Annotated in this window: 117 protein-coding genes, 1 tRNA gene and 3 riboswitches (2 of these 121 only partly in view); of the genes, 65 read left to right on the top strand and 53 right to left on the bottom strand. The window is 67.8% G+C overall.

From position 1 onward, the window contains the following. Positions 1-51 carry the start of an ABC transporter transmembrane domain-containing protein gene (locus ACWPV3_RS08445; RefSeq protein ID WP_313452726.1) on the bottom strand. It extends 1,809 nt beyond the left edge of the window, so 51 of the gene's 1,860 nt are visible here — the first part of the coding sequence; the start codon lies at positions 49-51; its stop codon lies beyond the left edge, outside the window. Positions 52-188: 137 nt separating this feature from the next. Between ACWPV3_RS08445 and rpmE the strand changes: the two genes are divergently transcribed. Both rpmE and ACWPV3_RS08435 read left to right on the top strand, forming a co-directional pair. After that, positions 189-413 (top strand): 50S ribosomal protein L31, encoded by a 225-nt coding sequence (gene rpmE / locus ACWPV3_RS08440; RefSeq protein ID WP_292178249.1) that lies wholly within the window; start codon positions 189-191, stop codon positions 411-413. 166 nt (positions 414-579) lie between these two features. Continuing rightward, positions 580-2,142, top strand: a complete 1,563-nt coding sequence (locus ACWPV3_RS08435) for a L,D-transpeptidase family protein (protein ID WP_313452725.1) — start codon at positions 580-582, stop codon at positions 2,140-2,142. 52 nt (positions 2,143-2,194) lie between these two features. Here the strand turns inward: ACWPV3_RS08435 and rcdA are convergent, their stop codons facing one another. Next, on the bottom strand, positions 2,195-2,713 hold the full coding sequence (rcdA, locus tag ACWPV3_RS08430; protein ID WP_409516201.1) for a protease adaptor protein RcdA: 519 nt from the start codon (positions 2,711-2,713) through the stop codon (positions 2,195-2,197). A 96-nt stretch (positions 2,714-2,809) separates the two neighbouring features. Continuing rightward, positions 2,810-3,013: a DUF1192 domain-containing protein gene (locus ACWPV3_RS08425; protein ID WP_292087200.1), complete on the bottom strand. Its 204-nt coding sequence runs from the start codon at positions 3,011-3,013 to the stop codon at positions 2,810-2,812. An 88-nt stretch (positions 3,014-3,101) separates the two neighbouring features. Here ACWPV3_RS08425 and ACWPV3_RS08420 point away from each other — a divergent pair, with 88 nt between their 5' ends. Next, positions 3,102-4,073 (top strand): NAD(P)H-quinone oxidoreductase, encoded by a 972-nt coding sequence (locus tag ACWPV3_RS08420; protein ID WP_453977580.1) that lies wholly within the window; start codon positions 3,102-3,104, stop codon positions 4,071-4,073. A gap of 14 nt (positions 4,074-4,087) precedes the next feature. On the opposite strand, the gene ACWPV3_RS08415 is transcribed toward ACWPV3_RS08420, so the two are convergent. Further along, positions 4,088-4,906 carry a beta/gamma crystallin-related protein gene (locus ACWPV3_RS08415; protein WP_453977579.1) on the bottom strand — a complete coding sequence of 273 codons (819 nt, stop codon included), beginning with the start codon at positions 4,904-4,906 and terminating at the stop codon, positions 4,088-4,090. A gap of 219 nt (positions 4,907-5,125) precedes the next feature. On the opposite strand from ACWPV3_RS08415, the gene ACWPV3_RS08410 reads away from it, so the two are divergent. Next, positions 5,126-5,788 carry a DUF1013 domain-containing protein gene (locus tag ACWPV3_RS08410; protein ID WP_292087204.1) on the top strand — a complete coding sequence of 221 codons (663 nt, stop codon included), beginning with the start codon at positions 5,126-5,128 and terminating at the stop codon, positions 5,786-5,788. Positions 5,789-5,871: 83 nt separating this feature from the next. Here the strand turns inward: ACWPV3_RS08410 and ACWPV3_RS08405 are convergent, their stop codons facing one another. Beyond that, on the bottom strand, positions 5,872-6,045 hold the full coding sequence (locus ACWPV3_RS08405) for a YdcH family protein (RefSeq protein WP_312735144.1): 174 nt from the start codon (positions 6,043-6,045) through the stop codon (positions 5,872-5,874). Positions 6,046-6,161: 116 nt separating this feature from the next. On the opposite strand from ACWPV3_RS08405, the gene ACWPV3_RS08400 reads away from it, so the two are divergent. The 6 genes from ACWPV3_RS08400 (at position 6,162) to ACWPV3_RS08375 (ending at position 10,673) form a co-directional block, all read left to right on the top strand. Further along, the gene (locus ACWPV3_RS08400) at positions 6,162-6,761 is read left to right on the top strand and encodes a UbiX family flavin prenyltransferase (protein ID WP_453977578.1); all 600 of its coding nucleotides are present in this window, start codon (positions 6,162-6,164) and stop codon (positions 6,759-6,761) included. Next, positions 6,758-7,222 carry a TIGR02444 family protein gene (locus tag ACWPV3_RS08395; protein ID WP_453977577.1) on the top strand — a complete coding sequence of 155 codons (465 nt, stop codon included), beginning with the start codon at positions 6,758-6,760 and terminating at the stop codon, positions 7,220-7,222. Before ACWPV3_RS08400 ends, ACWPV3_RS08395 begins: the two co-directional genes overlap by 4 nt. A 36-nt stretch (positions 7,223-7,258) precedes the next feature. Further along, positions 7,259-7,483, top strand: a complete 225-nt coding sequence (locus tag ACWPV3_RS08390; protein ID WP_312735138.1) for a YdcH family protein — start codon at positions 7,259-7,261, stop codon at positions 7,481-7,483. A 150-nt stretch (positions 7,484-7,633) separates the two neighbouring features. Further along, entirely contained in the window at positions 7,634-8,278 is a 645-nt protein-coding gene (locus ACWPV3_RS08385) for a M23 family metallopeptidase (RefSeq protein WP_453977576.1), read from the top strand. A gap of 89 nt (positions 8,279-8,367) precedes the next feature. Next, on the top strand, positions 8,368-9,315 hold the full coding sequence (locus ACWPV3_RS08380) for an ABC transporter ATP-binding protein (protein ID WP_453977575.1): 948 nt from the start codon (positions 8,368-8,370) through the stop codon (positions 9,313-9,315). Beyond that, positions 9,312-10,673, top strand: a complete 1,362-nt coding sequence (locus ACWPV3_RS08375; RefSeq protein WP_453977574.1) for an ABC transporter permease — start codon at positions 9,312-9,314, stop codon at positions 10,671-10,673. Before ACWPV3_RS08380 ends, ACWPV3_RS08375 begins: the two co-directional genes overlap by 4 nt. 114 nt (positions 10,674-10,787) lie before the next feature. Here the strand turns inward: ACWPV3_RS08375 and rpsU are convergent, their stop codons facing one another. After that, entirely contained in the window at positions 10,788-11,030 is a 243-nt protein-coding gene (gene rpsU, locus ACWPV3_RS08370; RefSeq protein WP_087120183.1) for a 30S ribosomal protein S21, read from the bottom strand. Between the two features lie 200 nt (positions 11,031-11,230). Between rpsU and ACWPV3_RS08365 the strand changes: the two genes are divergently transcribed. Then, on the top strand, positions 11,231-11,878 hold the full coding sequence (locus tag ACWPV3_RS08365; RefSeq protein ID WP_453977573.1) for a COQ9 family protein: 648 nt from the start codon (positions 11,231-11,233) through the stop codon (positions 11,876-11,878). A 125-nt stretch (positions 11,879-12,003) separates the two neighbouring features. Here the strand turns inward: ACWPV3_RS08365 and ACWPV3_RS08360 are convergent, their stop codons facing one another. Beyond that, the gene (locus tag ACWPV3_RS08360; RefSeq protein WP_453977572.1) at positions 12,004-13,089 is read right to left on the bottom strand and encodes a 5-(carboxyamino)imidazole ribonucleotide synthase; all 1,086 of its coding nucleotides are present in this window, start codon (positions 13,087-13,089) and stop codon (positions 12,004-12,006) included. Next, positions 13,090-13,581, bottom strand: coding sequence for a 5-(carboxyamino)imidazole ribonucleotide mutase (gene purE, locus ACWPV3_RS08355; protein WP_453977571.1), 492 nt, complete (start codon positions 13,579-13,581; stop codon positions 13,090-13,092). A gap of 191 nt (positions 13,582-13,772) precedes the next feature. On the opposite strand from purE, the gene ACWPV3_RS08350 reads away from it, so the two are divergent. Next, positions 13,773-14,336: a GGDEF domain-containing protein gene (locus ACWPV3_RS08350; protein ID WP_313453120.1), complete on the top strand. Its 564-nt coding sequence runs from the start codon at positions 13,773-13,775 to the stop codon at positions 14,334-14,336. Positions 14,337-14,360: 24 nt separating this feature from the next. On the opposite strand, the gene ACWPV3_RS08345 is transcribed toward ACWPV3_RS08350, so the two are convergent. From ACWPV3_RS08345 to ACWPV3_RS08335, 3 genes are all read right to left on the bottom strand, one after another. After that, positions 14,361-16,166, bottom strand: a complete 1,806-nt coding sequence (locus ACWPV3_RS08345; protein WP_453977570.1) for an autotransporter domain-containing protein — start codon at positions 16,164-16,166, stop codon at positions 14,361-14,363. A 113-nt stretch (positions 16,167-16,279) separates the two neighbouring features. Beyond that, complete coding sequence (gene serA, locus ACWPV3_RS08340; RefSeq protein ID WP_453977569.1) at positions 16,280-18,172, bottom strand: phosphoglycerate dehydrogenase; 1,893 nt, start codon at positions 18,170-18,172, stop codon at positions 16,280-16,282. A 121-nt stretch (positions 18,173-18,293) separates the two neighbouring features. Next, positions 18,294-18,812, bottom strand: a complete 519-nt coding sequence (locus ACWPV3_RS08335) for a hypothetical protein (RefSeq protein WP_312735119.1) — start codon at positions 18,810-18,812, stop codon at positions 18,294-18,296. A gap of 198 nt (positions 18,813-19,010) precedes the next feature. Here ACWPV3_RS08335 and ACWPV3_RS08330 point away from each other — a divergent pair, with 198 nt between their 5' ends. Further along, positions 19,011-19,934, top strand: a complete 924-nt coding sequence (locus tag ACWPV3_RS08330; protein ID WP_453978515.1) for an Hsp33 family molecular chaperone — start codon at positions 19,011-19,013, stop codon at positions 19,932-19,934. A gap of 55 nt (positions 19,935-19,989) precedes the next feature. Here the strand turns inward: ACWPV3_RS08330 and phoB are convergent, their stop codons facing one another. The 6 genes from phoB to ACWPV3_RS08300 form a co-directional block, all read right to left on the bottom strand. Continuing rightward, positions 19,990-20,682 carry a phosphate regulon transcriptional regulator PhoB gene (gene phoB, locus ACWPV3_RS08325; RefSeq protein ID WP_292087225.1) on the bottom strand — a complete coding sequence of 231 codons (693 nt, stop codon included), beginning with the start codon at positions 20,680-20,682 and terminating at the stop codon, positions 19,990-19,992. 19 nt (positions 20,683-20,701) lie between these two features. Continuing rightward, complete coding sequence (gene phoU / locus ACWPV3_RS08320; protein ID WP_292178303.1) at positions 20,702-21,427, bottom strand: phosphate signaling complex protein PhoU; 726 nt, start codon at positions 21,425-21,427, stop codon at positions 20,702-20,704. Next, positions 21,427-22,368 carry a phosphate ABC transporter ATP-binding protein PstB gene (gene pstB, locus ACWPV3_RS08315; protein WP_453977568.1) on the bottom strand — a complete coding sequence of 314 codons (942 nt, stop codon included), beginning with the start codon at positions 22,366-22,368 and terminating at the stop codon, positions 21,427-21,429. Before pstB ends, phoU begins: the two co-directional genes overlap by 1 nt. A gap of 4 nt (positions 22,369-22,372) precedes the next feature. Then, entirely contained in the window at positions 22,373-23,677 is a 1,305-nt protein-coding gene (pstA, locus tag ACWPV3_RS08310) for a phosphate ABC transporter permease PstA (protein ID WP_453977567.1), read from the bottom strand. Continuing rightward, the gene (pstC, locus tag ACWPV3_RS08305; protein WP_453977566.1) at positions 23,670-25,100 is read right to left on the bottom strand and encodes a phosphate ABC transporter permease subunit PstC; all 1,431 of its coding nucleotides are present in this window, start codon (positions 25,098-25,100) and stop codon (positions 23,670-23,672) included. The genes pstA and pstC overlap by 8 nt, the downstream gene beginning before the upstream one ends. Positions 25,101-25,250: 150 nt before the next feature. Continuing rightward, positions 25,251-26,669 carry a sensor histidine kinase gene (locus ACWPV3_RS08300; protein ID WP_453978514.1) on the bottom strand — a complete coding sequence of 473 codons (1,419 nt, stop codon included), beginning with the start codon at positions 26,667-26,669 and terminating at the stop codon, positions 25,251-25,253. Between the two features lie 149 nt (positions 26,670-26,818). Between ACWPV3_RS08300 and ACWPV3_RS08295 the strand changes: the two genes are divergently transcribed. The 3 genes from ACWPV3_RS08295 (at position 26,819) to pth (ending at position 30,565) form a co-directional block, all read left to right on the top strand. Then, the gene (locus ACWPV3_RS08295) at positions 26,819-29,122 is read left to right on the top strand and encodes an ATP-binding protein (RefSeq protein ID WP_453977565.1); all 2,304 of its coding nucleotides are present in this window, start codon (positions 26,819-26,821) and stop codon (positions 29,120-29,122) included. 131 nt (positions 29,123-29,253) lie between these two features. Continuing rightward, positions 29,254-29,874 carry a 50S ribosomal protein L25/general stress protein Ctc gene (locus tag ACWPV3_RS08290; RefSeq protein WP_313453135.1) on the top strand — a complete coding sequence of 207 codons (621 nt, stop codon included), beginning with the start codon at positions 29,254-29,256 and terminating at the stop codon, positions 29,872-29,874. 85 nt (positions 29,875-29,959) lie between these two features. After that, positions 29,960-30,565 carry an aminoacyl-tRNA hydrolase gene (gene pth, locus ACWPV3_RS08285; RefSeq protein ID WP_453977564.1) on the top strand — a complete coding sequence of 202 codons (606 nt, stop codon included), beginning with the start codon at positions 29,960-29,962 and terminating at the stop codon, positions 30,563-30,565. Between the two features lie 3 nt (positions 30,566-30,568). Here pth and ACWPV3_RS08280 read toward each other — a convergent pair whose 3' ends face one another. Both ACWPV3_RS08280 and ACWPV3_RS08275 read right to left on the bottom strand, forming a co-directional pair. Then, positions 30,569-32,191, bottom strand: a complete 1,623-nt coding sequence (locus tag ACWPV3_RS08280; RefSeq protein ID WP_453977563.1) for a DUF4139 domain-containing protein — start codon at positions 32,189-32,191, stop codon at positions 30,569-30,571. Between the two features lie 4 nt (positions 32,192-32,195). Next, the gene (locus ACWPV3_RS08275; protein ID WP_453977562.1) at positions 32,196-33,620 is read right to left on the bottom strand and encodes a DUF4139 domain-containing protein; all 1,425 of its coding nucleotides are present in this window, start codon (positions 33,618-33,620) and stop codon (positions 32,196-32,198) included. 103 nt (positions 33,621-33,723) lie between these two features. Between ACWPV3_RS08275 and ACWPV3_RS08270 the strand changes: the two genes are divergently transcribed. The 5 genes from ACWPV3_RS08270 to ychF all read left to right on the top strand — a co-directional run bounded on the left by ACWPV3_RS08270 (position 33,724) and on the right by ychF (position 39,270). Further along, complete coding sequence (locus ACWPV3_RS08270; RefSeq protein WP_453977561.1) at positions 33,724-34,110, top strand: hypothetical protein; 387 nt, start codon at positions 33,724-33,726, stop codon at positions 34,108-34,110. A gap of 71 nt (positions 34,111-34,181) precedes the next feature. Then, a complete protein-coding gene (locus ACWPV3_RS08265) occupies positions 34,182-36,257 on the top strand; it encodes a TonB-dependent receptor family protein (RefSeq protein ID WP_453977560.1) in 2,076 nt (691 codons plus the stop codon). Next, positions 36,257-37,609, top strand: coding sequence for a PepSY-associated TM helix domain-containing protein (locus ACWPV3_RS08260; protein ID WP_313454451.1), 1,353 nt, complete (start codon positions 36,257-36,259; stop codon positions 37,607-37,609). Before ACWPV3_RS08265 ends, ACWPV3_RS08260 begins: the two co-directional genes overlap by 1 nt. A 13-nt stretch (positions 37,610-37,622) precedes the next feature. Then, a complete protein-coding gene (locus ACWPV3_RS08255; protein ID WP_313454450.1) occupies positions 37,623-38,105 on the top strand; it encodes a copper chaperone PCu(A)C in 483 nt (160 codons plus the stop codon). Positions 38,106-38,175: 70 nt separating this feature from the next. Next, positions 38,176-39,270: a redox-regulated ATPase YchF gene (ychF, locus tag ACWPV3_RS08250; RefSeq protein WP_292178336.1), complete on the top strand. Its 1,095-nt coding sequence runs from the start codon at positions 38,176-38,178 to the stop codon at positions 39,268-39,270. On the opposite strand, the gene ACWPV3_RS08245 is transcribed toward ychF, so the two are convergent. After that, positions 39,263-39,772: a hypothetical protein gene (locus ACWPV3_RS08245; RefSeq protein ID WP_453977559.1), complete on the bottom strand. Its 510-nt coding sequence runs from the start codon at positions 39,770-39,772 to the stop codon at positions 39,263-39,265. The genes ychF and ACWPV3_RS08245 overlap by 8 nt on opposite strands. 109 nt (positions 39,773-39,881) lie before the next feature. Here ACWPV3_RS08245 and ACWPV3_RS08240 point away from each other — a divergent pair, with 109 nt between their 5' ends. Together ACWPV3_RS08240 and ACWPV3_RS08235 are read left to right on the top strand one after the other, a co-directional pair. Then, a complete protein-coding gene (locus ACWPV3_RS08240) occupies positions 39,882-42,092 on the top strand; it encodes a TonB-dependent hemoglobin/transferrin/lactoferrin family receptor (RefSeq protein WP_453977558.1) in 2,211 nt (736 codons plus the stop codon). 36 nt (positions 42,093-42,128) lie between these two features. After that, positions 42,129-43,115 carry a DUF6607 family protein gene (locus ACWPV3_RS08235; RefSeq protein ID WP_453977557.1) on the top strand — a complete coding sequence of 329 codons (987 nt, stop codon included), beginning with the start codon at positions 42,129-42,131 and terminating at the stop codon, positions 43,113-43,115. 62 nt (positions 43,116-43,177) lie between these two features. Here ACWPV3_RS08235 and ACWPV3_RS08230 read toward each other — a convergent pair whose 3' ends face one another. Continuing rightward, positions 43,178-44,611, bottom strand: coding sequence for a hypothetical protein (locus ACWPV3_RS08230; RefSeq protein ID WP_453977556.1), 1,434 nt, complete (start codon positions 44,609-44,611; stop codon positions 43,178-43,180). Positions 44,612-44,680: 69 nt separating this feature from the next. Next, positions 44,681-45,670, bottom strand: coding sequence for a helix-turn-helix transcriptional regulator (locus ACWPV3_RS08225; RefSeq protein ID WP_453977555.1), 990 nt, complete (start codon positions 45,668-45,670; stop codon positions 44,681-44,683). Between the two features lie 91 nt (positions 45,671-45,761). Here ACWPV3_RS08225 and ACWPV3_RS08220 point away from each other — a divergent pair, with 91 nt between their 5' ends. Together ACWPV3_RS08220 and ACWPV3_RS08215 are read left to right on the top strand one after the other, a co-directional pair. Beyond that, positions 45,762-45,986, top strand: a complete 225-nt coding sequence (locus tag ACWPV3_RS08220) for a hypothetical protein (RefSeq protein ID WP_313453593.1) — start codon at positions 45,762-45,764, stop codon at positions 45,984-45,986. Positions 45,987-46,050: 64 nt separating this feature from the next. Next, positions 46,051-46,608: an HdeD family acid-resistance protein gene (locus tag ACWPV3_RS08215; protein WP_453977554.1), complete on the top strand. Its 558-nt coding sequence runs from the start codon at positions 46,051-46,053 to the stop codon at positions 46,606-46,608. Here ACWPV3_RS08215 and ACWPV3_RS08210 read toward each other — a convergent pair. The 9 genes from ACWPV3_RS08210 to ACWPV3_RS08170 all read right to left on the bottom strand — a co-directional run bounded on the left by ACWPV3_RS08210 (position 46,605) and on the right by ACWPV3_RS08170 (position 54,128). Continuing rightward, the gene (locus tag ACWPV3_RS08210) at positions 46,605-47,714 is read right to left on the bottom strand and encodes an acyltransferase family protein (protein WP_453977553.1); all 1,110 of its coding nucleotides are present in this window, start codon (positions 47,712-47,714) and stop codon (positions 46,605-46,607) included. The two genes, ACWPV3_RS08215 and ACWPV3_RS08210, sit on opposite strands and share 4 nt — an antisense overlap. Positions 47,715-47,765: 51 nt before the next feature. Beyond that, the gene (locus ACWPV3_RS08205; RefSeq protein WP_292087251.1) at positions 47,766-48,179 is read right to left on the bottom strand and encodes a DUF1801 domain-containing protein; all 414 of its coding nucleotides are present in this window, start codon (positions 48,177-48,179) and stop codon (positions 47,766-47,768) included. Positions 48,180-48,215: 36 nt separating this feature from the next. Then, a complete protein-coding gene (locus ACWPV3_RS08200) occupies positions 48,216-49,637 on the bottom strand; it encodes an NAD(P)(+) transhydrogenase (Re/Si-specific) subunit beta (RefSeq protein WP_453977552.1) in 1,422 nt (473 codons plus the stop codon). Positions 49,638-49,650: 13 nt separating this feature from the next. After that, a complete protein-coding gene (locus ACWPV3_RS08195; RefSeq protein ID WP_292087253.1) occupies positions 49,651-49,917 on the bottom strand; it encodes a hypothetical protein in 267 nt (88 codons plus the stop codon). Further along, positions 49,914-50,249, bottom strand: a complete 336-nt coding sequence (locus tag ACWPV3_RS08190; protein WP_292087254.1) for an NAD(P) transhydrogenase subunit alpha — start codon at positions 50,247-50,249, stop codon at positions 49,914-49,916. Before ACWPV3_RS08190 ends, ACWPV3_RS08195 begins: the two co-directional genes overlap by 4 nt. 2 nt (positions 50,250-50,251) lie before the next feature. Next, complete coding sequence (locus ACWPV3_RS08185) at positions 50,252-50,728, bottom strand: hypothetical protein (RefSeq protein ID WP_453977551.1); 477 nt, start codon at positions 50,726-50,728, stop codon at positions 50,252-50,254. Next, complete coding sequence (locus tag ACWPV3_RS08180) at positions 50,725-51,858, bottom strand: Re/Si-specific NAD(P)(+) transhydrogenase subunit alpha (protein ID WP_453977550.1); 1,134 nt, start codon at positions 51,856-51,858, stop codon at positions 50,725-50,727. The genes ACWPV3_RS08185 and ACWPV3_RS08180 overlap by 4 nt, the downstream gene beginning before the upstream one ends. Before the next feature lie 134 nt (positions 51,859-51,992). Further along, complete coding sequence (locus tag ACWPV3_RS08175) at positions 51,993-52,253, bottom strand: aa3-type cytochrome c oxidase subunit IV (RefSeq protein ID WP_312735039.1); 261 nt, start codon at positions 52,251-52,253, stop codon at positions 51,993-51,995. Positions 52,254-52,316: 63 nt separating this feature from the next. After that, positions 52,317-54,128, bottom strand: a complete 1,812-nt coding sequence (locus ACWPV3_RS08170) for a M3 family oligoendopeptidase (protein ID WP_453977549.1) — start codon at positions 54,126-54,128, stop codon at positions 52,317-52,319. Positions 54,129-54,292: 164 nt separating this feature from the next. Here ACWPV3_RS08170 and ACWPV3_RS08165 point away from each other — a divergent pair, with 164 nt between their 5' ends. Next, positions 54,293-55,735, top strand: a complete 1,443-nt coding sequence (locus tag ACWPV3_RS08165; RefSeq protein ID WP_453977548.1) for a sigma-54-dependent transcriptional regulator — start codon at positions 54,293-54,295, stop codon at positions 55,733-55,735. A gap of 5 nt (positions 55,736-55,740) precedes the next feature. Here the strand turns inward: ACWPV3_RS08165 and ACWPV3_RS08160 are convergent, their stop codons facing one another. The 4 genes from ACWPV3_RS08160 to ACWPV3_RS08145 all read right to left on the bottom strand — a co-directional run bounded on the left by ACWPV3_RS08160 (position 55,741) and on the right by ACWPV3_RS08145 (position 56,924). Continuing rightward, positions 55,741-56,073 (bottom strand): hypothetical protein, encoded by a 333-nt coding sequence (locus tag ACWPV3_RS08160; protein ID WP_312735245.1) that lies wholly within the window; start codon positions 56,071-56,073, stop codon positions 55,741-55,743. 12 nt (positions 56,074-56,085) lie between these two features. Beyond that, positions 56,086-56,361, bottom strand: a complete 276-nt coding sequence (locus ACWPV3_RS08155) for a DUF2312 domain-containing protein (RefSeq protein WP_292087261.1) — start codon at positions 56,359-56,361, stop codon at positions 56,086-56,088. A gap of 155 nt (positions 56,362-56,516) precedes the next feature. Next, positions 56,517-56,642 (bottom strand): type B 50S ribosomal protein L36, encoded by a 126-nt coding sequence (gene ykgO / locus ACWPV3_RS08150; RefSeq protein ID WP_292087262.1) that lies wholly within the window; start codon positions 56,640-56,642, stop codon positions 56,517-56,519. 205 nt (positions 56,643-56,847) lie between these two features. Next, a tRNA-Ala gene (locus ACWPV3_RS08145) sits at positions 56,848-56,924 on the bottom strand. Positions 56,925-57,106: 182 nt separating this feature from the next. Here ACWPV3_RS08145 and ACWPV3_RS08140 point away from each other — a divergent pair. Then, a complete protein-coding gene (locus tag ACWPV3_RS08140; protein ID WP_453977547.1) occupies positions 57,107-58,390 on the top strand; it encodes a lytic murein transglycosylase in 1,284 nt (427 codons plus the stop codon). Positions 58,391-58,663: 273 nt separating this feature from the next. Here ACWPV3_RS08140 and ACWPV3_RS08135 read toward each other — a convergent pair whose 3' ends face one another. Continuing rightward, positions 58,664-59,203 carry a hypothetical protein gene (locus ACWPV3_RS08135; RefSeq protein ID WP_292087265.1) on the bottom strand — a complete coding sequence of 180 codons (540 nt, stop codon included), beginning with the start codon at positions 59,201-59,203 and terminating at the stop codon, positions 58,664-58,666. 103 nt (positions 59,204-59,306) lie between these two features. Here ACWPV3_RS08135 and ACWPV3_RS08130 point away from each other — a divergent pair, with 103 nt between their 5' ends. Then, entirely contained in the window at positions 59,307-59,837 is a 531-nt protein-coding gene (locus ACWPV3_RS08130; protein ID WP_453977546.1) for a hypothetical protein, read from the top strand. Positions 59,838-59,846: 9 nt separating this feature from the next. Here ACWPV3_RS08130 and cysS read toward each other — a convergent pair whose 3' ends face one another. Further along, a complete protein-coding gene (gene cysS / locus ACWPV3_RS08125) occupies positions 59,847-61,298 on the bottom strand; it encodes a cysteine--tRNA ligase (RefSeq protein WP_453977545.1) in 1,452 nt (483 codons plus the stop codon). Positions 61,299-61,437: 139 nt separating this feature from the next. Here cysS and folE point away from each other — a divergent pair, with 139 nt between their 5' ends. The 14 genes from folE to ACWPV3_RS08055 all read left to right on the top strand — a co-directional run bounded on the left by folE (position 61,438) and on the right by ACWPV3_RS08055 (position 74,373). Continuing rightward, positions 61,438-62,055 (top strand): GTP cyclohydrolase I FolE, encoded by a 618-nt coding sequence (gene folE / locus ACWPV3_RS08120; RefSeq protein ID WP_453977544.1) that lies wholly within the window; start codon positions 61,438-61,440, stop codon positions 62,053-62,055. 169 nt (positions 62,056-62,224) lie between these two features. Continuing rightward, positions 62,225-62,659: a biopolymer transporter ExbD gene (locus ACWPV3_RS08115; protein ID WP_292087270.1), complete on the top strand. Its 435-nt coding sequence runs from the start codon at positions 62,225-62,227 to the stop codon at positions 62,657-62,659. 143 nt (positions 62,660-62,802) lie between these two features. Further along, entirely contained in the window at positions 62,803-64,620 is a 1,818-nt protein-coding gene (locus ACWPV3_RS08110; protein WP_453977543.1) for a gamma-glutamyltransferase family protein, read from the top strand. A 237-nt stretch (positions 64,621-64,857) separates the two neighbouring features. Next, positions 64,858-65,586, top strand: a complete 729-nt coding sequence (locus ACWPV3_RS08105; protein WP_453977542.1) for an SPFH domain-containing protein — start codon at positions 64,858-64,860, stop codon at positions 65,584-65,586. After that, positions 65,583-65,945 (top strand): MmcQ/YjbR family DNA-binding protein, encoded by a 363-nt coding sequence (locus ACWPV3_RS08100; protein ID WP_453977541.1) that lies wholly within the window; start codon positions 65,583-65,585, stop codon positions 65,943-65,945. Before ACWPV3_RS08105 ends, ACWPV3_RS08100 begins: the two co-directional genes overlap by 4 nt. 35 nt (positions 65,946-65,980) lie before the next feature. Further along, positions 65,981-66,823, top strand: a complete 843-nt coding sequence (locus ACWPV3_RS08095) for an aldo/keto reductase (RefSeq protein WP_453977540.1) — start codon at positions 65,981-65,983, stop codon at positions 66,821-66,823. 18 nt (positions 66,824-66,841) lie between these two features. Beyond that, positions 66,842-67,504 carry a Pr6Pr family membrane protein gene (locus ACWPV3_RS08090; RefSeq protein WP_453977539.1) on the top strand — a complete coding sequence of 221 codons (663 nt, stop codon included), beginning with the start codon at positions 66,842-66,844 and terminating at the stop codon, positions 67,502-67,504. Positions 67,505-67,514: 10 nt separating this feature from the next. Continuing rightward, the gene (locus tag ACWPV3_RS08085; RefSeq protein ID WP_453977538.1) at positions 67,515-69,044 is read left to right on the top strand and encodes a UbiD family decarboxylase; all 1,530 of its coding nucleotides are present in this window, start codon (positions 67,515-67,517) and stop codon (positions 69,042-69,044) included. A 29-nt stretch (positions 69,045-69,073) separates the two neighbouring features. After that, a complete protein-coding gene (locus ACWPV3_RS08080; RefSeq protein ID WP_312734999.1) occupies positions 69,074-69,706 on the top strand; it encodes a hypothetical protein in 633 nt (210 codons plus the stop codon). 101 nt (positions 69,707-69,807) lie between these two features. Then, on the top strand, positions 69,808-71,577 hold the full coding sequence (locus ACWPV3_RS08075) for a M14 family metallopeptidase (RefSeq protein ID WP_453977537.1): 1,770 nt from the start codon (positions 69,808-69,810) through the stop codon (positions 71,575-71,577). Positions 71,578-71,627: 50 nt separating this feature from the next. Further along, complete coding sequence (locus ACWPV3_RS08070) at positions 71,628-72,974, top strand: TldD/PmbA family protein (RefSeq protein WP_453977536.1); 1,347 nt, start codon at positions 71,628-71,630, stop codon at positions 72,972-72,974. Then, positions 72,971-73,765: a 3'(2'),5'-bisphosphate nucleotidase CysQ gene (locus ACWPV3_RS08065; protein WP_453977535.1), complete on the top strand. Its 795-nt coding sequence runs from the start codon at positions 72,971-72,973 to the stop codon at positions 73,763-73,765. The genes ACWPV3_RS08070 and ACWPV3_RS08065 overlap by 4 nt, the downstream gene beginning before the upstream one ends. Positions 73,766-73,855: 90 nt before the next feature. Beyond that, complete coding sequence (locus tag ACWPV3_RS08060; RefSeq protein WP_292087281.1) at positions 73,856-74,101, top strand: DUF4170 domain-containing protein; 246 nt, start codon at positions 73,856-73,858, stop codon at positions 74,099-74,101. A gap of 68 nt (positions 74,102-74,169) precedes the next feature. Next, on the top strand, positions 74,170-74,373 hold the full coding sequence (locus tag ACWPV3_RS08055; protein ID WP_087119832.1) for a hypothetical protein: 204 nt from the start codon (positions 74,170-74,172) through the stop codon (positions 74,371-74,373). A 6-nt stretch (positions 74,374-74,379) separates the two neighbouring features. Here ACWPV3_RS08055 and ACWPV3_RS08050 read toward each other — a convergent pair whose 3' ends face one another. After that, positions 74,380-75,045 (bottom strand): fused DSP-PTPase phosphatase/NAD kinase-like protein, encoded by a 666-nt coding sequence (locus ACWPV3_RS08050; RefSeq protein WP_453977534.1) that lies wholly within the window; start codon positions 75,043-75,045, stop codon positions 74,380-74,382. A gap of 31 nt (positions 75,046-75,076) precedes the next feature. Continuing rightward, positions 75,077-76,042: a DMT family transporter gene (locus ACWPV3_RS08045; protein WP_453977533.1), complete on the bottom strand. Its 966-nt coding sequence runs from the start codon at positions 76,040-76,042 to the stop codon at positions 75,077-75,079. 98 nt (positions 76,043-76,140) lie between these two features. Continuing rightward, positions 76,141-76,283: riboswitch (FMN riboswitch) on the bottom strand. A 202-nt stretch (positions 76,284-76,485) separates the two neighbouring features. Between ACWPV3_RS08045 and ACWPV3_RS08040 the strand changes: the two genes are divergently transcribed. Genes ACWPV3_RS08040 through lpxK form a run of 4 tightly spaced genes read left to right on the top strand, consistent with a single transcriptional unit; the run spans position 76,486 to position 81,303 of the window. Further along, complete coding sequence (locus ACWPV3_RS08040) at positions 76,486-78,312, top strand: ABC transporter ATP-binding protein (RefSeq protein ID WP_453977532.1); 1,827 nt, start codon at positions 76,486-76,488, stop codon at positions 78,310-78,312. Beyond that, positions 78,309-78,992 carry a lysophospholipid acyltransferase family protein gene (locus tag ACWPV3_RS08035; protein ID WP_453977531.1) on the top strand — a complete coding sequence of 228 codons (684 nt, stop codon included), beginning with the start codon at positions 78,309-78,311 and terminating at the stop codon, positions 78,990-78,992. Before ACWPV3_RS08040 ends, ACWPV3_RS08035 begins: the two co-directional genes overlap by 4 nt. Continuing rightward, entirely contained in the window at positions 78,989-80,290 is a 1,302-nt protein-coding gene (locus ACWPV3_RS08030; protein ID WP_453977530.1) for a 3-deoxy-D-manno-octulosonic acid transferase, read from the top strand. Before ACWPV3_RS08035 ends, ACWPV3_RS08030 begins: the two co-directional genes overlap by 4 nt. Continuing rightward, the gene (gene lpxK, locus ACWPV3_RS08025; protein WP_453978513.1) at positions 80,287-81,303 is read left to right on the top strand and encodes a tetraacyldisaccharide 4'-kinase; all 1,017 of its coding nucleotides are present in this window, start codon (positions 80,287-80,289) and stop codon (positions 81,301-81,303) included. The genes ACWPV3_RS08030 and lpxK overlap by 4 nt, the downstream gene beginning before the upstream one ends. Here lpxK and ACWPV3_RS08020 read toward each other — a convergent pair. After that, a complete protein-coding gene (locus ACWPV3_RS08020; protein WP_453977529.1) occupies positions 81,288-82,616 on the bottom strand; it encodes an amidohydrolase family protein in 1,329 nt (442 codons plus the stop codon). The two genes, lpxK and ACWPV3_RS08020, sit on opposite strands and share 16 nt — an antisense overlap. Positions 82,617-82,769: 153 nt before the next feature. Between ACWPV3_RS08020 and ACWPV3_RS08015 the strand changes: the two genes are divergently transcribed. Then, entirely contained in the window at positions 82,770-83,420 is a 651-nt protein-coding gene (locus ACWPV3_RS08015) for a murein L,D-transpeptidase catalytic domain family protein (RefSeq protein ID WP_453977528.1), read from the top strand. Positions 83,421-83,429: 9 nt separating this feature from the next. On the opposite strand, the gene ACWPV3_RS08010 is transcribed toward ACWPV3_RS08015, so the two are convergent. The 4 genes from ACWPV3_RS08010 to ACWPV3_RS07995 all read right to left on the bottom strand — a co-directional run bounded on the left by ACWPV3_RS08010 (position 83,430) and on the right by ACWPV3_RS07995 (position 87,438). After that, positions 83,430-84,602 carry a carboxynorspermidine decarboxylase gene (locus ACWPV3_RS08010; RefSeq protein WP_453977527.1) on the bottom strand — a complete coding sequence of 391 codons (1,173 nt, stop codon included), beginning with the start codon at positions 84,600-84,602 and terminating at the stop codon, positions 83,430-83,432. Positions 84,603-84,619: 17 nt separating this feature from the next. Further along, positions 84,620-85,825 carry a saccharopine dehydrogenase C-terminal domain-containing protein gene (locus tag ACWPV3_RS08005; RefSeq protein ID WP_453977526.1) on the bottom strand — a complete coding sequence of 402 codons (1,206 nt, stop codon included), beginning with the start codon at positions 85,823-85,825 and terminating at the stop codon, positions 84,620-84,622. A 109-nt stretch (positions 85,826-85,934) separates the two neighbouring features. Continuing rightward, a complete protein-coding gene (gene purD, locus ACWPV3_RS08000; protein ID WP_453977525.1) occupies positions 85,935-87,209 on the bottom strand; it encodes a phosphoribosylamine--glycine ligase in 1,275 nt (424 codons plus the stop codon). Positions 87,210-87,276: 67 nt separating this feature from the next. After that, on the bottom strand, positions 87,277-87,438 hold the full coding sequence (locus tag ACWPV3_RS07995) for a hypothetical protein (RefSeq protein WP_292178466.1): 162 nt from the start codon (positions 87,436-87,438) through the stop codon (positions 87,277-87,279). Positions 87,439-87,502: 64 nt separating this feature from the next. On the opposite strand from ACWPV3_RS07995, the gene xseA reads away from it, so the two are divergent. The 7 genes from xseA to ACWPV3_RS07960 all read left to right on the top strand — a co-directional run bounded on the left by xseA (position 87,503) and on the right by ACWPV3_RS07960 (position 94,523). After that, positions 87,503-89,119, top strand: coding sequence for an exodeoxyribonuclease VII large subunit (gene xseA, locus ACWPV3_RS07990; protein WP_453977524.1), 1,617 nt, complete (start codon positions 87,503-87,505; stop codon positions 89,117-89,119). Positions 89,120-89,175: 56 nt separating this feature from the next. Next, entirely contained in the window at positions 89,176-89,703 is a 528-nt protein-coding gene (lspA, locus tag ACWPV3_RS07985) for a signal peptidase II (RefSeq protein ID WP_292087302.1), read from the top strand. Positions 89,704-89,776: 73 nt separating this feature from the next. Beyond that, positions 89,777-90,340, top strand: a complete 564-nt coding sequence (locus tag ACWPV3_RS07980; RefSeq protein WP_292087303.1) for a DUF3035 domain-containing protein — start codon at positions 89,777-89,779, stop codon at positions 90,338-90,340. An 80-nt stretch (positions 90,341-90,420) separates the two neighbouring features. Beyond that, complete coding sequence (locus ACWPV3_RS07975) at positions 90,421-90,864, top strand: PaaI family thioesterase (RefSeq protein ID WP_453977523.1); 444 nt, start codon at positions 90,421-90,423, stop codon at positions 90,862-90,864. Between the two features lie 105 nt (positions 90,865-90,969). Continuing rightward, positions 90,970-91,671: a Tat pathway signal sequence domain protein gene (locus ACWPV3_RS07970; RefSeq protein ID WP_453977522.1), complete on the top strand. Its 702-nt coding sequence runs from the start codon at positions 90,970-90,972 to the stop codon at positions 91,669-91,671. Beyond that, positions 91,672-93,474 carry an arginine--tRNA ligase gene (gene argS, locus ACWPV3_RS07965; RefSeq protein WP_453977521.1) on the top strand — a complete coding sequence of 601 codons (1,803 nt, stop codon included), beginning with the start codon at positions 91,672-91,674 and terminating at the stop codon, positions 93,472-93,474. 35 nt (positions 93,475-93,509) lie between these two features. Beyond that, complete coding sequence (locus tag ACWPV3_RS07960; RefSeq protein WP_453977520.1) at positions 93,510-94,523, top strand: adenosine deaminase; 1,014 nt, start codon at positions 93,510-93,512, stop codon at positions 94,521-94,523. 131 nt (positions 94,524-94,654) lie between these two features. Here ACWPV3_RS07960 and pncA read toward each other — a convergent pair whose 3' ends face one another. Together pncA and ACWPV3_RS07950 are read right to left on the bottom strand one after the other, a co-directional pair. Continuing rightward, the gene (gene pncA / locus ACWPV3_RS07955) at positions 94,655-95,284 is read right to left on the bottom strand and encodes a bifunctional nicotinamidase/pyrazinamidase (RefSeq protein ID WP_313453143.1); all 630 of its coding nucleotides are present in this window, start codon (positions 95,282-95,284) and stop codon (positions 94,655-94,657) included. 15 nt (positions 95,285-95,299) lie between these two features. Next, on the bottom strand, positions 95,300-96,271 hold the full coding sequence (locus ACWPV3_RS07950; RefSeq protein WP_313453142.1) for a class 1 fructose-bisphosphatase: 972 nt from the start codon (positions 96,269-96,271) through the stop codon (positions 95,300-95,302). 156 nt (positions 96,272-96,427) lie between these two features. Next, positions 96,428-96,523: riboswitch (glycine riboswitch) on the top strand. A gap of 3 nt (positions 96,524-96,526) precedes the next feature. Then, a riboswitch (glycine riboswitch) is annotated at positions 96,527-96,625 on the top strand. Positions 96,626-96,680: 55 nt separating this feature from the next. On the opposite strand from ACWPV3_RS07950, the gene gcvT reads away from it, so the two are divergent. The 4 genes from gcvT (at position 96,681) to gcvPB (ending at position 101,241) form a co-directional block, all read left to right on the top strand. Then, the gene (gene gcvT, locus ACWPV3_RS07945; protein ID WP_313453141.1) at positions 96,681-97,793 is read left to right on the top strand and encodes a glycine cleavage system aminomethyltransferase GcvT; all 1,113 of its coding nucleotides are present in this window, start codon (positions 96,681-96,683) and stop codon (positions 97,791-97,793) included. Between the two features lie 11 nt (positions 97,794-97,804). Beyond that, the gene (gene gcvH, locus ACWPV3_RS07940) at positions 97,805-98,170 is read left to right on the top strand and encodes a glycine cleavage system protein GcvH (RefSeq protein ID WP_313453139.1); all 366 of its coding nucleotides are present in this window, start codon (positions 97,805-97,807) and stop codon (positions 98,168-98,170) included. 143 nt (positions 98,171-98,313) lie between these two features. Then, complete coding sequence (gcvPA, locus tag ACWPV3_RS07935; protein ID WP_453977519.1) at positions 98,314-99,660, top strand: aminomethyl-transferring glycine dehydrogenase subunit GcvPA; 1,347 nt, start codon at positions 98,314-98,316, stop codon at positions 99,658-99,660. Between the two features lie 12 nt (positions 99,661-99,672). Next, a complete protein-coding gene (gene gcvPB, locus ACWPV3_RS07930) occupies positions 99,673-101,241 on the top strand; it encodes an aminomethyl-transferring glycine dehydrogenase subunit GcvPB (protein ID WP_453977518.1) in 1,569 nt (522 codons plus the stop codon). 41 nt (positions 101,242-101,282) lie between these two features. Here the strand turns inward: gcvPB and ACWPV3_RS07925 are convergent, their stop codons facing one another. Then, positions 101,283-101,879, bottom strand: a complete 597-nt coding sequence (locus ACWPV3_RS07925) for a TetR family transcriptional regulator (RefSeq protein ID WP_292087321.1) — start codon at positions 101,877-101,879, stop codon at positions 101,283-101,285. Between the two features lie 79 nt (positions 101,880-101,958). On the opposite strand from ACWPV3_RS07925, the gene ACWPV3_RS07920 reads away from it, so the two are divergent. From ACWPV3_RS07920 to ACWPV3_RS07910, 3 genes are all read left to right on the top strand, one after another. After that, the gene (locus tag ACWPV3_RS07920; RefSeq protein ID WP_453977517.1) at positions 101,959-102,882 is read left to right on the top strand and encodes an SDR family oxidoreductase; all 924 of its coding nucleotides are present in this window, start codon (positions 101,959-101,961) and stop codon (positions 102,880-102,882) included. A gap of 172 nt (positions 102,883-103,054) precedes the next feature. Next, complete coding sequence (locus ACWPV3_RS07915; protein WP_453977516.1) at positions 103,055-103,456, top strand: hypothetical protein; 402 nt, start codon at positions 103,055-103,057, stop codon at positions 103,454-103,456. 132 nt (positions 103,457-103,588) lie between these two features. After that, positions 103,589-104,056, top strand: coding sequence for a DUF6789 family protein (locus ACWPV3_RS07910; RefSeq protein WP_453977515.1), 468 nt, complete (start codon positions 103,589-103,591; stop codon positions 104,054-104,056). A gap of 78 nt (positions 104,057-104,134) precedes the next feature. Here the strand turns inward: ACWPV3_RS07910 and ACWPV3_RS07905 are convergent, their stop codons facing one another. The 5 genes from ACWPV3_RS07905 to ACWPV3_RS07885 form a co-directional block, all read right to left on the bottom strand. Beyond that, positions 104,135-104,650, bottom strand: a complete 516-nt coding sequence (locus ACWPV3_RS07905; protein WP_453977514.1) for a F0F1 ATP synthase subunit B — start codon at positions 104,648-104,650, stop codon at positions 104,135-104,137. Further along, on the bottom strand, positions 104,650-105,189 hold the full coding sequence (locus tag ACWPV3_RS07900) for a F0F1 ATP synthase subunit B family protein (protein WP_313452250.1): 540 nt from the start codon (positions 105,187-105,189) through the stop codon (positions 104,650-104,652). The genes ACWPV3_RS07905 and ACWPV3_RS07900 overlap by 1 nt, the downstream gene beginning before the upstream one ends. Positions 105,190-105,268: 79 nt before the next feature. Beyond that, a complete protein-coding gene (locus ACWPV3_RS07895; protein WP_292087330.1) occupies positions 105,269-105,493 on the bottom strand; it encodes a F0F1 ATP synthase subunit C in 225 nt (74 codons plus the stop codon). A 63-nt stretch (positions 105,494-105,556) separates the two neighbouring features. Further along, a complete protein-coding gene (locus tag ACWPV3_RS07890; protein ID WP_292087332.1) occupies positions 105,557-106,345 on the bottom strand; it encodes a F0F1 ATP synthase subunit A in 789 nt (262 codons plus the stop codon). Positions 106,346-106,349: 4 nt separating this feature from the next. Next, a complete protein-coding gene (locus ACWPV3_RS07885; RefSeq protein WP_292087333.1) occupies positions 106,350-106,715 on the bottom strand; it encodes an AtpZ/AtpI family protein in 366 nt (121 codons plus the stop codon). A 243-nt stretch (positions 106,716-106,958) separates the two neighbouring features. Here ACWPV3_RS07885 and ispH point away from each other — a divergent pair, with 243 nt between their 5' ends. Both ispH and ACWPV3_RS07875 read left to right on the top strand, forming a co-directional pair. Continuing rightward, positions 106,959-107,930 carry a 4-hydroxy-3-methylbut-2-enyl diphosphate reductase gene (gene ispH, locus ACWPV3_RS07880; protein WP_453977513.1) on the top strand — a complete coding sequence of 324 codons (972 nt, stop codon included), beginning with the start codon at positions 106,959-106,961 and terminating at the stop codon, positions 107,928-107,930. Positions 107,931-107,979: 49 nt separating this feature from the next. Beyond that, on the top strand, positions 107,980-108,219 hold the full coding sequence (locus tag ACWPV3_RS07875; protein ID WP_453977512.1) for a putative hemolysin: 240 nt from the start codon (positions 107,980-107,982) through the stop codon (positions 108,217-108,219). Positions 108,220-108,295: 76 nt separating this feature from the next. On the opposite strand, the gene erpA is transcribed toward ACWPV3_RS07875, so the two are convergent. After that, a complete protein-coding gene (gene erpA / locus ACWPV3_RS07870; protein ID WP_453978512.1) occupies positions 108,296-108,613 on the bottom strand; it encodes an iron-sulfur cluster insertion protein ErpA in 318 nt (105 codons plus the stop codon). A 142-nt stretch (positions 108,614-108,755) separates the two neighbouring features. Between erpA and ACWPV3_RS07865 the strand changes: the two genes are divergently transcribed. Continuing rightward, a complete protein-coding gene (locus ACWPV3_RS07865; protein WP_453977511.1) occupies positions 108,756-109,946 on the top strand; it encodes a deoxyguanosinetriphosphate triphosphohydrolase in 1,191 nt (396 codons plus the stop codon). 79 nt (positions 109,947-110,025) lie between these two features. Further along, on the top strand, positions 110,026-110,046 hold the start of the coding sequence (locus ACWPV3_RS07860; RefSeq protein ID WP_453977510.1) for an SPOR domain-containing protein. Its footprint extends 774 nt past the window's final position; 21 of the gene's 795 nt are visible here — the first part of the coding sequence; it begins with the start codon at positions 110,026-110,028; its stop codon lies off the right edge, out of view.

Raw genomic sequence — 110,046 nt, 5'->3', positions numbered from 1 at the left:
AGCCTCCACGCGGGTCGGGGCGGTCGCGGCGGCGGGAGGAAGATCGGTCATGGCGCCCGCCTCTTGCCCCGGAACGCCCCCCGGTGTAAACGCCGCGCTCTTTTCCGCTGGACCTTTCAGCGGAATTCTCAATTTCACGCGCACCGACGGTCGGCATCGTCATCGCGCCAGAGACCGGACGACGACCAATGAAGCCCGATACCCACCCCGACTATCACTTCATCACCGTGGTGATGACCGACGGCAGCACCTATCAGACCCGCTCGACCTACGGGAAGGAAGGCGACAAGCTGGCGCTGGACATCGACCCGACGACGCACCCCGCCTGGACCGGCGGCAATGCGCAGCTGATGGACCGTGGCGGCCGCGTCTCGCGCTTCAACAACAAGTTCGCCGGCTTCATCAAGAAGTGAGGCCACGGCTGCGGCAAACTGCAGCATTCCGATCACGAAGAGCGTCGGTCGAAGGACCGGCGCTTTTTGTTTGACTGGAACGTCGGTAACATCGGCGACGTTCGGGGTATGGCTAAGCAAGGCGTCGATCCAGGTCGGATCGAGTCGATCGAGAAGCGGACGAGTTATGAATAGACGGGAATTGGGTCTGGGCGTCGCCACGGCGACCATGGCCCTGGGCTCCACGGCGCGCGCGCAACAGGTCTTTGTGCAGCGCGGCCCCGAGGCGACCGCCTTCTACAACAGCTTCAACGATCAGATTTCGCGCCTGCCCGCGACCCAGCAGGCCGACGTCCGCGCCTTCTACGAGATGAACGGCTGGCGGCCGGTGTGGAACGCCGACCGCATTCGGGCGCTGAACGCCGTCTCGGCGCGGGCGGACCGCCACGGCCTGTCGGGCGCCGACTATTTCGACTTCGTCGGCCTGGCCGCCGATCCGGCCAGCTCGGACCTGCGCACGACGGCGGCGGCGATCGCCTACGCCCGCGTCCTGGCCGAAGGCAAGGTTCGGCCCGAGACGGTCGAGGATCTGTGGGAGATGCAGAAGAACCGCGTGGACCTGCCGCGCGGCCTGACCGACGCCCTGACGCGCAACACTCTTCTGGACTGGTTCGAGGGGCTGGCGCCCACCGACATCGGCTATCAGAACCTGTCGGCCGGCTACATCCGCTATCGCCGGCTGGCGGCGAACGGCGGCTGGCCCCGTTTCGTCCCCGGCGCGACCATCGAACCGAACATGAGCGACCGGCGCATCCCGATCATCATCGACCGGCTGGTGGCGGAAGGCGACCTGAGCGCCGCCGACGGCGCGCGGTTGAAGGCGCAGGGACTGACCTACGGCGCCGAACTGCAACGGGCGGTCCAGGGCTTCCAGGCGCGCCACGGGCTGGGCGCGGACGGACGGATCGGCACGGGAACGCAGCGGTCGCTGTCGGCCTCGGCCGAGGATCGGGCGCGCCAGATCGCCCTGAATCTGGAGCGCCGCCGCTGGCTGAAGCGCGACGTGGCGCCGGAACGGATCGAGGTGAACACCGCCGCCGCCATCATGGTCTATTGGAAGGACGGCAAGCCGGTCCACTCCAACCGCGTCGTGGTCGGCGCGCCCGACAACCAGACGCCCAGCCTGGAGAAACCCTTCGCCTCGGTCGTGGCCAATCCGCCCTGGTATGTGCCGGCGGGCATCGCGCGGCGCGAGATCCTGCCCAAGGGGCCGGGCTATCTGGCCGCCAACGACATGTATGTGAAGGACGGCCAGGTGATCCAGCGGGCCGGCCCGCGCTCGGCCCTGGGCTATGTGAAGTTCGAACTGCGCGACAGCTACGCCATCTTCCTGCACGACACCCCGTCCAAGGCGGCCTTCAACCTGTCCATGCGCCAGCGCAGCCACGGCTGCGTGCGGGTGCAGAACGCGGTGGACTTCGCCCGGCTGCTGCTGTCGCCAGACCCGGCCAAGCTGGCCCAGTTCGACACGGCTCAAGACACGCGCGAGACGACCCGCGTGACCACCGGACGCGAGATCAACGTGCGGCTGCTGTATTGGACGACCTTCGTGGACGGTCAGGGCCGGGTGGCGTTCCGAGAGGACGTCTATGGCCGCGACGACAAGCTGGCCCAGGCGCTGGGCATCGGCGTCAACCTGCCCAAGCCCGTGGACGACGGCCGCCGCGACGCCAACGACGTCGGGCCCTAAGGATCGGTTCGCCTTCCCCTTTTGGCGTCCATCCGGGGAAAGACGGCCCGCGTCAGTTGCGGAAGGCGGCTTCCAGCAGGCCCAGCTGGTTGAGGACCGGATTCACCGGGACCTCGTCCTGAGCGTCCAGATACATGCGCCGATCCAGATAGAGGGCGCGGTCGAACAGCTTTTCGGACCGGATCAGATATTCGATCAGGGCGATGGGCAGTTCGGCATGGCTGGGTTCGCCTTCGATCTTGCGCTCGTTCAGGCGGTAGCGCGGCTCGCACGCCGTGGCGGCGGTCATGTCCCCTTCCCGCACCGCACGCTGAACCAGAAGCCAGGAGGCGATCTGCATCAGACGGGTGGTCAGCTTCATGCTTTCGGCCGCATAGGCCAGGGCGGCGGCGCGCGACAGCAGTTTGGAATCCCGGCGGCCTTCGCCATCCAGATAGGCGGCCGTTTCCTCGACCAGCTCCATGCCCTCGCGGAAGGTGCGGTCGAAAAGTTCCGAACGGGCGAAGTCGTTGACCGTGCGGGCGCGGTCCGCTGAGGCCGCGTCGGCCGGAATCATCTCAGACATGGTCATCAGGGTTATGCGCGTCCGTGCCGCAATCGGCCGCCGAAGCCGCCAGTCGCCGAAAATGTGCAATCGTCATGCCATGGAAAGCGCTTCCGCGCGAGGTCATGAGCCGAAGTTGAACAGGGCGTCGGCGGCGTTTTTCTTGGAGCGTTTGGCCTCGATCGCGGCCCTGGCGCGTCCGATCTCGGCGTCCATCGCAGCGATCCGTTCCTCCAGATCCTCGATGGAGTAGACGTCCAGATCCTCGCGGGACAGGGCGCGGAGGGGTTCGCCACGTTGCGGGCGGGGTTCGATATCTTCGAACATCGTCGTCGCCTTTCTGCGCAGTCGTGCCAATACAGGCCATCGTACCTATTTCACGCCCGGACACGGACGATTGCAAGCGGAGGCCCCCATGAGGGTGATCGAGATCGAGAACGGCGCCGGCCCGGCGGAGGCGCTGAAGATCGCCGAAAGGCCCGATCCCGCACCGGGTGCGGGACAGGTGACGATCCGCGTGCGGGCGGCTGGCGTGAACCGGCCCGACCTGCTGCAAAGGACCGGCGGCTATCCCCCGCCGCCCGGCGCATCGGACGTTATGGGGTTGGAGGTGGCGGGAGAGATCGCTGCCGTGGGCGCGAACGTCACGCGCTGGCGCGTCGGCGACCGGGTCTGCGCCCTGCTGGGCGGGGGCGGTTACGCCGAGACGGCCCTGGTCGACGCACGTCACGTCCTGCCCATCCCCGACGGCCTGGATTACGTCCAGGCGGCGGCCCTGCCCGAGACGGTCTTCACCGTCTTCGCCAATGTGTTCGAGGCGGGCGGGCTGAAGGCGGGGCAGACCCTGCTGATCCATGGCGCGACCAGCGGCATCGGCGTGACGGCCATCCAGATGGCCAAGGCGGCGGGCGCGCGGGTCATCGCCACCTCGCGCGGGGCGGAAAAGGCGGCGGCGGCCAAGGCGCTGGGCGCGGACGTCAGCCTGGACGCCAAGACCGACGATCTGGCGGCCGAAATCGCCAGGGCGGGCGGCGCGGACGTGGTTCTGGACATGGTGGGCCGCGACTACGCCGAGCTGAACCTGAACGCTCTGAAGACCGGCGGGCGCTGGGTCGTGATCGCCAGCCTGACGGGAAGCCGGGCCGAGATCGACCTGATGCGGATCATGCTGAAGCGGCTGGTCCTGACCGGATCGACGCTGCGCAGCCGGCCGGCGGACGAAAAGGCGCGGCTGGCGGCCGCCGTGGAGGCGACCGCCTGGCCGTGGGTGACGTCAGCCGCGGTCAGGCCGCCGGTGCAGGCGACCTTTCCGCTGGAGCATGCCGCCGACGCGCATCGCGCGCTGGAGACGGGCGATCACGTCGGCAAGATCGTGCTGACGGCCTGACGTCGGCCTTCCGATCAGCGGCCGACGGGGCGCAGCGACGAGATGCTGCGCGAGAAGACGCCGTCCAGACGGCGCACGTCGCCGTCGATCACGCGGCAGCGGCCCCGGAACTCGGCGTCGGTGCAGACTTCCCACCGGCCCTGGACCCGCACCGAGACGACGCGGTCGTTGAAGGGCGTGCGACCCAGGTTGCGGTCTTCAGAGGTGAACTCGCGCGACGAGCCGCGGAAGTTGGGCTGGTCATAGACGGTGATGGAGGACGGGCGCCATCCGCCGCCGTTGCCGCCGCCCCAGCCGCCGCCCTCGCCTTCCCATTGACCGCGCACGGGGCCGCAGACCAGCAGGCCGTTTTCATTGGCGATGTCGAAGCGTCCGCACCGGCTGTAGTCCAGCGAACTGGCGCGACGGTCACGGCCGCCGCCCTCGCAGCGGGCGAACAGACGGCCGCCGCGCACCGAGGCGTCCGTGCAGGTCTGGCGATAGCTGCCCTGGGGCGCCCCGCCGCCATTCCAACCGCCACCGGGACGGTCGCCGCCCCAGCCCGGACGATCGCCGCCGGGCCGGCCGCCGGTCTCGTAGTCCCCCCGGACCCGGCCGCAGACGAGCAGGCCGTTGTCGTTGTTGATCTCTTCGCCGCCGCAGCGCGCCAGTTCGATCGAGGTGCCGCGCAGTTGCCCGCGCGTATCGCGACAGTCGGCATAGAGCCGGCCACGGTTCACATAGGCTTCCGAACAGGAATGGGCGTAGCCGCCACGCGGCGCGACGCGCTGTTGCGCATAATCCTGGCCCGAAGCCATGGCGGCGACCAGGGCCGCTCCAAGCAGAATGGACATGTTGGTTCTCCTCTCCCGAAGCAGAAAAGCTTCACTACCGCGAAGGTTGCGTCGGGTCGGATGAACCGTTGCTGTATGGGATTGTCGGGCGGCGTTTTCTTTTCGGGCGAATAGGCCTATATCGACATCATACGCGCCCGGCCGAAAGGTCGGGCGCCGTCGTATCCAACGCCAGCCGAAGTCCCTTCGGCGGCTCAACAACACCGGGACGAACGCCCCATGAGCGACATTCTGATGCCCAAGGCCACTGCGGTCTGGCTGGTCGACAACACCTCCCTCAGCTTCGAGCAGATCGCCGACTTCTGCGGCCTGCATCCGCTGGAAGTGCGCGGCATCGCCGACGGCGACGTGGCCCGCGATATCCGCGGCGTCGATCCCGTGACCGGCGGCCAGCTGACGCGCGAGGAACTGGACAAGGCCCAGGCCGACGAGAACTATCGCATGAAGGCCATCGTCAGCCGCCACGCCGAACTGCTGAAGTCGGCCAAGCCGGCGCCCAAATATACGCCCGTGTCGCGCCGTCAGGACCGCCCGGACGCCATCGCCTGGTTCGTGCGCAACCACCCGGAAGTGACCGACGCCCAGATCGCCAAGCTGCTGGGCACGACCAAGTCGACCATCGAGAGCGTGCGCAACCGCACCCACTGGAATTCGGCCAACATCAAGCCGGTCGATCCCGTGACCCTGGGCCTGGTCGGCCAGCTGGTGCTGGACGAAGTGGTCAAGAAGGCCGCCGAGAAGAAGGCCAAGGACGACGCCAAGAACGGCGGCGGCACCCTGCAGCCGGTCGTGGAAGAGGCCGAGCCCGAGTTCGTCCCCGAAGCGCGCGAGCGTCCGGGCGCCGAGCCCACGGCGGAATCCGTCTTCGGCAAGCGCGACTGATCGCGCGCGCCAGATCCGCATGAAAACGGCCCCGGAGAGCGATCTCCGGGGCCGTCGTCATTTTCAGGGAGGGGCCGACCCGATCAGGTCGCGCGCGCCTCCAGACTGGAAATCTCTTCCTTGAGCCGAAGCTTCTTCTGCTTCAGTTCCCTGACCTGCAACGTGTCCACGGACGGACGGGTAAGCTCCTTCTGGATCGTCTGATCCAGGATGCGATGACGATTACCCAGTTCGCGAATACGAGCCTCGATGGTCATGGCTTGCGCCTCCTCAGGTTAGGGACCAGTAGAGTGAGCGCCCGGTTCGACGGCCTGTGGAATCACATTCCGGTGACAGACCGCCAAGCCGGACGACAAGGAGGCTGGCCCCAAAAATGGACAATCCTGTGAAAGGAGCCGTACAGACGCCGCCTGCCCGGATCGTGGTTGGAATTTCAGGGGCTTCGGGCGCGATCTATGGCGCGCGCGTGCTGGACGCGCTGAACGACCTGGGCGTCGAGAGCCATCTCGTGGTCACGAAGGCCGCCCTGCTCACATTGTCGCAGGAGACCGATCTGACGGCCGACGCGCTGACGGCAAAGGCGTCCGTGACGCACAGGCTGGCCGATGTCGGAGCATCCATCGCCTCGGGCTCTTTCCGCACGCTGGGCATGATCGTGGCCCCCTGTTCGGTGCGGACGATGAGCGAGATCGCCAGCGGCGTGACCTCCTCCCTGCTGACACGCGCCGCCGACGTCACGCTGAAGGAACGCCGGCCGCTGGTTCTGATGGTGCGCGAGACGCCCTTCCACCTGGGTCATCTGCGGACGATGACGGCCCTGGCCGAGATGGGGGCGACCATCGCCCCGCCCCTGCCCGCCTTCTATGCGCGGCCCGCTACGATCCAGGCCATGGTCGATCAGTCGGTCGGCCGGGCCCTGGACCTGTTCGGCCTGGACTGGGGCGCGGTGAACCGCTGGGAGGGGCTGAAGTGAGGCTGTGGGACTGGGCCGTGGCCGCCTATGGCGCGCCCGAGGTCGGCGAGGCCTGTCTGGCCCTGCAGGACAGCCACGAACAGAACGTGCCCCTGTTGCTTTGGTCGGCCTGGCTCGCGGCGACCGGGCGACGGCCGGACGAGGAGACGCTTGAGGCCGCCTGCGACACCGCCCGCGCCTGGGACAGCGTGGTGGTCGCGCCGCTGAGAGCCGTTCGCCGCACGCTGAAGGCCCCCGTCCCCGACATCGACGACGGCCCGCGCGAGAGCGTGCGCAATCGCATCAAGGGGCTGGAACTGGAAGCCGAACGCTATCTTCTGGAAGCGCTGGAGACCCTGGCGCCGTCGCCCGCCGGCTCGCCGCGCCCGACGCTGGAGGCCCTGGTCGCCACGGCGCGCGTCTGGGCGCCGGTGACGCCGCGTCCGGCGCTGATCCGTCTGGCCGAGGCCCTTCCGGGGTGAGACAGGCGTGGCTATAACCGCGCCGGGGACCGCACGATGAACGACGACATTCCGGACATCACTGAAGAAGAGGCGGCGCTGCACGCCCGCGTCAAACTGCTGCGTCAGGAACACGCCGACCTGGACGCCTCCATCGAGGCCCTGGGCCATGCCGCCGTGCCGAACCAGCTGTTGATCGCCCGGCTGAAGCGCAAGAAGCTGGCCTTGAAGGACGAGATCGTGAAGATCGAGGACCGCATCCTGCCCGACATCATCGCCTGATCGGCCCGAAAGCCTCCGCATCGGCGCCCCGCCAGGGTCCAAAAGTCGCCCCAACGACCTGACACAAGCCCGCCCTCGCCGGGGCCGGCCGTCGTTCGGACGCCGCCCGCCCCACTCTCCCCCGCGTAGAGACGCCGGAGACGCCGCCGAATGCGACGCCTGCTGATCGACGCGCCGTTGGCGCGTTGCAAGACCCTGTTGATCCACTCGGGCCAGACGCTGGGCCAGACGGCCGGCCTGGCCGCCCTGGCCCTGTTCGTCGCCGCCTTTGCGCCCGGCATGACCGCGCCCGCACCCCAACCGGGGGTCGCCGCGCCTGTTCCGCCGCCGCTTCAGGCCAAGGCCGAGGCCGCCGGGCCGGTGATGCGTCAGATCGTCTTCACCGCGCCCGTGAAGGGCCACGCCGTCAACTCGGCCTTCGGCCTGCGCAAACTGGCGATCGAGACCAGGGCGCGGGCGCATAAGGGGGTCGACATCGCCGCGCCGATGGGCACCTCCGTCTTCACCGCCGCCGAGGGGCGCGTGTTGCGGACCGGCTTCGATCCCGAAGGTTATGGCGCCTTCATCGAGGTGGAGCATCCGAACGGCATGACGACCCTGTATGGCCATCTCAGCCGCGTGGATGTGGCGCAGGGCGACGCCGTAACGCCGGGCCAACGGATCGGCCTGGTGGGCTCCACCGGCTATTCGACCGGCCCGCACCTGCATTTCGAGGTGCGGCGCGACGGCGGCCAGATCAATCCGGCCAAGGTCATGGACCGCCATTTTCAGATCGCGGCGAAGTCGGCGGTCTGACGGAACCCACGACCCGTGCGATGAGGCATTGCCGCTGGCGTCCCGTCCAACCTTGTTGCTAGGCTGAGCGCCAGACAACGGGGGGCGGCATGACGGCGGCGTTGACGCTGGACGGCGTGAGCAAGCGATACGGCGACTTCGACGCCGTGCGCGATCTGAGTTTTCAGGTCGGCAAGGGGTCGATCTGCGGCTTCCTGGGACCGAACGGGGCGGGCAAGACCTCGACCCTGCGGATGATCCTGGGGCTGCAGCCGGCGACGTCGGGGCGAATCGAAATCCTGGGCGCGCCGGACGGGCGGATGGTGCGTGACCGGATCGGCTTCCTGCCCGAGGAGCGCGGCCTCTACAAGAAGATGACGCCGGTGGAGGCTATCGCCTTCTTCGGCGCCCTGAAGGGCCTGCCGACGGCCGAGGGCAGGACGCGCGCGCGCCAGATGCTGGAGCAGCAGGGTCTGGGCGCGGCGCAGAAGAAGAAGATGAAGGAGTTGTCCAAGGGCCTGGCCCAGAAGGTGCAGTTGATCGCCTCGGTCGTGCATCGGCCCGAGTTCGTGATCCTGGACGAGCCCTTCTCCGGCCTGGACCCCGTCAATCAGCAGGGGCTGGAGGCCATGATCCGCGGCCTGGCGGCGGACGGAGCGACGGTGCTGTTCTCCACCCACGTCATGCAGCATGCCGAGCGTCTGTGCGACACGGTCGTGCTGCTGGCGCGCGGGCGAAAGGCGTTCGAGGGGACGGTGGATCAGGCCACGGCCACCGCGCCGCGCTTCCTGGATCTGGAGGGCGACATCACGACCCAGGCGGCGGCGGCACTGCCCGGCGTGGCGGGGGTCGAGGTGATCGCCGAGCCGGGCGCGCCCCGGCGACTGAAGATCGCCCTGTCGCCGGGCGCCGGCGGACAGGAGGCGCTGAAGGCGGCCTTCCTGGGCGGGCTGGACGTGCGTGGCTTCGCCTTGAAGGAGCCGACGCTGCACGACGCCTTCATCGGCCTGACCGGCGACCGGCCGGATCAGCCTGTGGTCAAGGAGACGGCTCGATGAAACGCATCCTTCTGATCGCGCGCCGGGAATATGTCGCCTACGCCAAGACGGTGGGTTTCTGGCTGTCGCTGCTGGCCTTTCCGCTGTTCGCCGTGCTGGGCGGGGGCATTCCGCTGCTGGTCCGCTCGTCCGAGCCGATAAAGACGGTGGCCCTGGTCGAGGAAGGGGCGCAGGCCACCGGCCTGGCGGCCGTCGTGCGCGACGCCCTGCAGGAAGACGCCGAGAAGCGCAGCGCCAGGCTGAAGGAGGCCGCCGGGGCCGGCCAGGTCGCCGCGGGGCGCGCCGCCGCCGCCCTGGATTCACCGCGCATCCGTCTGGTCCCCGCCCCGGCGGCGGTCGCCGAGGCCGCGCCCGGCGCCGCGCGCGATGCGGCCCTGCGCGCCGTGCTGGACCGCGAGGCGGCCAAGGACAAGCGGCTGGACGCCGTGGTCTTCCTGAGCCGAGCCGACGGCAAACCCCAGGCCCAGGTCTGGACCCGCCGGGCCACCGACAACGAGGTGCGCGACTTCGTGCGCGGCGCCTTGCGCGACGGCTATCGCGACCAGGCCCTGACGGCCGCCGGCGTCGCCCCGGCCCTGGTGGCGCAGATTCAGGACTTCCGCCCCGATGTGAAAGCCTTTTCGCCCAATGCGGCCAGCGGCGGCGAGGTGTCGTTGCGCGACCGTCTGCCGACCTTCATCGGCCTGGGCGCGGGTTTCCTGCTGTGGTCGCTGGTCATGACCGGGGCTTCCATCCTGCTGAACAGCGTGATGGAGGAGAAGTCGAATCGCATCCTGGAGGTGCTGCTGTCCTCGGCCTCGGCGACCGAACTGCTGACGGGCAAGGTGCTTGGGGTGGCGCTGCTGACCCTGACGGTGATGGGCGTATGGGGTGCGATCGGCGCGTTCGGCCTGATGTCGGCCGCGCCCCAGGCGGCGGCCCAGGCGGCCCAGGTGTTGCTGCACGGCGGCCTGATCTTCTATTTCATCGCCTATATGGTCGGCGGATATCTGATGTACGCCGTGCTGTTCGCCGCCATCGGCGCCTTTTGCGAGACGCCGCGCGACGCCCAGACCCTGATGGGGCCGATCATGATGGTGTTGATCGTGCCGATCCTGGTCATGCAGATGGCCCTGACCAGTCCGGACGCGCCGGTGGTTCGGATCCTGTCGTGGATCCCCTTCTTCACCCCGTTCCTGATGAGCGCCCGGGCGCCCAGCGACCCGCCGTTGATCGAGGTCGTCCTGACCCTGATCGGCATGTTCGCCACGGCGGCCTTCATGGTCTGGATCGCCGGCCGGGCCTTCCGCGCCGGCGCCCTGTCGGACGTGAAGCTCAGCTGGAAGACGTTCGGACGGGCGGTGACGGGACGGGGATGAGGCGCTGTCCCCGTCTCCTTCCCGCGACGCGGTGAGGAAACAAGAAAAGGCCGCCTCCTTTCGGAAGCGGCCTTTGATCTTTCGGCTTTCGCCTGATCCCTTGCGGGACGGGTCTTAACGACCGCCGGGCACGCGCGGCTTCGGCGCGGGCAGCAGGCCCTCGCGCTGGGCGCGCTTGCGGGCCAGCTTGCGGGCGCGACGGACAGCCTCGGCCTTTTGACGGGCGCGCTTTTCCGACGGCTTTTCGTAATGAACGTGGCGCTTCATTTCACGGAAGCTGCCTTCGCGCTGCATCTTCTTCTTGAGGGCTTTCAGCGCTTGGTCGACGTTGTTGTCGCGGACGAAAATCTGAACCAGGGGTCTCTCTCCTTTGGCCGCCCGCCGCGTCCTTTCGAAGGGAGACGGGCAGACAAATAAAATCCTCTCCCGAAAGCAGGGCTCTCGGATGAAGGCGCGCTGATACACGACCCGCCCCCGCGTGTCCAGACGCCCGGCCAGTTCGTCAAGACCATTCTTGAAGGCTCGAAACCCCGGCGCGACCGGCGTAAGGTGTCGCCATGACACAGACTCCCGATTGGGCCGAACGCACCGAACAGGCCGTTCTGGACGCCGCCATCGCCCGCGCGCCCGCCCTGGGCTGGAACGCGCGGCTGGTGCGCGAGGCGTCCGAGGCCTGCGGCCTGTCGCTGGGGGACGAGGAACTGCTGCTGCCCAACGGCGCGCGAGATCTGGCCGCCCTGCTGTCGCGCCGCCACGACGCGCGGGCGCTGGCGGCCCTAGGCGCCGTGGATCCCGCCAGCCTGAAAATTCGCGAGCGAATCGCCCGCGCCGTGTCCGAACGGATGGAGGCCGGCGCCGAAGACCTGGAGGCCGCGCGCCGCTGCGCCGCCTTCCTGGCCCTGCCCGTCAACGTCGACCTGGGGCTGAAGCTGGCCTGGGAGACCGCGGACCATCTGTGGCGCTGGGCCGGGGACGAGGCGACCGACTGGAACCACTATTCCAAGCGGACGATCCTGTCCGGCATCCTGATTCCGGCCCTGACGATGCGCTGGTTCGACGGCCGCGAGGCGGCGGAAGCCTTCGTCGCGCGGCGGATCGAGAACGTCATGGCCTTCGAGAAGTGGAAGGCGGGCAAGGACTTCGACGCGCCGTTCAGGAAGGTCAGCGATGCGCTGAGCCGCATGCGGTATGGGGCGAAGGCTTAGGCTCGCCCCCTCTCCGTCATCCTCGGGCTTGACCCGAGGATCGGATGATCCGTCGCACGTGGGAATGGAGGGCGCACAGCGGAACGGCGCCCGATCCTCGGGTCAAGCCCGAGGATGACGAAGAATTAGCCAAGGAGCCCCAACACCCGGTTCACATGGGCCATCTTGCGGCCCGGACGGGCCTCGGCCTTGCCGTAGAGGTGCAGGCGTTCGTCGGACTTGGCCGACAGCTTGCGCCAGTCCTCGACCTCGTCACCCAGCAGGTTGGTCATTTCGATGCGGGCGTGGGCCGTCGTCGGGCCAAGCGGCCAACCGGCGATGGCGCGGATGTGCTGTTCGAACTGGTCGCAGACGCAGCCGTCCTGGGTCCAGTGGCCGGTGTTGTGGACGCGCGGGGCGATCTCGTTGACCAGAAGCACGTCGTCTCCGAGGTCGAACAGTTCGACGCCCAGGACGCCGACATAGTCCAGCCCGTCCAGAATCGCCTCGGCGATGGCGCGGGCGCGAACCTGGGTCTTCTCGTCCACGGCGGCGGGGGCCAGGGTGGTGCGCAGGACGCCGCCTTCGTGCCGGTTCTCCCCCAGCGGATAGACCGCCATATGGCCGTCCCAGTCGCGGGCGGCGATGACCGACAGTTCGCGCACGAAGGTCGCCTTGGCCTCCAGAATGGCCGGACGGCCGCCCAGACTGTCCAGAGCGGCGGCGGCTTGGGCCGCCTCATGGATCCAGACCTGACCCTTGCCGTCATAGCCTTCGCGGCGGGTTTTCAAGAGGGCGGGCAGGCCCAGGGTCTCGATCCCAGCCATCAGGTCGTCCAGCGTATCGATGACGGCGAAGGCGACCGTCGGGGCGCCGACGGCGTTCAGGAAGGTCTTTTCGTCCACCCGGTCCTGCGACACGCGCAGCGCCGTGGGCCCCGGCGCGACCAGGGCGCCCGCCTCGGCCAGACGTTCGATGGATTCGGCCGGCACGTTCTCGAACTCGAAGGTGACGACGTCGGCGGCGCGGCCCAGCGCCGACAGGGCCTTGGGGTCGTCATAGGCGGCGACGATCTGGCGCGCCGAAACCCGGCCGGCCGGGCTGTCGGCCTCAGGGTCCAGGATCACGACGTCGAAACCCAGGCGCGAGGCGGCCTGGCTCAGCATCCGGCCCAGCTGGCCGCCGCCGATGATGCCGAGGGTCGAACCGGGAGGAAGCGGAAGGCTGGGCACTCAGTCCTCGACGGTTTCTGCGACGGATTCGGTCTGGGCGGCGCGGAAGGCGGCCAAGCGTCCGGCCAGCCCCGCGTCCGACAGGGCCAGGATCTGGGCGGCCAGGATGCCGGCGTTGGCGGCGCCCGCCTCGCCGATGGCCAGGGTCGCGACCGGAACGCCGGCCGGCATCTGCACGATCGACAGCAGGCTATCCATGCCCTTCAAGGCCTTGGACTCGACCGGTACGCCCAGCACGGGCAGTTCGGTCATGGAGGCGGTCATGCCCGGCAGGTGGGCGGCGCCCCCGGCCCCGGCGATGATCACCTTGTATCCGGAGGCCTTGGCGCCCGTGGCGAAATCAACCAGGCGTTGGGGCGTGCGGTGGGCGCTGACGACCTTGGCGTCCCAGGCGACGCCCAGCTGGTCCAGGCGATCGGCGGCCAGTTTCATCGTCGGCCAGTCCGAACGGCTGCCCATGATGATCGCCACCGGGGTTTGGGAAGTCGCCATGTCTGCAAGGCCCCTCGCGGAAAGGCGCCCGTTACAGCACCGGGGCGGCGCCCGCAACCGGACCGGCGCCCGGACAGGCCGCAGAGCGGCGGTTTCCAGCCCCGAGCGCCCTTCTAAGTGGGAGATTCACGCTCTACCATCGGTCAATCGCGCGCCGAGTGAGTCGCGCGCCATCGGAGCCTGACTGCGCCGTGACCGACGTGGCCGAACACGACCTGACCGCCGAGATCGCGCGGCTCCGCGCCGAACTGGACGCCTGGAAGGCCCGCGCCGCCGCCGCAGAGGCCGCCGCCGACCATGACGTCCTGACCCCGGCGCTCAATCGACGCGGCTTCGTCGCCGCCATGCAGCGGACCATGGCCTATTGCCAACGGCACGACGTGCCGGCGGTGCTGCTGTATCTGGACATGGACGGGTTCAAGGGGGTGAACGACCGGCTGGGCCACGCCGCCGGCGACGCGGCCCTGGTGGCGGTGGCCAAGCTGTTCCTGACGCATCTGCGTGAATCCGACGCCGTCGGTCGGATGGGCGGCGACGAGTTCGCCCTGCTGATGCTGAACGCCGGGCTGGACGAGGGCCGCGCCAAGGCGCGCCAGCTGTCCGAGGCCATGACCTCCGAAGGTTTCGTCTGGGAGGGCGAACGCGCGCCGTTGGGCGGGTCTTTCGGCGTGCGCGCCTGGGAGGGTCACACCGACCCCGAGGTCTGGCTGACCGAGGCGGACGCCGCCATGTGGGTGCGGAAGAAGGGGCGCTGAAGGCCCCTTCCCCGCCTGTCTTCCTTACAGCGGCAGGCGCAGCTGGACGCCGCCCATATGGCTGTCGGCGTGATCGCCGAACCGGCCGCGATAGCCGATGGTGATCTTGACCGGCCCCACGTCGCCCTCGACCCCGGCCGAGGCCAGGAACTGACCGCCGAACGGATTGTCGATTTCCCGTGACTGAACCTGGGCCGGGTTGTTGTAGATGCCGACGCGGACCGGGTCGGAACTGTCGTCCAGGGCGTCGCGATAGCCGCCCTCGGCGAACAGGTTGAAACCGCCCATCTCGGCCTCGGCGCGCAGGGAGACTTCGCCGGTCAGAGCCTTCACCGTGCGGTCGCCGTACTGGTACTGGGCGGCGACGCCCTGTTCGACATAGCCGTCCACGTCGCTGGAGACATAGGCCAGGGCCGCGCGGGGCGACAGGGCGAAGCCGCCCATGTCGAACCACATCCCGCCTTGCAGGCGCGCGCCGGTGCTGAGAGCGCGGGTCTCGGCTGTGTGGACGATCGGCGCCAGACTGGTGATGCGTTCGATGTCGTCGATATTGTCGCGCGCCACGCCGGCCGCCGCATTGACGAAAACGTCGCCCGAGCGCCAGCCGCCATAGACGTCCAGGCCGAAGCTCTCGACGTTGAAGTTCAGGCTGCGGCTCTGCACGTCAGTCTTCCTCGCCGTGCCGGCCAGGCCGAAGCGCCAGTTGGCCGAGGGGCCGGCCTCCAGCGCGATACGGGCGCCCCAGCCGTCGCTGGACGAGGAGGTCACGGAACCCCGCGCGTCGGTGTCGACGCTGTCGACCAGGGCCGCCGTGGTGACGGACACGCCAGCTTCCCACGGCGAGCGGCCCGACAGGGCCTGGGCGGCCGCGTCCAGCCCGCCCTCGCGGTGACGATAGGCCGTCTCGCCCTGCAGCGTCGTCTGAGCGCCCAGGTCGCCGTAGTAGAGGTAGTCGTTGGCCAACTGGGCGATGATCCGATGGCCGGCCGCCGTCGGGTGAACGCCGTCGAAGTAGAAATAGCTGTCCGGATTGCTGCACACCGTCGCCCCGTTGAAGCAGGGCTGGGTGATGTTGGTGATGCCGAAGGCGCCGGGATTGGCGGCCAATGTGTCGCCGACCTTGAACAGGTCCATCAGAATGATGTTGCTGCCGGGGCGAGCGGCGGCGGTGGCGGCGATGCTGGTCTGCAGCGCCGTATTGAAGGTCGAGGCGGAATAGTCAGCCAGGGGCGCCGCGGCCGTGCCCCGGAACTGGGGCGTCAGGCTGAGCTTGGGCAAGTTCGAGACCAGAATGGTCCCCGCGCCTGCGCCGGCCACGGTGTTGACCAGACTGTTGACGTTGGCCGCCGCCGTGGTGACGACGGGGGTCATGGCCGCGACCGGGCTGGACGAGGCCCCGGCGGCCGGCAGGGCCTGGAAGATGTCGTTGGCCCCGCCCAGGACCGTGACCAGGTCGCCCGAACCGAACTTGCCGCCGGCGGCGGTGTAGCGCGACAGCTGGTTCAGCATGCCGAAGGGCACGCCGGTAGAGGCGTCGGTGCGCGAACCGCCGAAGGCGTAGTTGATGCTGCCGCTGACGGAGCCGTTGAAGTTGGCGGCGTTGAAGCCCAGCAGTTCGGTCCACACGCGCCCGCTGGAGAAACGGCCCTGATAGTAGGGCGGCGACGGCGGCTGGGTTCCGCCCGAAATCAGATACAGATTGCCGTTGTCGCTGAGACTGTCGCCGAAGACGACCAGGCGGTTGTAGGTCTGGGCCGAGGCAGAGCCCGCGAAGGCGCAGGCGGCCAGCGCCAAAGCGGCGACGGCGCCGCCGGTGAGAAAGCGTGACATGGATCCTCCCAAGGCCGTCGTGCATCGCGGCCGTTACGTGGAGGATGCGCCACTTGGCGCAGAGCGCAAGATGCCTCTACGTCAGCCTTCGGAAGAAAAACGCCACCGTGACCCTAATGCAGGGTGCGGAACTTCAGCGTGCCGGGAACGGTACGCAAGGTGCGAAGGGCCTCGGGGTCGTAATCGCGGTCCACGTCGGTGATGACATAGCCCGTGCGTTCGTCGGTCTTCAGATGCTGCCCCAGGATGTTCAGGCCCGCCGCCGCCAGCGCCCGGTTCAATTCGGCCAGGACGCCCGGCTGGTTCTTATGAATGTGCAAAATGCGGTGCGCGCCCGAAACCTCGGCCAGCTGCACGTTCGGCAGGTTGACGCTGAAGGTGGTGTCGCCCCGGTTCAGATAGCCCAGCAGCCGTTCGGCCGCGAACTCGGCGATGGCCTCCTGCGCCTCTTCGGTCGATCCGCCGACGTGGGGGGTCAGGATCATGTTCTTCAGCCCCTGAAGCGGGCTTTCGAACGGGTCTGAGTTGGTGCGAGGCTCTTCGGGGAAGACGTCCACGGCGGCGCCGGCGACACGGCCCGAGCCCAGGGCCTGGGCCAGGGCGCCGACATCGACCACATGACCGCGCGACAGGTTCAGGAACAGAGCCCCTTCCTTCATCTTGGAGAACTGGGCGGCGCCGAAAATGGCGGTGTTCTCCTTGCGACCGTCCACATGCAAAGTGACGACGTCGCTTTCGACCAGAAGGGCGTCCAGCGAACGCATCCGCCGGGCGTTGCCCAGGGCCAGCCGTTCCGACAGATCGTGGAACAGCACGCGCATGCCCAGGCTTTCGGCCAGAACCGAAAGCTGGCTGCCGATCGCGCCGTATCCGACGATGCCCAGGGTCTTGCCCCGCAACTCCTTGGAGCCGGTCGCGGACTTGTTCCATTGGCCGACATGCATGGCCGCCGACTTGTCGACCACGTCGCGCATCAGGACGATCATCAGGCCGACCGCCAGCTCCACCACCGAACGGGTGTTGGAATAGGGAGCGTTGAACACCGCCACGCCGTGGTCGGAGGCGGCTTCCAGATCGATCTGATTGGTGCCGATGCAGAAGGCGGCGACGGCCATCAGCCGGTCGGCCTCTTCCAGAACACGGCGCGTCACCGTCGTCTTGGAGCGGATGCCCAGCACATGGACGCCCTTGATGGCGGCGATCAGATCGTCTTCGTCCAGCGCGCCCTTCTGGGTTTCGACCGAATAGCCCGCCTCCTCCAGCCGTTCGACGGCGGCTGGATGGATGTTCTCCAGCAACAGCATCTTCATCCGGCTGCGCGGGAAGGACCAGCGGCCGGCCAACCCCTCGGCGTGCAGGACCTCGTCCAGAGAGGCGGCCTCGGCGTCGGCGACCTGCACCACCCTGTCGCGGCGGACCACCTCGGTAAAGGCGTAGAAGGCGTCGGCGGCGCCGGCCAGCTTGACCTCGGCGTCGTTCCAGCCGTCGCCGACCATGACGACCCGGCCAGATAAGTTCAGGGCATGGATCACGGCGGGCTTGCCGTCGGCCTCGGACAAGGGATTGGCGTCGTCCACGCCGATCACTCGCCCCTCGGCGTCATAGGCCAGGTCGTTGCACAAGACATGATCGGGGGCGACGCCGAGCAATTCGGCCACCGGGGCGATCACCTCGCGGAAACCACCCGACAGGATGAAGACCCGCCCCTTGTTCTGCTGGAAGAAGGCCAGGTTGCGCCGGAAGGACGGGGTCAGCCGGTCGGGGGCCGTCGCGGCCAAGCTCGCGACATGCTCGCGTGTCAGGGGCAGCAGGGCCAGGCGGCGGCGCAGGGCTTCTCCGAAGGCGATCTCTCCGCCCATGGCCTGATCGGTCAGGGCGGCGATCTGGGCGCGGATGGTCTCGGCCTCGGGCGTTCCCGCCAAGGCGAGGTCGGCCAAGGCTTCCAGGGTCTCGAAATCGACCAGGGTCGAATCGAAGTCGAAGATCAGGGTTGGGCGCGCGCTCATGGCCCGCGTCTTAGCGACCTTCGCAGACGCAGCAAAGCCGGGTTTTCGTCAAACCCGGCTTTGCCTTGATCAAACCGTGCCGCCCGCAGAGGTTTTTAGCCCGGCGACGGCAAGAATATTGTCACAAGCGCGCGATGCGGCGAATTTGGCTGTCCGGCCGGCGGCTTTCCAGAACCGCCGCGCCGACCACGGCCGCCAGGGCGGCGACGGCCAGGAGGGCGCCGCCCTCGCGCTGGTGATCGCGGGCGTAGTCCAGGGCGTCGTCGGCATAACGGCGGGCGGTCTTGCCGCCCCGCTTGGCGACCTTCCTGGTGGTCTTGCGGGCGCTGCGGAACAGATCGTCGGCCCAGTCGCCGGCGCGGCTGCGGGCTTCGTCCGAGAAGTCGGCGGCGCGGTCGCCGAAATCTTCGGCGCGGCTGCGGAAGGCGTCGACCGCGTCATGCAGGCGATCGCGCAGGTCGGCCGTATCCACCCAGCCGCGCGGGTCCATGCGGCTCTTGATGCGCTGATAGCGGGTCGGGCCGGTGCGCTGGCTCAGATACAGAACGGCCGCCGCACCGAGGACCAGCGCCGCCAGGCTGCCCGCCGTGACGCCGGGGTGTTTGCGGATTTCTTCAATCGGATCGATGTCGCGGATCATCGGCTGAACCTTTTCGTCGTGAGGCGTGGTCGGGAGCGGAGCGGCGGCTCCGCTTGTCGGACAAAGAGCGAACCGCGTCGTAATCGGTTCCGCCATTGCGGCGAAGCTTTCGCCCTGCCCTTTCCTACCCCTTACCAAGCGCGATCCGGGCGCCTAAATAGCCGCGATCCCGAAATGACGAACGCCAAGGACCCCGCCGTGACCGATCACGCGCCCGCTTCTCCGATTTCCGACGATCTGGCCGCCGCCTTCCAGATCGACGGCTGGCCCGTGCGTGGTCGCCTGGTGCGACTGGGCGACGCCATCGACACGATCCTGGCGGCGCATGCCTATCCCGAACCGGTCGCCGCCCTGCTGGGCGAAGCCTGCGCCTTGGCGGCCCTGATCGGCTCCAGCCTGAAGTTCGACGGCCGCCTGTTGGTCCAGGCCCAGGGCGACGGGCCGGTGCGCTATGTCGTGGCCGACTATGGCACGGACGGGACGCTGCGCGGCTATTGCCGCTATGACGAGGCCGAGGTGGCCGAGGCGTCCAAGGGCTTCGCCCGGCCCGGCGCGCAGACGCTGCTGGGCAAGGGCGTCTTCGTGATGACCCTGGATCGCGGCCCGGATTTCGAACGGACGCAAGGGATCACCCCGATCGAGGGCGAGAGCCTGTCGTTGTGCGCCGAACACTATTTCCAGCAGTCCGAACAGGTGCCGACCAAGGTGCGTCTGGCCGTAGGCCAGGTCCAGACCGAGGCCGGCGCCCAGTGGCGGGCCGGCGGGGCGATGATCCAGCTCATCGCCGGCGACGCCGCGCGCGGTTCGACCGAGGAGGTGTGGGACCGCACCCGCGCCCTGTTCGGCACCCTGGCCGACGACGAACTGGTCGACCCGATGATCTCGCCCGAGACCCTGCTGTTCCGTCTGTTCCACGAGGATGGCGTGCGGCTGGAAGGCGCAAAGGCCCTGACCGCCGTCTGCCGCTGTTCCAAGGACCGGATCGCCGGCATGCTGGCCTCGTTCGATCCGGCCGAACGCGCGGACATGGTCGAGGACGACGGCAAGATTCACGTCACCTGCGAATACTGCGCAAAGGTCTATGAACTGACGCCCGACGACGTGGTGACGCAGCAGATTTGAATGCGAAAAAGGGCGGCTCTCCTGAGCCGCCCTTTCTTTTGCCCTGGCCTTCGCCTCAGCCCTCCAGATCCAGCGAATAGCCTGCCGAGCGTACGGTGCGGATGGGGTTGGCGCTGTCGTCGCCGATGGACAGGGCCTTGCGCAGGCGTCCGACGTGGACGTCCACGGTGCGGGCCTCGACATAGACGTCCGAGCCCCAGACGGCGTCCAGCAACTGCTCGCGGCTGAACACCCGGCCCGGGTGCTGCATGAAATGGTCCAGCAGGCGGAACTCGGTCGGCCCCAGATGGACCTCCTTGCCGTTGCGCCTCACCCGGTGAGAGACGCGGTCCACGACGATGTCGCCGTGGTTCAGGCGGTCGTCGGCAAGACCGGGACGGATGCGGCGCAGCACCGCGCGGATGCGGGCGATCAGCTCGACCATCGAGAACGGCTTGGTCAGATAGTCGTCGGCGCCGGTGTCCAGGCCGCGGACGCGGTCGCTTTCTTCGCCCCGCGCCGTCAACATGATGACCGGCAGATTGCGCGTCTCGGCCTTGCCCCGGATGCGGCGGCAGACCTCGATGCCCGACAGCTTGGGCAGCATCCAGTCCAGCAGGACCAGATCGGGCTGGCGCTCGTCGATCTGGAGCATGCCCTCTTCGCCGTCGGCGGCGACGACGACATCGTAGCCCTCCTTTTCCAGATTGTACTGAAGAAGGGTCGCCAGCGCGTCCTCGTCTTCCATCACAAGGATATAGGGCTGCACGTCGGGTCTCCGCTTCGGGTCAGTGCGTCTGAAGATTCGGCGTCGGATCGGAATCCTCGGCCGTGGGCTGGGCGCGCGGGCGTTCGCCCACGATCTCGTCGCCCGTGATCTCGTAGTGGACGGTCTCGGCGATGTTGGTCGCGTGGTCCCCGATCCGCTCGAGGTTCTTGGCCATGAACAGCAGATGGGTGCAGGCGCCGATCATGCGCGGGTCGCCCATCATGTAGGTCAGCAGTTCGCGGAACAGGGCGTTGTAATGCTCGTCCACCTCGTCGTCGGTCTGCCAGACGGCCACGGCGCGATCCAATTCCGACGCGGTGTAGGCGTCCAGCACGTCCCGCAGACGGGTGGAGACCAGCTTGCCCATCCGCTCGATGGAGCGGGTCAGAGGCTGCATCGGCTCGCTCTCGGCCAGGATCAGGGCGCGCTTGGCGATGTTCTTGGCCAGGTCGCCCGTGCGTTCCAGATCGGTGGCGATCTTCATGGCGCCCAGGGTGCGGCGCAGGTCGCTGGCGACCGGCTGGCGCAGGGCGATCAGGCGGATGGCCTTCTTCTCGATGTCGCGATGCAGCGCGTCCAGCTTCAGATCGCGCTCCACCACCGCGCGCGCCAGGGCGATGTCGCGGCGGGCGACGGAATCGACGGCGTCAGCGACCTGGGCCTCGGCCAGGCCGCCCATGCGGGCGACCTCGGCCGTGATCTGGTTCAGCTCGTCGCCATAGGCCTTGACCGTGTGCTGGTTCATTAGCCGAAGCGTCCCGTGATGTAATCCAGGGTGCGCCGCTCGCGCGGGTTCTGGAAGATGTCCTCGGTGTCGCCCGTCTCGATCAGGCGGCCCATGTGGAAAAAGGCGGTGCGTTGCGACACTCGTGCGGCCTGAGCCATGGAGTGGGTGACGATGACGATGCAGAACCGTTCGCGCAGTTCGTCGATCAGTTCCTCGATCCGCGCCGTGGCGATGGGGTCCAGGGCCGAGCAGGGCTCGTCCATCAGGATGACCTCGGGATTCACGGCGATGGCGCGGGCGATGACCAGACGCTGTTGCTGACCGCCCGACAAGCCCATGGCCGACGATTGCAGGCGGTCGGCGACCTCTTCCCACAGGCCGGCGCGCTTCAGGGCGCTTTCGACCACGCCGTCCATCTCGGACTTGGACGAGACCAGGCCGTGAATCTTGGGGCCGTAGGCGACGTTTTCGTAGATCGACTTGGGAAAGGGGTTCGGGCGCTGGAACACCATGCCGACGCGGGCGCGCAACAGCACCGGGTCGATGGAGCGGTCGTTGATGTCCTCGTCATCCATCGCGATCCGGCCGGTGACGCGGGCGCCGGCGATGGTGTCGTTCATGCGGTTCATGGTCCGCAGGAAGGTCGACTTGCCGCAGCCCGACGGGCCGATGAAGGCCGTGACCGTCTTGTCCGGAATGTCCAGCGAGACGTCGTAGAGCGCCTGTTTGTCGCCATAGAAGACCGAGACGTCGCGAGCGGCGATCTTGATCGGTCCCACCGGCGGGGTGTCCACCACCGTCGGGCCGTTCGCGGGGACGGCGTCTTCCAGACGGGGTTCGCGCGCAGGCGCGCCGGCGGCCTGGGGCAGGACCTGGCCGCCCATACGCGGGGCCTCGCCCGGATCGGCGGGACCGGCGCCGGACTGTTCGTCGGCAGAGCGGAAGATACGGAATTTCATTCTCTTACCACCGACGCTCGAAGCGCCGCCTCAGGATGATGGCCGCCGCGTTCATGATGATCATGAAGACCAGCAGGACGATGATCGCCGCGGCGGTGCGTTCGTGGAACGCCCGCTCCGAGGCGTTCTCCCAGATGTAGATCAGCGAGGGCAGCGCGCCGACCGGCTGGTCGATCGCGTGCGGCACGCCCGGCACGAAGCTGACCATGCCGATCAGCAACAGCGGCGCGGTCTCGCCCAGGGCGTGGGCCATGGAGATGATGGCGCCCGTCATGACGCCGGGCATGGCCAGCGGCAGGACATGGCTGAACACCGTCTGGGTCTTGGACGCGCCCATGGCCAGGGCGGCCTCTCGGATCGAGGGCGGCACCGCCTTCAGCGACGAGCGCGTGGCGATGACCAGGGTGGGCAGGGCCATCAGCGCCAGGACCAGGCCGCCGACGATGGGACTGGCGCGCGGCAGATGCATCCAGTTGATGAACAGGGCCAGACCCAGAAGGCCGTAGACGATGGACGGCACGGCGGCCAGGTTGTTGATGTTGACCTCGATGATGTCGGTCAGCCTGTTCTTGGGCGCGAACTCCTCCAGCCAGATGGCGGCGCCGACGCCCAGCGGTATGGCGATCAGGGCCGTCACCAGCAACATCAGAGCCGAACCGACCACGGCGCCCAGCACCCCGGCCATCTCCGGCTGGGTGGAATCGCCCTTGGTGAACAGGGTAGTGTTGAAGTGGGCGCCGATCACGCCCTCGGCCTTCATCCGCTCCAGCCAGGCGATCTGCTGATCGGTCAGGCGACGTTGATCCTCGGGCGTAGCCTTGGAGATTTCGCCCTTCAGGAACAGGTCCGCATCGTCCGACAGGGGCACGGCGAGGGGCACGGTCTGGCCGATGACGTCCGACCGCTTGGCCACCAGGGCGGCGGCCGTGAACTTCAGCTCGGACGAAAACAGTCGTTTCATCTGGGCGGCCCTGGTCCCGGCCGCGTCGTCGGCGATTCCCCAGCGGGCCAGCTCCTGCTCGGCGGCCAACTGCTCGAAGTTGGAGCCTTGAGGATAGGCGCGATCGATCCGGGCAGGGTCCATATAGACCGGGATGGTCACGGTGTGGGCATAGAAGGCGGTGTGGCCCTGCTCCACGATGCGGATCAGGAGGATGGCCAGGAAGACCATGGCCGCGCCGATGGCCAGGCGGCCGTACCATTTGAAACGGGTCTCGCGCGCATGGCGGCGTTTCAGCCCCGCGCGCAGCCGCGCCAACCGATCGGCGTCCGCACCGCCGGCGATCTGATCGGGGGTCGCGTCAGTCATATTGTTCCCGATAGGTCTGGACGATCCGATGGGCGACGATGTTCAGCATCAGCGTCACCAGGAACAGGGTCAGGCCCAGGCCGAAGGCGGACAGGGTCTTGGCGCTGTTGAACTCCTGGTCGCCGGTCAGAAGGGTGACGATCTGGACCGTGACGGTCGTGACCGTGTCCAGCGGATTGAAGGTCAGGTTGGCGGCCAAGCCCGCCGCCATGGTCACGATCATGGTCTCGCCGATGGCGCGCGACATGGCCAGCAGCAACGCCCCGGCGATGCCCGGGAGGGCCGCCGGCAGCAGCACACGCTTGACCGTCTCGGACTTGGTGGCGCCCATGGCCGAGGAGCCGTCGCGCAGCGACTGGGGCACGGCGTTGAGAATGTCATCCGAAAGGGAAGACACGAACGGGATCAGCATGATGCCCATCACCGCCCCGGCGGTCAGGGCCATCTGGTTCTGCACCAGGGCCAGATACTGCCCCAGGCCGTCCAGCGGCCCGCCGATCAGGAACAGGCCGATCTCGTTGAAGAAGACCCGCAGGAACGGTCCCACGGTCAGGGCGGCGAAGAAGCCGTAGACCACGGTCGGCACCCCGGCCAGAATCTCCAGCAGGGGCTTGACCACCGCGCGCATGCCCCGCCCGGCGTACTCAGACAAATAGATGGCCGACAGCAGGCCGATGGGCGCCGCCACGCACATGGCGATCACCATGATCAGCAGGGTGCCGGCGAACAGGGGCACGGCCCCGAATGCGCCGGTCGAACCGACCTGGTCGGCGCGGATGGCGATCTGCGGGCTCCACTGCGTGCCGAACAGGAAGTCGAAGACCGGCACCTTCTGGAAGAACCGGAAGGAGTCGAAGGCCAGGGAGGCGATGATGCCGACGGTGGTCAGGACGGCGATGGCCGAACAGACGAACAGGGCGCCGTAGATCCAGCCTTCGACACGATTGCGGGCGCGTGTCCTGGGCTTGATCTGGCTCATGGCGAACAGGCCGCCCAGGATCGCGGCCAGAATCGCGGCGATGGCCCCACCCCACTCCAGGGTGCGCTCGATCCGCACCATGCGGCGGGCCTCCACCGGCAGTTGCTCGGCCAGGGGGCGTTCCCATATCTGCAAGGCCTGCCCTCCGCGACCGACCCGGTGGGCGTCGGCGAAGAAGGCGTCGCGGCGGAAGGGATCAAGAGCGGACACCGCCGGCGGCGTGTCCACAGCGGTCAGTCGGCGTTCCAGCGGCGCCGAGAACACCGACGCCAGCACCAGCACCAGCAAGGCCGGCGCGGCGACCCAGATCAGGGCGTAGGCGCCATGTTGGCCGGGGCGAGAGTGCGGCTTGGCGCCGACCGAACGCCGGCGCGCCAAGGTGCGGCCGCCCAGATAGGCGGCGACGCCGAGGGCGGCGAGGATCAGCAGAAGAATCCAGATCATCCGGGGTCCGAGAGCGGCTGGCGCGAATCGACGACGGGTCCGGATCACCGGGTTCCCATCGTGGCGCGACTACTGCCCGCGAATGGTCAGCGGATTAAGACGGCTGGATGACAGTTCGGTGACGCCGACGGCCGGCCCGCGCACGCCGCCTCACGACGCCGAACGCATCTCCCGCCGCTCCACCACCATCGGAAACCAGGCCGTGAAGGCGGCGCCCAGGCCGGGCGCGCTTTCGACGATCAGACCGCCCTGGTGGCGATTGACGATATGTTTGACGATGGCGAGGCCCAGGCCGGTTCCCTGCCGCTCTCCGCTCTTCTGGCCTTCGACGCGATAGAAGCGTTCGGTCAGACGCGGCAGATGCTCACGCGCCATGCCCGGCCCGTGGTCGCGCACGGTGACGGCGGCGTAGAGGACATCCGAGGCTCGGTCCGGCGTCACCAGGGGCAGACGGGTCGCGCCGGTCAGACGCGGAGCCCAGGCCTCGTCGAACGACAGGTCCGAACGCACCGAAATCTCCACTGTCCCGCCCGGCTGGGAATATTTGACGGCGTTGTCGAGCAAATTCTGGACGACCTGAAGAATTTCGTCCCGGTCGCCGCTGATCGAAGCCCGCGCGTCGCCCCGATCCAGATCGACGGCGACTCCTTTTTCCTGGGTCAGGACGCTGACGGCGTCGACGACGTCCGAAGCGGCGCGATCCAGGTCCACCCGCCCCGATGGCGGGATGTGTTCGTTCAGCTCGATCCGGCTCAGCGACAGCAGGTCTGCGACCAGCCGCCCCATCCGGTCCGCCTGGGCGGCCATGATGTCGAGAAAGCGGTCGCGGGCCACCACGTCCTCGCGCGCGTGGCCCTTCAAGGTCTCGATGAAGCCGCTGAGCGACGCTAGGGGCGTGCGCAGTTCATGGCTGGCGTTGGCCAGGAAATCGACGCGCATCATCTCGATTCGGCGGGCGTCCGTTTCGTCGCGCAGGACCACCAGGGCCAGGTTTTGGCCTTGGGGACCTTCACTTGATCCGCTGGGCAAGGGGCGCGTCCAGGCCCGCCACCGCCGGTCCCGCTGTCCGCCCGTCGTATAGTCCGTGGTTCGCGCCACGCCGCCGAACAGCGCCTCGTCGACCGCTTCCAGCACGCCGGGCTCGCGGATGACCTGGACCAGCAGGGCGCCCTGGCGCTGGATGCGCAGAAGGTCGCGCGCGGCGGCGTTGGCCATGACGATGCGACGTCCCGCGATGTCGTCGGGTTCGCCGCCGCTGACGACCAGCAGCGGATCTTCGATAGTCTCGAACACCCGGTCCAATAGATCCACGGCCTCGCCGTCCGGCTCGCCTTCGGCCGGAACCCCCGCGACGGGCGCCGAAGCCGCGCCGGACCGCGCCGGGGCGTTCAACAGCCAGGCGGACGCGCCGACCACGACGGCGCCGCCCAACAACCAGTTCGCGAGATCCGGATGGACGAAGGCCAGCGCCACCAGGACGGCGATCGCGACGCCGACGCTGGCGCCCACGGTCCAGAAGCGCGACGTCGAGATCGGCGCGACCGGCGATGGCGAAACTTCATAGGGCATGGCCTGGCGACGACCTGAAAGCACGAGAGCGAAAGGCGATCCTTGCACGGATTCTGTGACGGCGCGCCGACAACCGGCCGTACCGGAAGCTTCGCCGCACCTTTTCTTTAGAAGTTTCTGTCAGGGTCGTCGTCGAAGGAAGGGTGGCTGTGGACCGCATCATCGTTTGCATCGCGCACGACCACGACTGGCGGATAACGCTGGTCGCCGCCGCGATCTGCGTGCTGGGACTGGTCATCGCCTTGCCCTTCGTCGAGCGCGCCCGCGCGACGAAGGGCGCGTTGCGCGTCAGGCTAGCCATGGTCGGCGTGCTGGTCGGCGCCCTGTCCGTCTGGTCCACGCATTACGTCGCCATGCAGGGCTTCGTCGCAGATACGCCCATCACCTACGATCTGACGCTGACCCTGGCGTCGATGGCGGCGGCGCTGGCGATGGCGGCGCTGGCCGTATTCGCCGCGCTGGCGGGCGACGGCCGTCTTTGGCGAGCCATGGGGACCGTCGTCGCCGTATCGGGCGTCGGCGCGATGCACTATCTGGGCATGGCCGCCATCCAGGCGCCGGCGCGGCTGAGCTGGGATCCGGCGCTGGTCGCGACCTCCCTGCTCGGGGCCCTGGCCATCGGCGGCGCGACTGCGCTTCTGTATCGTCCCGACGCCTCCGGGCGGTTCGGCCTCCTGCGGCTGACGGCCTTGGCGGGCGGCGGCGCGCTCTGCGTCGTCTTTCTGCATTTCACCGGCATGGCGGCGATCACCGTCACGCCCGATCCGTCTCAGGTCTACGCCGCCGGCGTGTCGAACGACGCCATGCAGACGGTGATCGCCGCCGTGGTGCTGACCATCGGGGGCGTGGCGGGACTGCTGGCCTTCATGGCCTATGTCTCGCGCGCCAACGCCCTGAGCCGCATCCGCGAGGCCGTCGACGCCATGCCGGACGGGCTGGGCTTCTACGACGCCGACGACCGGCTGGTGCTGTGGAACACGCGCTACGCCGAGGTGAACCCGGAGATCGAGGCCCATCTGTCGGTCGGCATGCCGTATCGCGACGCCCTGAAGATCGGTCTGGATCAAGGTCGCTATCAGAACGCCGTCGGTCGCGAGAAGGAATGGCTGGCCGAGCGCATGGAGGCGCATCGTCAACTGTCGTCGGACAGCGAACAGCCGGTCGCCGGCGACCGCTGGCTGCGCATGCAGAGCCGCCGCACGACCGAGGGCGGCACCGTCACGATCTGCAACGACATCACCGAGCTGAAGCGCGACGCACAGGCCCTGGCCGAGGCGCGCGACGCCGCCCACGCGGCCAGCATCGCCAAGAGCCAGTTCCTGGCCAATATGAGCCATGAGATCCGCACGCCCTTGAACGGCGTGATCGGCCTGTCGCAGGCGTTGGCGAAGACGGACCTGTCGGGCGAACAGCGCGAAATGCTGGACCTGATGCAGGCGTCCGGGCGCACGCTTCAGACCCTGCTCAGCGACATCCTGGATCTGGCGCGGGTCGAATCGGGCAAGCTGGAACTGACCGAGGACGCCTTCGAACTGGCCGGCGCCGTCCGCGAGGCCGCCCAGCTTTACGCCGAGAACGCCCGCGACAAGCACCTGGAATTCCATATCGACATCGACCTGGACGACGGGATGTGGATCCGCGGCGACGTGGTCCGGCTGAAGCAGATCCTGACCAACCTGATCTCCAACGCCGTGAAATTCACCAGCCGGGGCTTCGTCGGCCTGACCGTCCAGCGCAGCCTGGACCAGGACGGATCTCCGTGGCTGCAGTTCACCGTCGAGGACACAGGCATCGGCTTCGACGCCGCGACGCGCAATCGACTGTTCAGCCGATTCGAACAGGCGGATGGCGGCATCACGCGCAAGTTCGGCGGGTCGGGCCTGGGCTTGTCGATCTGCCGCCAGCTGGCCGACATGATGGGCGGACGATTGGATTGCGAGAGCGAGCCGGGCTGCGGCGCGGCCTTCATCCTGACCCTGCCGCTGGCCCAATGCGAGGCGCCGACCCGGAACGAGCCCGTCGCCCGGCCGCAGTCCACGCCTGAGGACCAGCGCGCCCTGAGGGTGCTGGTGGCGGACGACCATCCGACCAATCGGCGCGTCATCGAACTGATTCTGGCCCAGACGCCGGTGCAGGTCGTGGTCGTCGACGACGGCGCACAGGCCCTGGAGGCCTTCCGGACGCAGGCCTTCGATCTGGTGCTGATGGACATGCAGATGCCCGTCATGGACGGCCTGACCGCGACCCAGGAGATCCGCCTGCACGAGACGGCGATGGGCGCGACGCGCACGCCGATCGTCATGTTGACCGCCAACGCCATGCCGGAACATATCGCAGCCGGTCGAGCCGCCGGCGCCGACCGCCACCTGGCCAAGCCGTTCAATGCGTCAGAGCTGCTGGCGATCGTCGCCGACCCCTGCGCCATGCTGCGAGAAGAGGTTCAGGCGGCCTAAGGCGCCATAGGCGGTTGCGCCTTCGGTTCGATGCGTGTAATAGCCCGCGCTCTTGAATTCGAGGGTTCATGACCCCCGCCGCGCGGGCCCTGGGTTGGCGCGGTGTTTCCGTTGTTGTTGAGGCGAGCCAGATGGCCGAGATCATTCTGAACGTGGACGTCCGCGATGGCGTCGGCACCGGCAGCGCCCGCGCTGCGCGTCGCGGCGGTTTCGTGCCGGGCGTCCTGTACGGCGGCGACAAGGCCCCCGTCGCCATTTCGGTGAACGAGAAGGACTTCCGCAAGTCGCTCTACACCGGCAAGCTGCTGGGCCACCTGGTGACGCTGAAGTACGGCGAAGAGACCCAGCCGGTCATCGCCAAGGACGTGCAGTTCGACCCGGTGTCGGACCGTCCCATGCACTTCGACCTGATGCGCGTCGACGAGAAGGCCGCGATCAAGATCGAGGTTCCGGTCCACTTCAAGAACGCCGACGAAGCCCCCTTCGCCCGTCAGGGCGGCTCGCTGGAAGTGGTGCGCCACACCGTCGAGATCTCGGTCCGCGCCGACCAGATCCCCGAAGAACTGATCGTCGACCTGACCAAGGCCCAGATGGGCGACACCATCCGCATCTCGGACATCAAGCTGCCCAAGGGCGCCGAGCCGACCATCAGCGACCGCGACTTCGTGATCGCCACGATCAAGATTTCCTCGGCCGCCCTGTCGGAAGCCGCCGACGAGGCCGCCCAGGCCGAAGCCGCCACCGAAGAGTAAACGTCGCCTCGGCGACGAAGGTCAGGCCCCGCCGGTTCGCCCGGCGGGGCTTTTCTTTGCCCGTTGCGCGCGGCATGAGGACGCCATGATCATCATCGCAGGGCTCGGCAATCCGGGCGCGAAATACGAGAAGAACCGCCACAACATCGGCTTCATGGCGGCCGACGCGATCGCTCGTCGCTGGCGTTTCGGCCCCGAGCGCGCCAAGTTCCAGTCCATCGTCTCCGAAGGCGAGGTCGAGGGGACCAAGGTCCTGCTGATGAAGCCCCAGACCTATATGAACGAAAGCGGCCGCGCGGTGGGCGAGGCGGCGCGCTTCTACAAGATCAAACCCAGCGAGATCATCGTCTTCCACGACGAGATCGACCTGGCGCCAGGCCGCTTCCGCATGAAGACGGGCGGCGGGGCGGCGGGCCAGAACGGCGTACGCAGCCTGATCAGCCATCTGGGCGCGGACTTCCGCCGCGCCCGCATGGGCGTGGGCCATCCCGGCGAAAGCCATCTGGTCATGCCGCATGTCCTGGGCGACTTCCACAAGGCCGAACAGCCCTGGCTGAACGCCCTGCTGCAAGCCTGCGCCGACGCCCTGCCCTTCGCCGTCGCGGGCGAGGACGAGCGCTATCAGGGCGAAGTCATGCGCCTGGCCCCTGCCCCCAAATTCAGTCCCCGCCAGGCGGCGCGCGGCGAATAGACTTCAGTCGGTCGTCCGCCAAGACATGCGCAGCACGGTTTCGCGCCCGGCCGGCACAGGCACGGTCCAGACCGGTTGGCCCGTGTCGTCGATCCGACTGCGGACCGACTGGTTCAGGATTTTGAAACCCCGCGCGCCGGCATCGTCGGCGACCAGTTCGACAGTCACGGGTTCGGCGCGGTCGTTGGAGACGACGGTCTCCAGATCGAACCGGGTCGTCTTGACCCCGTTCGTCAGGCTCTTCGTGCGGTTCACGATCCGCGTCGTCACGCCCACGTCCGGCGATTCGCCGAAGTTCAGCCGCACCGGCAGACCGATTCCCTTGTCTTCGAACCGATCCTGACCGGCCAGCAGGACGCCGCCTGAGCCGTCAGGCTGCATAACCGCCACGGACCCGCCCGGCAGAGGCACGCCCAGGCCCGCGCCACGCTCGTTGCGCAGCTTCAGAACGATCTCGGCGGGGCGTCGTTCGTCGTCGTCCGAAGGCAGGCCCGCGCGATAGACCCGCTCATAGGCGACGCCCTCGGTCTCCAGAAAGCGGACCTGTTTCGTCTGGCGCGCCGCGACGGTGGTCGGCTCTGGCAGGGTGTAGATCTTGTAGTCGCCCAGTTCGCCCTGAGTGGCGACCCGGCGCGCGACGCGGCTGCCGGTGACGACGATTTCCTCGACCGCCACGGGCGGCGCGCCATATTCGACCCTATCCTCCTTGAAGGTCGCAGCCATATAGGCGTTGCCGAAACCGCCCTCGCCCGATCCAGCCGTCGTCGTGCCCTGCGGCCAGCATCCCGGCTGCGGGTAACGCACGACCGGGTCGACCGGAACCGTGCCGGCGTCCTTGCGCAGGGTTCCCGCCACCACCTGCACCGGTGCGTCTGGAAAGCCCGTCCCGCCGAAATTGGCCAGCGTCACCCATCCGGTCAGGTCCAGCGTCCGGCCGTCCGGATTCAGCCGCGCCACATAGTCCGCCGACCACTGAAGTCCGGTCGCCAGATAGGCCAGGGTGACGACGTATCGGCCCGCCGTCGGCGCGCGCGTCCGCACCGATAGGACCGGTTGGTCGCCCAAACCCTCGGGCACGCGGTCGAACACCACCCGTTCGGTCAGGCCGGAACAGTCCAGGGCCTCGAACCGGCCGTCGATCTCCAGCACCGTGCCCTGCGCGCCCGCGCGGATCACTGCGGCCTTTTCCACCTGGCGGCCTGTGACAGGGTCGGTGCGGACCACCCGCACGGTCTCGCCCACCGACTTCTCCATCAGGCTGGCGGGTGACAACAGGTCGAAGTCCACGTTCCGTTCGACCACCTCGGCGGGCAGGCCTTCCAGCACGGCCGACTGCGGCACGACGCCGGTGGCCAGGCCCCGAAAGCGGATCACGCCCTCGCCCGCCGGCAGATCAACGGTGCGGGTTTCGACGATCAGGGCCAGGCCTTCGCGGTCCAGGCCGCCCCCGCCGCTGCGCGACCGTTCCATCAGCGCGACGGTGTCCACCGGACGGTCGCGATAGATGACGACGGCGGCGGCGTCCGGGCGCGCGGAAACGCTTTCCGCCTGGGCCCAGGCCGTGTCGAAGGCGGCGTTCGCGCCCATTAGGCTGAGCGCCGCGATCAGGGCGAACCGGCGCGCCATCGGATCAGCCGCCCGTCGTGATGGTCGCCGTCAGCTTGGTCTCGCCGTTCGCCGGGACCGGGACCGACCACGTCAGGGTCCGGGCGTCGCGCATCTGGCCCTCGATGCTCTGATCCGCCACCTCGGTGTCGCGGCCCAGGCCACGCTGACGCACCTCGACCGTGACCGGCTGGGGCCGAGCGTTGCGGACCGTGTATTCCATGACGTAGCGGGTGCGGAAATAGTCGCGCCAGCGCCCGGACACCCGCTCGGCCGAGACCACGCGCGGCTGGACGGTGACGTCGAACGCCTCGCCGGTCGTGACCACGATCTCGGACCCGGCGGGCGAATGGTCGATCTGGCTCTCGCCGATGAAGCGCGGCTCGCCGTTCGAATCCTTCACATAGACCCGCATGACCCCCGCCGGCAGGGCGCGGTCGGCGCCGCCCGAGCCGTTGCGGAAAAGGACGCCCACGTCGGCGGCCGACGGCTCCTCGGCCGTGGCGAAGCCCTGGACCTCGTAAAGATAGCGTTTGGTCGCCGGCACGCCCGCGGCGTCCAGAAGACCGACCTGCTTGGTCTGGTTGTTGGCGACGGTCACGGCCTCGGCCAAGGGATAGACATAGACATCGGCCAGCGCGCCCTGCCCGCCCGTCGCCGTGCCGTTGCCGCGCACGCCGCCGCGCGGCGGCGTCGGCATGGGTCGGCGATAGGGGTCGTAGCCGCCTGCGTTGATCAGATTGACGTCCCCGGCCACCACCCGCGTCTGGGCGTTGGAAAAGGTAGCGCCCGAGTTGTTGGTGATCGTGACCCAGCCGGTCAGGTCCAGCTTGCCCGCCGCCTCGTCGAACTGGGCGACATAGTCCGCCTTCCACTGCAGGCCGCTGGTCAGATAGCGCAGGGTCGTCTCGCGGCGGCCGCCGCCCTCGGCGTCCAGGGTGACGCTGAGCGTGGGGCGCGGGCGCAGGTTCTGAGGCACGCGGTCGAAGATCACGCGCGTCGGTACGCCGTCGTCGCGCAACACCTCGATACGGTTCCCGATCTGCAGGACGACGCCCTGGTTGGCCGCCAGGACTCGCGCCCGTTCGGTTGTCTCGGCGCCCGAGCCGGGATTGACGCGCACGACGCCGATCTCGCCGCCGACGGCGCTCTCCATCAGCTTGGCGGGCGTCAGCAGGTCGTAGTCGAAATTCTGTTCCACCACCGACAGACCGCGTCCCGTCAGTCCGACCGTCTCGGGGCGGATGCTGGCTGAAACGCCGGGGAACTCCTGCCGCGACCGACCGGCGGGGATGGTCAGGTTGCGCACATCCTCCACCAGGGCGACGTTCTGATTATAGACGGTCAGGGACACGCGATCGGGACCGCCCGGCCCCTCCTCCACCTGCTGCGCGGCGGCCGGGACGGCGAACAGCAGGGCGACGGCGAACGGTCCAATGGCGCGGATCATGAATCCCTCGATCGTTGTGACGTGACACGCTCGCATGCAGGCCCCGGCCTGTCGAGGCTCGGACCGTCTGGTCAAGCGCTTGGGAACGCTCTAGAGCCGGGGCGTGACCCGTTCCCAGGCCGACAATTGGTCGATCTCGAAATCGCTCGCCTTCCTGGCGGCGGTGTTCGCGCTGATGCTTGGAACGCTCTTGCCGTTCGCGGCGCTGGCGGCGGTCCAGCCGGGTCAGCCGCTGGTGATCTGTTCGGCCGAAGGACCGCAGACGATCCAGTCGGGCGGCATGGACGGGCCGGTGAACAAGCATGTGGGGGCCAAGTGCGCCGCCTGCGTCATGCCCCTGGCTGCCGCCCTGCCCGCCCCGCCCGCGCCCGAACCCGCACCGGTGATCCGCACCACCCAGCGGATCGCCTACACGCCCTTCCGCGTCAGCGCCCCGCCGCCCGCCCGCGCCCCGCCGCGCCCGCCGTCCACCGCCCCGCCCCAAGCCTGAAACCAGACCCGAAACCCGCGCAGGCCTCGCACGCCCGCGCGTCCTTTCCCGTTTCCGATTTCAGGATATCCATGTCTATCAAGACCGCTGCGGCGCCGTGCGCGCTGCTGCTGGCCGCCACGGCCAGCCCCGCCTTCGCCCTTGTCCAGCAGCAGGCCGCCGAGCCGGCGCTTCTGGACAGCGTCATCGTCACCGCCCGTCGCAACGCCGAAGACCCGCCGGTCGTCGCCGACGCCCGTCAGCGCCTGTCGCGCACGCCCGGCGCCGTGGCGGTGATCTCGGCCGAGTCCTACGCCGACCGTTACGCCGCAAACCTGGCCGATGTGCTGCGCGACGCCCCCGGCGTCTATGCCCAGAAGAAGTGGGGCGGCGACATCCGCCTGTCGATCCGTGGTTCGGGCATCGGCAATTCGGTGCACAATCGCGGCGTCCTGCTGGCTCAGGACGGCGTGCCGTTCAACGAGGCCGACGGGTTTGGCGATTTCCAGCTGATCGACCCGCTGATCGCCCGCTACACCGAGGTCTATAAGGGCGGCAATGCGCTGCGGTTCGGCGGAGCCCTGCTGGGCGGGGCCGTCAATCTGGTCACGCCGACGGGACGCACGGCCTCGTCCAATCTGAACCTGCGCCTGGACGGCGGCTCCTACGGAACCGTGCGCGCCCATGCGGAGGTTGCGGGCGTTCGCGGCGGCTGGGACGGTTTCGCCGCCGTCACGGGCCAGAGCGTCGACGGCTGGCGTCAGCAAAGCGAAGGCAAGGCGCTGAACCTGTCGGGCAACGTCGGGCGCAGTTTCGGCCAGGACCGCGAAGTCCGCCTCTTGGCGTCCTGGGGCGATATCCATCAGGAAATTCCGGGCAGCGTCAGTCTGTCCGACGCCCTGACAAATCCCGAGGTGGCCAATCCCGCCAATATCGCTCTCAACTATCAGCGCAACATGCGGTCGCTTCGCACGACTTTGCAGACCCGCTGGAGGCTGGACGACGCGACGGTGTTCGAGGGCGCCGTCTATGGGACGTGGAAAGACCTGGATCATCCCATCTTCCAGGTCATCGACCAGCAGAGCCGCAACTACGGCGCCTTCGGCCGGTTCGATTGGCAGGGCCGGATCGGCGGCCTGCGCGCCGACGCCTTCTACGGCGCCTGGTATCGCCAGGGCGACCTGGACGCCAAACAGTGGGTGAACCTCGGCGGCCAGCACGGCGACCTTCGCGCCCGCAGTTTCCAGAACGCCAAGGGGCTGGATGTCTTCGGCGAGGGGCGGTTGTTCGTCACTGATCGACTGGCCCTGGTCGCGGGCGGAACCTGGGGCCGCGCCGAGCGGGACTATCAGAGCTATGTCGTCCCTGGCGTCAACGGCACGCTCGACCTGAATATCGACAAGAGCTTCGACTGGTTCGCCCCGCGCGCCGGTCTGTTGTGGGAGAGCGAGGACGGCGCCCAAGTGTTCGCAAACGTCACCCGCTCGGTCGAGCCGCCCAACTTCTCGGCCCTGTCGCCGACCGCCGGCGGCTATCAGCCCCTCGTCCCGCAAGAGGCCGTCACCTGGGAGGTCGGTTCACGTGGTCGACGCGGCGCCATGACGTGGGACGTGACCGCCTATCGCGCCGATCTGAAACATGAGCTGTTGAACTTCCTCCCCGCCCTTACAGGGCTTCCCGCCACCTTCAACGCGGGCCCGACGATCCACCAGGGGATCGAGGCGGGGCTGGATTGGAGGATCGCGCCGCAATGGCGGCTGCGCCAGACCTACGCCTTCTCCGACTTCCGTTTCGACGGCGACAAGGTCTATGGCGACGGCCGTCTGCCGGTCGTGCCGCCGCACCTGTATCGCGCGGAGCTTCGTTACGATGATCCGGCCGGCTGGTTCGTGGCCCCCAGCGTGGAATGGTCGATCAAGGACGCCTGGGTCGATTACGCCAATACCCATACTCTGAAGTCGCCGTCCTATGCGGTCGCGAACCTGAACATGGGCTGGACCGTCAATCGCCGACTGACGGTCTTCGCCGATGTGCGCAACCTGTTCGATGAGGCCTATGTCTCGAACTTCGGGGCCGTCACCGACGCGACCAAACCGGGCGTCTCGACCGCCGTCTTCTTCCCCGGCGAGGGGCGCTCGGCCTATGTCGGCGTCAGGATGAGCTACTGATGGCGCACAATCTCGACAAGGCGCCGGACGAACTGTCCGGCGCCTATCGCGCGGTCTGGCGCTGGCATTTCTACGCCGGCGTCTTCGTCATGCCGTTCCTGATGCTGCTGGCGCTGACGGGGGCGATCTATCTGTTCAAGGACGAAATCGACCAGGTCGTCTATCGGCCGATGATCCAGGTGGCGGATGCGCCGGGCGTCGTCTCGCCCGACGCCTGGCTTCCGGCGGCGGCCCAGGCGGGTCAGGGTCGCGTGGCCAATGTCCTGATCCCCGAACGGGGAGACCAGGCGGCGCGGGTGCGCGTCGATCGGCCGGACGGGTCCCAGCGCACGGTCTTCGTCGATCCGCACACCGGGCGCGTGACCGGCGTGACCGGCTATGGCGGGGTGATGGAGACGGTCAAGACGATCCACAGCCTCAGCCTCTTCGGCCCGGCCATGAACCTGCTGGTCGAGGTTGCGGCCGGCTGGGCCATCGTGCTGTTCGCCACGGGGATCTATCTGTGGCAGCCCAGGGGTCGAAAGGTTGCGACCGTGGCCCTGACGGCGACCGACGTCCGGCGACGGCCGTTCTGGCGCGACCTGCACGCCCTGGTCGGCCTCTATGTCGGCGGGATCGTGCTGTTCCTGGCGGTGACGGGCATGCCGTGGTCGGCGGTCTGGGGCGATCAGTTCCTGGGCTTCGTCCGAGCGCAGGGCTGGGGGCGGCCGCCCGCGCCTGCGGCGGCCAAGGCCTGGAGCCACGCCGGTCATCACGACAGCCCCTCGGGCGTCGGCTGGACCATGGAGCACGCCGTCCTCTATGGCCGCACGGCCCACGACCCCAGCCTGGCGCGGGTGATGGCGGTCGCCGACAGCCGGGGACTGGCGCGGCCCTATGTGGTCAATATTCCCCAGACCGCGAACCTGGCCTGGGCGGTCGCGCGTCAGACGCGCCAGGCCGAGGACGCCCGCACCCTGTATGTCGACGGCCAGACCGGCGCGGTCCTGGCCGACGCCCGTTGGGCCCAGTTCGGCATGGGCGCCAAGGCGTTCGAATGGGGCATCGCCGTCCACCAGGGCATGCAGTACGGCCAGCTGAACCGCCTCGTCATGCTGGCGGGCTGTATCGGGGTCTGGCTGCTGGCGATCAGCGGCCTGATGATGTGGTGGAAACGCCGCCCCCCACGTCTTTCTCCGCTGCGGATAGGCGCGCCGCCGGCGCCGCACGGCGCGCGGATCAGGACCGCCGTCCTGGGCATCGTCCTGCCGCTTTGCATCCTCTATCCTCTGACCGGCCTCAGTCTGCTGGCGGCCCTGCTGATCGACCGGATCGGCCAGGCTCTGCTGCGTCGCCGGACCGTCCCATCTTGAAAGGAGCCCCACGATGAAGCCCATTTTTCCCCTCGCCGCTCTCGGTCTCGCCCTCGCCGCCTGCGGTCAGCCGGCCCAGAAAGCCCAGGCGCCCAAGGTCGCGGCCGTCGCCGTGACCGACGCCTGGTGCCGTCCGACGCCCAACGGCGCGCAGGCCGGCGGATGCTACGCCACCTTCCTGGCCTCGACCGACGACCGTCTGATCGGCGGATCGAGCCCCGCCGCAGGAGAACTGCAGGTCCACGAGATGACCATGGCCGACGGCGTTATGCGCATGTCCCAGTTGAAGGACGGCCTGGTTCTGCCGTCCGGCAAGGCCGTCGCCCTGGCGCCCGGCGGCGAACACCTGATGCTGACGGGTCTGACGCAGCCGCTGGTCGCGGGCCAGACCGTGCCGCTGACGCTGAAGTTCGCCTCGGCGCCCGAAGTGACGGTCCAGGCCGAAATCCGCCTGCCTTCGACGGGCGGAGCCGGCATGGCGCATGGCGCTCACTGACGCCCTTTGAAGCGCGAGCCTGACAAACCGGTTCGAACCGGCTAAAGGCTCGCGCCTCACGAGGAACACCATGGCTCTTAAAGTCGCGATCGTCGGCCTGCCCAACGTCGGCAAGTCCACCCTGTTCAACGCCCTGACCAAGACGGCGGCGGCCCAGGCGGCCAACTATCCGTTCTGCACCATCGAGCCGAACACCGGCGACGTGGCCGTGCCCGAGCCGCGTCTGAACGCCCTGGCCGAGATCGCCGGATCGAAAGAGATCATTCCCGCCCGCATCACCTTCGTCGACGTCGCCGGCCTGGTGCGCGGCGCCTCCAAGGGCGAGGGCTTGGGCAACCAGTTCCTGGCCAATATCCGCGACTGCGACGCCGTGGCCTTCGTCGCGCGCTGCTTCGTCGACGACGACATCACCCATGTCGAAAACCGCATCGACCCCATCGCCGATCTGGACATCATCGAGACCGAACTGATGCTGGCCGACATGGAGAGCCTGGAGCGTCGTCGGCCCCAGCTCGAGAAGCGCGCCAAGGGCGGCGACAAGGAATCGGCCCTGACGCTGAAACTGGTCGATCTGGCCCTGGCCCAGCTGAACGCCGGCAAGCCCGCCCGCACCGCCGAGGTGTCCAAGGAGGACAAGAAGGCCTGGGACATGCTGCAGTTGCTGACGGCGCTTCCCGCCCTCTATGTCGCCAACGTCGAGGAAGGCTCGGCCGACAAGGGCAACGACCTGTCCGACAAGGTCGCGGCCCGCGCCGCCCAGGACAACGCCAACTCGGTCGTCATCTCGGCCCAGATCGAATCCGAAATCGCCGTGCTGGACGACGAGGAGCAGAAGGAATTCCTCGAGACCCTAGGTCTGGAAGAGCCCGGCCTGAACCGTCTGATCCGCGAAGCCTACAAGCTATTGGGCCTGCAGACCTATTTCACGGTCGGACCCAAGGAGGCGCGCGCCTGGACCATTCCGGTCGGCGCCACCGGCCCGCAGGCGGCCGGGGTCATCCATACCGACTTCGAAAAGGGCTTCATCCGCGCCGAGACCGTCGCCTTCGACGACTATGTCGCCTTGAAGGGCGAAGCAGGCGCGCGCGAAGCCGGAAAACTGCGGGCGGAAGGCAAGAGCTATGTCGTCAAGGACGGCGACGTGATGCACTTCCTCTTCAACTAGCCCCGTCCTTCTTCATTAGCTTGGCCAGCGGGTTGGCGGGGTCCGGCGCGCGTGGCGACGCGGGGCAGCGCGCCAGCTTCTCGATGGCCATGTTCCGATCGATATGGGTCACGGTCAGCACGTCGCCCACCGTGGCCAGATGCACCCGCTCGCGCGCCGTCGAGCCGCAGGCCAGGGTGGCGACATAGCCGCCCGGCCTCTCGCGGATCTCAGCCAGATCGCAGGCCTTCTGCGGCCCCTCGTAGCGTAGCGGGGTGATCCTGACCGGCCCCTGTGTGGCGCCGGGCTCCGCCCCGCACCAGGCCGGATTGGACGACCACAAACCCACGAAACTGCGCGGCCCGCGCGAGGCCAGGGACGAGGGACCGCGCGCCTCCACGACCTGACGCGATTCGGGCGTCTGCAACGGGCGGGCCGGCTCGGTCGGCGGATTGACGTCGTGGTCGCCGCACCCCGCCAGGACGGTCGCCAGGGCGCACAACGGAAACAGGGCTGATTTCATCCCACAGCAACGCCATGGCCAAGCTCAAGGTTCAAAGCCCTGCATCGAGTGCGGTTGATTCTGATAATCGTTCGCACTATGAGACCGCCACCATCAAGCGGGGCCTTTCATGCGTAACCACACCCTCCTCTGCACCGTCGCCGTCACGGCCATGGCGACCGCCCTCGTCAGCGCGCCTGCGCGAGCCGAAGAGGCGCCCCAGGTCGCCCCGACACAGGTCGATCCGGTCATCGTCATCGGCACCCGCTCCGAACGGCTGGCGTCCCAGACCCCCGGCACGATCAGCGTCATCACCGACGCCCAGATCGAGGCCATGCTGGCGACCGACATCAAGGATCTGATCCGATATGAGCCGGGGATCAGCGTTCCGACATCTCCTGCCCGCTTCGGCCTGGCGCTGTCGGGTGCGGGCCGCGACGGGAATTCGGGCTTCACCATTCGCGGCATGGGCGGCGACCGCGTCCTGATCATCAACGACGGGGTTCGCCTGCCGGCGGGCTTCAGCTTCGGCGCCCAGGCGGTCGGCCGCGGCGGCTACAACGACCTGGACCTGATCAAGTCGGTGGAGATTCTGCGCGGCCCCGCCTCGGCCCTCTATGGCTCGGACGGCGTCGCCGGGGCGGTGGCTTTCCGCACCAAGGATCCGTCCGACTTCCTGGTTGACGGTCAGGACTTCTCTGCGCGCGGACGTGTGGCCTACAACTCCGCCGACGAGGGCTGGAGCGAGGGCGTCGCCTTCGCCGGCCGGTCCGGTTCGCTCTCGGGCCTGCTGGCCTACACCCGCCGCGATTATCAGGAGACCGAGAACAAGGGGTCGACCGGCGGCGTCGGCCCGACCCGCTCCCAGCCTAACCCGCAGGACTTCGCGTCCAACGCCTATCTGGGCAAGTTGGTCTGGCAGGCCGCGCCCAATCACACCCTGCGCCTGACCTACGATCACCTCGATTCCGACATGACCGGAGACGCGCTGAGCAGCCGGTCCTCGACGGTTCTGGCCGTCACCGCCCACGACGAGACCCAGCGCGACAGGGTCAGCGGCGACTGGCGGTTCAGCGACTTCGCCGGCCTGACCGACGGTTCGGTCAGCCTGTACTGGCAGGACTCCACGACCCGCCAATACACCTTCGAGGATCGCACGCCTGCTGTGGACCGCGCCCGTGACGTGACCTTCGACAACAGGGTCTATGGCCTGGCAGCCCAGGGGGCGCGGGTGTTCGGCGCGGGCGGCGCGGTCCAGCATCGCGTCACCTTCGGGGGCGACTGGTCCAAGACCACGCAAGAGGGCGTGCGCGACGGCGTCACCCCGCCGGTCGGCGAAACCTTCCCCGTCCGCGCCTTCCCCAAGACCGAGTTCCAGCTGGCCGGTCTGTTCGTTCAGGACGAGATCGAGATGCTGGGCGGCGCGCTCAGCATCATTCCCGCCGTGCGATACGACTGGTACGACCTGTCGCCCAAGGTGGACCCCCAGTTCCCCGCCCCCGCCTCGGGCCAGAGCGACGATCACATCTCGCCCAAGCTGGGGGTCGTCTATTGGACGGGCGCGCACCTGGGCGTCTTCGCCAACTATGGCCTGGGCTTCCGCGCGCCGTCGCCGATGCAGGTGAACAACTATTTCGAGAACCCGGTCTTCGGCTATCGCTCGATCCCGAACCCGAACCTGTCGCCCGAGACCAGCGAAAGCTTCGAAGCTGGTTTCCGTCTGCGCGACATCGACGTGGCCGGCGGCAAGATGCGCCTGAACACCACCGCCTTCGCCACCCACTACGACGACTTCATCGATCAGGTGGTGGTCGCCGGCAGAGGCATCCCCGGCGTCGATCCGCTGGTCTATCAATACGTCAATCTGACCGAGGTCGATATCAAGGGACTGGAGGCGCGCGCCGACATCTATTGGGACAACGGTTTCAGCCTGACCGGTTCGGCGGCCTACGCCGAAGGCGAACAGACCACCGACGGGCGACGCACCGAACTGGGCAGCGTCGATCCGGTGAAGGTCGTCGCCGGCCTGAACTACGCCGCACCGTCGGGCGTATGGGGCGGGTCGGCCGTCGTCACCTGGTCGGGCAAGAAGGATCCGGCGACCTATAATCTGTCCTGCGTCAACGCCTGCTATCTGGGCGACAGCTTCACCCTGCTGGACCTGACCGCCTATTGGAACGTGACCGAGCGGGCGACGCTGCGGGCCGGCGCTTTCAACGTCTTCGACGAGACCTATGGCTGGTGGAGCGACGTGCGCGGCCTGTCCGACACCTCGACCGTCAAAGACGCCTACACCCAACCAGGCCGCAACTTCGGCGTCTCGCTGACCCTGCGCCTGTAAGCGACCATGACCCTTCGAACCTCAAAGAAACGCCCGATGCGCGCCATCCTGATCGCCGCCGCCCTACTGACAGCGGCCGCGCCTGCGGCCGTGGCCCAACAGGCGGCCGCCCGGACGACGGCCCAGACGACGGCCCAGACGCCCGCCAACGCCTTCGAACGGGATCGCCAGTCGATCCTGGCCCAGGCGGGCCAGTACCGCGTCCATTTCGACATGCGCGAAAACGTCAGTTTCCGCGCCGACTACGACCCGCTGGAGGAGAAGCTGTCCGGCGGCAGCGAGATCGTGCGCGTCGTCTATGACAAGGGCGACCGCATCAGCCTGCAGCACATCCTGGTCATGGAGCACGACGGCCAGACCATCGTGGTCAAACACTGGCGTCAGGACTGGGCCTATCAGCCCGAGACGGTCCTGACCTACACCGGGCCGAACCAGTGGACGCTGACGCCGGTTCCGGCGGACCAGCGCGCCGGGGCCTGGTCCCAGACGGTGTGGCAGACGGACGATTCGCCCCGCTACGGCGGCGTGGGCCATTGGACCTACGACAACGGCCTGTCGGCCTGGACGTCGAACCCGACGTGGCGTCCGCTGGCGCGGCGCGATGCGGTGCGCAACCCCGTCTATGACCGCTATCTGGGCGCCAACCGCCACATCCTGAAGCCGGACGGCTGGGTGCACATCCAGGACAATATGAAGATGTCGGGCCGGGCCGGCGGCGAGCCGATCGCCATCGTCCAGGAGGATGTGATCAACACCTATGACCGCACCACAGGCTATTCGCCCCGGGCTGGGGACGAGTATTGGGCCAAGACCCAAGGCTTCTGGGCGGCGGTCCGCGACGCCTGGGATGCGGCCGTCGCCGCCCACGGCGGCATCCATCTGGAAGAGGTCGGAGACACCGGCGCCGTCACGGGCACGCCGCTGATGGACCTGGCGCAGCAGGTGGCGGACGGCAAGACCGCCGAAGCCGCCGCCATCGCCCAGGCGCGCACCCTGATTTCCGAGGCCACGACCCCGCGCTGACTATCCCCCAGCGCGGGCGACTGCTGCGGCGGCCGGGCGACCGGCCGCCGCAATTTTCTCGATCAGCTCAGGACGACCCGTCCATCGGCCATGCGGAAGGCCACGCCGGTCCGCTGGAACAAGCGTGCGATCACGGCCGACGGGTCAGCCGCGCCCCGGTCCAGCAGGCCGGAGATGTCGTTGGCCAGGGTGGGATCGCGCGACACCCGCGTCAGGGCCGTCAGCCATTCCTGGCGGCTGAGCACCCCGTCCGGCTGGCGCAGGAGCGGCTTCAGGAAGGCGAACCAGTCGCCGCCCGTCCGCTGGCGCTGCGCGCCCTCGGCCGCCAGGGCGAAGACGGCCCCGCAGGCGTAGAAGGCCCGATGTTCGCCGCGCTCGCCCGCCTGAGCCACCGGCTTTCCGGCCAGGGCGACGCAGTCGTCCACCTCCGACTGCAGTTCGGTCCGGTCGTCATAGGCGGGGTCCAGCCGCTTCAGCGCGCGCACGGCCATCATGTCGGCCCCGCCCTCCGTGATCCAGGCCTCGTCCGCGAACTGATAGCGGACCGCCTGACCCAGCCAGAAATGCGCAGCCTCATGAGCGATGAACCAGCGCGAGCGTTCGCGGATCTCGGACTGGGGCGTGGTCACGCCCCGCCCCTCGAACGACATGACGATCAGGCCCGGCAGGACGCTGCCGCTCATGCTGGTCACACGCTCGGTCGGGCCGTTCCAGGCGGCCATGACAATGGGGGCGTCTCCGCCGGCGTCGGTGTCGCCCAGGCGGCTGCGGTAGTAATGGCCGACCTCGGGGGCGAAGCTGCGGATTTCCTGGACGATCCAGCTCGGCAGATTGGGATCGATCACCGTCGACAGGCCGTCGCCCGGCGTCACGGTCGCCTCTCCCAGCAGGACATAGCTGCGTTCGTCTGTGGTGGTCAGTTCGGCGGCGCGACGGCCCTTGAACAACACCGGCCCACCGACGTCGCGCCAGGTGACGCGCGCCGGACCGCCGTCCACCCGCACGCGGTTCAGGTCGTCCGGAACCTGTTCGGCCGCCTGGACGGACCCCAGGGCGAAGACGTCGAACTGGCGCGTCGGCAGGCCGACCGTGCCGTTTGAGAAAACCAGGGTGCGGTATTCGGCCTCCAGGTCCACCGGCTTTGGCCGGACCCGGAACCGCACCTCGCGCGGCACGGGGCCGCCGTCGCGGCTGCGGACGATGTCGTAGAAGCCGCGACGTTCCATCACCACGCCAGGCGTCTCGACCGTCCACTGACGTGGTCGCCAGGGCTGGCGCGAATCCGTCTCCAGCGCCGAATCCATGAAGGCCCAAACGGCCGCGTCGCGGTCGAACCGATAGTCCACCGTCAGATGGTCGCCGTCCCGCGTCACCGTCACCTGGGGCGTGGCGTCGATCGCTGCGGGAGGCGACGTCATCATCGGGCCGGCGGCGCAGGCGCCCCCCGCCAGCAAGACGGCGGCCAGGGCGGATGAGGCGAAGGCGTTGAGGCGCAAGGACGAACTCCACAAAGGCAGGCGCAAAGCCTAGCCGTTCCAAACGCCACAGGTCAGCTTACGGTTTCGTCAGTCTGGCGCCCGATCCAGGGCGCGACGTGCGGCGGCGATCTCCTCGGCCATCACGGTCATCAGCCGCCGAGGCTCCAGGATGGCGACCTGTTCGCCCCAGGTGAACAGGTGCCAGGCCAGTTCGCGCATGCCCGAGGCGCGGAAGCGGACGATCACGCCGCCGTCGCCCTGGTCCTCGAACGTCTGGGTCGGGTGCCAGCGCCAGCCCCTGGCCTCGTCCGCGCCTTCGGGGGCGATGCGCAGGACCACGTCCTCGATCTGGTCCTGATAGATGCCGAAGGACTGGCTGGCGAAGGCGCCCAGGTCGAAGTCTGCGGGCGGCGTGACGACGCCGTCCTGAGGGGCCACATGGCTCATCCGGTCTAGGCGGAAGGTCTGGATGCGCCCCGTTTCCCGATCGGCGGCGACCAGATAGTTGGCGCGCCCGAACATCACGCCGCAGGGCGCGACCGAACGCCGACGCGGCTCCGCCCCCGGCCGGGAATAGGTGAAGCCCAACGGTTGCTGCGCCAGAACCGCCCCGCGGATGGCGGTCAACATCGACTCGTCCGCGGAAGGGCGCGGCCCGGCCTGCACCGCTATGGTCTCTGCCCGCACCAGCGCCTCCAGATCCGGCGCCATCCGGTTCAGGGTGGTGGATCGCATGGCCGCCTTCAGCTTGCGCTCCAGCCCCTCAAGCGCCGCCGCCCGCGCCGGTTCGCCCGCCGCGCGCAGGGCGGTCGCCGCCTTGGTCAGTTCCAGCATTTCGGTCGCCGTCGGCGCCTGTTCAAACGCCGACAGGCCGCCCCGGATGCGCCAGCGTTTGGACGGCGGGTCGGAGACCTCTTCCGCCTGGGGAAACAGCATCAGAACGGCGTCGCGCATCCGTTCGGCCGTGCGGCGGCTGACGCGCATCTCCTGCGCCATCTCGTCGATCGTCAGGCCTTCGGCGCTGGCCGCCATGCGCCGGGCCAGGTCGATCACCATCGCCGCCTTGTCGTGTCTCACCGCGCCTCCAGATTGATACGTCCGTTTCTGGCGTAATGCTGTCCCATAAACCGATCATCGACAAGAGGCCACCGCTTCAGGAGATCATCACATGGCCCGCTTCCACCCCCAGACCGCCGTCAACGCCGAACGCTACATCATCGTCCCTTGCGAGGCCGACGGATCGTCGGACCTGGCCGTCATCTGGGACCGGTTGGAGGAGCAGGTGGTGGATGTGATCTCCGCCGCCGCCAGCAGCCGCTACTCCGACGAGGACGCCCTGTGGGACGAAGGCCGCGCCGACCGAGCTCAGCCGGAATGGCGCATGGCCGCCTGACTCGACAAGCGCAACCGTTGGTGGAAAGGTTCGACAGTCCGCCTTTCCATCCGGGAGCTTGCCGATGACTTCTCCGCTCGACGCGCTGACACATCGATTCCTTACGGCCGCCTGGTGGGCGGTTCTGGCGCGCGGCCTCCTGGCCATCGCCTTCGGCGTTCTGATCTTTGTCTGGCCGACGATCAGCCTGCTGACGCTGATCCTCGTCTATGGGGCCTATGCGGTGGTGGACGGGATATTCGCCCTGATCGCCGCCTTCCGCAGCCACGGCCAGGGGCGCTGGTCGCTGATCCTGATCGGCCTGATCGCCCTGGCGGCGGGTGGCGTGGCCCTGGCCTGGCCTGGCGTCACGGCCTTGGTGCTGGTGTTGATCATCGGCTGGTCGGCGATCTTTCGCGGCCTGTTCGAGATCGTCGCCGCCATCCGTCTTCGCAAGACGATCCCGAACGAGTGGATGCTGATCCTGGCGGGCGCGGTCAGCATCGTGTTCGGCGTGGCCTTGCTGGTCGCGCCCGGACCCGGCGCCCTGGCCTTGCTGTGGCTGATCGGGGCCTGGGCCATTCTGTTCGGCGCCGCCCTGGTGGTTCTGTCGCTGCGTCTGCGCAAGGCGGCGCGCGGCTAGGCGGTCTTTGGCTTGGTCCAGCGGTCGATCAACCGCTGGGCCGGCTGCTCCACCCCCCGGTGCGCGATCACCGCGACGACGACGATCAGAGCGAACAGGCCCAGGGCGAACAGGTCGTTCAGCCACACCGAGCCGAAGTCCACGCGGCGGCCGCCCGGCACCCAGCCCGCCTTCTTGGCCAGGATCATCATCACGGTCAGGATGAACATGTGGACCATGTAGATGGCGAACGACCAGCGCCCCATCGTCACCAGGGCCGGATGATCCAACAGACGCGACAGCCGCCCCTCCTCGCCCGCGAAGACCCAGACCACGGCCAGGAAGATCAGGGTGACGGCGACGGTGATCGGACCTTCGGCATAGCCGACGAAGCCGCAGATCGCCGCCAGGACCAGAACCTCCAGCCCTGTCGCGGCCGCGCCCTTCAAGCGTGGAATCCGGGTCCACAGGCCTTGCAGCAGGCAGCCTAGGAAGAAGCCATAGACCGCGCGCGGCACCGCGAAGTCGAAGGTGGTGTTCATCCAGCGCCGGGCATACAGCAGCACCGTCACCCCGCCGATCACGGCCAGGACCAGGCCGATCCAGCGGAATCGTCTCGGCGCGATCAGCACCAGACCCGCGAAGATCAGATAACACGCCCATTCCGCGCTCAACGTCCAGGCCGGCCCGTTCCAGGTCAGGTACGGATGGACATGCCAGGCCTGAATCAGCAGAAGATTGGTGAAAATCGCCTCGACCGAGCGATCGCGCGCAAAGGGCGTCGCCCCATCGAAATGGAAGATCAGCCGCGCCAGCTCCAGCCCGATGAAGGCCGCCAGCATCAGCACATGCAGCGGCCAGATGCGCCCGAACCGCCGCACCATGAACCGCCCGCCGTCCCGCAAGGTCTTCAGCCGCCCGGCGTAGGCGTGGGCGATGACGAAGCCCGACAGCACGAAGAAATAGTCCACGAAAAGATAGGAATGCTGGACGAAGCCCCAGTCGCGCCAATGGCTGGCGACGGGCATGTGGAACATGACCACCAGAATGGCGCAGACCCCGCGCAGGGCGTCCAGCGCCTCGAAACGACGATGGGCGATATTCACGGGGGCGGCGGCGGTGTTCACGAACGCGTGTTAGCGCCGCCCGCAGTCGCGCGATAGGGGGTTGCTCCGGCTTCAGTCGGCGAACGGATGCTGGGCGCGCATCCAGGCCACGGAACGGGCCGCCAACTCTCGCAGGACCGTCTGATCCACGTCCTCCAGCCGGTTCACATAGAGGCAGCCGCCGCCCGCCTTGTGCTTGCCCAAACGGGCCAGAAGGTCGCCGCTCTCGGCGAACCCCGTCATGATGTAGAAGACAAGCTGCGCCTTGCGCGGCGAGAAGCCAATGATCGGCCAATCGCCGCTCGGACCGCGATAGCGGCCATAGCCGACGATCGACGGGCCCCACATCACAGGCTCCATCCCGGTCACTTCGCCCAGCATGGCCTGGACCGTCTCGGCGTCGGCGCGGCGTCGGGGGTTCTCCACCGCCGCGATGAAGTCGGCGACAGCCATGTCGGTCGGGCGGGTCTTGGGTTCAGCGGGCATCGCCTCGCTTCTTGTCCGCGCGGTTCGGCAAGCGGGTCACAGCGCCTTCACAATCCCATCGACCATCTTCTTGGCGTCGCCGAACAGCATCATGGTGTTGTCACGGAAGAAGAGCTCGTTCTCGACCCCGGCGTAGCCTGAGCCCATGCCGCGCTTGATGAACAGGACTGTGCCGGCTTTTTCGACGTCCAGGATCGGCATGCCGTAGATGGGCGACTGGGGGTCGGTCTTGGCGGCGGGGTTGGTGACGTCGTTGGCGCCGATGACGAAGGCGACGTCGGCGGTGGCGAACTCGGCGTTGATGTCCTCCAGCTCGAACACCTCGTCATAGGGGACGTTGGCCTCGGCCAGCAGGACGTTCATGTGACCCGGCATGCGGCCGGCGACGGGGTGGATGGCGTATTTCACCTCGACGCCCTCTTCCTTCAGCTTGTCGGCCATTTCGCGCAGCGCGTGCTGGCCCTGGGCCACCGCCATGCCGTAGCCGGGCACGATGATGACCTTGGACGCATTCTTCATGATGAAGGCCGCGTCCTCGGCCGAGCCCTGTTTGACGGGCCGTGTCTCCTTGGCGCCGCCGGGACCGGCCGCCGCATCGCCGCCGCCGAAACCGCCCAGGATGACCGAGACGAAGCTGCGGTTCATGCCCTTGCACATGATGTAGCTGAGGATCGCGCCCGACGAGCCGACCAGGGCGCCGGTGATGATCAGGGCGATGTTCTCCAGCGTGAAGCCCAGGGCCGCCGCCGCCCAGCCGGAATAGGAGTTCAACATCGACACCACGACCGGCATGTCGGCGCCGCCGATAGGGATGATCAGGGTCGCGCCCAGGATCAGGGCGATCAGGAAGACGCCCCAGAAGGCCCAGGTCGCCGCCCCGGCCGTGCCGATCAGGATGCCGATCAGGAAGACCAGCGCCAGGGCCAGGCCGACATTGATCAGGTGGCGCGCGGGCAGGATGATCGGCGCGCCCGACATATTGCCGTTCAGCTTGGCGAAGGCGATGACCGAGCCGGTGAAGGTGATGGCCCCGATGGCCACGCCGAGCGACAGTTCGATGATCGACAGGGTCTTGATGCCCACGCCGTCGTCGGACAGGATTCCAAAGGCTTCCGGCGCATAGATGGCGCCGATGGCGACCAGACAGGCGGCCATGCCGACCAGGCTGTGGAAGGCGGCGACCAGTTGCGGCATGTCGGTCATGGCGACGCGCCTGGCGATCAGGGCGCCGACGCCCCCGCCCACGATGACGCCGCCTGCGATCAGGGCCAGGGTCACGGGGTCCAGCGCCCCGGTCGTCCCCAGCGTCAACAGGGTCACGCCGATGGCCAGGGCCATGCCGATCATGCCGAAGGTGTTGCCCTGACGACTGGTCTCCGGGCTGGACAGCCCGCGCAGCGACAGAATGAACAGAACCCCGGAAACCAGATAGGCCAGGGCGGCCAAGGATGCGTTCATCACGCCCCTCCCCTCAAGACGTGCGAACCAGCCGCCACAGGGCGGCGGCGATGAACAATGGACCGATGAAGAACAACGCCCATTCGAAGACGCCCAGCGACCGCTCCTGCGTCACGACGCGGACCAGGATGGCCGAAAACACCAGGGCGATGCCGCAATCGTGCAGCCGCTGACGCTGCAGCGGCGCCTTGCCGCCGAACCAGCCATAGAGCCACAGACCGAACCCCAGGCCGGTGGCGACCCACGATGCGACGACGGCGATCTGGGCGACATCGGTCATTTGGCGGCCTTGGACTCCGGCCGTTCCTTCTTCTTGTACATGGCCAGCATCCGCCGCGTGACCATGAAGCCGCCGAAGATGTTGACGCTGGCCAGGGTGACGGCCGCGACGCCCGCGCCCTTGGCGATCCAGGCGCTGGGCCCCGTCGCATCGCCCGACACGGCGGCGGCGGCGATCAGGCCGCCCACGATGATGACGCTGGAAATGGCGTTGGTCACGGCCATCAGCGGCGTGTGCAGCGCGGGGGTCACGCTCCAGACGACGTAATAGCCGACGAAGATCGCCAGCACGAAGATGGCCAGGCGGAAGACGGTGGGGTCGACGTGTTCCATGGTCAGGTTCCCTGCGCACTATGAGGGGCGGCTGGATCGTTCGGCGGTTCGAAGCCCATGCGACGCGCCAACAATACCCAAGCGCCAATGGCTGGTCCGATCAGGATCATCGCTACGGCGCTCCAAGAGAGAAGAGTCAGAGCGACGCCGGCCGTCAGGCCCACGCAGATTCCGACGTGGATAGGAAACGTTCTCATGGCGTAGAGCGGGCCAGCATCGGCAGGCGGGGCAGGATTGCGCGGCGAGGAGAACCACCGTGCCAGACGCGGCCCGACGGCCGACGTCAAAGCGCCGACTACGAAGATGCAGATCATAAAGACAGAGAGTTGGCCGAGCAGTGGAAGCGCATCGCGGAGATAGTCCCAAATAGACGCATCCAAATGATTTGAAGCGAACTGCTCCCAATCACGGGACACCATGTTCCCTAGAAAAAGCAACCAGAGCACGCCGAAGAACAGTTTGCCCGCGCGGGATTTCATCCCCTCACCCCCTCATGCACCACGGCCCCGCCGTTGGTGACGACCGCCGCCTTCAGGATTTCGTCCTCAAGGTCGACCGCCAGGGCGCCGTCCTTGATCAGCAGGCCGACGAAGGCAGTCAGGTTGCGCGCGTAGAGGGCGCTGGCGTCGGCGGCGATGCGGCCGGGCAGGTTAGCCCAGCCGACGATGGTGACGCCGTTCGGGGTGACGACCACCTCGTTCAGTTTGGAACCCTCGACATTGCCGCCCGCCTCGACCGCCAGATCGACGATGACCGAGCCCGGCTTCATCGAGGCGACGTGGGCGGCGGTCAGCAGGATGGGCGCGGCCCGGCCGGGGATCAGGGCCGTGGTGATCACGACGTCCTGTTTGACGATGTGGCTGGCCGTCAGTTCGGCCTGAAGGGCGCGGTATTCGGCCGACATCTCCTTGGCGTAGCCGCCCGCCGTCTGGGCGGACTTGAACTCTTCGTTCTCGACGGCCAGGAATTTGGCGCCCAGGCTTTCGACCTGTTCCTTGGTGGCGGGGCGGACGTCGGTGGCGGTGACGACCGCGCCCAGGCGGCGCGCGGTGGCGATGGCCTGAAGCCCGGCGACGCCGACGCCCATGACGAAGACCTTTGCCGCAGCGACCGTGCCGGCCGCCGTCATCATCATCGGAAAGCCCTTGCCGTAGGCGTAGGCCGCCTCGATCACCGCACGATAGCCAGCCAGGTTCGCCTGGGACGACAGGACGTCCATCACCTGGGCGCGGGTGATGCGGGGCACGAACTCCATGGCGAAGGCGGTCGCGCCTGCGCCGCGCAGGGCCTCCACCGTCGCCTTGTCGCGCCAGGCGTCCAGCATGGCGATGACGACGGCGCCCGATTTCAGGGCGCTGGTCTCCTGGGCGGTGGGACCGCGCACCTTCAGCAGGATGTCGGCGCCGTCCAGAACCGCGTGGGTGTCGGGCATCACCGTCGCGCCGGCGGCGGCGTAATCGGCGTCGGGGATGGAAGAGCCCTGGCCGATCCCGGCCTCGACCGTCACGGTCGCGCCCAGGGCGATCAGCTTCTTCACGGTCTCGGGCGTGACGGCGCAGCGCGTCTCGCCCTCGCGGCGTTCCCGGGTTGCGGCGATAGCGACAGCCAAGCGAATCCCCTCGTTTCTGTTCTTGAACGAAGGTTAGGCCGTTCCGGCGACAGCCGTCAAAGCACGGTTACGCCAAGACGGGCGCCCAGGCCGGAATTCCCGCCCCTCCCGGGCCGGGATTGGCGCAACGCCGGCTAGTCTCGGTGAACGACGTCGTGCTTGGACCGCAGGGCGAAGAAGCCGGCTACGGCCAGGACCACCGTACCCAGCAACGCCACGACGAAGTTGCCGCCAGGGTGGAACCACAGGGTCAGCAGCAGCACCAGACAGGCCACGGCCAGAGAGCCCCACTTGGCCAGGTCCAGGAACAGACGGAAGGTCGAGATCTGTTCCTTGATGGCCATGTCGCCACGCACATAGGCGTTCGCGTCGTCGGCGTGGTGCGGATCGGCCATGGAGACTCCCCAGTCGGTTGTTAGGCGGATTTATAGCGAGGCGCGCGGCGCACTCAAGCCCGGCTAGCCCAAGGCCTCGAACTGATCGATCAGCCGCTCCAGCCGCCGGCACCCCACGCTCCAGAAGGCCGGGTCGCGCGGGTTCAGCCCAAAAGGCTTCAGCGCCTCGACATAGGTCCGCGCGCCGCCCCCGGCCAGAAGATCGCGATACAGGGGCGTGAAGCCCGCCGGATCGTTCCGCCGCGCCTCCATCAACGCCGCCACCAACAGATCTCCAAAGGCGTAGGCGTAAACGTAGAAGGGCGAATGCACGAAGTGGCTGACATAGCTCCACCAGTGCTCATAGCCGGGGTTCAGCGTCACCGCCGGCCCCAGCGAGGCCCCCATCTCTTCCAGCCACAGTTCGTTGATGCGGTGTTGCGACACCTCTCCGGACAGGCGCTCGTCGTGAAAACGGGTCTCGAAGCGATGGAAGGCGATCTGACGCACCACGGTGTTCAGCCCGTCCTCGATCCGACCCGCCAGAAGCCCGCGCTGTTCGGACTTGGGCGCCGTGGCCAGCAGCCGGTCGAAGGTCAGGCCCTCGGCGAAGATGGACGCGGTTTCCGCCAGGGTCAGGGGCGTGTCGGCCAGAAGCGTGCCCTGATCCGCCGCCAGGGTCTGGTGAACGCCGTGGCCCAGTTCGTGCGCCAGGGTCAGGACGTCGCGGCGCTCGCCCATCCAGTTCAGAAAGACATAGGGGTGACGATCCGCCGTCACCGGATGGGCGTAGGCGCCCGACTGCTTGCCCGGCCGCGCCCGACCGTCGATCCAGGGTTTGTCGAAGAAGCCGCCAGCCCGTTCGGCGAAGTCGCCGCCCAGGTCGGAGAAGCTGTCCAGCACGATCCGGCGCCCCTGGCTCCAGGTGAAGGATCGCGGCGCGGTCGTCTCGATCGGGGCGTTGCGGTCCCAGTGATCCAGCCGGGTCTTGCCCATCGCCCTGGCCTTCAGGGCGTAATAGCGGTGCGACAGGCGCGGATAGGCTGCGGCGACCGCTTCGGCCATGGCGTCCACCGCCTCGCCGTCCACCTCGTTGCCCAGGTGGCGGCTGTCCGCCGGGCGTTTGAAGCCGCGCCAGCGGTCCTCCATCGCCTTGTCGGCCGCGACCGTGTTCAGCACCAGGGCCAGGGTCGGAGCGCGGGCGGCTAAAGCCTCCGACAATCCTTCGGCGGCGGCCTTGCGGCGTGCGGGCTTGGCGTCCGACAGGCGGTTCAGCGCCTCAGCCAGGGTCAGGCTCTCGGCGTTCGCGCCCTTCTTGCCGACCCTAGCGCGCAGGGCGGCCAGCTGCTCGTCGAACAGGCGCGGCCACTGGGCCGTGATCGGGCCGCGCTCGGCGATGAAGGTCTCCAGCTCGGCCGACAGCTCGTGCGGCTTCATCGCCCGCACCCGCCGCAGCCAGGGCCGCCAACGCGCCGCGCCCGGATGGGCGGCCAGCGCGGCCTCCAACTCGGCGTCGTCGATCTGGTTGATTTCCAGCGTCAGCCAGACGGTCGGAGTTGCGATGGCGGTGATCTTCTCGCGCACGTCGGCTTCGAATCCTTGGGCGCCCGGATCGTCGCGCGCGGTCGAGGCCGCCAGGAAGGCGTAGGCGCCCAGGGCGCCCAGCACATCCGACGCCTGTTCGTACAGGGTGATCGCCTGATCCAGGACCTCGCCCAGCCCCCCCGCGTCGGCCCGCCGCGCGATAAGCTGTCCTTGCAGGCCGTTCATCTGATCGACCAGGGCGCGGGCCCGGGCGAGGTCTTCGCCGACCCGGGCGTCGTCGCGCGCGGCGTAGAGATCGGACAGGTCCCAAAGCGGAGCTTCGGCGTCGGGCGTCTTGAAGGGAGCGTTCATGACCCCGTTTTGGCGACGCAGGGCGGCCGCCGCAACCGCGAGGCGGGCGTTAACCCCCCGCACACCACGCCGAACAACGCGATTTTCACCTCGTCGGCCTAGAAATCGTCCCGAAACGGGCCATCCGCGTTATGGATGGACCAAGGAACGAAGGGCTGCTTCCCATGGCCAAGACCATTCTGGTCGTTGACGACGATCCGACCCAGCGGCGGCTGATCCAGGCCGTGCTGGAGCGCGACGGCAACGCGGTGGTCCACGCCGCCAGCGGCGGAGAGGCCATCGATCGGATGACCCGGGGCGGCGGCGCCGACCTGATCCTGCTGGACATGATCATGCCCGAGATGTCGGGGCTGGAATGCCTGGCCGAACTACGCAGCGCCGGGGTCAACGAGCCGGTCATCGTCCTGACCGCCAACGGCGGCATCGACATGGTGGTCAAGGCCATGCAGGCCGGCGCCCAGGACTTCTTCGTCAAGCCCGTCGGGCCAGAGCGGCTGCTGGTCGGGGTGCGCAACGCCATGCAGATGACCCGGCTGACGGCCGAGGTCGGGCGGCTGACCAAGCGGGTCCAGGGCCGCACCAGCTTCGACGACATCGTGGGCGACAGCAATCCGATGCGGATGGTCAAGGCGCTGGGCGCGCGGGCCGCCAAATCCTCGATCCCCGTCCTGATCACCGGCGAGAGCGGCGTCGGCAAGGAGGTCATCGCTCGCGCCCTGCACGGCGCCAGCGACCGGGCCGGAAAGCCCTTCGTCGCCGTCAACTGCGGCGCCCTGCCCGCCAATCTGGTCGAATCCATCCTGTTCGGACATGAGAAGGGCGCCTTCACCGGTGCCGTCGACAAGACCCTGGGCAAGTTCCGCGAGGCGGACGGCGGCACCCTGTTCCTGGACGAGATCGGCGAACTGCCGCTGGACATGCAGGTCAAGCTGCTGCGCGCGCTGCAGGAGGGCGAGATCGACCCGGTGGGCGGCAAGCGACCGGTCAAGATCGACGTCCGCATCGTGTCCGCCACCAATCGCGACCCGGCCCAGCAGGTGCGCGACGGAGCCTTCCGCGAAGACCTGTTCTATCGCCTGAACGTCTTCCCCATCGAAGCCCCGTCCCTGCGCGACCGCCGCGAGGACATCCCGGCCCTGGTCGATCACTTCATCGCCCGTTTCAACGCCGAGGAAGGCAAGCGGATCGCCGGCTGCGCGCCCGAGACGATGGCCATGCTCCAGAGCTTCGACTGGCCCGGCAACGTGCGCCAGCTGGAGAACGCGGTGTTCCGCGCCATCGTCCTGGCCGACGCGCCCTTCCTGCAACCGCATGACTTCCCGGCCATCTCGGGCGTCACCGCCCCGATGCCGGACGTCGTTCCCGTGGCGACGGTTTCGACGCACTCGGATCATGCCCCCCAGCCGGACCAACCGATCCGCATCCTGGACGACCGCGGTCATCTGCGAACGCTGGAAGAGATCGAGCGCGACCTGATCCAACACGCCATCGAGGTCTACTCAGGCCACATGAGCGAGATCGCCCGTCGTCTGGGCATCGGTCGCTCGACCCTGTACCGCAAGGTCCGCGAACAGGGGCTGGAAGAGCAGTTGAAGGAAGCGGGCTGACCGCGTCAGTCCTCGGACACGCCCGCCTTGGGCGTCTTGCGCCCCCACCGCCGTTTCGGCGCTTCGCCCTTGGCCTTGGCCGTGATCTCCTTCAGCTTGCGGCCCTGCATGGCCGAGAGCGCCTGGCCCGGCGCGCCCTTTTCGGGATCGGCGAAGGCGCGGCCATGGGTCTTCACGCGTTCACTGACCGAGTCGATGAACTCGCCCTCCCATTCGGACAGGGAAACGCCCGCCTTCTCGGCCGAGCGGCGGGCGCGTTTCAGGGCGTTCAGGGCCGATCGCTGAGCCGCCCTGCGCTGGGCCTCGAAGGGGCTGTCGGAAGGCGGTTTGCGCTTCAGCCCCTAATCTCCTCAGACCTCGCCCAGGGCCGAAAGGTAGAGATCCAGGATGGCCTCTTCCTCCTGGCGCTTGGCCTTGTCCTGCTTTCTGATGCGGATGACCTTGCGCAGGACCTTGACGTCGTAGCCTTCGCCCTTGGCTTCGGCGAAGACCTCCTTCATGTCGGTCATGACGGCCTGTTTGTCCTCTTCCAGCCGCTCCAGCCGCTCGATGATGGTGCGCAGGCGACCTTGCGCGGCCGAGGTCAGGACGTCGGGGTTGCCGTCGAACGAAGCGTCGTCAGCCATGGGGAGTACTCCAGAAATCAGGCGCGGACGCTAACCATGCCGGTCGGCGCGCGACAACCGCGAACACGAAAAAGGCCGCGGACAAAATCCGCAGCCTGTGGATCGTCAGCAAGACGCTGCGCGCACGCCGCCGAAGCGGCGCGCAGGCCAGTCGCTTAGCCCTGCTTGGCCTTGAAGCGGGGGTCGGTCTTGTTGATGACGAAGACGACGCCCTTGCGACGCACGACCTTACAGTCGCGGTGGCGGGTCTTCAGGGCCTTGAGCGAGCTGCGGACCTTCATGGTCGGACGTCCTGAGAGAAACCAATAAGAAAGCCGCTGACCCGGTCGGATCGCGGCGGAGGCGGTCGTATAGAGAGACGGCTTCAGAAGGTCAACCCGCCAAAGGCTGAAACCGCATCAAATCCAGGCCTCGCCTGCTCCAGGACTGAGTTTCAGCAGCGGGCTCAAGCAGCCCAAGGGGCGGTAGCACGCAGGATTAAAGAGATGGAGGCCTGACCTCCGAGTCGAACGGAGGGTTTACGGGGTTGCACGCCCGTCGCGTCGCCACTCCGCCATCAGGCCGTTCAGAGGACGGTGCGATATTAGGTCGCACCGTCTTAAGGCGTCGACCATAATCAAGGTTAATGCGCTCATTTGGGTAAGCCTTGGGTTCGAATTCGCGTCTGGAGCGTTTTTAGAGGCCGCACCGCCTCTCGCGGGGATGTCATTTCACGCCGCGCCCGCGTCCCTATAGTCTGAATCCCATGCGTTTTTCGTACCGACTGCTGTTGATCGCCTGTGTTTCGGCCTGCGCGCCCATGTTGCCGGAGCCGCCCCTGCCCGCGCCGAGCCCGTCTCCGCAGACAGGCGGGACCGTGCCCGAAACCCAGCCGGCGCCGACGCCGACCGCCCCGCCCCTGGCCGCCTATGACCAGCAAGGATTCGAGGGGTGGAAGCAGGGCTTCCTGGCCCGCAAGGGCGGCGCACGGCGCGAGGCCTATGAGAGGGAGCTGGCCAATCTGACCCCCGATCCGACGGTGATCCGACTGGACCGGAACCAGCCCGAATTCTCCAAGCCGGCCGGCGCCTATGTTCAGAACGCGGTGACGCCGGTTCGAATCGCGCAGGCCAAACAGCGCATCGACCGTGTGCCGTGGTCGGTGGTTCAGCGATTCGGCGTGCCCAGCGAGATTCTGGTCGGCGTCTGGGCCCAGGAAAGCGCCTTTGGTCAGGTGCAGGGCGACTATGACGTGATCCGCTCGCTGGCGACCCTGGCCTATGACGGGCGTCGACGCGACTGGGCCGAGGACCAGTTGAAGAACGCCCTGGACATCGTGGTGGACGGTCGGCGCGACCGGGCGGGCCTGAAGGGCAGCTGGGCCGGCGCCATGGGCCAGACCCAATTCATGCCCGACAACTATCTGCGCCTGGGCGTCGATCAGGACGGCGACGGCAAGGTCGATATCTGGGGCGACGACGCCGACGCCCTGGCCTCCGCCGCCAACCTCTTGGCCCAAGCGGGATGGAAGCGCGGCCAGACGTGGGGATACGAGGTCATCTTGCCGGCCGGCTTCGACTACGCCGAGGCGGAAGGCCCCAAGCACAACTGGGCCTATTGGGCGGCCAGGGGCGTTCGTCTGGCGCAAGGGGGGACGCCGAACGGGGCCGAGGCGCTGGAAGAGGCGACCATCCTGTTGCCGCAGGGGGCGAACGGCCCCGCCTTCCTAGCCCTGCCGAACCATTATGTGATCCGCCGTTACAACAACTCGGTCAGCTACGCCCTGGCCATCGGCCTGACGGCGGACGGGATCATGGGCAAGCCAGGTCTGACCAAGGCCTGGCCGAACGATCCGTCGATGTCGCGCGATCAGCGGATCGGGGCGCAACGCGCCCTGACGCGCCTGGGTTACGACACGCAAGGGGTGGACGGGGTGATCGGCACGAACACCCGCGCGGCCCTGCGCCGCTGGCAGATCGCCAACGGCCGCATCGCCGACGGCTATCTGACGGCGGCCCTGGCCGACGAACTGATCCGCAAGGCCGGATAGGGTTCGGACTCCCAAAAACGGAGCCCAGACAGTCCGATCAGTCTGGTCGATCCGAAACGACATGGCGGCTCCGGTGCGCGAACCGAAGCGAACCTAGTTTGCCGCCGACGTGAACCTAGGCGCGGTGAATGGGGCGAGTCGGCCGCAAAGGCTTGAAAAGACACGATCAGGGACGCGCAATTGCGTGCCCTAACCGCCGGATCGCTCGCAGCCGAGCAGCGCGTCTCCAGTGAGCGTGTGGAGTTCGGCCAGCAGGAGACGAGGCGGGGCGTTTCAGAAGCCTGTCGCCGCGGCGGGATCGCATTGTTGATGAAGGAAGGTAATGGCGTAGGCGACCCGAGCCGCCATGTCCTCCGCGCCAGTGTAAATGTAGCTGTCGCTGTCATTACCGCGAAAACGAACCGAAACGATTTCGCCCTGAGCCTTGGCGGTCATGACATCGCGTCCCCAATGAAACCCATTGGGATTACCCATTCTGCGAATGTCGGGGCTGTAATCGCCCAGCTTGTATGTCCCGGCGCCAGGCACGGTCATTACGACATCGTCGCCAGACGAGATGGCCTTTGACACGCACCGTGAGACTACGGACGCATCGACAATTCGGGGTTGTCCCGAGAAGCGCGCAACGCCGTTCGAATCTTCCCTCGCCGCCGCGACTGCCGACCTGTAGGCAGGTGACTCATATCCCGCGCCCGGCAACACCATTTCCAGGAAGCGCTGGGCGCCGTCGATGGTCTGTTCGGCGGGTTGCGCCCCGGCAGACGCTGTCGTCATTAAGGAGGCGACCGCAATCGCCAAGCCGATAACACGCACAATCCACCTCCACCGATATCCGCCACTGAGCGCGGCCCGCCCATTCCCTTAACCGACAATCCGCATAACAATGATCAGGGTCAATGTTCGCGTGGGAACAGCCATGCCTCGTACTGCATCTTTGGCGTGCGCCGCCGCCGTTTGTTCGTTAATCGCCGCAGCGATTCCGCATTCGCCCACTCAGGCCAGGATTTCGGAACTGTCGCCTTCGTTAGCCCAGTGTCATGCCAACCTCGCGCCGGATTCGGTTTACTTCAACACCTGCCCCGCGAACACACGATCCTGCCCCAACTATCAGGCCTTGGGCGTTTCGCGCTGTCTAGAGCAGACGCCCGCGGAGCGCGCGGCCGCCGAGCGCGAAATCGCGATGAACAAGGCGCGCGACGACGCACGGCGCATCCTTGAGCAAGAGCGATTGCGCCTAGTCGAACAGGAAACGGCGCGGCTGGGCGCCCATAGACGTGAAGAGGCGATCCGCCTTATCGAACAGAGGCGGCGGGCCGAAGAAGCGCGGGGACAGGCCGAGCGAGCCGAGGATCTTGCGCAACGGCTCGCCGCCATGTCGCCACAGGACCGAGCCGCCTATGAGCGTTGCCGCGAGATCGCCAGACAAGGTCGCGTGACCTGTCAGTAGATATCGCGCTCAGCCCTTGATCCGCCAGGTCGCGCCGTCGGGGCCGTCCATGACCACGACGTTCAGGGCGTTCAAACGGTCGCGGATGCGGTCAGCCTCGGCCCAGTTCTTTTCGGCGCGAGCGGTGGCGCGTTGCTCCAGCAGAGCTTCAACCTCGGTCTTCAGGGCTGGATCGCCGCCCTCGAACCAGGCGTCCGGCGTCAAGGACAGAACGCCGAGCAGACCGGCCGCTTCTTTCAGGCTCCAACGCGCCATGGCGATGTCGTTGATGTCGGCCTCGGCGTCGTTCAGCAGATCGCGCAGAGCGGCGCCGAGGCCGAACAGTTGGGCGATGGCGCCGGGCGTGTTGAGGTCATCCTCGAGCGCGTCCAGCACCGGGTCCAGCGCGTTTTCGGCCAACTCCCTCTCGGCCTCGTCCAGCGTCGTCTCGTCGAATTCGGCCAGGGCCGCGTCGGCGTCGCGCAGGACACCATAGAGCCGGTCCAGGTTCTTGCGGCTCTGATCCAGCAGCCCCTGGTTCCAGTCCAGCGGCTGGCGATAGTGGGCGCTGAGCAGGGCCCAGCGGACGACCTCGCCCGGCATGGCCTGAACCAGGTCGTGCAGCAGCAGAACGTTGCCGACCGATTTGGACATCTTCTCGGCGTCCACGGTCAGAAAGCCGTTGTGCATCCAGTAGCGGGCGTATTCGTCATGGGCGTTGTCGCCATGCGCATGGCCGTGGGCGCAGACGCCTTGCGCGATCTCGTTCTCATGGTGGGGGAAGACCAAGTCGATGCCGCCGCCGTGGATGTCGATGGGCAGGCCCAGGGTCTTCTCGATCATGGCCGAGCATTCGATGTGCCAGCCGGGACGTCCCTGCCCCCAGGGCGAAGGCCAGGACGGTTCGTCCGCCTTGGCCGGCTTCCACAGGACGAAGTCGTGCGGGTTCTTCTTGTAGGGCGCGACCTCGACGCGGGCGCCGGCGATCATGTCGTCCAGGTTCCGCCCCGACAGGGCGCCGTAGGTCGGATAGGACGAGACGTCGAACAGGACGTGCCCCTCGGCGGCATAGGCGCAGCCGGCGTCGACGATGGCCCGGATCTGATCGACGATGGCGGGGATGTAGTCGGTGACGTGGGGCGCGATGTCGGGCGGCGACACGTTCAACAGGCCCATGTCGGCCAGATAGGCGGCTTCGTAGCGGGCGGTGATCTCGCCGATGGGTACGCCTTCACGCGCGGCCTTCTGATTGATCTTGTCGTCCACGTCGGTGACGTTCCTGGCGTAGATCACACGGTCGGCGCCATAGGTCCGTCGCAACAGCCGCACCAGCACGTCGAACACCACCGGCGGACGCGCATTTCCGATATGGGCGTAGTCATAGACGGTCGGGCCGCAGACATAGAGGGTCACACGATCCTTGTTCCGGGGCGTGAACAGGCGCTTTTCACGGCGCAAGGTGTCGTGGATGTGCAGCGGCATGGATCAGTCTTCAGCGGGTTTTCTTGCGGGACGGACGGTCTGTCCCATATAGCGGCCTGATAGTCAGTCAGCGCTGACCGCCCAAGTCCAATTATCTGGTATATCAGATATCCGCGCCCCTCCCCCGTCGGATCGTTCCATGAGCCTCACGCCCGCCAAGCCCGTTCTCGTCGCCAACGAGGAAGCCTCCAAGCGTCCCAGCCGCGAACAGGCGCTGGAGGCCGTGCGCACCCTGATCGCCTGGGCCGGCGACGATCCTGCCCGTCCGGGCCTGATCGACACGCCCAAGCGAGTCGTCGACGCCTATGGCGAATGGTTCGACGGCTACGACGCCGACGCAGGCAAGGAGCTGAGCCGCACCTTCGAGGACGTGACCGGATACGACGACATGGTCGTGCTGCGCGACATCGAGGTGGAGAGCCACTGCGAGCACCACATGGCCCCCTTCCTGGGCAAGGCCTATGTCGCCTATCTGCCGGGCGAGAAGGTGGTCGGCATCTCCAAGCTGGCGCGGGTGGTCGAGATTTTCGCGCGGCGGCTGCAGAACCAGGAAACCCTGACCAACGACATCATCGAGGCCATCGAATCGCATCTGCAACCGCGCGGCGTCGCGGTTCTGGTGGACGCCGAGCATCAGTGCATGACCACGCGCGGCGTGCATCATCGGCATGTTTCGACCGTCACGACCCGCTTCACCGGCGCGTTCAAGGACGATCCTGCCCTCGCGGACCGTTTTTTGAAGCTGGCCAAGGCCTGAAGGCCGAACCGTCGTCCCTCTGTCGTGTATAATTGACGTTCGGGAACGGCAGATCGTTTAGAACCGCTTTACAAGCCCGCATCGGGACGCCAAGAACCGATCAAGCCTTCGGGCGATCCATAGGGAAATGTCGGCGCGGATAGCCGCCGGCGAGTAACGGAGACGATGCATGGCTGCCAAGCTCGGTGGTTCCGGCGGGGACAAGCACACGATCGAACAGACGGCGGATATCAACATCACGCCGTTCATCGACATTCTGCTGGTGCTCATGATCATCTTCATGGTCGCCGCGCCCATGGCGACCGTGTCCATCAAGCTGGACCTGCCGCCCGCGCAGCCGCCCGTGAATCCGACCAAGGAAAAAGAGCCGGTCTACATCACCATCCAGGAGAACGGGCAGCTGTTCATCTCGGACAAGCAGACCTCGATCGACAACCTGCCCATCGACGTCTGCACGGCCTTGGGCGGCGGCGCCTGCAAGGAAGAACGCGTGTTCGTCCGCGCCCAGCCGGAAGTGAAGTACAAGCAGTTCATGGAAGTCATGAACAAGATGCAGGAGAACGGCTTCTTCAAGGTCGGCCTGCTGAACGAAGACATCGAATAGGACCATCGTCCTTATTCAGGATTTGGGCCGCGTTCCGAAAGGGGCGCGGCCTTTTTCTTTGCACGACGGGAGGGCGGATTGGGGCTTGCCGTATCGACCCCGCGCCCGCTTGATGGTGCATCGGTTGTTCGAGGAATTCGCCCATGCGTCGTCGCACCTTCCTGTCCGCCCTGCCCGTCGGGGTGCTGGCGACAAGCGCGGCTCAGGCGCAGCAGCCGACCGCCGCCCCCGTTCCGCCTGCCCCTGCTCGCCCGACCGATCCTTATGCCGGGATCGGCATCGGCGACCGGATCAGCGGGCCGAAGTTCATGGGCCGCTCGACCGTCTGGGGCGCGAACGGAGCGGCGGCGACGGCGCATCCGGCCGCGACGCTGATCGGCATCGACACCCTGAGACGCGGGGGATCGGCCATCGACGCGGCCATCGCCATAAACGCCGCCCTGGGCTTTCTGGAGCCGGTCGCCAACGGCATCGGCGGCGACGCCTATTGCATGTTGTGGGACCCGAAACAGAGGAAGGTCGTCGGCCTGAACGGCTCGGGCGCCAGTCCGCACGGGCTGAGCCTGGAAACCGCGCGATCCAGGGCCGTGGACGGCTATCTGCCCCGCTATGGTGCGGTGACGGTCAATGTGCCGGGCGCGGTGGACGCCTGGTGGAGCGCGCACCAGCGGTATGGAAAACTGCCCTGGAAAGACGTGCTGCTGCCGGTCGCGGAACTGTGCGAACAGGGCGCGCCCGTGCCCCAGGTCATCGCCTACTATCTGGAACGCAACATGGCCGCCTTCGACCGGGGCGGGATTCCAATCGAGGAGAACGACAACCGCAAACGCATCTGGGCGGCCGGCGGGGCGACGCCAAAGGTGGGCGAAATGTTCGCCAATCCCTGGCTGGGCAAGACGCTGCGGATCATCGCCGAGGGCGGGCGCGACGCCTTCTACGACGGCCCCATCGCCGATCGGATCGAAGCTTATTTCAAGCGGATCGGCGGCTGGATGACCCGCGCCGACATGGCCGCCCACCACACCGAATGGGTCGAGCCGATCCAGACCAATTATCGCGGTGTGGACGTCTTCGGCCTGGGGCCGAACACCCAGGGGCTGTCGACCAACCAGATCCTGAACATCTGCGAACAGTTCGATCTAAAAGCCATGGGCTTCCAGTCCGCTGCCTCGCTGCACGTCCAGGCCGAGGCCAAGCGGCTGGCGTTCGAGGATCGGGCGCGCTGGTTCGCCGATGAGCGATTCTCGAAGACCCCGGTCGAATGGCTGAACTCCAAGGCCTATGCCGCCGAACGCGCCAGGCTGATCCGGCCCGACCGGGTCATGGACCGCGTCATGCCGGGCGACGCCCCGCACCATGGCGACACCACCTATTTCAGCGTCGCCGACAGCGACGGGATGATGGTCAGCTGGATTCAGTCCAACTATCGCGGCATGGGCTCGGGCTTGGCGCCGGACGACGGGTCGGAACCTCTGGGCTTCATGTTCCAGGACAGGGGCGAGCTGTTCGCCCTGACCGACGGCCATCCGAACGTCTATGCGCCGGGCAAACGGCCCTTCCAGACCATCATTCCCGGTTTCGCGGTCAAGGACGGCGAGCCGTGGATGGCGTTCGGCGTCATGGGCGGCGCCATGCAGCCGCAGGGCCAGGCCCAGATCATCATCAATATGGTCGATTACGGGCTGGAGCCGCAGGCGGCGGGCGACGCCCCGCGCTGGCAGCACTACGGCTCGTCCGAACCAACCGGCCAGCCGCAGGAAGGGACCGGCGTGCTGCATCTGGAAAGCGGCGTGCCCGAGGCGACCAAGGCCCAGCTGCGGGCCATGGGCTGGACCCTGGGCGAACCGGACGGCGGCTTCGGCGGCTACCAGAACGTGATGAAACAGATGAACCCCGGCGGCCGCTGGACCTATGGGGCGGCGACGGAGATGCGAAAGGACGGCGTCGCCCTGGCCTATTGAAGACTGGACGCCGGGTCAGCCCGCGCTAAGGTCAGGCGGGGTCTTCCCCGTTGAGATTGTCTTGGCGCGACGCCCGGCCACGGGCGCGGTCAGCCGCAAAGGGGCGGTCTCTCCTGTGTTTGGTCACAACGCAAAGGACGCCCGGCGCCGGCCGAAAGGCAAGTCGTGGAGGGGCCATGAGGGCTTCGCGCCCCCGCCCCTTCGCCACGGCGCCGGGCGTCTGCGCAGGAGACGACAATGAGCGAGATGCCGGACTACTTCGTAATCCTGACGGCCATCGTGATCCTGGTTGGCGGGATCGCCCTGCTGAACGCCTTCCGGCGCGTGCGGGTCAACCGTTGGGAGCGGACGGCCGTCTATGTCGAGGGCGTGTTCGATCGGCTGCTGGAACCAGGGGTTCATCGCCTGTGGAAGGGTCACGGACGCCTGATGCTGGTTCCAATCAGCCTGGACCAGCAGGTGCGCTCGATCAGGGCCGATGTCCTGTCGTCGGAACGGATGCCCCTGCGCCTGACGGCCTCGGTCCTGTTCCGCATCGAGAACGCTGAGCTTTCGCTGCGCGAGCCGGTAGAGCCGCGCCTCGATCTGGCGGTCCAGTCCGCCCTGATCCGTCTGGCGGCCGAAACGCCGCTGGAGACCCTGCTGGCCCAGGCGCCGGAGACGGCGGACGCTCTGGGCGCGCGGGTGGGCGAAACGGTCGGCGCCGCGCGGATCGAAGGGGTCGAGATCGCCGCCGTCACCCTGCCGCCCGAGATTCGCCGGCTGATGAGCGATGTCGAGCGGGCGCGGCTGGACGGTCTGGCGGCGCTGGAACGCGCCCGCAGCGAACAGGCGGCCCTGCGCGCCCTGGCAAACGCCGCGCGCCTGTTGAAGGACAATCCCGAACTGGCGCAGCTGCGGCTGCTGCAGACGGCCGAAAACGCCAAGGCCGCGACCATCGTCATCGGCGACGCCCCCCGCCCATGACCCGCGAGGAGGTCCGCGCCCTGCTGCTGTCGTTTCCAGGCGTGGAGGACGGCGTGTCCTATGGCGAGCCGTCGTTCAAGGTCAGGGGAAAGTTCTTCACCTGGATGCGGCCCGCCCTGGACGACAGCATCGTGATTCATCTGGATAATCGCGACGAACGCGACCTGTTGATCGAGATGGACCCCGCCACCTTTCATTTCACGGACCATTATCGCGACCACGCCATCGTGCTGGCGCGCATCGCCACGGTCGATCCCGTGTGGCTAAAGGCGGCTCTGGCGAAACGCTGGCGCAGGGTCGCGCCGAAAAGACTGGTGCAACAGCACCCACGCCTTACTGGAACGGGGTCGAGCGCCTAATTACAGGGCTCCCGCGACCGACCAAGGAGCGCCTCATGGCCTATGGCGACCAGCCCACCATCACCGTCGACGACGTCGAAATTCCCCTGCTTGGCTTCGGCACCTGGCAGTTGGAGCCAAAAGACGCGCGGCGCATGGTCGCCGAGGCGCTGCGGATCGGATACCGCCACATCGACACGGCCTGGATCTACAAGAACGAAAAGGCGGTGGGCGAAGGCCTCCGGGATTCGGGCCTGGCGCGCGACGACTTCTTCCTGACCACCAAGATCTGGGTCGAGCATTTCGACCATGACTGCCTGCTGCGTCAGGCGCAGGAATCGGCGGACAGCCTGGGCACGGTTCCCGACCTGCTGCTGCTGCACTGGCCCAAGACGACGCCCTCGTTCGAGGAGACTCTGGGCGCCCTGAACGAAGCCAGGGATCAGGGGCTGACCCGGTCGATCGGCGTCTCCAACTTCCCGTCCAGGGAATTCCGTCAGGCGCAGGCCCTGTCCAAGGCGCGGCTGATCACCGATCAGGTCGAGCACCACCCCTATCTGGGCGTCGATCAACTGGTCGCCACGGCGGCCGAACTGGGGTCGTCGATCACCGCTTGGTCGCCGTTGGCCCAAGGCAAGATCGCCGACGACGCCACGATCAGCCAGATCGGCCAGGCCCACGGCAAGACCAATGGCCAGGTGACGCTGCGCTGGTTGATCCAGAACCGGATCATCGCCATTCCGCGCACCTCCAGGGAAAGCCGCGCGCGCGAGAATTTCGACATCTTCGACTTCGAACTGTCGGCCGAGGAGATGCAGCGGATGAACGCCCTGGATCGCGGCGAACGTATCGGCGACTGGATCGATCCGGTGTTCCAGTGGGATAAGACGGGCGCCTGATCGACCACGGAGGCGCCGGTGTTTCGCAAACGAGACCAGCCCAGACTATGGCGCGCGACGTTCGCCGTCGTGGGCTGGACCGCGCTGGCGCTGCAATATCTGCTGATGGTCGCGCCGGTCCAGGGCTGGACGGTGCTGGAGCGGACGATCAACTACTTCAGCTTCTTCACCATCCTGACCAACATCCTGGTCGCCTTGGCCTTCACCGGTCCGCTGCTGGGCGAGGGCTCCAGACTGGGCCGGTGGAGCGCAGGCGAGGGCGTGCGCGCCGCCGTCGCCCTGTATATCGTGGTGGTCGGGGTGGTTTATCACTTCCTGCTGCACCCCTACTGGAACCCGACGGGCTGGTCCCTGATGGTCAATCTGGTGCTGCACTATGTCATGCCCGCCGCCTTCGTGCTGGACTGGCTGTGGCTCACGCCCAAGGGCCGGCTGCGCTGGATCGATCCGGTGAAATGGCTGGCGTTTCCGCTGATCTACGGCGGCTGGACCCTGATCCACGGGTTGGCGACGCACTGGTGGCCCTATGGGTTCGTGGATGTGGATGCGCTGGGGCTGGGCCGGGTGGTGGCGATCTTCGGCGGGCTGCTGGTCTTCTTTCTGATGGTCGGTCTGGGGCTGGTGGGGTTGGATCGGGTGTTCGGCCGCACGGGGCGTGACAGCGGGGCGCGAGCCGCCTAAGCCACGCCTCATGGCCTATAAATCCTTGCGTGACTTCATCCAGCAACTGGAAGCCGACGGCGAACTGGTGCGCGTGTCCGAGCCGGTCTCGACCGTGCTGGAGATGACCGAGATCCAGACCCGGCTGCTACGGAACGACGGCCCGGCGGTCCTGTTCGAAAAGCCGGTCATGCCGGACGGTTCGATCAGCCCCATCCCCTGCCTGGCCAATCTGTTCGGCACGGTGAAGCGGGTGGCGATGGGGGTGACGCTGGAGGGCAAGGCGCGCACCACGACGGCGGAACTGCGCGAGGTCGGCGAACTGCTGGCCTTCCTGAGGAATCCGACGCCGCCGCGCGGTCTGGGCGATGCAATGGAGATGCTGCCGCTGGCGCAGACCGTCATGTCGATGCGGCCCAAGACGGTGAAGAAGGCCCCGGTGCAGGAGGTGGTGCTGAAGGGCGACCGGATCGACCTGACCGCCCTGCCCGTCCAGTCGTGCTGGCCGGGCGAGCCTGCGCCCCTGATCACCTGGGGTCTGGTGGTGACGAAAGGCCCGTCGGACGACCGCGAGGACGACTTCAACCTGGGCATCTATCGGATGCAGGTGCTGGGCAAGGACAAGGCCATCATGCGCTGGCTGGCGCACCGGGGCGGGGCGCAACACTACGCCCGGCACAAGAAGACCGGAAAGCGCGAGCCCCTGCCCTGCGCCGTGGTTCTGGGCGCCGATCCGGGCACCATACTGGCGGCGGTGACGCCGGTGCCGGACACCCTGTCGGAATATCAGTTCGCCGGCCTGATGCGGGGCGCCAAGGCCGAGCTGGTTCCCTGCAAGACGGTGCCGCTGATGGTCCCGGCCCAGGCCGAGATCGTGCTGGAAGGCCATGTCCTGCTGGACGAGTTCGAGGACGAGGGACCGTATGGCGACCACACCGGCTATTACAACTCGGTCGAGAAGTTCCCGGTGTTCCAGGTCAGCGCCATCACCATGCGCAAAGACCCCATCTATCTGACCACCTTCACCGGGCGCCCGCCGGACGAGCCGAGCGTGCTGGGCGAGGCGCTGAACGAGGTCTTCATTCCCCTGCTGCGCCAGCAGTTCCCCGAGATCGTCGACTTCTGGCTGCCGCCCGAGGGGTGCAGCTACCGGATCGCGGTGGTGTCGATGAAGAAGGCCTATCCGGGCCACGCCAAGCGGGTGATGCTGGGCGTCTGGAGCTATCTGCGCCAGTTCATGTACACCAAATGGGTCATCGTCGTGGACGACGACATCGACGCCCGCGACTGGAAGGACGTCATGTGGGCCATCTCGACCAAGATGGACCCGGCGCGCGACATCACCGTGATCGAATCGACCCCCATCGACTATCTGGACTTCGCCAGCCCCGAGAGCGGTCTTGGCTCCAAGATCGGCCTGGACGCCACGGACAAATGGCCGCCCGAGACCAAGCGCGAATGGGGCGAGGAGATCCGCATGGATCAGGCCGTGGTCGACCGGGTTTCCGACCTATGGGACCGGCTGGGTTTGCCGGGTGACGGGACGCCGATCTGGAAATAGGTTCGACCTGATTTACGCCGGGGGGCGACGTGAGCGCATTCGAGTTTTTCTTCAGCTTCTATGGGCTGCTGCTGGGTCTGTCGGTGGCGGAGTTGGTGGGCGGTTTCGCGCGTGTCCTGCATGAGAAGGCGCGCATCCGGGTCGGCTGGCTGACGCCGCTGCTGGCTCTGTTCGTGGCCATCGACATCATCACCTTCTGGAACCAGGCCTGGGTCATATTTCGCGGCGCGCCCTTCAACACCTTCGTCCTGCTGGTCTCGCTGGCGGTCGCGGCGACCTTCTATGTGGCGGCCAGCGTCACCTTCCCGCGCGTCTCGGCCGAGGGACCAGGCGAGCGGATCGATCTGGACGAGCATTTCTGGAGCCATCGGCGTCTGGTTTTCGGCTGCGTCCTGGGCGCCAACCTGATCGTCGCCTTCGTCGTGATCGTCCTGGCGCAGTTGAATCCCGACTTCGCCCGGATTGCGAAGTCGGTGCGTCTGTGGGCGGGTGTGGCGATCTTCGTCGTCGGCACGACGACCGCCGCCTTCGCGCCGTGGCGGCGCGTAGCCATAGGCGCCCTGATCGCCGTGCTGCTTTACAGCCTGTGGGGCGTCGCGAATTCGGCGGTCATGCTGATCAAGGCCGGCGGCTGGGCGCCGGCGCTGGGCGGCGGCGGGTGATATCTTGTAACCCGAACGCAATCGGCCCACGAAGAGCCATGAAATCCTCTGTCCTGGTCACGGCCCTGATGGCCGCCCTTGCCTGTAGCGCGAGTTCCGCAATGTCACAGTCGCTTCCCAACGCCGCCCCCTGGGACCAACCCTTCCTGCCGCCGATCCTGCCGTGGAACGGGGCGTCCAAGGCCTTGTTGCGGGGCGCCAGCGATCCGTGGGTCACGGCGTTCGAGGCCGATCCGGCCCATGACTTCAGCCCCGACTATGCCGACACCCGCGCCTGGTTCGACCGGCTGGACCAGGCCAGCGACCTGATCCGCATCGAACAGTTCGGCGTCTCGCCCGAGGGGCGGCCCATCTATGCGGTGATCGCGTCCAAGGACGGGGCCACGTTCGATCCGGCCAAGCCCGTGCTGATGATCCAGGCCGGCATCCACCCCGGCGAGATCGACGGCAAGGACGCGGGCATGATGCTGCTTCGCGACATCGCCTTCTATGGCAAGGACGCCCTGCTGGACCGGGTGAACCTGATCCTGATCCCGATCCTGAGCGTGGACGGGCATGAGCGGGCGTCCGCCTATTCCCGCCCCAACCAGCGCGGGCCGCGCATCCAGGGCTGGCGCAACACCGCGACCAACCAGAACCTGAACCGCGACTATCTGAAGCTGGACCAGCCCGAGATGCGGGCCGTGCGCGGCCTGATCCTGAAATACCGGCCGGACCTGTATGTGGACGTCCACGTCACCGACGGCATGGATTACCAGTACGACGTCACCTTCGGCTTCAACGGCGAGGACGGGGCGTTCAGCCGGTCGCCTAATGGGTCACACTGGCTGGACACGGTGTTCAAGCCGGCGATGAACGCGGCGCTGGAGCGGCAGGGCCATATCCCCGGCGAACTGGTCTTCGGTCAGGACGACGACGATCCCAAGGCCGGGCTGAACGACGGCGGCCTGGGCGAACGCTATTCCAACGGCTGGGGCGCGGCGGCCCATGTACCGACCATCCTGATCGAGAACCACAGCCTGAAGCCGCACGAGCAGCGGGTGCTGGGCACATACGTCTTCATCGAGGAGGCGATGCGGCTGCTGGCCGACAAGGGTTCGGCGTTGCGGGCGGCGACCGATCAAGACAAGGCTCTGAGACCGGCGGAAATCCCCGCCAACTTCGAACAGGAGGCGACGCCCTCCTCCACCCGCCCGTTCCGCGGCGTGCTTTACGAAATGTACGACAGCCCCGCCTCGGGCCGGAAGGAAATCCGCTGGCTGGGCCGGCCCGATCCGGAGCTGTGGCGGATGCCCTTCTATGGCTCCAAGCCAACGCTGACGCTGAAGCGGCCGACCGCCTACTGGATCCCCGGCTACCGCACCGATCTGATCGAACGGCTGAAGGCGCACGTGATAGAGATGGAGACGTTGACGACGCCGCGCCACGTCGCGGTCGACATGCTGCGTCTGGTTTCGCCCAAACTGGCGACGCGCGCCAACGAGGGCCATGTGCAGGCCTCGGTCGAGACCGTCGAGGTCGAACGCCGCGACTGGACCTTCCCCCCCGGTTCGGTCCGCGTGCCGACCGACCAGCCGCTGGGCGACATCGTCGTTCTGCTGCTGGAGCCGCAGTCGAACGAGAGCTTCTTCGCCTGGGGCATGTTCCCCGAGGTCATGAGCCGGGTCGAATATATCGAGCCCTACGCCATCGCTCCCCTGGCCGAACGGATGCTGGCCGCCGATCCGGCGCTGAAGGCCGCCTTCGAGGCCAAGCTGGCGGCCGAACCCGTCTTCGCCGCCGATCCGCAGGCGCGTCTGGCCTGGTTCTACGAACGCACGCCCTTCTACGATGAGCGCTACCTGCTCTATCCGGTGGCGCGGGAGGACTGAGCGATGGAGGACGCGGTTGCGGCGGGCCGGGGCCTCCGCCATATCAGGGCATGACCGACACCCGCCTATCCGCCGATCTTCTTCATGACATCGTCCAAGCGGCCCTGAAGGCCGGCGCCGACGCGGCCGAGGCCGTCAGCGCCGACCGCCGCGCCCTGTCCGTGGGCGTCCGCAACGGCCGACTGGAAGATCTGGAACGCGAGGAATCGCGCGACCTTGGCCTGCGGGTCTTCGTGGGCCGGCGTCAGGCGTCGGTCTCGGCCTCGGACCTGTCGGCGGCGACCCAGGCGCGCTTGGTCGAACGGGCGGTGGCGATGGCGCGGCTGGCCCCGGAAGACCCCTATGCCGACCTGGCGCCGGACGACCGACTGGCGCGCGGCCCCCTGCCCGATCTCGATCTCTACGACCCCATCGAGCCGAGCGCCGAGACGATGGAGCGCCGGTCGGCCGAGGCCGAGGCCGCCGCCCTGGCCGTGCCCGGCGTGGCGCGGTCCGAAGGCGGGCACGCCGCCTGGTCGTCCAGTCGCTGGCGGTTGGTCACGTCGCACGGGTTCGACGGCGCCTATCAGGGGTCGGCCTTCTCTCTGGGCGTCGGCGTCATCGCCGAAAAGGACGGCGCGATGGAGCGGGGCGGCGAAAGCCGGTCCACCCGTCACCTGTCGGACCTGCCCGGCGCGGAGGCCATCGGCCGCGTGGCCGGGGAACGGGCCGCCGCCCGCGTCGGGGCGCGCAAGATCGCCTCGACCACCGCGCCGGTCATCTTCGACAACCGGATGGCGGGCCAGATCGTGTCGCCGGCCATCGGCGCCATTTCCGGCCCGTCGATCGCGCGCGGCACCTCGTTCCTGAAGGACCGCATGGGTCAGCGCGTCTTCGCCGAGGGCGTCAGCCTGATCGACGATCCGTTCCGGCCGCGCGGGATGGGATCGACCCCCTTCGACGACGAAGGCGCAATGGTTCAGAAGCGCGCCCTGTTCGACGACGGCGTCCTGACGACCTGGCTGCTGAACAGCGCCTCGGCCCGGCAACTGGGCCTTGAGACGACCGGCCACGCCTCGCGCGGACTGGCGGGACCGCCCGGTGTCTCGACGCACAATCTGCACATGGAGCCGGGCGAAAAAGATCTGGCCGGTCTGATGGCCGATGCAGGGATGGGCCTTCTGGTGACATCCATGTTCGGACCGTCGCTGAACGGCAATACGGGCGACTGGTCCGCCGGGGTCTCGGGCTTCTGGTTCGAGGACGGTCAGATCGCCTATCCCGTCAACGAGGTGACGGTCGCGGGAAAGCTGACGGATCTTTACCTTCGGATGGTGCGCGGGTCTGACCTGGAGTTCCGAGGCGCCTTCAACACGCCCAGCCTGATGTTCGATGCGGTGGCCATCGCGGGCAAATGATCGACCTGCACGCCGACCTCGACCTGATCCGCCAGGCGGCCATCGACGCCGGGGCGCTGGCCATCGCCGAGCGTGAGGCGGGGCTGAAGATCGAGTCCAAGGTCGGCGGGTCGCCTGTCACCAGCGGCGATCTGAAGGTCGACGCCCTGTTGAAGGACCGGCTGCTGGCCGCGCGCCCCGACTATGGCTGGTTATCGGAAGAGACGGCGGATTCGCCAGACCGGCTGTCCAAGCGGCGTATCTTCGTCGTCGATCCGATCGACGGCACCGTGGCCTATATGAAGCGCAATCCTTGGTGGTGCGTGCCCATCGCCGTAGTCGAGGACGGAGCGGTGGCGGCCGCCGTCATCCATGCGCCCGAAGTCGAGGAGACCTATGTGGCTGTGCGCGGCGGCGGAGCGCGACGCAACGGCCGGCCCATCCAGGCGTCGGACCTGGACACGCTGGAGGACGCCTCCATCCTGGGCGACGCGCGGCTGATCGAGGCGCCGTTTTTCGACGAACCCTGGCCGCCGATGCGGTTCGAGAAGCGCAACGCCCTGGCCTATCGCATGGCCCTGGTGGCGGCCGGCGCCTTCGACGCGGCCCTGGCCCTGACGCCCAAATGGGACTGGGACGTGGCGGCGGGCTGCCTGATCGCCGAAGAGGCCGGCGCCAAGGTCAGCGATCACCACGGCCGGCCCTGGCGGTTCAACCGGCCCGACCCGCGCCAGGCCAGCCTGGTCTGCGCGGCCCCCGCGCTGCAGCCTTTGATCGTGCAGCGGTGTAAAAACGTGCCGCTTTCGCTCTGAGGCGAGGGCGAAAACCCCCGCAAAGATTGATCCTGAGGCGTTCTGGGCCTAAGTCGCGCGTCAAGGACCTCCCCAGCCTCAGGATTTTCGATGACCGACCAGAACGCCGCCGCGCCGCAACTTCTGCACCTCGTGATCGGCGGCGAGCTTCGCCACCTGGGCGAGCCGACCTTCCGCGACCTGTCGCAGGTCGAATTCGTCGGCGCCTTCGGCAGCTATGACGAGGCCAAGAAGGCGTGGAAGGCCCGCGCCCAGGCCACCGTCGACAACGCCCACATGCGCTATTTCATCCTGCACGCCCACAAGCTGATCGATCCGCGCGGCGACGCGGCCTGATCCTGCGACATCGGGGCGTCCGAACCGGCGCCCCGATCCGACGTTTCAATCTGTATGCGAGGACGACGATGAATCTTGAACCGCAACAGACCTTTCAACTGATCAGCCTGCTGGCCGTGCTGGCGCTGTTCAGTTTTTCGCTGCGCGACAAGATGAACTATGCGCGCTGGTTCAAGAAGTGGGAAGCCGATCGCAAGGCCCGGCGCGACGCCGAACTGGCCGCCGAGGCCCGCGAGCGCGGCGAAGGCGACAAGACCGGCCCCTGGGGCTGAGGCCCCCTACTCCCGCCGCAGCAGTTTGTCGGTCAGCAAGGTGCCCCACCAGCCCGCCTTGAACTCGGCCCGGATGGCCTTTGGGTCGTATTCGGGGCTGTCGATCCAGTCGATGAAGCTGATCCCGCGCGGTTCGACCTCGTCGACGTATTTCTCCAGCGTATAGTCCAGCACGCCCGTCAGGCCCTCGCGCGAGTGCAGGTATTTCTTGGACAGCTGTTTCATGGCGACCGAGATCGGCTCGCCCAGATGGAAGTGACGATAGAAGACCGCCATCATCCCCGCCCGGTCCGCGCCTGACTTGCAGTGGATCAGCACCGGATATTCGATGGTTTCAAACAGGTCGCGGGCGCGGTGGATGCGGTCGCGTTGCGGCGGATCGCGCGAATCCAGCGGGGCGTCGATCAGGGTCAGGCCCAGACGTTCGCAGGCCTGTTTCTCCAGCCAGTAATAGCCCTCGTCGCGTTCGCCCCGCAGGTTGATGACGGTCCTGACGCCCTTTGACTTCCAATAGGCCAACTGGCGCGGCGACGGCTGATTGGTGCGCACCAGGTCCGGTCCCAGCCAGTGGGCGTTGGAGAAGGCCAGGCGCAGGAACGCATGGTCGGCCCAGAAATAGTGCCAATGCGCCTTGAAGCGGCCCATCGTCGTGGTGAGATCGAAACGCGACATGGAGGCCAGATAGCGGTCCGGGGCCGCCGCGTCATCCTCCGCCGACGGCCGGGGCCGCGCGCGTTTGCGGCGTGCGGTTTTCTGTCCTGAAAATGAAGACTGAGGCGGCGACGATCAGGGCCGCCCCCGGCCAGAACCACGGCGACGGCGTCTGGCCCAGCAGCGACCAGCCGATCAGGCCGGCCAGCGGCGCCTTCAGGTCCGCGAATGGCTGGAGATAGGCCGCGTCCGCCCGCTTGTAGGCCCAAGCCAGTAGATATTGCGCCGCCGCCGTCAGACCGCCCAGGCCCAGTAGCAGCAGAAGCCCGATCCCTTGCGGCAGGGCGAACGGCAGGCCCGTCGCCACGCCCGCCGGCAGGACGAAGGCGAAGGCGTTGGCCAACAGCAGGATGGCCAGATGGTTAGGCGTGATCAGCACCAGCAGCGAGACGGTCAGGGTCTCGGGACTTTCGTCGCGCGCCAGGGCCTTGGTCAGGACGTCGGTGGCGGCCCACAGGGCGGCGGCCAGGATCGGCGTCAGCGCGGGCCAGTCCAGCCGCTCGGCCCCGACGCCGGACACCACCACCGCGCCGATGAATCCGGCCAGGGCGGCGCCGAGCCGGGCGCCCGACACCCGCTCGCCCAGGAACAGGGTCGAGCCGACGATGACGAACAGCGGCCCGGTAGCCAGCAGCGTCACCATCTGCCAGATCGGCACGCCCGAGGCGAAGCCATAGACGAACACATGCACCCCCAGGGCCGAGGCGAAGGCTCGGGCCTGGTGCGCCAGCGGATGGCGGGTCTTCAGCTTGCCCAGCCCGATCCGCATCACGACCGGCGCCATCAGCGCCGAGGCGATCAGATATTGCCAGAAGGCCATGCCGGTCGAACTCATGCCGAACTGCTGCGGCAGGATCGACTGAAGCGTGTTCGCGGCGGCGAACACCAGGCTGGCCGACAGCATCGACAGCGCGCCCATGGAGGCGGCGACGGAGCCGGGCGAGGAAATCTGGTTCAATGGTCGTCCTTTCCGTAACCAGCTTCCCCAGGGTTACGGGCGACGACGCGCCGACCCGCCGCCCGGCGAAAGGCGGCGCACGCCGACGTGGCGCGTGATCCCGTTCTCTTTCATCCGGACTATACCGTCGGCCCCGGAATCACACCGGATCTGCTGACCTCTCTAAGCGGGAGAGCGCTCGCGGGCTTGGCGTCGCCGCCTTACCGCCGGTGGGGAATCGCACCCCGCCCTGAGAACAACGCGGGCGAACCCGCGACCTCTAATTAGAAAAGCTATGCGGCCTCTTCAACCGTCCACGCGTTCGGGCGTTGGATTTTACCCCGCCGTCTGGAGCGAGGACGCGCCGGGCGGAACCCTAATCCGCGCCGACGAACCGGGGCGCCTACTGGTCCCGGCGCCCGACAAGCCTTGACTTGAAGGACGGCTCGGACGACCGAAGGCCGATGAGCGAACCCGCCCCCTCCATGCCCCTTCGCGCCCTGCTGGCGCGGATCTGGCGTGACTATCTGAGCAGCCACAAGGGATCGCTGATCCTGTCGATCCTGTGCGCGGCGACGACGGGCCTGTTGACCGCCGCCCTGCTGAAACTGCTGGAGCCGGCCGTGAACGGTCTGTTCCTGGGCGGGGATCAGCCGATCGAACTGTTCGGACGGTTCCGCTTTCCCGCCGATCAGGCCCTGATCGTCATACCCGCCGCCATCCTGGGCGTGGCGGTGGTGCGGACCCTGGCGGCCATCGGACAGGCGGCTCTGGTCAACCGCCTGGGCCACACCATCGTCGGCGACATCCAGATTCGGCTGTTCGGGGCCATGATCCGGGCGGACCTGGCGCGGCTGCGCAGCCAGCATTCCGGCGGCTTCGTTTCCTCGGTGCTGTTCGACGCCAATCTGGTGCGAGAGGCCTTTACGTCGGGCGTGGTCAACTACACCCAGAACCTGCTGACCCTGGTCGCCGTGCTGATCTACATGGGGTTCATCGACTGGCAGCTGACCGTGGTGGTTCTGCTGGGCGTGCCGCTGGTGGCGCTGGTGCTGCGCCGGTTCGGCCGCAAGACGCGCAAGGCGGCCGTGGGGGCCATGGCCGAGACCGAGAACCTGTCCACCGCCCTGATGGAGAATCTGGACGGGGTTCGCCTGATCAAGATCGAGAACCGCGAGGCGGCCGAGCAGGATCGCGTCGCCGAGGTGATCGCGCGCCGCCAGCGCCACGTCATCAAGGGCGCCGACGCCCGCGCCTTCGCCGGTCCGTCCAGCGACATGGTGGCCTATGTCGTCGTCGCCGCCGTCATGGCCTACGCCGGATGGCGGGCGCAGTCGGGCGAGATGACGGTGGGCGGGTTCGCCGCCTTCATCGGCCTGTTGCTGGCGGCGGGCCAGTCGCTGCGGCAAGTGACCAATCTGGCCACGGTGATGAGCGAGGGCTTCGCCGCCGCGCGCCGCCTGTTCGCCGCCCTGGACATCCAGCCGGAAATCCGCGAGGCGACGGACGCCGCCCCCCTGCCGCCGGGAGCGGTCGAGGTGGCGCTGGAGCGCGTGTCGTTCGCCTATGCCGGGACGGACGCGCCGACGCTGGATGACGTGTCCCTGCGCGTCGCGCCGGGCGAGACGGTGGCGCTGGTCGGGCCGTCGGGCGGCGGCAAGAGCACGATCCTGAGCCTGCTTCCGCGTTTCTATGATGTGACCGGCGGGGCGGTGACGATCAACGGACGCGACGTGCGGTCCCTGCGTATCCACGACCTGCGCGACCACATCGCCCTGGTGACGCAGGAGCCCTTCCTGTTCGACGACACCATCGCGGCCAACATCGCCTATGGCCGGCCGGGCGCGACGCAGGAACAGATCGAGGAGGCCGCCCGGTCCGCCGCCGCCCACGACTTCATCACGGCCCTGCCCGACGGCTACGACACCCGCGCGGGCGAGGCGGGCCTGCGCCTGTCGGGCGGTCAGCGCCAGCGCATCGCCATAGCCCGTGCCTTTTTAAAGGACGCGCCGATCCTGCTGCTGGACGAGGCGACCAGCGCCCTGGACACCGAGAGCGAGGCCCTGGTGCAGGCGGCGCTGGAACGGCTGATGGAGGGGCGCGCCACCCTGATGATCGCCCACCGCCTGTCGACCGTGAAGAACGCCAACCGCATCTATGTGATCGAGGCAGGCAAGGTGGTCGAAGAGGGATCACACGACGCCTTGGTGGCCCGTGGCGGCCTCTACTCCCGTCTGGCGCGTCAGCAGTCGCTGGACGGCGCGCCGGTCGAGGTGGGGACCGTGGCGTGAGGCCGCTTCGCAATCCTGTCGTCCAGTCGGCCCTGGCCTGGACGCTGGCGAAGTGGATGCAGTTCTGCTTTTCCACGATCCGCTGGACCCACGAGAACCAACAGGCCGCCGAGGCGGTGTGGGCGCAGGGCGGCGGGGTGCTGTGCGTCTTCTGGCATTCGCGCATCGGCCTGTCGCCGACGTGCTGGCCGCTGGATCGGGCGCAGCCGGCCAAGGCCCTGATCTCGCTGTCCGCCGACGGAGAGTTCATCGCCAAGGCCGTGGCGCGTCAGGGCTTTCCCGCCGTGCGTGGATCGTCGACCAACAAGGACAAGGCGGAAAAGGCCAAGGGCGGAACCCAGGCCCTCCGCGACGGGCTGAAACAATTGAAGCTCGGCGCCCTGGCCATCACCCCCGACGGCCCGCGCGGCCCCGCCAATGTGATGGCCGAGGGTCTGCCGCTGATGGCCAAGCTGTCCAAGGCGCCGGTGCTGTTCATCGGCCTGTCGTGCAGCCCGGCGATCCGGCTGAACAGCTGGGACAAGGCGGTCCTGCCCCTGCCCTTCGGCAAGGGCGCCATCGTCTGGGACCGGGCCGACTATCCCGAAGGCGCCGAGATCGCCGAAGTGGTCGCCGACTGGACGCCGCGCCTGAACGCCGTCGAGGCGCGGGCGGACGCCATCACGGGCCTGAAACCGTGACGCCCCTGCCTCTGATCGCTTATCGCTTGGCGACCCGCGCGCTGGAGCCGCTGGCCCCGCGCCTGCTGGACGCGCGCGCGCGACGGGGCAAGGAAGACCCGGTGCGGGTGGACGAACGGATGGGCTTCACCCGCGTCGAACGCCCGGACGGCGATCTGGTCTGGCTGCACGGGGTCAGCGTGGGCGAGAGCCTGTCGCTGCTGCCCGTGGTCGAGCGGTTCGTGAAGGCGCGGCCGGATCTGACCGTGCTGGTCACGTCCGGCACCGTGACCTCGGCGCGGATTTTGGCGCAGCGACTGCCGGCGGGGGTGATCCACCAGTATGCGCCGGTCGATGCGCCAGGGGTCGTGGCCCGGTTCCTGGATCACTGGCGCCCGGCGCTGGCGGTGTTCGTCGAGAGCGAACTGTGGCCCAACCTGCTGCTGGAGGCGCATCGGCGCGGCGTGAAGCTGGCCCTGGTCAGCGCGCGGATCACCGAAAAGACGGTCGAGGGCTGGGCGCGGTTTCCGGCCTCGGCGCGGGCGGTGACGGGGGCGTTCGACCTGGTCCTTCCCCAGGACGCGGCCTCGGCCCGGCGGCTGGAGACGATGGGTGCGCGGATCGATGGTCTGGTGAACCTGAAACTGTCGGGCGAGGCCCTGCCGCACGACGCCGCCGCCTTCAGCCGCCTGTCCGCCGCCATCGGCGACCGGCCGGTGATCGTCGCCGCCAGCACCCACGAGGGCGAGGAGATCGCCATCGTGCGCGCCCTGGACGGTCTGGACGACCGGGTGTGCCTGATCCTGACGCCCCGTCACCCCGAGCGCGGGCCGCATATCGCGCAAGGTCTGGCGCGCGAGGGTTACGCCTTCGCCATGCGGTCGCGCGGGGAAACCATCGGGCCGGACACCGACATCTATCTGGCCGACACCCTGAACGAGATGGGGCTGTTCCTGCGGCTGGCCGATGTGGTGGTCATGGGCGGATCGTTCGCCCCGGCGCTGGGCCTGCCGCCGGTCGGGGGGCACAATCCGCTGGAGCCGGCGCGGCTGGGGCGGCCCGCGATCACGGGGCCGGACGCCTCGAACTGGGCGCCGGTGACGGCGGCGCTGAACAGCGCGGGCGGCCTGACGCTGGTTCAGGCGCCGTCCGACCTGGCGGCGACCGTCGCGCCCCTGCTGGCGGACCCTGCGGCGGCCAAGGCGATGGGCGAGCGCGCGCGGCGGGCGGCGGCCGAGGCCGGCGGCGGGCTGGACCGGCTGTGGGCCGCGCTGCAGCCGCTGACGCCGCCCCCGGCGCCGAAGCGGGCTGGGCGATGAAGCTGAACACCCCCCGCTGGTGGTATGTGCGCGACAGCAACCACGCCCGAATGACGCGCACCGCGTTGAAGCCGCTGGGCTGGATCTGGGCCGCCGTGACCGCGCGTCGGATCGCGCGGGCGGCGCCGGTCGATCCGGGCTGCGCCGTGGTCTCGGTCGGCAATCTGACGGTCGGCGGATCGGGCAAGACGCCGGTGGCGCGCGAGACCTTGCGGTTGCTGCGCGCGGCGGGCGTGGAGGCGTACGGCCTGTCGCGCGGATACGGCGGGCGGCAGGAGGGGCCGATCCGGGTCGATCCGAACGTCCACACGGCCGAAGATGTCGGGGACGAACCGCTGATGCTGGCGCAGGGGTCGCCGGTCTGGATCGCGCGCGATCGCGTGGCGGGCGCAAGGGCCGCCGTCGCGGACGGGGCACAGGCTCTGGTGCTGGACGACGGCCATCAGAACCCGGCCCTGAAGAAGACCGTCAGCCTGATCGTCGTGGACGGCGAGACGCGCGGCGACGAATGGCCGTTCGGGGATGGGTCGGTGTTCCCCTCGGGCCCGATGAGGGAGCCGCTGAAGGCCGGGCTGGCGCGGGCCGACGCCGTGGTGATCATGCTGCCGACCGATGTGGAGGCGGCCGATCCCGAGTTGCTGGCGGTGTTCGCCGGCCTGCCCGTCTTCGTCGCCCGCCTGACGCCCGAGGGGCCGCCGCCGTCGGGGCCGCAGGTCGGGTTCGCCGGCATCGCCAAGCCGTGGAAGGTCGAACGGTCGCTGAAGGCGGCGGGCTGCGACCTGGTCGACTTCGTCCCCTTCCCCGACCATGCGGCCTATAGCGCCGAGACCATGCGGTTCCTGACCGACCGCGCAGCCGTCTATGACGCCGGACTGGTGACGACGGAGAAGGACTGGGTTCGTCTGACGCCCGACCAGCGCGCGGACGTCACCGCCTGGCCGGTCGTCGCCCGGTTCGAGGACGAGGCGGCTTTCACCGCCTTTCTGACCGACCGGATTCAGTCGGCGCGATAGACCACGCCGGACTTCATCACGAACTTCATCCGCTCCAGCTCGGTCACGTCGCTCAGCGGATCGCCCGAGACGGCGACGAGGTCGGCGGGCATGCCGGGCGCGATCTTCCCGGCCTCGTTCGAAATTCGCAGGTGTTCGGCGGCGCCGACGGTGGCGGCCTGAATCGCTTCCAACGGGGTCAGGCCGGCGCGCACCAGAAGCGCGAACTCCTGGGCGTTGTCTCCGTGGGCCGAGACGCCGGAATCGGTGCCGAAGGCGATCTTCACCCCGCCCTCGTGCGCGCGGCGGGCCATGTCCAGCATCTTGGGAGCGGCCTCAAGCGCCTTGGCCGTCTGGGCCGGTGTGAAGAAGTTGTCGGGGCCCGACGCGATGCGGGCGACGAAATCCCCGGCCAGCAGCGTGGGCACCAACCAGGCGCCGTTCGCCTTGAACAGGCGGATGGACTGGTCGTCCAGATAGGTGCCGTGTTCGATGGAATCGCCGCCGGCTCGCAGGAAGGCGTTGATGCCGTCCACGCCGTGGGCGTGCGCCGTCACCTGGCGGCCCATGCGGTGGGCGCTGCCGACGATGGCGGCCAGTTCGTCGTCGCTGAACTGCTGGTTCAGGCCCGCGGCGGTGTTGGACAGGACGCCGCCCGTCGCCGTGATCTTGATGATGTCCGCCCCGGCGCGGACCTGGGTGCGGACGGCGCGCATGCAGTCCTCAGGCCCCGAACAGATGCTTTCGGACGACAGCAGGTGCATGACGTCCTCACGATAGCCGTTGATGTCGCCGTGCCCGCCGTGGATCGACACGGCCGAGCCGGCGGCGATGATGCGCGGGCCGGGCACGTCGCCGCGCCGAACCGCCTCGCGCAGGGCGAAGATGGCCTCGTTGCTCGCGCCCAGGTCCGCCACGGTGGTGAAGCCCGCCATCAGTGTGCGGCGGGCGTAGCGGGCGCCGACCATGGCCTGATCGGCATCGGACAGGGTCACTTCCTCCAGACGCGAGTTGGGGTTCTGCTGACCGGTCAGATGGACGTGACTGTCGATCAGTCCGGGCAGGACGAAGGCCTGGCGCAGGTCGATCACCCGCCCCTGTGCGGCGTCGCCCACGAAGCCGTCGCGCACTTCGACGACTTGGTTCCCTCTGATCACGAGAGTTTTACTGCGCTGCACAACGCCCGTCGACGGATCGGCCAGAAGACGACCCGCTTCAACAAACGTCGGACTACCAGGGTCGGAAATTCCAATCGTGGTGGGGGTTTGGTGCGCGAACGCATCCGTGGTGGTCGCGGCCAGCGCCATCAAGGCCAGCCCCAGAATCTTGATCATATCATCCCCAAGGGGCGCTGCCCCAAAAAAGCCTCGCAAGGCTCAGGTTGCCTCTCCAGTAACCATTTGAAACAAACACGCCCCAAGAACAAACCGCAACGAGGGCGTCGCATGCGGCTATCGAGACGAGGGCTCATTCTGGGCGGATCGGCCATGTTGGCGGGATGCGCCAGCGCAAGCGCCACGGCGCCGCTGACCACCGCCGCGACCGTCGCGCCGGTCGTCCCGCCGACGGTGACTCTGCCGACGATCCAGACCGCCCACGTCGAAACCCCGCCGCTCGATCCGCAGGGCCACGTCCGCAAGGAACTGATGGAACGCGCCATGACGGCGTTGGACACCCATCACCGCCGCCTGCCCCTGCGCGACCGGATGTATCTGGTCGATTTCAAGAAATATTCGGGCGAGGAACGACTGTACGAAGTCGATCTGATCAGCGGGGACGTCAAGGTTCTTCGTACCTGTCATGGACGGGGTTCTGACCCCCGCCACACCGGCTACGCCCAGCGATTCTCGAACACGCCCGATTCCAACATGTCCTCGGTCGGCGCTTATGCGACCGCCGGCGCCAACTGGGGCGCGCAACAGGGACCGAACGTCCTGCTGGACGGGCTGGAATACTCCAACGACAAGGCGCGCGAGCGGGCGATCATCGTCCACGGCGCCGATTACGCCGATCCGGACTTCCTGGCGCGCGAAGGCAAGCTGGGCCGCAGCTACGGCTGTTTCTCGGTCGCCCATACCGACCTGCCTGCCTTGCGCGAGCGCATGGGCGAAGGCCGTCTTCTGTTCGCCTGGGCCTAGGTTCGACCCTCAGGACAGCCGGTCGCGGAACGCGGTCCAGTCGAAGGTCTTGACGGTCCGCAGATCGTCCGTGGCGCTGTTCCACAGGACGATGGCCGGCAAGGGCACGCCGTTGAAGGTGTTGGTCTTCACCATCGAATAGTGGGCCTGATCCAGGAAGGCGATGCGCGTCCCAGGCGTCGGCCGCTCTGTGAAGACATAGTCGCCGATGATGTCGCCAGCCAGACAGGACGGCCCGCCCAGACGCACGGTGACGCCAGCTTCCGGTTCTCGCAGCAGGGCCGGGCGATAGGGCGCCTCGATCACGTCCGGCATATGGCAGGTGGCCGAGATGTCGGTGATGCCGATGGGCATGCCGTTGTCGAACACGTCCAGGATTTCCCCGACCAGAACGCCGGCGTCCAGGGCCACGGCCTCGCCCGGTTCCAGATAGACCTGGACCCCGTGGCGCTCGGCGATCCGGTTCAGGAAGGCGACCAGCCGGTCCGTCTGATAATCGGCGCGGGTGACATGGTGCCCGCCGCCCAGGTTCAGCCATTTCACCCCGCCCAGCAGGGGCGTCAGCCTCGGCTCCACCGCCGCCCAGATGCGGGACAGCGGCTCGAAATCCTGTTCGCACAGAGCGTGCATATGCAGACCGTCGACGCCCTGCATATGTTCGGGCTTCAGCTGCGAGACGGGGAAGCCCAGGCGTGAACAGGGCTGGGCCGGATCATATTTGGCGACCTCCCCTTCCGAATGTTCGGGGTTCAGCCGCAGGCCGATCTCGAACACCTGACCCTCGACCCGCGCCTTGGCGATCAGGTCGGCGAAGCGCGCCACCTGATCTGGAGAGTTGAAGATGACATGGTCCGACAGCCGCAGGATCTCGGGCAGGTCCTCGGCCCTGTAGGCCGGCGAATAGGTGGTCAGTTCGCCCTTGTAGAACTGACGCGCCAGCCGCGCCTCCCACAGGCCCGAGGCGCAGACGCCGTCCAGATACTCCCCAACCACATCCGCCAGCGACCACATGGAAAAGGCCTTCAGGGCCAGGAGGACGCGGGCCTTCCCCCGGTCGCGCACGTCCTTCAGCACTGTCAGATTGCGACGCACCGCGACCTCGTCCACCACGAAGGCGGGCGAGGCGACGCGGTTCAGGTCGAAATGCGCGAAAGCGCCCGGATCGCCGGCCCTGGTCTCCATCGGTCGTTCGCGTCCTTTCAGAAGTCCAGCGGGGCGTCCAGTTCCTCGACCGTCCAGGGCAGGCCGTGCTTGTTCAGCATGTCCATGAACGGATCGGGGTCCAGTTGCTCCATGTTGAACACGCCGTCGCCCTTCCACTGGCGGGTCAGCATCAGGGCCGCGCCGATCATGGCGGGAACGCCGGTGGTGTAGCTGACGGCCTGGTTGCCGGTCTCGGCATAGGCCTCTTCATGGTCGCAGATGTTCTTGACGTAGATCGTCTTCTGAGCGCCGTCCTTTTCGCCCGTGGCGATGGTGCCGATATTGGTCTTGCCCTTGGTGATCGGCCCCAGCGACGCAGGCTCGGGCAGCAGGGCCTTCAGGAACTCGATCGGGATGATCTCTCGCCCCTGGAACATCATCGGCTCGATCGAGGTCATGCCGACATTCTCCAGCACCTCCAGGTGCTTCAGATAGGAGTCACCGAAGGTCATCCAGAAGCGGATGCGTTTGATTTCCGGATAGAATTTCGCCAGCGATTCCAGTTCCTCATGGTACATGAGGTACATGTTCTTGGGGCCCACGCCCTCGAAGTCGAACGCTTGCTTGTGGCTCAGCGCCGGACCTTCGACCCACTGGCCGTTTTCCCAGTGACGCGAGTTGGCGGTCACTTCGCGCAGGTTGATTTCCGGGTTGAAGTTGGTGGCGAAGGGCAGGCCCGTGTCGCCGCCGTTGCAGTCCAGGATGTCGAGCGTGTCGATCCGGTCCAGCAGGTGCTTCTTGGTGTAGGTGGTGAAGACCGAGGTCACGCCGGGGTCGAAGCCGGAGCCCAAGAGGGCCATCAGACCGGCGTCCCTGAAGCGGTCCTGATAAGCCCACTGCCACTTGTATTCGAACTTGGCCTCGTCGCGCGGCTCGTAATTGGCGGTGTCGAGATAGTTCACGCCGGCGGCCAGGCAGGCGTCCATGATCGACAGGTCCTGATACGGCAGGGCCAGGTTGACGACCAGGGCGGGCTTGACCGCCTGGATCAGGGCGGTGGTGGCGGCCACGTCATCGGCGTCGATCGCCGCCGTGTCGATGGTCACGCCAAAGCGCGACTTCACCGATTCGGCGATGGCGTCGCACTTGGCCTTGGTGCGGCTGGCCAGGGTGATGTGGGAGAAGATCTCCGTGTTCATCGCCATCTTGTGGACGGCCACCGAACTGACGCCGCCTGCGCCGATAACCAGCACCCTGCTCATGTGTGGCTTCTCCCGAAGTCTGAAAACGATTGGCGACATGGCCGCCGCCTATAAAGGGCGCGGCTCATAGCATGATGATGACAGTCCGCTAAATTATAACGCGGCGCGATCAGTCGCGATCCAGCGCCCGCCAGCCGATGTCGGAGCGGTTGAAGCCGCCGGGCCAGTCGATCCTGCGGACGGCGGCGTAGGCGCGCTCGCGGGCCTGGGCGATGTCGTCGCCCTCGGCGCAGACGTTCAGGACGCGGCCGCCGGCGGCCGCCAACTGCCCGTCGTCGCGGCGTTTTGTCCCGGCATGGAAGACCTGGACGTGAGGGCCGAAGTCCTGATCGACGCCGCGGATGATCGAGCCTTCCAGCGGACTGTCGGGATAGCCCTTGGCCGCCATGACCACGCAGATCACCGTCTGCGGCTTGAAGGCCGGCGCCGGCAGGCCCGAGACGTCTCCGCGCGCGCAGGCCAGCAGATAGGGCACAATGTCGCCGGCGAAGCGCATCATCAGCACCTGGCATTCCGGGTCGCCGAAGCGGGCGTTGAATTCCACCACCTTCGGCCCGTCCTCGGTCGCCATCAGACCGGCGTAGAGAACGCCGCGATAGGGGGCGCCCTCCTCGGCCATCTTGCGGATGGTCGGCTGGACGATCTGCTCGTCGGCCTGCCGCACCAGGTCGGCGGTGAAGACGGGCGCGGGGGAATAGGCGCCCATGCCGCCGGTGTTGGGGCCCAAGTCGCCGTCGAAGGCGCGCTTGTGGTCCTGGGCGCCGCCGAACAGCAGGGCCTGTTTCCCGTCGCACAGGGCGAACAGGGAGCCCTCCTCCCCGTCCATGAACTCCTCGATCACGACGCGGGCGCCGGCGGCGCCGAAACGGCCGCCCAGCATCCGCTCGATCTCGGCCTCTGCGTCGGGGCGGTCGGGGCTGATGGCGACGCCCTTGCCGGCGGCCAGGCCGTCGGCCTTGATGACATAAGGGGGACGGAACACGTCCAGCGCCGCCTTGGCGTCCTTGACGCTGTCATAGACGCCGTAACCGGCGGTGGGGATTTCGTGGCGTTCCAGGAAGGCCTTGGAAAAGGCCTTGGAGGTCTCCAACTGGGCCGCCCTGGCCGTGGGGCCGAAACAGGGGATGCCGGCCGCCGCCAACCGGTCGGCCAGACCCGCCGCCAACGCCACCTCCGGGCCGACCACGACCAGGTCCGCGCGGATTTCGCGCGCCAGAGCAGCCAGACCGTCCGCGTCGTCGGCCTTCACCGAGCGCAGTTCGCACAGTTTCTCGATGCCCGGATTGCCCGGCGCGGCGACCAGGCGCTTCACTAGCGGCGACTGGGCGATCTTCCAGGCCAGGGCGTGTTCGCGCCCGCCCGATCCGACGAGAAGAATGTTCATGAGACCGGGCAATGACCGCCCGCCATCGCCCGGTCAAGCGTCAGGCGCGCTTAAGGGCCCGTTCGCTTCAGATCAGGGCGAAAACGACATAGGCCCCGACGCCCAGAAGCAACAGGCCGCCCACGATCAGCCAGGGCGTCATGGCCCCGCCTTCGCCGCTTCGGCGGCTCAGGTCGCGTTCGCGCGGGTCACGGTCTTGCGGGTCTGTTCCGGGAGGATCGGCGGCCATCAAGGGCCAACGTCGGGGCGTCCCGGCCGTTCCCGGACGCTTCGACGCAGGCTATGACGGAGCCATGAGCGACGACTCCTATGTATTCGAAGGCCCGGCCGAGCCGCCGGCGGCGCGCGACAACAATCCGCCGCTGTCGATCTCCGAACTCTCGTTCGCCCTGAAACGGACGCTGGAGGACCGTTTCGGCCATGTGCGGCTGCGCGGCGAGGTGTCCAAGGTCAACCGCCACGCCTCGGGCCATATCTATCTGACGCTTAAGGACGACAAGTCGGCCATCGACGGCGTGATCTGGAAAGGCGCGGTGCGCGGTCTGGGGGTGCAGCCCGAGGCAGGGCTGGAAGTCATCGTCACCGGCAAGATCACCTCCTATCCAGCGCGGTCCTCCTATCAGATCGTGATCGAGAGCATGGAGGCGGCGGGGGCCGGCGCCCTGTTGGCGCAGCTGGAGCGGCTGAAAGGAAGGCTGCGCGAGGAAGGCCTGTTCGAACCGTGTCGCAAGAAGCCCCTGCCGACCTTCCCGGCGACCATCGGCGTGATCACCAGCCCGACCGGCGCCGTGATCCGCGACGTTCTGCACCGGATCGCCGAACGCTGGCCGTGCCGCGTCATCGTCTGGCCCGTGGTGGTTCAGGGCGAGGCGGCGGCCGGCCAGGTGTCGAACGCCATTCGCGGCTTCGACGCCCTGACGGTCGACGGTCCCATCCCTCGGCCCGACCTGCTGATCGTGGCGCGGGGCGGCGGCTCGGTCGAGGATCTGTGGTGTTTCAACGACGAGGGGCTGGCCCGAACGGTCGCCGCCGCCCGTATCCCCATCATCTCGGCCGTGGGGCACGAGACGGACACCACCCTGATCGACTTCGTATCGGACCGTCGCGCCCCGACGCCGACCGGCGCGGCCGAGATCGCCACGCCCGTCCTGTCGGACCTGCGCTACGCGGTCGCGGACCTGGACCGGCGGCTGGTTCTGGCGGGCGGGCGGCTGATCGAGGATCGGCGCACCCGGCTGCGGGCGGTGGCGCGCGGCCTGCCGGCCCGCCCCGAAGACCTGCTGGCCCTGGCGCAACAGAGGCTGGATCACGCCGCCAGCCGCCTCGGTTCGGGGCTGCAACGCAACATCGCCCTGCACGAACGGCATCTGGCGGTCGCGGGCGGACGGCTGAGCCCGGGCCTGCTGCGCAGCCGAATCGAACGCGGCCAGGATCGGCTGCGCGGCGCAAGCGACCGACTGGGCGCGGCGCTTCAGGCGGGTGCGGCCCGCAGCGAACGCCGGCTGCTGCAGGTCGTCGCCCGGCTGTCGCCCGAGCCGCTGCATCGCCGACTGGACCAGCGCGAGGCGCGGCTGAGCGCCCTTTCGGCCCGTCTGGGCGGGGTCATGCCGCGCCGGATGCAGCGCGAGACCGACCGGCTGGCCGCCCTGTCGCGGGCCCTGACCACCCTGGACCCCGCGCGACCCAAGCCGGGGTTCGCGCGGGTCGAGGATGCGGACGGCGGCTGGATCGCCTCGGCCGCCGGACTGGCGCCCGGTCAGGCTGTGCGGCTGGTGTTCGACGACGGCGCACGCGGCGCGATCATAGACGGGACCGAGCGGCCGGCAGGGACGCCCGCCGCGTCGCGCCCCGCAGTCCGTCCGGCCCCGAAGCCCAGGCCGCCGGCGGCCGATCAGGGCGACCTGTTCTGACCCGTCCGTCCATTTTTGCGCTTCGCCCCGGCGCCCCTTCCTGCTAACCGCCGCCCATGAAGATCACCCGCATCGCCCTTACGGCCTATGTTTTCGCCCTTCTGATCATCGTGCTGGACCAGTTGTCCAAGGCCTGGGTGCTGGGCCTGGCGGACGCTTCGTCCATCCATCAGATCCCGATGGGCTATGTGTTCGCCGAAATCCTGCCGCCCTATCTGCGCTTCACCTTCGTTCAGAACACCGGCGTCAGCTTCGGCCTGTTCGGCGGCGGCGAGGCGCGCTGGGGCCTGACCATCTTCTCCATCCTGGTGTCGGCCGGCCTGGCCTGGTGGGCGACCACCACCAATCGTCGCCTGCTGATCACCGCGATCGGCTTCGTCATGGGCGGGGCGCTGGGCAATGTCATCGACCGGGTCAGGTTCGGCTATGTGGTCGACTTCATCGACTTCTCGGGCACGGGCGTCTTTCCCTGGGTGTTCAACGTCGCCGACAGCGCCATCACCATCGGCGTCGTGCTGCTGATTCTGGACAGCCTGATGTCCGACAATGCCGCCAAGGTTGGCGCGGCCCCCGAAAAGTCGTAATCACCCCGTCTTCACTATGCCAACGCGCCCGCCTCCGGCGCCCTCCGTGCATCGCCGAACAGAGTCTGAACCCATGCGTATCCGCAGCGTCGCCGTCCTGACCCTCGCCGCCTCCGCCGCGCTCGCCGTGTCCGCCTGCGGCAGCCTGAAGCAAGGCATCGGCCTGACCAAGGTCGTGCCGGACGAGTTCGTCACCGTCTCCACCGCTCCGCTGACCGTGCCGCCCGAATACGGCCTGCGTCCGCCGGCGCCGGGCCAGCCGCGCCCGCAGGAACTGGCGCCCGAAAGCGCCGCCCGCCAGATTCTGCTGGGTCAGCGCCAGGCCGTCACCCGCACCGCCGGCGAACAGGTTCTGGTCGCCCAGGCCGGCGCCGAACAGGCCGACCCCCTGGCTCGCTATGTCGTCGACGACGAGTTCGGCGACATCGCCCACAAGGATGAGAGCTTCGCCGACCGCCTGATGTTCTGGCGCAAGAACGAGCCTTCGACCCAGGCGCCGACCACGCGCCAGACCACCAACGGGCAGACCACCATCGACGCGACGACCGAGGCCGCCCGCCTGCAAGCCCTGACCGGCGGTCAGCAGATCACGATCCAGCCGCGCCGCAGCACCGGCTTCAAGCTGCCAGGCCTCTAGGTCGCCTGCGGCCTGACGGACGCTTGCCAAGGCGGCGTCCGTCCTTATTGTGAACGGACTTCTGTTTCGGAGCCGTTCGCATGACCGACGCCATAGACATCGCCGCCCTGTCCGGGATCGAGCAGCTACGCCTGGGACTCACCGGCGGATTCGTCGCGCCCATCGCCCGGTCGGTCGGTTTCGAACTGGTCGAGATCGAGGAGGGCCGCGTCGTGTTCGAGGGCGTGCCGACGACCGCCTTCTACAATCCGCTGGGCACGGTGCATGGCGGCTGGATGGCGACCCTGCTGGATTCGGCCTGCGGCTGCGTGGTCCATTCGATGCTGCGGCCGGGCCAGACCTATACGACGCTGGAACTGAAGACCGTTTTCCACAAGGCGCTGACGGCCGGCGTGCCGGTGCGGGCCGAGGGGCGTATCGTCCAGATGGGCCGTCGCGCCGGCTTCGCCGAGGCCGACCTGAGGGGCGTGGACGGAAAGCTGTACGCCACCGCCACCTCGACCTGCCTGGTGATGGCGCGCTGAAGCGAAGGTTTGCCGCGCCTCGCTTTAGCCGCTATCAGCGGCGAGCGTTCCATGATCGGCCGCCGATCGTCGCGCGTGCCCTTTCGCTGTCGGAAAAATAAGCTGATGCGTCGCGTTCTGTCCGCCCTCGCCGCTGTTGCGGTCGCCGTTTCTCTCGTTCCCACTGCGGCCGACGCCCAGTCCAGCCGTCAGCGCGGCGGCAGCCGGCCCAGCGGTCAAAGCGCCTCGGACGACAGCGCCGATGCGCCCAGGCCCCAACGGTTCGCCCCGTTGCGCAGCCGCGTCAACGCCGGCCCCTGCCCCTATGTGAAGATTCTCTACGACGCCGCCCGTTACGTGGAACTGGACGGCGCACGGGCCGCCGTCTCCAACGTCGGCTACACCGGCGAACTGGAAGGCGTCTCGGCCGATTGCGCCTATCGCGAGGCCGAACCGATTCGTCTGGATATCTCCATGCTGTTCCGTCTGGGGCGCGGGCCGCAGGCGACAGGCGACCAGAAGACCTATCGTTACTGGATCGCCGTGACCGAGCGGAACAGCGCCATCCTGACCAAGGAATATTTCGACCTGCCGGTGAACTTCGGCGGCGAGCGCACGGCGGCGGTCACGGAGGAGCGGACCATCACCATCCCGCGCGCCTCCATCACCACCAGCGGCGCCAGCTTCGAAGTGCTGATCGGTTTCGACGTCACGCCGGAAATGGCCGAGTTCAACCGCTCGGGCAGCCGCTTCCGCGTCAACGCCGGCACGACCCCGGCGTCCCCCGCCCCCGCCCCCGCTCCGGCTGCTTCTCCTTCGAGCGAATAAATGGCTGATCTGAAGACCGTCCTCGGCGAAGCGGTCGGCGCCGCCTTCGCCGCCGAAGGCGTGGATACGGCCCTGGCCCGCGTCACCCCGTCCGACCGTCCCGACCTGGCCGACTTCCAGTCCAACGGCGCCCTGGCCGCCGCCAAGGCGCTGAAGGCCAATCCGCGCGAACTGGCTGGCCGGATCGCCGAACGCCTGTCGGCCGATCCGCGCTTCGCCTCGGTCGAGGTCGCCGGTCCCGGCTTCATCAACCTGAAAATCGCCGACGCGGCCCTGGCCGAACGGGCCGAGGAAGTCGCCGCCGACGCCGATCACGCGGGCGCGGCCGTCGTCGCCGATCCGCGCAAGGTCGTCATCGACTTCGGCGGCCCTAACGTCGCAAAGCCGATGCATGTCGGCCATCTGCGCAGCGCCATCATCGGCGAGAGCCTGAAGCGGCTGTTCCGTTTCCGCGGCGATCACGTCACCGGCGACGCCCACTTCGGCGACTGGGGCTTCCAGATGGGGCTGCTGATCACCGCTTGCGGCGATGAAGGCCTGGCGAATGACTTCATGGTCGAAGGCGACGGCCCGTTCCCGGCCGAAAGCCCGGTGATGCTGGCCGATCTGGACCGGCTGTATCCGCAGGCCGCCGGCAAGGCCAAGGAAGACCCGGCCTTCCGCGACCGCGCCCGCAAGGCGACGGCGGAACTGCAGAACGGCCGTCCCGGCTACCGCGCGCTTTGGCGGCATTTCGTGGCGGTCAGCCGAGAGGCGCTGAAGCGGGAATACGGCGATCTGTCGGTCGATTTCGACCTGTGGAACGGCGAGAGCGACGCTGATCCCCTGATGCCCGAAATGCTGGTGCACCTGAAAGAGACGGGCCTCCTGGTCCCCGACGACGGCGCCCAGGTGGTCCACGTCGCCCGCGAAGGCGAGACGCGCAAGAAGAAGCTGGCCGACGGTTCGGTGATCGAGGCCCCCTCGCCCCCGCCGCTGCTGGTCATCAGCTCGGAAGGCTCGGCCATGTACGGCACGACCGACCTGGCCACCATTCTGGACCGCAAGAAGACCCTGTCGCCCGACCTGATCCTGTACGTCGTGGACGAACGTCAGGCCGAGCATTTCGAACAGGTGTTTCGCGCCGCCTATCTGGCCGGATACGCCCCCGAGAAGTCGCTGGAGCATCTGGGCTTCGGCACCATGAACGGGCAGGACGGCAAGCCGTTCAAGACCCGCGCGGGCGGGGTGCTTAAGCTGCGCGACCTGATCGATCAGGCGACGGACAAGGCGCGCGAACGCCTGCACGAGGCCAAGCTGGGCGACGACCTGTCGCCGGAAGAATTCGAGGCCATCGCGCACAAGGTGGCCATCGCCGCCCTGAAGTTCGCCGACCTGTCGAACGCGCGAACCACCTCCTACGTCTTCGACCTCGACCGCTTCATGAGCTTCGAGGGCAAGACCGGGCCTTATCTGCTGTATCAGGCGGTGCGGATCAAATCCCTGCTGCGCAAAGCCGCCGAACAGGGCGTCGCCCCCGGTCCCATCGTCATCGCCGAACCGGCCGAACGCGACCTGGCCCTGACGCTGGACGCCTTCTCGACGGCCGTTTCGGACGCCTACGACAAGCGGATGCCGCATCTGGTGGCCGAACACGCCTATCGCGTGGCGCAGTCCTTCTCGAAATTCTACGCCGCCTGCCCGGTGCTGGTCGCGCCGGACGAGGCCACCAAACGCTCACGCCTGGCCCTGTCGGCGGCGGCCCTGCGCCAGCTGGAGATCGCGCTGAACCTGCTGGGCATCGACACGCCGGAGCGGATGTAGGCTAGACTGGAGCGGAATCCTCCCGGAGACCGCCCATGTCGCTCGACGCCTATATCGCCGGCCTGCCCAAGGCCGAACTGCACCTGCATATCGAGGGCAGTCTGGAGCCCGAGCTGATGTTCGAACTGGCGCAGCGGAACGGCGTCGCTATCCCCTACGATAGCGTCGAGGCCGTGCGCGCGGCCTATGACTTCTCGAACCTGCAGGACTTCCTGGACATCTATTATGGGGGCGCCGCCGTCCTGCTGACGCGCCGGGATTTCGAGGATCTGGCCTTCGCCTATTTCCAGCGCGCGGCGGCGGACAACGTCCGCCACGCCGAAATCTTCTTCGACCCTCAGACCCACACGGATCGCGGCGTGCCGTTCGGCGTGGTGGTCGAGGGGCTGATCGCGGGCATGGACCGGGCCAGGGCGGAGTTGGGCGTGACCAGCGGCCTGATCCTCAGCTTCCTGCGCCACCTGACCGAGGAGGAAGCCTTCGCCACGCTGGAGATGGCCAAACCCTATCTGCATCATTTCATCGGCGTCGGGCTGGATTCGTCGGAGGTCGGCCATCCGCCGTCGAAGTTCCAGCGCGTCTTCGCCGCCGCCCGCGACCTGGGCCTGAAACTGTGCGCCCACGCGGGCGAGGAAGGCCCGCCCGCCTATGTGCATGAGGCGCTGGACCTGCTGCACATCGACCGGATGGACCACGGCAACCGTTCGATGGAGGACGAGGCGCTGATCGAACGTCTGGCGGCCGAACGGATGACACTGACCGTCTGCCCGCTGTCGAACCTGAAACTGTGCGTGGTCAAGGATCTGAAGGATCATCCCGTGCCCGAAATGCTGCGCCGGGGCCTGCACGTCACCCTGAACTCGGACGACCCGTCCTATTTCGGCGGCTATGTGAACGCCAACTACAGCCAGTTGGCGCAGGCGGTCGGCCTGACGCGGGACCAGGTGACGCGATTGGCGAAGAACAGTTTCGAGGGGTCGTTCCTGAACGACGCCGACAAGGCCGCGCGGGTCGCGGAGGTTGAGACTTACGCAGCCACCGCCGCCTGATCCCCCCTTCATCGTCACTCTCGGGCTTGACCCGAGGGCCGAACGCTCCGCGGCTGGTGCGACCATATTGATGCACGGACCGCACAACATCCGATCCTCGGGTCAAGCCCGAGGATGACGGAGGTGGGGTTCTAAGCCAGTCCCTCCGCCCCGATCTCCACGACGCCCAAGGCGCGGAAACTGTCCAGCGCGGCGGCCTCGGTCTGCGGGGCGATGGCGCGGCTGGCGTCGGTGATGACGACCGCCTCGAAGCCTTCGCGCACCGCGTCCTCGGCGGTGAAGCGGACGCAGTAATCCAGCGCCAGACCGGCCAAGAACACCCGCGTCACGCCCAGATCGCGCAGCAGGCCCGCCAGACCCGTCGGCGTCCGGTGGTCGTTCTCGAAGAAGCCGGAATAGGAATCGACCGCCGGATTATACCCCTTGCGGATCACGGCGACGGCGCGGTCGAGGGTCGGCTTCACCTCCGGGTGGAAATCCGCGCCGACTGAACCTTGCAGACAATGATCGGGCCACAGCATCTGGCGGCCATAGGCGACCTCGATCTCGGTGAAGGGGGCCGCGCCGGGGTGGTTGGAGGCGAAAGAAATCTGGTCTGGCGTGTGCCAGTCCTGGGTCACGATGACCTTGGCGAACCTTTCCGACAGTTGGTTGATAAGGGGCATGATCCGCGCCCCGCCCCGAACCGCCAGCGCCCCGCCCTCGCAGAAGTCGTTCTGCGGGTCGATGACCAGAAGGGCGTCGGCGGGACCGGGGGTCATGGTTCAGACTCCAGATCAGGCGCCCGCGAAGGCGTCGATTTCGTTGGCCGAGCCCAGGGCGACGGGAATGCGCTGGTGCAGCTGCGTCGGCGGAACGTCGAGGATGGCTTGCACGCCGTCGGTGGTGGCCTTGCCGCCCGCCTGTTCGATCAGGAAGGCCATCGGATTGCCCTCGTACATCAGGCGCAGCTTGCCGGGCTTGTTTGGTTCGCGTTTGTCCCACGGATAGAAGAAGACGCCGCCGCGCATCAGGATGCGGTGGACATCGGCGACCATGGCCGCGACCCAGCGCATGTTGAAGTTCTTCCCACGCGGACCGTCCACGCCCTTCAGCAGGTCGCCCACATAGGTCTGCACCGGCTCGGCCCAGTGGCGCAGGTTCGACACGTTGATGGCGAACTCCTTGGTGTCCGGCGCAATGGCGATGGCGTCGTGGGTCAGGATCCAGTCGCCGTCGCCCGCCAGGGTGAAGCCTTTGACCCCGTCGCCGGTGGTCAGGACCAGCATGGTCTGCGGCCCATAGACGGCGTAGAGGGCGGCGACCTGCTGGCGGCCCGGTTGCAGAAAATCGGCTTCGGTCGGCGTCGGGGTGACGGACCGCAGCACCGAAACGATGGTTCCGACCGGGGCGTTGATGTCGATGTTGGACGACCCGTCCAAGGGGTCGAACAGCACCAGGTATTCACCGGACGGATTGGTCGCCGGCTGAACCTCGTCCATCTCCTCGGACGCGACGCCGGCGACGGCGGGGCAGGTCAGCAGGGCGTCGGTCAGCATGTCGTTGGTCATGACGTCGAGCTTCTTCTGCTCCTCGTCCTGGACGTTGATCTGGCCCGATGCGCCGAGGACGCCCGCCAGTGCGCCGCCGGCGACGACCCGGCTGATCTCGGCGCAGGTGGCGGCGACCACGGTCAGGACCGACTTCAGCCCCTCGGGCGCGTCCAAAGCGGCGATGTGGGCGTCGAGGCGGGTGCGGTCGGCGGTCATGCGGTCGGTCCGGTGCAGCGAAGAGGTCGCCCTGTTCTTGACGGGCGCAGGCATGGAGAGCAAGGGCGAGCGGTCGGCAGAGGCCGCCAACTGTGACCAGGCCCCGCCAAACCGCGCCCGCGCTTGACTTGGGACCGGAGTCGGTGGCTTAGGTCGTTCGCTCTCGCGGGAGAGATCGGCGCGCCTCGGCGGGTCGACGCCGAAGGCGCAACCGCCCCGGAAACGCTCAGGCAAACGGACCGCGAAGCACACGGACGCTGGAAAGCCGCCTAGGATTCATTGGATCTGGGGGCGCGCCGACGGAGCAAGGCGCCATGGTATCGGCGCCGGAATCTCTCAGGCTTCAGGACAGCGGGGGCGCGAAGACGGCGGAGCTCCGCCCCCAGACGCGACCGTGAAAGCCTGAACCATGACCGATCAGACCTTGAAAACCACGCCCCTGAACGCCGCCCACCGGCGCCTGGGCGCCCGCATGGTCGGCTTCGGCGGCTATGACATGCCGGTCCAGTATGAAGGCGTGCTGGCCGAACACCGCTGGACCCGCGAACACGCCGGCCTGTTCGACGTCTCGCACATGGGCCAGTGCAAGATCACCGGCGAGGACGCGACCGCCCAGTTCGAACGGTTCGTGCCCGGCGACTATGCGATCCTGAAGGCCGGGAAACAGAAGTATTCGCTGCTGCTGAACACCGATGGCGGGATCATCGACGACCTGATGGCCGGTCGTCCCGACCATGACGGCCTGTTCGTCGTCGTCAATGCGGGCAACAAGGACGAGGATTTCGCCTTCTGGACCGCCAATCTGCAGGGCGACGCCAAACTGACGGTGCTGGACCGCGCCCTGATCGCCATCCAGGGCCCCGAGGCCGCCGAGGTCATGGCCGCGCACGAGCCGGTTCTGGCCGAGATGGGCTTCATGGAGACCGCCCGGCTGATGCTGTTCGGCGTCGACTGCTACGTCTCCCGCTCGGGCTACACCGGCGAGGACGGCTATGAGATTTCGGTCCCGGCGGACCAGGCCGAGCGCATCTGGAACACCCTGCTGGAAGACGCTCGCGTCAAGCCGATCGGCCTGGGCGCCCGCGACAGCCTTCGCCTCGAAGCCGGTCTGCCGCTGCACGGCCACGACATCGACCCGACCACCTCGCCCGTTGAAGGCGCCCTGACCTTCGCCCTGTCCAAGTCACGTAAGGAACGCGCCGACTTCGCGGGCGCTGAACGCATCCTGAAGGAACTGGCCGACGGTCCCTCCCGCGTCCGCGTCGGCCTGATCGTCAAGGAAGGCGCCCCGGCCCGCGAAGGCGCCGAGATCGCCGACATGGACGGCAATGTCATCGGCAAGGTCACATCGGGCGGCCCCTCCCCCACCCTGGGCAAGAACATCGCCATGGGCTTCGTCCCGCCCGCCTTCGCGGCGCTGGGCACGGAACTGAAGGTCATCGTGCGCGGCAAGTCCGCCGCCGCCGAGGTCGTCGCCATGCCCTTCGTGGCGCAACGCTATTACCGCAAACCCAAAGCCTGAGAGATCAGACCATGAAATTCACCAAGGATCACGAGTGGGTCAGCCTGGACGGCGACATCGCCACCGTCGGCATCTCCAAACACGCCGCCGACGCTCTGGGCGACGTGGTGTTCGTCGAAGTGCCTGAAATCGGCAAGACCGTCTCCAAGGGCGACAGCTTCGCCGTGGTCGAGAGCGTCAAGGCGGCGTCGGACGTCTACGCCCCCGTCTCCGGCGAAGTGGTCGAGGCCAACGACGCCCTGTCCACCGCCCCGGAAACCGTCAACTCGGCCGCCGAGGCCGACGGCTGGTTCGCCAGGATCAAGGTCTCGGACGCCGCCGAACTGGACGCCCTGATGGACCAGGCCGCCTACGACGCCTTCCTGGCCACGCTCTGATTTCTCCTTCCGCTCATCCCCGCGAAGGCGGGGACCCAGCTCTTTCGCGAGAACGGCGCTGGGACGAGCGGAAAACTCCTCCGGCCACATCGGTCGCCCAAAGCACCAGGTCCCCGCCTTCGCGGGGATGAGCGGATTAGAACATGCGCTACCTCCCCCTGACGCCCGACGACCGCACGGCGATGCTCGCCGCCATCGGCGCGAAATCCATCGATGATCTGTTCGTGGACGTGCCGGAAAACGCGCGCCTGGCCGGTCCCGTCGATCTGCCCCGCGTGGCGGGCGAGCTGGAGGTCGAGCGCGCCCTGTCCGCCATGGCCGCCAAGAATGCGACGGCCGGCGCCGTGCCCTTCTTCTGCGGCGCGGGGGCCTACAAGCACCACGTCCCGGCGACGGTGGATCACGTGATCCAGCGGTCCGAGTTCCTGACCAGCTACACCCCCTACCAGCCGGAAATCGCGCAAGGGACCCTGCAGTACCTGTACGAGTTCCAGACCCAGGTCGCGAACCTGACCGGCATGCCGGTCGCCAACGCCAGCCTTTATGACGGTTCGACCGCCATGGCCGAGGGCGTGCTGATGGCGACCCGCGTGACCCGCCGCAACAAGGCGGTGATCTCGGGCGGGGTCCACCCCCATTACGTCAAGGCGACCGAGACCGTGGTCCACGCCGTCGGCGTCGAAACCCTGGTCCTGCCCGCCGCCGTCGACGCCGAGGCCGCCGTCATCGACCAGATCGGTCCCGACACAGCCTGCGTCGTCGTCCAGACGCCCAACGTCTTCGGCACCGCCACCGACGTCACCAAGATCGCCGAGGCCGCCCACGCCGCGGGCGCCCTGCTGATCGTCGTGGTGACGGAAGCCGTGTCGATGGGCCTGCTGAAATCGCCCGGCGAAATGGGCGCCGACATCGTCGCGGCCGAGGGCCAGTCCATCGGCAACGCCCTGAACTTCGGCGGCCCCTATGTCGGCCTGTTCGCCACGCGCGAGAAGCTGATCCGCCAGATGCCCGGCCGTCTGACCGGCGAGACGGTGGACGCCGACGGCGAGCGCGGCTTCGTCCTGACCCTATCCACGCGCGAGCAGCACATCCGCCGCGACAAGGCGACGTCGAACATCTGCACCAACTCGGGCCTGTGCACCCTGGCCTTCACCATTCACATGAGCCTGCTGGGCGAGACGGGTCTGCGCAAGCTGGCCCTGCTGAACCACGAAAAGGCCGTTGCGACACGCGACGCCCTGGCCGCCATTCCGGGCGTGGAAGTCCTCACCCCACGCTTCTTCAACGAGTTCGCGGTGCGCCTGCCCAAACCCGCCGCTGAGGTGGTGGATGCTCTGGCTGCCCATCACATCCTGGCGGGCGTGCCCTACAGCCGCCTGGCGCCCGACGCCGGTATGGACGACGTCCTGCTGGTCGCCGCGACCGAGACAACGCTGGATGCGGACATCCAGATCCTCGCCAAGTCCCTCTCCAAAGTCCTGGCCGCCTAAGGGAAACCGATCATGAGCACCATGAACACCGTCGGCCGCCCGACCGCCCCGAACGTCGTCGCCGCCAAGCCCGCCACCCTGACCGGCGGCCGCGGCCTGTTGCAGAACGAAGCCCTGATCTTCGAAGGCGACGGCTGGGGCAAGACCGGCGTCGATCTGCCGGAACCCAAGACGGACGGCTCGGACCTGGGCGACCTGGTCCGCAAGGATCCGATCGGCCTGCCCGGCCTGTCCGAGCCCGAGGCCATGCGCCACTATGTGCGCTTGTCGCAGAAGAACCACGCCATTGACCTGGCCATCTATCCGCTGGGATCGTGCACGATGAAGCACAACCCGCGCCTGAACGAGAAGATGGCGCGCCTGCCCGGCTTCTCGGACATCCACCCGCTGCAGCCGATCTCGACGGTTCAGGGCGCGCTGGAGCTGATGGACACCTTGGCCCACTGGCTGAAGACCCTGACCGGAATGCCGGCCGTGGCCCTGTCGCCCAAGGCCGGCGCGCATGGCGAACTGTGCGGCCTGATGGCCATCCGCGCCGCCCACGAAGCCTCGGGCCAGCATGAGAAGCGCCGCAAGGTTCTGGTGCCCACGTCCGCCCACGGCACCAACCCAGCCACCGCCGCTTTCGTCGGCTATTCGGTGGTGGAAGTGGCCCAGACCGAGGACGGCCGTGTGGACGTCGCCGATCTGGCCGCCAAGCTGGGCGACGACGTCGCCGCCATCATGGTCACGAACCCCAACACCTGCGGCCTGTTCGAGCGCGACATCCTGGAAATCAGCCGTCTGACGCACGCGGCGGGCGCCTATTTCTACTGCGATGGGGCCAACTTCAACGCCATCGTCGGCCGGGTTCGTCCGGGCGACCTGGGCGTCGATGCGATGCACATCAACCTGCACAAGACCTTCTCCACGCCCCATGGCGGCGGCGGTCCGGGCGCGGGTCCGGTGGTGCTGTCCGAGGCCCTGGCCCCCTTCGCCCCGGCGCCGTGGGTCGTGCATGACGACGGCGGCTATCGTCTGATCGAGCGTGAGGAGGATGAGGCCGTTCAAGCCTTTGGCCGTCTGTGCGCCTTCCAGGGCCAGATGGGCATGTATGTGCGCGCCCTGTCCTACATGATGTCGCACGGCGCCGACGGCCTGCGTCAGGTCGCCGAGGACGCCGTCCTGAACGCGAACTACATCAAGGCCCGCCTGTCGGACCTGATGAGCGCCGCCTTCCCCGACGGCCCCTGCATGCACGAGGCCCTGTTCGACGACGAATGGCTGAAGGGCACGGACATCACCACGCTCGACTTCGCCAAGGCGATGATCGACGAGGGCTTCCACCCGATGACCATGTATTTCCCGCTGGTCGTCCACGGCGCCATGTTGATCGAGCCGACGGAAACGGAGTCCAAGGCCGAACTGGACCGCTTCATCGAGGCCATGCGCCTGCTGGCCCAGGCGGCGAAGGCGGGCGACGTGGATCGCTTCAAGGGCGCGCCCTTCCATGCCCCGATGCGTCGTCTGGACGAAACCCGCGCCGCCCGCTCCCCGGTGCTGCGCTGGACGGCGCCGGAAGGGTCGAACCAGGCGGCCTGACCGCCGACGACGGTTGTGGTCCCGGGGTTCGCCCCCGGGACCTATCCCGCCGCCTGTCTCAAGGCGGCGAAGGCGGCGCGGCCGAACGTCTCGGGCGGCGCGTCGGGCTGGGCCAGCCAAGCGTCGACCGACAGTTTCAGGATACTGACCGCCGCGCCCGCCACGACGCGACAGGCGATGTCGTCCGGCGCCAGCCCCTTGCGCTTCGCCAGCGCCTCGGCCAGCAACCGCTCAACCTGGGCATATTTCGCTTGATCCCCGGCCATCAGCGAGGGCGTGGCGTGGATCAGGACGGCGACGGCCTTCATCTCGTCGGACAGAGGCTGCCGCGCCAGATCGAGCAGCGCATTCTCCACCATGTCCAGCAGGGGTTCGTCCGCCGGCCGCGCGGCGACGGCGTCGGCCACCTGCTGCGGAAAACCGGCCTTGGCCGACAGGACGATCTCCTCCTTGGAGCCAAAATAGTTCAGCAGGGTGCGGCGCGACACCTCTGCGGCCTCGGCCACCTCGTCCAGAGTGGTCGCCTCGAACCCCCGCTCAAGAAACAGGCGCAGGCCCTCGGCCTGGATACGGGCGTGAGTGTTGGCGCGCTTGCGGTCGCGCAGGCCCCGGTCCGTGTCGGAAATCTTATCTTGCACTTATTGCATATTTGCACCGGCTGCAGATATGCAAGCCGGAGCCCTTCACGACGACTCTTTTCACGAACAGGATAGCCCCATGACGACCTGGACCACAGACGATATTCTCGATCAGACCGGCAAGCGGGTCATCGTGACCGGCGCGACCGGCGGCCTGGGCTTGGAAACCGCTCTGGTGCTGGCCGACAAGGGCGCCGAGGTCATCCTGGCCGCCCGCAATCCGCAAAAGGGGGCCGAGGCCGAACGGCTGATCCGCGCACGGTTCCCGAACGCCCAGGTGCGGTTCGATGCGCTGGATCTGGCCAGCCTGGCCTCCGTCGCCGCCTTCGCCGAGCGTCAACTGGCGGACGGTCGGCCCATCGACATCCTGATCAACAACGCCGGCGTCATGGCCGTGCCGCGGCGCCAGACCACGGCCGACGGGTTCGAGATGCAGTTCGGGACCAACTATCTTTCGCACTTCGCCCTGACGGGGCGGCTATTGCCGCTGCTGAGCGCCGGGCGGGCGCGTGTGGTGCAACTGGCCAGCATCGCCCACAGGGGCGGCCGCATCCGTCTGGACGACCTGAACTATCAGACCGGATACCGTCCCTGGCCGGTCTATCAGCAGTCGAAACTGGCCATGTTGATGTTCGCCCTGGAGCTTCAGCGACGCAGCGACGCCCACGGCTGGGGCCTGACCAGCGTGGCGGCCCATCCGGGTTTCGCCCGAACCGACCTGATCGCCAACGGCCACGCCGGCGGCTCGACCAGTCTGTTCGCCAGGGTCAGCACCGCCCTTGCGCCGCTGGCCAGCCATTCGGCCGCCCAAGGCGCTCTGCCGATCCTGATGGCCGCGACCCAGGCCGAGGCGACGCCCGGCGGCTACTATGGTCCCACCGGCTTCATGGAGATGAAGGGCCAGCCCGGTCGCGCCGAAATCCGGCCCCAGGCCCGCGACGCCGAAACGGCCCGTCGTCTGTGGTCGCTGTCGGAGCAGATGACAGGCGTAGCCTTCGGCTGAGGCCGAAGATGACCAAAGCTTCATTCGCCGGACACCGATCCGCCATCGAAGCAGGTTGTTAGGGGGTTGTGACAACGTCGCCATGGTCGCCCTTTCCTTTCCCGACGAGGGATCGCGCGGCCGAGGCGGCCGTTGTCACTAGCACCTTCCTCTCCGCTTCCCCGGCGCCGCCTTGACCACCCTGCCCGTCTTCATGCCCCGATCCTCCCGCGCGCGACGGCCCTTGCGTGGTCTCAAACGGTGGGCCCTGATGATGGGCGGCGCGCTGGTCGTATTGCTGGGCGTGCTGATCGCGCCCCTGCCGGGTCCGGGCGGCGTGCCCGTCATCGCCGTCGGCCTGATGATGATCCTGAAAGGATCCTACTGGGCCAAACGTCAATTCATCCGCGCCCAGTACGCCCGCCCCCGCTGGGTCTATCCCTTCCGCCGCCTGATGCGGAAGAAGCCGGAAATCGCGCCGGTGTTCTGGCAACAGGCGCTGCGGGCCGAAAAGGTCGTGCTGAAACGCCGGCGCCGCCGTCTGATGCGGACGCGAAAAGGTCTGCGCCGGTATTTCCGCAAGTTTTTCCGCTAGCTGACGCTTGATCTCGCGGTTGCGTTGTCGCAACCGCTAACCACAGGAACGTGAACGCCGCTCTCCCAACTCAGGCGTATCCTGTCGTCGCGTTATCAGAGAACCACAACAGCGTTGGGAGGCGCTAAGGTCATGATGTCACGCGTACAAAAAGGCATGGTCGCCGGCGCCGCCGCCACCCTGGTCGCATCGCTGCTGGAAATCCCCAACCTGTTCCTGAACTGGTTCGACCCTTTTCAGGGGGTGATCGCCAGCATGGTCGGCATGCCGGGCAATCTGGCCGTCGGCTGGGCAATACATCTGGTCAGCGGGGTCTTCATCCTGGGACCGTTGTTCGGCGTCCTGTGTCCCCGACTGCCGACGGACACGCCCGAAACCAAGGGCATCGTCTTCGCCGTCGGCGCCTGGGTGCTGATGATGATCGGCGTGGTGGCCTTCGGAAACTACCGGACCTTTACGGCGGGCTCTGGCTTCGGCACCATCGCCTGGCTGCTGATCACCCATGCCGTGTTCGGCATCGTGCTGGGCAATGTCTACGCCCGGCTGGTAGCGCGCGAGAAGCGCGGCGCCGTCTATGTCGGGGGCGCCCACGCCCACTGAGGCTGGCGAGACCGCCGACGAAAAAGGGCCCCGGCGTCGCCGGGGCCCTTTCTGCATTCCGGGACTGCGAAACCCTGATCAGTTCAGGCGATCGCCGATCTGGCCGATGGCGGCGTCCAGCAGCGGATCCTTGGCCTGGCCGGCGACGCGGGCCGTCAGGATCTGCTCGGCCGACTTGGCGGCCAGGTCGGCGGCGGCGGCCTTGACCTCGGCGGAGGCCTGAGCCTCGGCCTGGGCGATGCGGGCCTCGGCCATCTTCTGGCGACGGGCCAGGGTCTCTTCCAGCTTGGCCTTGGTCTCGACTTCCAGGCGGCGGGCGTCGGCTTCCGCCTGGGCCATCATTTCGGCGGCCTGGGCCTCGGCCTCGACCTTCTCCTGACGGATCTGGGCCAGCAAGGCTTCGGCCTCGGCGCGCAGACGGGCGGCCTCGTCCAGGTCGGCCTGAATCTTGGCGGCCTTGGCGTCCAGTTGGCCGGCGACCAGCTTGGGCACGCCGGCGGCGATCAGGATGCCGAAGAAGATCAGCAAGCCGATGCCGACCCAGATTTCAGGGTTGCCGAAGCTCCAGATGCCCGGTTCGAAGATCAGGTTCATCAGGCGGCTCCCTTGGCGGCGGCCAGTTCGGCGGCGCTGGCGGCCTTGCCGGTCAGGCGTTCAACCATGGCGGCCGTCGCATCGGCGGCGATGGTCGACACATTGGTCATGGCGGCGTCGCGCGTCTTGCCGATGGCGGCCTCGGCCTCGGCGATGCGGGCGTTGACGGCGGCTTCCTCGGCGGCCTGGCGGGCGTTGGCCTCTTCGGTCACGCGGGCCTTGGCGGCGGCGGCCGTGGCGCGGGCGTCGGCGCGAGCCTTGGCGACCTCGGCCTGGGCGGCGGCGGCCTGGGCGGCGGCCTCGGCCTGGACCTGACGCGCGGTGGCGACAGCGGCGGAAATGGTGTCGCGGCGTTCGTCCATCACGCGGCGCAGGCGCGGCGCGAAGACCTTGGCGATCAGAATGTAGAGCAGGAAGAACAGGACCAGCAGATAGCCCATCTGACCGGCCCAGTGCTGGGTCTGGAACTGGGGCAGGCCGCCGCCGTGGCCTTCGGCCTCGGTCGTGGCGTGCGTGTCGTGAGAATTGGGCGCGGCCATGATGTCCGTTCGTTCTGAATAGCAGAAAGGCGGCGACGGCCTCGGCTAGAGACCGCCGCCGCCCTGAACCTTGGTCGGATTAACCGTTCAGGATCAGGATGCCCAGCACGAAGGCCAGGATGCCCAGGGCTTCGGCCAGAGCCGCGCCCACGAACAGGTTGCCGACTTGCGAACCGGCGGCCGACGGGTTGCGCAGGGCGCCGTTCAGGAAGTTGGCGAAGATGTTGCCCACGCCGATGGCCGAGCCAATCATGCCGAGGGTGGCCAGGCCGGCGCCGATGTATTTGGCGGCTTCAGCTTCCATGGTGAGTATCCTTGTTTCAGTCAGGTGGGTTGAAAAACGGGGAGTTCGGACTGGAGCCCGGCCTTAGTGGCCGTGTCCCAGGTTGACCACATCGTTGAGATAGATGCTGGCCAGAACGGCGAAGACGAACGCTTGCAGGAAGGCGACGAGGAATTCCAGCGCGGTCAGGGCGACGACCATGCTCATGGACAGGGCGGCGACCGGCAGGCCCCACAGGCCCATGCCTTCGCCCACGATGGCGCCCGCGCCCAGAGCGACGACGAAGCCGGCGAAGATCTTCAGCGCGATGTGGCCGCCCAGCATGTTGCCAAACAGACGAAGCGCCAAGGTGATCGGACGCAGCAGGAAGGAGAAGAACTCGATCAGGCCAACCGGCAACCGCATGTACCAGGGTGCGCTCATGGGCCAGAACAGCTTGAAGAATCCCAGGCCGTTCCGGGCGAAGCCGATGCCGATGACCAGCAGGATGGTCAGGGCAGCGAAGGTCGCCGTCACCGCCAACTGCGAGGTCGCCGTGAAGCTGAGGAACATGCCCAACAGGTTCATCACCAGAACCAGCAGGAACAGGGTGAAGACGAACGGGAAATATTTGCGGCCTTCATGGCCGATGATCGAGTCGGTGACGCCGTCGATCATGTCGAACAGGCTCTCGCCCGCCGTTTGCAGACGTCCTGGCACGACCTTGGCGCCCGAGGTGACGAATTGCATGAACAGCACGATCAGCACGAAGGCGACCGTCATGGCGATGTGCGAATTGGTGATCGCCAGTTCGGTGCGACCGAACACGGGCAGATTCACCGCGCCGAAATCGACGATCTTCTGGATCTGAAACTGATGAATCGGATCGGCCATAAGCCTATCGGTCCTCGTCTTCCTCGTCGTCGAAAGGGATCGATTTCGGTTCGATCCCGCTCGCCTTCGCCTGCGCCATCAGCCGGTTGGCCGTGCGGCGCGCCATGTAAATCGACAGGGCGAAGCCCAGAAGGACCCCGCCGATCAGCCCCCACGGATTGGTCCCGAACAGTCGGTCCACTCCGAAACCAAGCCCCAGCCCGATGAAGACGCCGCCCAGCAGTTCGGCGACGATCTTGTAGGCCTCGCTCGAAACCGACTGGGCCGTAAGGTGCTCAGACGTCTTCGGAGCCGTGGCCTCCGCCAGTTCGGATGCACGGTCGTTGAGGCGTTTGATCGCCTCTTCGCGCGATTCCGTCGGGGTGGACATGGGTTGTGTTTGCTCAGCGTCCCGGCCAAGCCGCGACGGGGTCTGAATTCGGCGCGGAAACTAATCGTGAGCGGCGGTCAGGTCAAGGCGTCGTTCGCACCCCCTAAACCTTTGTCGGAAATGAGTTTTCACCAATCCATCCCCGGCCGTGACGAAGCGTCGCTCTCAAATCCGTGAGAATCCCCCGCCGCGACCTCGCCACGATGATGGCGATCCGGTCCACGACCCACTAGGTTGCCGGCCATGAGTTCGACCGCTCCTGCTCCCTCACCCGCGCGCCGCCCGATTTCGGTCCGCCTGGCCACGCCGCGCGGCTTCTGCGCCGGGGTCGATCGCGCCATCCAGATCGTGGAGCGGGCCATCGAGAAGTTCGGCGCGCCCGTCTATGTCCGCCACGAGATCGTCCACAACCGCCATGTGGTCGAGCGGCTGAAGGCCATGGGCGCGGTCTTCGTCAAGGAACTGGACGAATGCCCCGACGACAGGCCCGTCGTCTTCTCGGCCCACGGCGTGCCCAAGTCGGTGCCGGCCAACGCCCGCGCGCGCGAACTGCTGTTCCTGGACGCCACCTGCCCCCTGGTGTCCAAGGTCCACGTCGAGGCCGAACGCCACCACGCCGCCGGGCGTCACATCGTCCTGATCGGTCACGCCGGCCACCCCGAGGTGATCGGCACCATGGGCCAGTTGCCCGAAGGCGCCATCAGCCTGGTCGAGACCGAGGCGGATGCGGAGCGCTTCCAGCGACCGGGCGACGCCCCCCTCGCCTACGCCACCCAGACGACCCTGTCCGTGGACGACACGGCCGGCATCCTGCGCATCCTCAAGCGCCGCTTCCCCGAACTGCCCGATCCGCACAAGGAAGACATCTGCTACGCCACCACCAACCGGCAGGAGGCGGTCAAGGCGCTGGGCGAAGGCTGCGAACTGGTGCTGGTGGTCGGATCCAAGAACTCTTCCAACTCGGCGCGGCTGGTCGAGGTGGCGGTGCGCGCCGGCGCCCGCGCCGCCTATCTGGTGGACGACGCCTCCCAGGTCGAATGGGATTGGTTCGAGGGGGTGCGGACCGTGGGCGTCACCGCCGGCGCCTCGGCGCCCGAACCGTTGATCGAGGCCCTGGTCGACGCCATCGCGACCCGCTTCGACGCGACCGTGACCGAGGACGGCGGCGCGCGCGAGACCGTGACCTTCAAACTGCCGCGCCTGCTGACAGTCTAGGCGCCGGGACGATGAAGGCGCAGGGGCCCGCCCCAATCGAGATCCGATGATGAAACGCCTGCTTCTGATCGCCGCTCCGATCCTGACGGTCGCCGCCTGCGCCCAGCCCGCGCCTCAGCCGAAGCCCATCGGCATGCCGAACCCGGCTTCCAAATACTGTGTCCACAGCGGCGGGCGCAGCGAGATTCGCAGGGCGGCGGACGGCGGACAATACGGCGTCTGCTTCCTGCCCGACGGCCGCACGGTCGAGGAGTGGGCCCTGTTCCGCAGCGCCCATCCGCAGTCCTAGACGGGCATGGCCAAGGCCCGGTCGTCTGGCGAGATCGCCGGTCGTAATGGCCGGTATCCCGCGGCGCCGGCGAAGCTCAGATGGAGAAGCTGACGCCGCAGCCGCAGCTGGAGGCGGCGTTCGGGTTGCGCACCACGAACTGGGCGCCGGCCAGTTCATCGACATAGGCGATCTCGGAGCCCTTGAGGAAGGGGATGGAGACCGGATCGATCAGGGCGGTCTGGCCGTCGGTCTGTGCCCTCAGATCGTCGTCCTCCGCCGTTTCGACCAGTTCGAACCGATACTGAAAGCCCGAGCAGCCGCCGCCGTCCACAGCGACGCGCAGCATCAGCGTCCTGCCCTCGGCCGCGCCCAGCTTCGCCAGGCGCCCGGCGGCGCTGGCGGCCAGAACGATGCCCTCCGGCGCGCGCGGGGCGACGGAGAAGGCGGGTGTGGACGGTTCTGTGGATTGGACGGTGCTCACGCCTGTCTATATGAGGCGCGGGCGGGCGTTCGCAAAGGGCCGCCCGCATCAAAGCCGTTTCAAAGTTGACGACGTGAGCCAGAACGAACTCGCCACCTATGCCGAACGGGCCAGCCAGACCAAAGGGCGCCGCTTCTTCGAGCCGCCCAGCCGGACCCGCACCGCCTTCGCGCGCGACCGCGACCGCATCATCCATGCGACGGCGTTCCGGCGGCTGAAGGAGAAGACACAGGTCTTCGTGGCGCACGAGGGCGACCACTACCGCACCCGCCTGACCCATTCGCTGGAGGTGGCCCAGATCGCGCGGTCACTGGCCCATGCTCTGCGTCTGGACGACGATCTGGCCGAGACCATCGCCCTGGCCCACGACCTGGGCCATCCGCCCTTCGCCCATGCGGGCGAGGACGAGCTGGTGGTGCAGATGGCCGACTACGGCGGTTTCGACCACAACGTCCAGAGCTTCCGCGTCGTGACCGAGCTGGAGAACCGCTATCCGCAGTTCGAGGGGCTGAACCTCAGCTGGGAGACGGTCGAGGGCGTCATCAAGCACAACGGCCCCGTCTCGCATCGGCTGGACGAACCAGCCTGGTCGGTGGTGCGCCCCTATGCGGCCGGCGGCGAGGCGGGGTGGGACCTGCGGCTGGGAACGTTCGCCTCGCTGGAGGCCCAGTGCGCGGCCATCGCCGACGACATCGCCTACAACAATCACGACGTGGACGACGGGGTGCAGGCGGGCCTGTTCACCCTGGCGGACCTGGCCGAGGTGCCGCTGATCGGACCGATGCTGGCCCAGGTGCGGCGAGACTGGCCCGCCATCGACGACCGGATGCTGCGCATCGAGGCGGTTCGGCGGATGATCGGGGCGATGGTGGAGGACGTCCTGGCCGAGACCGCACGGCGGCTGGAGGACGACCGGATCGTCAACACCGAGGACGTGCGGACCGCCAGCCGCACCCTGGTCGATTTCTCGCGGCCCATGCATGCGGATCTGGCGATCCTACGACGGTTCCTGTTCGAGCGGATGTATCGTCACTATCGCGTCAATCGCACCCGCAGCCAGGCGCGGCGCGTCTTGTCGCAACTGTTCGCCCTGTTCATGGCCGAGCCCGAGGTCATGCCGCCGGAATGGGGCGCGCCGGCCCTGACCGAGGACCGAACCCAGCGCTCGCGCGCGGTCTGCGACTATATCGCCGGCATGACCGACCGTTACGCCATCGAGGTGCACCAGAAGCTGTTCAGCCTCGACCTGGCGCTCGATCTGTGATTCGAAAGATGGACGCGGGGGCGTAGACTAGGCGTTCGGCGCGCGATTCGCGGCGCCGGACAGACGGCGGAGCGTGACCATGTCCTTTGAAGACGACGAC

The sequence above is a fragment of the Brevundimonas sp. Marseille-Q4549 genome (assembly GCF_976940555.1).
This window is presented reverse-complemented; position numbering and strand designations above follow the sequence as displayed.

Excerpts from the sequence above, each read along its gene's own strand:
- rpmE (WP_292178249.1), top strand. The coding sequence starts at position 189 with ATGAAGCCCGATACCCACCCCGACTATCACTTCATCACCGTGGTGATG.
- ACWPV3_RS08435 (WP_313452725.1), top strand. The coding sequence starts at position 580 with ATGAATAGACGGGAATTGGGTCTGGGCGTCGCCACGGCGACCATGGCC.
- rcdA (WP_409516201.1), bottom strand. The coding sequence starts at position 2,713 with ATGACCATGTCTGAGATGATTCCGGCCGACGCGGCCTCAGCGGACCGC.
- ACWPV3_RS08425 (WP_292087200.1), bottom strand. The coding sequence starts at position 3,013 with ATGTTCGAAGATATCGAACCCCGCCCGCAACGTGGCGAACCCCTCCGC.
- ACWPV3_RS08420 (WP_453977580.1), top strand. The coding sequence starts at position 3,102 with ATGAGGGTGATCGAGATCGAGAACGGCGCCGGCCCGGCGGAGGCGCTG.
- ACWPV3_RS08415 (WP_453977579.1), bottom strand. The coding sequence starts at position 4,906 with ATGTCCATTCTGCTTGGAGCGGCCCTGGTCGCCGCCATGGCTTCGGGC.
- ACWPV3_RS08410 (WP_292087204.1), top strand. The coding sequence starts at position 5,126 with ATGAGCGACATTCTGATGCCCAAGGCCACTGCGGTCTGGCTGGTCGAC.
- ACWPV3_RS08405 (WP_312735144.1), bottom strand. The coding sequence starts at position 6,045 with ATGACCATCGAGGCTCGTATTCGCGAACTGGGTAATCGTCATCGCATC.
- ACWPV3_RS08400 (WP_453977578.1), top strand. The coding sequence starts at position 6,162 with ATGGACAATCCTGTGAAAGGAGCCGTACAGACGCCGCCTGCCCGGATC.
- ACWPV3_RS08390 (WP_312735138.1), top strand. The coding sequence starts at position 7,259 with ATGAACGACGACATTCCGGACATCACTGAAGAAGAGGCGGCGCTGCAC.
- ACWPV3_RS08385 (WP_453977576.1), top strand. The coding sequence starts at position 7,634 with ATGCGACGCCTGCTGATCGACGCGCCGTTGGCGCGTTGCAAGACCCTG.
- ACWPV3_RS08380 (WP_453977575.1), top strand. The coding sequence starts at position 8,368 with ATGACGGCGGCGTTGACGCTGGACGGCGTGAGCAAGCGATACGGCGAC.
- ACWPV3_RS08375 (WP_453977574.1), top strand. The coding sequence starts at position 9,312 with ATGAAACGCATCCTTCTGATCGCGCGCCGGGAATATGTCGCCTACGCC.
- ACWPV3_RS08365 (WP_453977573.1), top strand. The coding sequence starts at position 11,231 with ATGACACAGACTCCCGATTGGGCCGAACGCACCGAACAGGCCGTTCTG.
- purE (WP_453977571.1), bottom strand. The coding sequence starts at position 13,581 with ATGGCGACTTCCCAAACCCCGGTGGCGATCATCATGGGCAGCCGTTCG.
- ACWPV3_RS08345 (WP_453977570.1), bottom strand. The coding sequence starts at position 16,166 with ATGTCACGCTTTCTCACCGGCGGCGCCGTCGCCGCTTTGGCGCTGGCC.
- serA (WP_453977569.1), bottom strand. The coding sequence starts at position 18,172 with ATGAGCGCGCGCCCAACCCTGATCTTCGACTTCGATTCGACCCTGGTC.
- ACWPV3_RS08335 (WP_312735119.1), bottom strand. The coding sequence starts at position 18,812 with ATGATCCGCGACATCGATCCGATTGAAGAAATCCGCAAACACCCCGGC.
- phoU (WP_292178303.1), bottom strand. The coding sequence starts at position 21,427 with ATGAACCAGCACACGGTCAAGGCCTATGGCGACGAGCTGAACCAGATC.
- pstB (WP_453977568.1), bottom strand. The coding sequence starts at position 22,368 with ATGAAATTCCGTATCTTCCGCTCTGCCGACGAACAGTCCGGCGCCGGT.
- pstA (WP_453977567.1), bottom strand. The coding sequence starts at position 23,677 with ATGACTGACGCGACCCCCGATCAGATCGCCGGCGGTGCGGACGCCGAT.
- pstC (WP_453977566.1), bottom strand. The coding sequence starts at position 25,100 with ATGATCTGGATTCTTCTGCTGATCCTCGCCGCCCTCGGCGTCGCCGCC.
- ACWPV3_RS08300 (WP_453978514.1), bottom strand. The coding sequence starts at position 26,669 with ATGCCCTATGAAGTTTCGCCATCGCCGGTCGCGCCGATCTCGACGTCG.
- ACWPV3_RS08290 (WP_313453135.1), top strand. The coding sequence starts at position 29,254 with ATGGCCGAGATCATTCTGAACGTGGACGTCCGCGATGGCGTCGGCACC.
- pth (WP_453977564.1), top strand. The coding sequence starts at position 29,960 with ATGATCATCATCGCAGGGCTCGGCAATCCGGGCGCGAAATACGAGAAG.
- ACWPV3_RS08280 (WP_453977563.1), bottom strand. The coding sequence starts at position 32,191 with ATGGCGCGCCGGTTCGCCCTGATCGCGGCGCTCAGCCTAATGGGCGCG.
- ACWPV3_RS08275 (WP_453977562.1), bottom strand. The coding sequence starts at position 33,620 with ATGATCCGCGCCATTGGACCGTTCGCCGTCGCCCTGCTGTTCGCCGTC.
- ACWPV3_RS08265 (WP_453977560.1), top strand. The coding sequence starts at position 34,182 with ATGTCTATCAAGACCGCTGCGGCGCCGTGCGCGCTGCTGCTGGCCGCC.
- ACWPV3_RS08260 (WP_313454451.1), top strand. The coding sequence starts at position 36,257 with ATGGCGCACAATCTCGACAAGGCGCCGGACGAACTGTCCGGCGCCTAT.
- ACWPV3_RS08255 (WP_313454450.1), top strand. The coding sequence starts at position 37,623 with ATGAAGCCCATTTTTCCCCTCGCCGCTCTCGGTCTCGCCCTCGCCGCC.
- ychF (WP_292178336.1), top strand. The coding sequence starts at position 38,176 with ATGGCTCTTAAAGTCGCGATCGTCGGCCTGCCCAACGTCGGCAAGTCC.
- ACWPV3_RS08245 (WP_453977559.1), bottom strand. The coding sequence starts at position 39,772 with ATGAAATCAGCCCTGTTTCCGTTGTGCGCCCTGGCGACCGTCCTGGCG.
- ACWPV3_RS08240 (WP_453977558.1), top strand. The coding sequence starts at position 39,882 with ATGCGTAACCACACCCTCCTCTGCACCGTCGCCGTCACGGCCATGGCG.
- ACWPV3_RS08235 (WP_453977557.1), top strand. The coding sequence starts at position 42,129 with ATGCGCGCCATCCTGATCGCCGCCGCCCTACTGACAGCGGCCGCGCCT.
- ACWPV3_RS08220 (WP_313453593.1), top strand. The coding sequence starts at position 45,762 with ATGGCCCGCTTCCACCCCCAGACCGCCGTCAACGCCGAACGCTACATC.
- ACWPV3_RS08215 (WP_453977554.1), top strand. The coding sequence starts at position 46,051 with ATGACTTCTCCGCTCGACGCGCTGACACATCGATTCCTTACGGCCGCC.
- ACWPV3_RS08205 (WP_292087251.1), bottom strand. The coding sequence starts at position 48,179 with ATGCCCGCTGAACCCAAGACCCGCCCGACCGACATGGCTGTCGCCGAC.
- ACWPV3_RS08200 (WP_453977552.1), bottom strand. The coding sequence starts at position 49,637 with ATGAACGCATCCTTGGCCGCCCTGGCCTATCTGGTTTCCGGGGTTCTG.
- ACWPV3_RS08195 (WP_292087253.1), bottom strand. The coding sequence starts at position 49,917 with ATGACCGATGTCGCCCAGATCGCCGTCGTCGCATCGTGGGTCGCCACC.
- ACWPV3_RS08190 (WP_292087254.1), bottom strand. The coding sequence starts at position 50,249 with ATGGAACACGTCGACCCCACCGTCTTCCGCCTGGCCATCTTCGTGCTG.
- ACWPV3_RS08185 (WP_453977551.1), bottom strand. The coding sequence starts at position 50,728 with ATGAAATCCCGCGCGGGCAAACTGTTCTTCGGCGTGCTCTGGTTGCTT.
- ACWPV3_RS08175 (WP_312735039.1), bottom strand. The coding sequence starts at position 52,253 with ATGGCCGATCCGCACCACGCCGACGACGCGAACGCCTATGTGCGTGGC.
- ACWPV3_RS08170 (WP_453977549.1), bottom strand. The coding sequence starts at position 54,128 with ATGAACGCTCCCTTCAAGACGCCCGACGCCGAAGCTCCGCTTTGGGAC.
- ACWPV3_RS08165 (WP_453977548.1), top strand. The coding sequence starts at position 54,293 with ATGGCCAAGACCATTCTGGTCGTTGACGACGATCCGACCCAGCGGCGG.
- ACWPV3_RS08155 (WP_292087261.1), bottom strand. The coding sequence starts at position 56,361 with ATGGCTGACGACGCTTCGTTCGACGGCAACCCCGACGTCCTGACCTCG.
- ykgO (WP_292087262.1), bottom strand. The coding sequence starts at position 56,642 with ATGAAGGTCCGCAGCTCGCTCAAGGCCCTGAAGACCCGCCACCGCGAC.
- ACWPV3_RS08140 (WP_453977547.1), top strand. The coding sequence starts at position 57,107 with ATGCGTTTTTCGTACCGACTGCTGTTGATCGCCTGTGTTTCGGCCTGC.
- ACWPV3_RS08130 (WP_453977546.1), top strand. The coding sequence starts at position 59,307 with ATGCCTCGTACTGCATCTTTGGCGTGCGCCGCCGCCGTTTGTTCGTTA.
- cysS (WP_453977545.1), bottom strand. The coding sequence starts at position 61,298 with ATGCCGCTGCACATCCACGACACCTTGCGCCGTGAAAAGCGCCTGTTC.
- folE (WP_453977544.1), top strand. The coding sequence starts at position 61,438 with ATGAGCCTCACGCCCGCCAAGCCCGTTCTCGTCGCCAACGAGGAAGCC.
- ACWPV3_RS08115 (WP_292087270.1), top strand. The coding sequence starts at position 62,225 with ATGGCTGCCAAGCTCGGTGGTTCCGGCGGGGACAAGCACACGATCGAA.
- ACWPV3_RS08110 (WP_453977543.1), top strand. The coding sequence starts at position 62,803 with ATGCGTCGTCGCACCTTCCTGTCCGCCCTGCCCGTCGGGGTGCTGGCG.
- ACWPV3_RS08105 (WP_453977542.1), top strand. The coding sequence starts at position 64,858 with ATGAGCGAGATGCCGGACTACTTCGTAATCCTGACGGCCATCGTGATC.
- ACWPV3_RS08100 (WP_453977541.1), top strand. The coding sequence starts at position 65,583 with ATGACCCGCGAGGAGGTCCGCGCCCTGCTGCTGTCGTTTCCAGGCGTG.
- ACWPV3_RS08095 (WP_453977540.1), top strand. The coding sequence starts at position 65,981 with ATGGCCTATGGCGACCAGCCCACCATCACCGTCGACGACGTCGAAATT.
- ACWPV3_RS08085 (WP_453977538.1), top strand. The coding sequence starts at position 67,515 with ATGGCCTATAAATCCTTGCGTGACTTCATCCAGCAACTGGAAGCCGAC.
- ACWPV3_RS08075 (WP_453977537.1), top strand. The coding sequence starts at position 69,808 with ATGTCACAGTCGCTTCCCAACGCCGCCCCCTGGGACCAACCCTTCCTG.
- ACWPV3_RS08070 (WP_453977536.1), top strand. The coding sequence starts at position 71,628 with ATGACCGACACCCGCCTATCCGCCGATCTTCTTCATGACATCGTCCAA.
- ACWPV3_RS08065 (WP_453977535.1), top strand. The coding sequence starts at position 72,971 with ATGATCGACCTGCACGCCGACCTCGACCTGATCCGCCAGGCGGCCATC.
- ACWPV3_RS08060 (WP_292087281.1), top strand. The coding sequence starts at position 73,856 with ATGACCGACCAGAACGCCGCCGCGCCGCAACTTCTGCACCTCGTGATC.
- ACWPV3_RS08055 (WP_087119832.1), top strand. The coding sequence starts at position 74,170 with ATGAATCTTGAACCGCAACAGACCTTTCAACTGATCAGCCTGCTGGCC.
- ACWPV3_RS08050 (WP_453977534.1), bottom strand. The coding sequence starts at position 75,045 with ATGTCGCGTTTCGATCTCACCACGACGATGGGCCGCTTCAAGGCGCAT.
- ACWPV3_RS08040 (WP_453977532.1), top strand. The coding sequence starts at position 76,486 with ATGAGCGAACCCGCCCCCTCCATGCCCCTTCGCGCCCTGCTGGCGCGG.
- lpxK (WP_453978513.1), top strand. The coding sequence starts at position 80,287 with ATGAAGCTGAACACCCCCCGCTGGTGGTATGTGCGCGACAGCAACCAC.
- ACWPV3_RS08020 (WP_453977529.1), bottom strand. The coding sequence starts at position 82,616 with ATGATCAAGATTCTGGGGCTGGCCTTGATGGCGCTGGCCGCGACCACC.
- ACWPV3_RS08015 (WP_453977528.1), top strand. The coding sequence starts at position 82,770 with ATGTTGGCGGGATGCGCCAGCGCAAGCGCCACGGCGCCGCTGACCACC.
- ACWPV3_RS08010 (WP_453977527.1), bottom strand. The coding sequence starts at position 84,602 with ATGGAGACCAGGGCCGGCGATCCGGGCGCTTTCGCGCATTTCGACCTG.
- ACWPV3_RS08005 (WP_453977526.1), bottom strand. The coding sequence starts at position 85,825 with ATGAGCAGGGTGCTGGTTATCGGCGCAGGCGGCGTCAGTTCGGTGGCC.
- purD (WP_453977525.1), bottom strand. The coding sequence starts at position 87,209 with ATGAACATTCTTCTCGTCGGATCGGGCGGGCGCGAACACGCCCTGGCC.
- ACWPV3_RS07995 (WP_292178466.1), bottom strand. The coding sequence starts at position 87,438 with ATGGCCGCCGATCCTCCCGGAACAGACCCGCAAGACCGTGACCCGCGC.
- xseA (WP_453977524.1), top strand. The coding sequence starts at position 87,503 with ATGAGCGACGACTCCTATGTATTCGAAGGCCCGGCCGAGCCGCCGGCG.
- lspA (WP_292087302.1), top strand. The coding sequence starts at position 89,176 with ATGAAGATCACCCGCATCGCCCTTACGGCCTATGTTTTCGCCCTTCTG.
- ACWPV3_RS07980 (WP_292087303.1), top strand. The coding sequence starts at position 89,777 with ATGCGTATCCGCAGCGTCGCCGTCCTGACCCTCGCCGCCTCCGCCGCG.
- ACWPV3_RS07975 (WP_453977523.1), top strand. The coding sequence starts at position 90,421 with ATGACCGACGCCATAGACATCGCCGCCCTGTCCGGGATCGAGCAGCTA.
- ACWPV3_RS07970 (WP_453977522.1), top strand. The coding sequence starts at position 90,970 with ATGCGTCGCGTTCTGTCCGCCCTCGCCGCTGTTGCGGTCGCCGTTTCT.
- argS (WP_453977521.1), top strand. The coding sequence starts at position 91,672 with ATGGCTGATCTGAAGACCGTCCTCGGCGAAGCGGTCGGCGCCGCCTTC.
- ACWPV3_RS07960 (WP_453977520.1), top strand. The coding sequence starts at position 93,510 with ATGTCGCTCGACGCCTATATCGCCGGCCTGCCCAAGGCCGAACTGCAC.
- pncA (WP_313453143.1), bottom strand. The coding sequence starts at position 95,284 with ATGACCCCCGGTCCCGCCGACGCCCTTCTGGTCATCGACCCGCAGAAC.
- ACWPV3_RS07950 (WP_313453142.1), bottom strand. The coding sequence starts at position 96,271 with ATGACCGCCGACCGCACCCGCCTCGACGCCCACATCGCCGCTTTGGAC.
- gcvT (WP_313453141.1), top strand. The coding sequence starts at position 96,681 with ATGACCGATCAGACCTTGAAAACCACGCCCCTGAACGCCGCCCACCGG.
- gcvH (WP_313453139.1), top strand. The coding sequence starts at position 97,805 with ATGAAATTCACCAAGGATCACGAGTGGGTCAGCCTGGACGGCGACATC.
- gcvPA (WP_453977519.1), top strand. The coding sequence starts at position 98,314 with ATGCGCTACCTCCCCCTGACGCCCGACGACCGCACGGCGATGCTCGCC.
- gcvPB (WP_453977518.1), top strand. The coding sequence starts at position 99,673 with ATGAGCACCATGAACACCGTCGGCCGCCCGACCGCCCCGAACGTCGTC.
- ACWPV3_RS07920 (WP_453977517.1), top strand. The coding sequence starts at position 101,959 with ATGACGACCTGGACCACAGACGATATTCTCGATCAGACCGGCAAGCGG.
- ACWPV3_RS07910 (WP_453977515.1), top strand. The coding sequence starts at position 103,589 with ATGATGTCACGCGTACAAAAAGGCATGGTCGCCGGCGCCGCCGCCACC.
- ACWPV3_RS07905 (WP_453977514.1), bottom strand. The coding sequence starts at position 104,650 with ATGAACCTGATCTTCGAACCGGGCATCTGGAGCTTCGGCAACCCTGAA.
- ACWPV3_RS07900 (WP_313452250.1), bottom strand. The coding sequence starts at position 105,189 with ATGGCCGCGCCCAATTCTCACGACACGCACGCCACGACCGAGGCCGAA.
- ACWPV3_RS07895 (WP_292087330.1), bottom strand. The coding sequence starts at position 105,493 with ATGGAAGCTGAAGCCGCCAAATACATCGGCGCCGGCCTGGCCACCCTC.
- ACWPV3_RS07890 (WP_292087332.1), bottom strand. The coding sequence starts at position 106,345 with ATGGCCGATCCGATTCATCAGTTTCAGATCCAGAAGATCGTCGATTTC.
- ACWPV3_RS07885 (WP_292087333.1), bottom strand. The coding sequence starts at position 106,715 with ATGTCCACCCCGACGGAATCGCGCGAAGAGGCGATCAAACGCCTCAAC.
- ispH (WP_453977513.1), top strand. The coding sequence starts at position 106,959 with ATGAGTTCGACCGCTCCTGCTCCCTCACCCGCGCGCCGCCCGATTTCG.
- ACWPV3_RS07875 (WP_453977512.1), top strand. The coding sequence starts at position 107,980 with ATGAAACGCCTGCTTCTGATCGCCGCTCCGATCCTGACGGTCGCCGCC.